Annotated in this window: 90 protein-coding genes, 5 tRNA genes, 1 other RNA gene and 1 pseudogene (2 of these 97 running past the window's edge); 72 read left to right on the top strand and 25 right to left on the bottom strand. The window is 42.8% G+C overall.

What is annotated here, in order from left to right:
• The 7 genes from JRG66_RS04265 to JRG66_RS04235 form a co-directional block, all read right to left on the bottom strand.
• A protein-coding gene (locus JRG66_RS04265) for a S9 family peptidase (protein ID WP_265164508.1) crosses the window boundary here: on the bottom strand, positions 1-772 show its beginning. Its footprint begins 1,217 nt before the window's first position; the window shows 772 of its 1,989 coding nt (coding positions 1-772); it begins with the start codon at positions 770-772; the stop codon falls past the left edge of the window.
• A gap of 304 nt (positions 773-1,076) precedes the next feature.
• The gene (locus tag JRG66_RS04260) at positions 1,077-1,757 is read right to left on the bottom strand and encodes a DUF2490 domain-containing protein (protein WP_265164507.1); all 681 of its coding nucleotides are present in this window, start codon (positions 1,755-1,757) and stop codon (positions 1,077-1,079) included.
• A 3-nt stretch (positions 1,758-1,760) separates the two neighbouring features.
• On the bottom strand, positions 1,761-2,489 hold the full coding sequence (locus JRG66_RS04255) for a TVP38/TMEM64 family protein (RefSeq protein ID WP_265164505.1): 729 nt from the start codon (positions 2,487-2,489) through the stop codon (positions 1,761-1,763).
• 84 nt (positions 2,490-2,573) lie between these two features.
• A complete protein-coding gene (locus JRG66_RS04250) occupies positions 2,574-3,425 on the bottom strand; it encodes an SdiA-regulated domain-containing protein (RefSeq protein WP_265164504.1) in 852 nt (283 codons plus the stop codon).
• A gap of 7 nt (positions 3,426-3,432) precedes the next feature.
• Positions 3,433-3,879: a hypothetical protein gene (locus JRG66_RS04245; RefSeq protein ID WP_265164503.1), complete on the bottom strand. Its 447-nt coding sequence runs from the start codon at positions 3,877-3,879 to the stop codon at positions 3,433-3,435.
• A 58-nt stretch (positions 3,880-3,937) separates the two neighbouring features.
• The gene (locus JRG66_RS04240) at positions 3,938-5,197 is read right to left on the bottom strand and encodes a sensor histidine kinase (RefSeq protein ID WP_265164502.1); all 1,260 of its coding nucleotides are present in this window, start codon (positions 5,195-5,197) and stop codon (positions 3,938-3,940) included.
• Positions 5,194-5,871 (bottom strand): response regulator transcription factor, encoded by a 678-nt coding sequence (locus JRG66_RS04235; protein WP_265164501.1) that lies wholly within the window; start codon positions 5,869-5,871, stop codon positions 5,194-5,196. Before JRG66_RS04235 ends, JRG66_RS04240 begins: the two co-directional genes overlap by 4 nt.
• A 112-nt stretch (positions 5,872-5,983) precedes the next feature.
• On the opposite strand from JRG66_RS04235, the gene JRG66_RS04230 reads away from it, so the two are divergent.
• The 7 genes from JRG66_RS04230 to JRG66_RS04200 all read left to right on the top strand — a co-directional run bounded on the left by JRG66_RS04230 (position 5,984) and on the right by JRG66_RS04200 (position 12,869).
• A complete protein-coding gene (locus JRG66_RS04230; protein WP_265164500.1) occupies positions 5,984-6,415 on the top strand; it encodes a PepSY-like domain-containing protein in 432 nt (143 codons plus the stop codon).
• Between the two features lie 256 nt (positions 6,416-6,671).
• Positions 6,672-7,325: a fructose-6-phosphate aldolase gene (gene fsa / locus JRG66_RS04225; RefSeq protein WP_265164499.1), complete on the top strand. Its 654-nt coding sequence runs from the start codon at positions 6,672-6,674 to the stop codon at positions 7,323-7,325.
• Positions 7,326-7,331: 6 nt separating this feature from the next.
• Positions 7,332-8,174 (top strand): transketolase, encoded by an 843-nt coding sequence (locus tag JRG66_RS04220; protein WP_265164498.1) that lies wholly within the window; start codon positions 7,332-7,334, stop codon positions 8,172-8,174.
• 13 nt (positions 8,175-8,187) lie between these two features.
• A complete protein-coding gene (locus JRG66_RS04215; protein ID WP_265164497.1) occupies positions 8,188-9,141 on the top strand; it encodes a transketolase family protein in 954 nt (317 codons plus the stop codon).
• Between the two features lie 16 nt (positions 9,142-9,157).
• Positions 9,158-10,852, top strand: coding sequence for a glycoside hydrolase family 43 protein (locus tag JRG66_RS04210; RefSeq protein ID WP_265164496.1), 1,695 nt, complete (start codon positions 9,158-9,160; stop codon positions 10,850-10,852).
• A gap of 8 nt (positions 10,853-10,860) precedes the next feature.
• Positions 10,861-11,913 (top strand): aldose epimerase family protein, encoded by a 1,053-nt coding sequence (locus JRG66_RS04205; RefSeq protein WP_307726309.1) that lies wholly within the window; start codon positions 10,861-10,863, stop codon positions 11,911-11,913.
• A 107-nt stretch (positions 11,914-12,020) separates the two neighbouring features.
• Entirely contained in the window at positions 12,021-12,869 is an 849-nt protein-coding gene (locus JRG66_RS04200; RefSeq protein ID WP_265164495.1) for an aldo/keto reductase, read from the top strand.
• Positions 12,870-13,081: 212 nt separating this feature from the next.
• Here JRG66_RS04200 and JRG66_RS04195 read toward each other — a convergent pair whose 3' ends face one another.
• Both JRG66_RS04195 and JRG66_RS04190 read right to left on the bottom strand, forming a co-directional pair.
• Entirely contained in the window at positions 13,082-15,013 is a 1,932-nt protein-coding gene (locus JRG66_RS04195) for a sialate O-acetylesterase (RefSeq protein ID WP_265164494.1), read from the bottom strand.
• 10 nt (positions 15,014-15,023) lie between these two features.
• On the bottom strand, positions 15,024-16,148 hold the full coding sequence (locus tag JRG66_RS04190) for a glycoside hydrolase family 43 protein (RefSeq protein ID WP_265164493.1): 1,125 nt from the start codon (positions 16,146-16,148) through the stop codon (positions 15,024-15,026).
• Positions 16,149-16,430: 282 nt separating this feature from the next.
• Between JRG66_RS04190 and JRG66_RS04185 the strand changes: the two genes are divergently transcribed.
• Positions 16,431-19,502, top strand: a complete 3,072-nt coding sequence (locus JRG66_RS04185; RefSeq protein WP_265164492.1) for a SusC/RagA family TonB-linked outer membrane protein — start codon at positions 16,431-16,433, stop codon at positions 19,500-19,502.
• 10 nt (positions 19,503-19,512) lie between these two features.
• Positions 19,513-21,453 carry a RagB/SusD family nutrient uptake outer membrane protein gene (locus tag JRG66_RS04180; protein ID WP_371875332.1) on the top strand — a complete coding sequence of 647 codons (1,941 nt, stop codon included), beginning with the start codon at positions 19,513-19,515 and terminating at the stop codon, positions 21,451-21,453.
• 229 nt (positions 21,454-21,682) lie between these two features.
• Here JRG66_RS04180 and xylA read toward each other — a convergent pair whose 3' ends face one another.
• From xylA to xylE, 3 genes are read right to left on the bottom strand one after another with little or no spacing between them, the layout of a single operon-like run.
• Entirely contained in the window at positions 21,683-22,996 is a 1,314-nt protein-coding gene (xylA, locus tag JRG66_RS04175) for a xylose isomerase (RefSeq protein ID WP_265164491.1), read from the bottom strand.
• Positions 22,997-22,998: 2 nt separating this feature from the next.
• Positions 22,999-24,495, bottom strand: coding sequence for a xylulokinase (locus tag JRG66_RS04170; protein WP_265164490.1), 1,497 nt, complete (start codon positions 24,493-24,495; stop codon positions 22,999-23,001).
• Positions 24,496-24,501: 6 nt separating this feature from the next.
• The gene (xylE, locus tag JRG66_RS04165) at positions 24,502-26,109 is read right to left on the bottom strand and encodes a D-xylose transporter XylE (protein WP_265164489.1); all 1,608 of its coding nucleotides are present in this window, start codon (positions 26,107-26,109) and stop codon (positions 24,502-24,504) included.
• Between the two features lie 158 nt (positions 26,110-26,267).
• Here xylE and JRG66_RS04160 point away from each other — a divergent pair, with 158 nt between their 5' ends.
• Together JRG66_RS04160 and JRG66_RS04155 are read left to right on the top strand one after the other, a co-directional pair.
• A complete protein-coding gene (locus tag JRG66_RS04160) occupies positions 26,268-26,987 on the top strand; it encodes an NUDIX hydrolase (protein ID WP_265164488.1) in 720 nt (239 codons plus the stop codon).
• A 103-nt stretch (positions 26,988-27,090) separates the two neighbouring features.
• Complete coding sequence (locus tag JRG66_RS04155) at positions 27,091-28,119, top strand: LacI family DNA-binding transcriptional regulator (RefSeq protein ID WP_265164487.1); 1,029 nt, start codon at positions 27,091-27,093, stop codon at positions 28,117-28,119.
• 60 nt (positions 28,120-28,179) lie between these two features.
• On the opposite strand, the gene uxaC is transcribed toward JRG66_RS04155, so the two are convergent.
• Both uxaC and JRG66_RS04145 read right to left on the bottom strand, forming a co-directional pair.
• Complete coding sequence (gene uxaC / locus JRG66_RS04150) at positions 28,180-29,577, bottom strand: glucuronate isomerase (protein WP_265164486.1); 1,398 nt, start codon at positions 29,575-29,577, stop codon at positions 28,180-28,182.
• Positions 29,578-29,595: 18 nt separating this feature from the next.
• Positions 29,596-31,800, bottom strand: a complete 2,205-nt coding sequence (locus tag JRG66_RS04145; protein WP_265164485.1) for a glycoside hydrolase family 3 N-terminal domain-containing protein — start codon at positions 31,798-31,800, stop codon at positions 29,596-29,598.
• Positions 31,801-31,973: 173 nt separating this feature from the next.
• Between JRG66_RS04145 and JRG66_RS04140 the strand changes: the two genes are divergently transcribed.
• The 16 genes and pseudogenes from JRG66_RS04140 to JRG66_RS04065 all read left to right on the top strand — a co-directional run bounded on the left by JRG66_RS04140 (position 31,974) and on the right by JRG66_RS04065 (position 59,774).
• Positions 31,974-34,139, top strand: coding sequence for an alpha-glucuronidase family glycosyl hydrolase (locus JRG66_RS04140; protein WP_265164484.1), 2,166 nt, complete (start codon positions 31,974-31,976; stop codon positions 34,137-34,139).
• Between the two features lie 7 nt (positions 34,140-34,146).
• Positions 34,147-34,890: an SDR family NAD(P)-dependent oxidoreductase gene (locus tag JRG66_RS04135; RefSeq protein ID WP_265164483.1), complete on the top strand. Its 744-nt coding sequence runs from the start codon at positions 34,147-34,149 to the stop codon at positions 34,888-34,890.
• A gap of 1 nt (position 34,891) precedes the next feature.
• On the top strand, positions 34,892-36,061 hold the full coding sequence (gene uxuA / locus JRG66_RS04130; RefSeq protein ID WP_265164482.1) for a mannonate dehydratase: 1,170 nt from the start codon (positions 34,892-34,894) through the stop codon (positions 36,059-36,061).
• Positions 36,062-36,065: 4 nt separating this feature from the next.
• Positions 36,066-37,208, top strand: coding sequence for an endo-1,4-beta-xylanase (locus tag JRG66_RS04125; protein ID WP_265164480.1), 1,143 nt, complete (start codon positions 36,066-36,068; stop codon positions 37,206-37,208).
• 11 nt (positions 37,209-37,219) lie between these two features.
• Positions 37,220-40,099 (top strand): glycosyl hydrolase 115 family protein, encoded by a 2,880-nt coding sequence (locus JRG66_RS04120; RefSeq protein WP_265164479.1) that lies wholly within the window; start codon positions 37,220-37,222, stop codon positions 40,097-40,099.
• Positions 40,100-40,109: 10 nt separating this feature from the next.
• Complete coding sequence (locus tag JRG66_RS04115) at positions 40,110-41,096, top strand: aldo/keto reductase (RefSeq protein ID WP_265164478.1); 987 nt, start codon at positions 40,110-40,112, stop codon at positions 41,094-41,096.
• Positions 41,097-41,429: 333 nt separating this feature from the next.
• Complete coding sequence (locus tag JRG66_RS04110) at positions 41,430-42,596, top strand: helix-turn-helix domain-containing protein (RefSeq protein WP_265164477.1); 1,167 nt, start codon at positions 41,430-41,432, stop codon at positions 42,594-42,596.
• A gap of 568 nt (positions 42,597-43,164) precedes the next feature.
• Positions 43,165-50,532 carry an HYR domain-containing protein gene (locus JRG66_RS04105; RefSeq protein WP_265164475.1) on the top strand — a complete coding sequence of 2,456 codons (7,368 nt, stop codon included), beginning with the start codon at positions 43,165-43,167 and terminating at the stop codon, positions 50,530-50,532.
• 11 nt (positions 50,533-50,543) lie between these two features.
• Complete coding sequence (locus JRG66_RS04100) at positions 50,544-51,437, top strand: PorP/SprF family type IX secretion system membrane protein (RefSeq protein WP_265164474.1); 894 nt, start codon at positions 50,544-50,546, stop codon at positions 51,435-51,437.
• A 192-nt stretch (positions 51,438-51,629) separates the two neighbouring features.
• Complete coding sequence (locus tag JRG66_RS04095) at positions 51,630-51,866, top strand: LytR/AlgR family response regulator transcription factor (RefSeq protein WP_265164473.1); 237 nt, start codon at positions 51,630-51,632, stop codon at positions 51,864-51,866.
• Positions 51,832-53,145: pseudogene (locus JRG66_RS04090) on the top strand (alanine/glycine:cation symporter family protein); the annotation flags it as partial. The gene JRG66_RS04095 and the pseudogene JRG66_RS04090, both read left to right, overlap by 35 nt.
• A gap of 502 nt (positions 53,146-53,647) precedes the next feature.
• Positions 53,648-54,103, top strand: a complete 456-nt coding sequence (locus JRG66_RS04085; RefSeq protein ID WP_265164472.1) for a hypothetical protein — start codon at positions 53,648-53,650, stop codon at positions 54,101-54,103.
• A gap of 546 nt (positions 54,104-54,649) precedes the next feature.
• A complete protein-coding gene (locus JRG66_RS04080) occupies positions 54,650-55,336 on the top strand; it encodes a TetR/AcrR family transcriptional regulator (RefSeq protein ID WP_265164470.1) in 687 nt (228 codons plus the stop codon).
• Complete coding sequence (locus tag JRG66_RS04075; protein ID WP_265164468.1) at positions 55,329-57,011, top strand: peptidase domain-containing ABC transporter; 1,683 nt, start codon at positions 55,329-55,331, stop codon at positions 57,009-57,011. The genes JRG66_RS04080 and JRG66_RS04075 overlap by 8 nt, the downstream gene beginning before the upstream one ends.
• The gene (locus JRG66_RS04070) at positions 57,004-58,359 is read left to right on the top strand and encodes an HlyD family secretion protein (RefSeq protein WP_265164467.1); all 1,356 of its coding nucleotides are present in this window, start codon (positions 57,004-57,006) and stop codon (positions 58,357-58,359) included. Before JRG66_RS04075 ends, JRG66_RS04070 begins: the two co-directional genes overlap by 8 nt.
• Positions 58,359-59,774: a TolC family protein gene (locus tag JRG66_RS04065; protein WP_265164465.1), complete on the top strand. Its 1,416-nt coding sequence runs from the start codon at positions 58,359-58,361 to the stop codon at positions 59,772-59,774. Before JRG66_RS04070 ends, JRG66_RS04065 begins: the two co-directional genes overlap by 1 nt.
• A gap of 112 nt (positions 59,775-59,886) precedes the next feature.
• On the opposite strand, the gene JRG66_RS04060 is transcribed toward JRG66_RS04065, so the two are convergent.
• On the bottom strand, positions 59,887-61,779 hold the full coding sequence (locus JRG66_RS04060) for a TonB-dependent receptor plug domain-containing protein (protein ID WP_265164463.1): 1,893 nt from the start codon (positions 61,777-61,779) through the stop codon (positions 59,887-59,889).
• A 70-nt stretch (positions 61,780-61,849) separates the two neighbouring features.
• On the opposite strand from JRG66_RS04060, the gene JRG66_RS04055 reads away from it, so the two are divergent.
• The 9 genes from JRG66_RS04055 to JRG66_RS04015 all read left to right on the top strand — a co-directional run bounded on the left by JRG66_RS04055 (position 61,850) and on the right by JRG66_RS04015 (position 70,170).
• On the top strand, positions 61,850-63,343 hold the full coding sequence (locus JRG66_RS04055) for an aminotransferase-like domain-containing protein (protein ID WP_265164462.1): 1,494 nt from the start codon (positions 61,850-61,852) through the stop codon (positions 63,341-63,343).
• Positions 63,344-63,729: 386 nt separating this feature from the next.
• The gene (locus JRG66_RS04050) at positions 63,730-64,992 is read left to right on the top strand and encodes a site-specific integrase (RefSeq protein WP_265164461.1); all 1,263 of its coding nucleotides are present in this window, start codon (positions 63,730-63,732) and stop codon (positions 64,990-64,992) included.
• A 14-nt stretch (positions 64,993-65,006) separates the two neighbouring features.
• Positions 65,007-66,038, top strand: coding sequence for a hypothetical protein (locus JRG66_RS04045; protein ID WP_265164460.1), 1,032 nt, complete (start codon positions 65,007-65,009; stop codon positions 66,036-66,038).
• A gap of 90 nt (positions 66,039-66,128) precedes the next feature.
• Complete coding sequence (locus JRG66_RS04040) at positions 66,129-66,410, top strand: helix-turn-helix domain-containing protein (protein ID WP_265164459.1); 282 nt, start codon at positions 66,129-66,131, stop codon at positions 66,408-66,410.
• Positions 66,411-66,414: 4 nt separating this feature from the next.
• On the top strand, positions 66,415-66,708 hold the full coding sequence (locus JRG66_RS04035) for a hypothetical protein (protein WP_265164458.1): 294 nt from the start codon (positions 66,415-66,417) through the stop codon (positions 66,706-66,708).
• A gap of 2 nt (positions 66,709-66,710) precedes the next feature.
• Complete coding sequence (locus tag JRG66_RS04030) at positions 66,711-68,120, top strand: DUF3987 domain-containing protein (protein WP_265164456.1); 1,410 nt, start codon at positions 66,711-66,713, stop codon at positions 68,118-68,120.
• Positions 68,121-68,223: 103 nt separating this feature from the next.
• Positions 68,224-69,615 (top strand): DUF6965 family protein, encoded by a 1,392-nt coding sequence (locus JRG66_RS04025; RefSeq protein WP_265164454.1) that lies wholly within the window; start codon positions 68,224-68,226, stop codon positions 69,613-69,615.
• 14 nt (positions 69,616-69,629) lie between these two features.
• Positions 69,630-69,929, top strand: coding sequence for a hypothetical protein (locus JRG66_RS04020; RefSeq protein WP_265164453.1), 300 nt, complete (start codon positions 69,630-69,632; stop codon positions 69,927-69,929).
• Complete coding sequence (locus JRG66_RS04015; RefSeq protein WP_265164452.1) at positions 69,922-70,170, top strand: hypothetical protein; 249 nt, start codon at positions 69,922-69,924, stop codon at positions 70,168-70,170. Before JRG66_RS04020 ends, JRG66_RS04015 begins: the two co-directional genes overlap by 8 nt.
• A gap of 387 nt (positions 70,171-70,557) precedes the next feature.
• On the opposite strand, the gene ssrA is transcribed toward JRG66_RS04015, so the two are convergent.
• Positions 70,558-70,957, bottom strand: a transfer-messenger RNA (tmRNA) gene (ssrA, locus tag JRG66_RS04010).
• Positions 70,958-71,405: 448 nt separating this feature from the next.
• On the opposite strand from ssrA, the gene JRG66_RS04005 reads away from it, so the two are divergent.
• Together JRG66_RS04005 and JRG66_RS04000 are read left to right on the top strand one after the other, a co-directional pair.
• Entirely contained in the window at positions 71,406-72,623 is a 1,218-nt protein-coding gene (locus tag JRG66_RS04005; RefSeq protein WP_265164450.1) for an NAD(P)-dependent oxidoreductase, read from the top strand.
• Complete coding sequence (locus JRG66_RS04000) at positions 72,620-73,453, top strand: endonuclease/exonuclease/phosphatase family protein (protein ID WP_265164448.1); 834 nt, start codon at positions 72,620-72,622, stop codon at positions 73,451-73,453. The genes JRG66_RS04005 and JRG66_RS04000 overlap by 4 nt, the downstream gene beginning before the upstream one ends.
• Positions 73,454-73,572: 119 nt before the next feature.
• Here JRG66_RS04000 and JRG66_RS03995 read toward each other — a convergent pair whose 3' ends face one another.
• A complete protein-coding gene (locus JRG66_RS03995; RefSeq protein ID WP_265164447.1) occupies positions 73,573-74,952 on the bottom strand; it encodes a mechanosensitive ion channel in 1,380 nt (459 codons plus the stop codon).
• 309 nt (positions 74,953-75,261) lie between these two features.
• Between JRG66_RS03995 and JRG66_RS03990 the strand changes: the two genes are divergently transcribed.
• Positions 75,262-77,817, top strand: coding sequence for an adenosylcobalamin-dependent ribonucleoside-diphosphate reductase (locus tag JRG66_RS03990; protein WP_265164446.1), 2,556 nt, complete (start codon positions 75,262-75,264; stop codon positions 77,815-77,817).
• A gap of 273 nt (positions 77,818-78,090) precedes the next feature.
• Here the strand turns inward: JRG66_RS03990 and kdsA are convergent, their stop codons facing one another.
• Positions 78,091-78,909, bottom strand: coding sequence for a 3-deoxy-8-phosphooctulonate synthase (gene kdsA, locus JRG66_RS03985; RefSeq protein WP_265164445.1), 819 nt, complete (start codon positions 78,907-78,909; stop codon positions 78,091-78,093).
• A 57-nt stretch (positions 78,910-78,966) separates the two neighbouring features.
• Positions 78,967-79,563, bottom strand: coding sequence for a nuclear transport factor 2-like protein (locus JRG66_RS03980; protein WP_265164444.1), 597 nt, complete (start codon positions 79,561-79,563; stop codon positions 78,967-78,969).
• Between the two features lie 304 nt (positions 79,564-79,867).
• On the opposite strand from JRG66_RS03980, the gene typA reads away from it, so the two are divergent.
• From typA to JRG66_RS03960, 4 genes are all read left to right on the top strand, one after another.
• Positions 79,868-81,667, top strand: coding sequence for a translational GTPase TypA (gene typA, locus JRG66_RS03975; protein WP_265164443.1), 1,800 nt, complete (start codon positions 79,868-79,870; stop codon positions 81,665-81,667).
• Positions 81,668-81,760: 93 nt separating this feature from the next.
• Positions 81,761-81,994 (top strand): uroporphyrinogen decarboxylase, encoded by a 234-nt coding sequence (locus JRG66_RS03970; RefSeq protein ID WP_265164441.1) that lies wholly within the window; start codon positions 81,761-81,763, stop codon positions 81,992-81,994.
• Positions 81,995-82,164: 170 nt separating this feature from the next.
• Positions 82,165-82,401 carry a hypothetical protein gene (locus tag JRG66_RS03965; protein WP_265164440.1) on the top strand — a complete coding sequence of 79 codons (237 nt, stop codon included), beginning with the start codon at positions 82,165-82,167 and terminating at the stop codon, positions 82,399-82,401.
• A complete protein-coding gene (locus JRG66_RS03960; RefSeq protein ID WP_265164439.1) occupies positions 82,402-82,692 on the top strand; it encodes a type II toxin-antitoxin system RelE/ParE family toxin in 291 nt (96 codons plus the stop codon). It begins immediately after the preceding gene.
• A gap of 132 nt (positions 82,693-82,824) precedes the next feature.
• Here JRG66_RS03960 and JRG66_RS03955 read toward each other — a convergent pair whose 3' ends face one another.
• Positions 82,825-83,508 carry a cell division ATP-binding protein FtsE gene (locus tag JRG66_RS03955; RefSeq protein WP_265164438.1) on the bottom strand — a complete coding sequence of 228 codons (684 nt, stop codon included), beginning with the start codon at positions 83,506-83,508 and terminating at the stop codon, positions 82,825-82,827.
• A gap of 199 nt (positions 83,509-83,707) precedes the next feature.
• Here JRG66_RS03955 and JRG66_RS03950 point away from each other — a divergent pair, with 199 nt between their 5' ends.
• From JRG66_RS03950 to JRG66_RS03935, 4 genes are all read left to right on the top strand, one after another.
• On the top strand, positions 83,708-86,728 hold the full coding sequence (locus tag JRG66_RS03950; RefSeq protein ID WP_265164437.1) for a tetratricopeptide repeat protein: 3,021 nt from the start codon (positions 83,708-83,710) through the stop codon (positions 86,726-86,728).
• A 22-nt stretch (positions 86,729-86,750) separates the two neighbouring features.
• Entirely contained in the window at positions 86,751-88,481 is a 1,731-nt protein-coding gene (locus tag JRG66_RS03945; RefSeq protein WP_265164436.1) for a TonB-dependent receptor, read from the top strand.
• Positions 88,482-88,696: 215 nt separating this feature from the next.
• Positions 88,697-89,830 carry a hypothetical protein gene (locus JRG66_RS03940; protein ID WP_265164435.1) on the top strand — a complete coding sequence of 378 codons (1,134 nt, stop codon included), beginning with the start codon at positions 88,697-88,699 and terminating at the stop codon, positions 89,828-89,830.
• 74 nt (positions 89,831-89,904) lie between these two features.
• The gene (locus JRG66_RS03935) at positions 89,905-91,542 is read left to right on the top strand and encodes an amidohydrolase (protein ID WP_371875329.1); all 1,638 of its coding nucleotides are present in this window, start codon (positions 89,905-89,907) and stop codon (positions 91,540-91,542) included.
• Positions 91,543-91,773: 231 nt separating this feature from the next.
• Here JRG66_RS03935 and JRG66_RS03930 read toward each other — a convergent pair whose 3' ends face one another.
• On the bottom strand, positions 91,774-92,541 hold the full coding sequence (locus JRG66_RS03930; protein ID WP_265164434.1) for a zinc metalloprotease: 768 nt from the start codon (positions 92,539-92,541) through the stop codon (positions 91,774-91,776).
• A 4-nt stretch (positions 92,542-92,545) separates the two neighbouring features.
• Entirely contained in the window at positions 92,546-93,274 is a 729-nt protein-coding gene (locus JRG66_RS03925) for a class I SAM-dependent methyltransferase (protein ID WP_265164433.1), read from the bottom strand.
• 26 nt (positions 93,275-93,300) lie between these two features.
• On the opposite strand from JRG66_RS03925, the gene JRG66_RS03920 reads away from it, so the two are divergent.
• Positions 93,301-93,792, top strand: a complete 492-nt coding sequence (locus JRG66_RS03920) for a YkgJ family cysteine cluster protein (RefSeq protein ID WP_265164432.1) — start codon at positions 93,301-93,303, stop codon at positions 93,790-93,792.
• A 202-nt stretch (positions 93,793-93,994) separates the two neighbouring features.
• Here JRG66_RS03920 and JRG66_RS03915 read toward each other — a convergent pair whose 3' ends face one another.
• Positions 93,995-95,224: an exo-beta-N-acetylmuramidase NamZ family protein gene (locus JRG66_RS03915; protein WP_265164431.1), complete on the bottom strand. Its 1,230-nt coding sequence runs from the start codon at positions 95,222-95,224 to the stop codon at positions 93,995-93,997.
• An 8-nt stretch (positions 95,225-95,232) separates the two neighbouring features.
• Here JRG66_RS03915 and JRG66_RS03910 point away from each other — a divergent pair, with 8 nt between their 5' ends.
• Together JRG66_RS03910 and JRG66_RS03905 are read left to right on the top strand one after the other, a co-directional pair.
• Complete coding sequence (locus tag JRG66_RS03910) at positions 95,233-96,468, top strand: ABC transporter permease (RefSeq protein WP_265164430.1); 1,236 nt, start codon at positions 95,233-95,235, stop codon at positions 96,466-96,468.
• A gap of 93 nt (positions 96,469-96,561) precedes the next feature.
• The gene (locus JRG66_RS03905) at positions 96,562-97,542 is read left to right on the top strand and encodes a PLP-dependent cysteine synthase family protein (RefSeq protein WP_265164429.1); all 981 of its coding nucleotides are present in this window, start codon (positions 96,562-96,564) and stop codon (positions 97,540-97,542) included.
• A 59-nt stretch (positions 97,543-97,601) separates the two neighbouring features.
• Here the strand turns inward: JRG66_RS03905 and JRG66_RS03900 are convergent, their stop codons facing one another.
• Together JRG66_RS03900 and JRG66_RS03895 are read right to left on the bottom strand one after the other, a co-directional pair.
• A complete protein-coding gene (locus JRG66_RS03900) occupies positions 97,602-97,976 on the bottom strand; it encodes a hypothetical protein (protein ID WP_265164427.1) in 375 nt (124 codons plus the stop codon).
• A complete protein-coding gene (locus JRG66_RS03895; RefSeq protein ID WP_265164425.1) occupies positions 97,973-98,149 on the bottom strand; it encodes a hypothetical protein in 177 nt (58 codons plus the stop codon). The genes JRG66_RS03900 and JRG66_RS03895 overlap by 4 nt, the downstream gene beginning before the upstream one ends.
• Positions 98,150-98,344: 195 nt before the next feature.
• Here JRG66_RS03895 and JRG66_RS03890 point away from each other — a divergent pair, with 195 nt between their 5' ends.
• The 22 genes from JRG66_RS03890 to rpoB all read left to right on the top strand — a co-directional run.
• Positions 98,345-99,043 (top strand): SGNH/GDSL hydrolase family protein, encoded by a 699-nt coding sequence (locus JRG66_RS03890; protein WP_265164424.1) that lies wholly within the window; start codon positions 98,345-98,347, stop codon positions 99,041-99,043.
• 78 nt (positions 99,044-99,121) lie between these two features.
• Positions 99,122-100,411, top strand: coding sequence for a DUF2851 family protein (locus tag JRG66_RS03885; RefSeq protein WP_265164423.1), 1,290 nt, complete (start codon positions 99,122-99,124; stop codon positions 100,409-100,411).
• A gap of 12 nt (positions 100,412-100,423) precedes the next feature.
• Positions 100,424-100,654: a PspC domain-containing protein gene (locus tag JRG66_RS03880; protein WP_265164421.1), complete on the top strand. Its 231-nt coding sequence runs from the start codon at positions 100,424-100,426 to the stop codon at positions 100,652-100,654.
• Between the two features lie 136 nt (positions 100,655-100,790).
• Positions 100,791-102,878 carry an amino acid carrier protein gene (locus tag JRG66_RS03875; protein ID WP_265164420.1) on the top strand — a complete coding sequence of 696 codons (2,088 nt, stop codon included), beginning with the start codon at positions 100,791-100,793 and terminating at the stop codon, positions 102,876-102,878.
• Positions 102,879-102,892: 14 nt separating this feature from the next.
• The gene (locus tag JRG66_RS03870; RefSeq protein ID WP_265164419.1) at positions 102,893-103,771 is read left to right on the top strand and encodes a ComEA family DNA-binding protein; all 879 of its coding nucleotides are present in this window, start codon (positions 102,893-102,895) and stop codon (positions 103,769-103,771) included.
• Positions 103,772-103,828: 57 nt separating this feature from the next.
• On the top strand, positions 103,829-104,998 hold the full coding sequence (locus tag JRG66_RS03865) for an acyl-CoA dehydrogenase family protein (protein WP_265164418.1): 1,170 nt from the start codon (positions 103,829-103,831) through the stop codon (positions 104,996-104,998).
• A gap of 167 nt (positions 104,999-105,165) precedes the next feature.
• Positions 105,166-105,360: a 30S ribosomal protein S21 gene (gene rpsU / locus JRG66_RS03860; protein WP_029035711.1), complete on the top strand. Its 195-nt coding sequence runs from the start codon at positions 105,166-105,168 to the stop codon at positions 105,358-105,360.
• 88 nt (positions 105,361-105,448) lie between these two features.
• A complete protein-coding gene (locus JRG66_RS03855; RefSeq protein WP_265164417.1) occupies positions 105,449-106,354 on the top strand; it encodes a tyrosine-type recombinase/integrase in 906 nt (301 codons plus the stop codon).
• A gap of 29 nt (positions 106,355-106,383) precedes the next feature.
• The gene (gene hpf, locus JRG66_RS03850) at positions 106,384-106,689 is read left to right on the top strand and encodes a ribosome hibernation-promoting factor, HPF/YfiA family (RefSeq protein ID WP_265164416.1); all 306 of its coding nucleotides are present in this window, start codon (positions 106,384-106,386) and stop codon (positions 106,687-106,689) included.
• Between the two features lie 97 nt (positions 106,690-106,786).
• A tRNA-Thr gene (locus tag JRG66_RS03845) sits at positions 106,787-106,860 on the top strand.
• 149 nt (positions 106,861-107,009) lie between these two features.
• Positions 107,010-107,092: transfer RNA gene (locus JRG66_RS03840), tRNA-Tyr, on the top strand.
• Positions 107,093-107,168: 76 nt separating this feature from the next.
• Positions 107,169-107,241 (top strand) — tRNA-Gly (locus JRG66_RS03835).
• A gap of 286 nt (positions 107,242-107,527) precedes the next feature.
• Positions 107,528-107,599, top strand: a tRNA-Thr gene (locus JRG66_RS03830).
• Positions 107,600-107,657: 58 nt separating this feature from the next.
• Positions 107,658-108,845 (top strand): elongation factor Tu, encoded by a 1,188-nt coding sequence (gene tuf / locus JRG66_RS03825; protein ID WP_265164415.1) that lies wholly within the window; start codon positions 107,658-107,660, stop codon positions 108,843-108,845.
• A 57-nt stretch (positions 108,846-108,902) separates the two neighbouring features.
• Positions 108,903-108,975, top strand: a tRNA-Trp gene (locus tag JRG66_RS03820).
• A gap of 137 nt (positions 108,976-109,112) precedes the next feature.
• Complete coding sequence (gene secE / locus JRG66_RS03815) at positions 109,113-109,310, top strand: preprotein translocase subunit SecE (RefSeq protein ID WP_265164414.1); 198 nt, start codon at positions 109,113-109,115, stop codon at positions 109,308-109,310.
• A gap of 11 nt (positions 109,311-109,321) precedes the next feature.
• Positions 109,322-109,873: a transcription termination/antitermination protein NusG gene (gene nusG, locus JRG66_RS03810; RefSeq protein WP_029035716.1), complete on the top strand. Its 552-nt coding sequence runs from the start codon at positions 109,322-109,324 to the stop codon at positions 109,871-109,873.
• Positions 109,874-109,949: 76 nt separating this feature from the next.
• Positions 109,950-110,387 carry a 50S ribosomal protein L11 gene (rplK, locus tag JRG66_RS03805; protein WP_265164413.1) on the top strand — a complete coding sequence of 146 codons (438 nt, stop codon included), beginning with the start codon at positions 109,950-109,952 and terminating at the stop codon, positions 110,385-110,387.
• A gap of 18 nt (positions 110,388-110,405) precedes the next feature.
• Positions 110,406-111,104: a 50S ribosomal protein L1 gene (gene rplA, locus JRG66_RS03800; protein WP_265164412.1), complete on the top strand. Its 699-nt coding sequence runs from the start codon at positions 110,406-110,408 to the stop codon at positions 111,102-111,104.
• A gap of 12 nt (positions 111,105-111,116) precedes the next feature.
• Complete coding sequence (gene rplJ, locus JRG66_RS03795) at positions 111,117-111,638, top strand: 50S ribosomal protein L10 (RefSeq protein ID WP_265164411.1); 522 nt, start codon at positions 111,117-111,119, stop codon at positions 111,636-111,638.
• Positions 111,639-111,695: 57 nt separating this feature from the next.
• A complete protein-coding gene (rplL, locus tag JRG66_RS03790) occupies positions 111,696-112,073 on the top strand; it encodes a 50S ribosomal protein L7/L12 (protein ID WP_265164410.1) in 378 nt (125 codons plus the stop codon).
• 132 nt (positions 112,074-112,205) lie between these two features.
• Positions 112,206-115,343 carry the 5' portion of a DNA-directed RNA polymerase subunit beta gene (rpoB, locus tag JRG66_RS03785; protein WP_265164409.1) on the top strand. Its footprint extends 675 nt past the window's final position, so only the first 3,138 of its 3,813 coding nucleotides appear in the window; the start codon lies at positions 112,206-112,208; the stop codon falls past the right edge of the window.

Genomic DNA, 115,343 nt, shown 5'->3' with positions numbered 1-115,343 from the left:
CAATTTTTTCAGAATTTGGGCTCCATTTTAGGGCGCCCAGCTTGGCCTTATGTTCAACCTGTGCAGTAACATCCAGTGATTGCGGGTTGACAATATATATTTTCTGGCTTGTATAGAAGTCATCGACCAGCGATGAAGGGGCAGCGCTAACGGCCAGCTTTGTGCCGTCTGGGCTCCATTGCGCGCCGGTAACATTTCCTTCCACCTGCAATTTATCGGGCTGGCCCCCGCTTAAATCGGCAACAAAAGCAGAGGAATTGGTAAGATTGGTTTCATAAATTTCCGGCTCATAAGGTAAACCTGATTTTTCATCATCGCCCGTGACCCTGGAGGTGAAGACCAGTTTTTGCCCCTGCGGATGCCAGTCATAAGAAGAAATGGAAGATTCAAACTCAAAGATCTTTTGTGGAGTTCCGCCTCCCACAGGGATTTCGTAAAGGGAGGTCGCAGAATCCCCTTTTTGACGGGTCAAAAAAGTAATGCTATTCTGTCCCGGCCTGTACCTCAAATTTGAGGTACTGTATTCTGTCACCAAAGGCGTTGAAGTTTGCGATTTTACATCGTAAACATAAAGGTGGGTGCTGGCCGGGACATTCTTTTGAAGCGGATCTGCCGGAACCACCTTCTGGTAAATGATCCTGTCTCCTTCTGGCGCAATAACCGCGCTGGTCACATATTCCAGTTTAGCCACATCTTGGGGGGTGAGTACATTTTGCTGGGCAACAATACATTGGGTAATGAGCAGCAAGAGTATAGTCAGTTTTCCTTTCATGAGGTATATTTTAAATTAAAATCGGGTTTTAAACGATCTTAATATAACCCAAAAAAGAGATTGAAACAAATGTTTTCTTTGCTGAAACAAGCATCAGGCAGCTTAGCTCTCAAAAATGGCATTTTATGCTGAAGTTTTTACTGAAGGATAAGCTTCCTGCATGATTATATTTTCTGAAGCTTTCAGGAGAACTTCAGCAAAAGAAATTTTTCAGAAGAGATCTTTTCCGAAAAAAATGCAAGAAAAACCTTAGCCGAAGCCTGAAGGTTTCCGCCAGAGTAGAGGGCGGGCAATACCGATTGTTCTAGAGGGAAAGCGATAGCCCGGTTCCTAAAAAGAATTCATGCGCAAGGTCGCGCGCATAATTTTCCATTCTGTATTCCACGCTAAGGCCAAGATCCAGGTCTTTAAAAGAGCTGTTTTTGAGCCCTATAGAGAACCGCTGCTCGGCTTCGGGTTTGAAGTGTACGGTAACGGAGTAAAGGGCTTCTGTGGCGGCTTCAAAAGAAAGTTCGTCGTTTATGGGGGTCGAAAAGCCCAATTCATAGCGGCCCCGGTGCGTCACTTCTTCCCTGAACCGCTGCTCAAGCCGAAACCTGTGTGATAAGGCCGAATTAAGCGGCTTCAGCTCCAGTTGTTCAATAATTCGGAATTCATTTGTTTCGGAATCATCAAAGAGTTCTTTAAAACGGTATCTAAGGCCCAGGCTCAAAACAGAAGCTTCCCGAAGGTTGTAATTTGCGAAATAATTAAGTTCGAGGTGCTGGTGCTCATAACCCGATACTTGCTCTCCATTTTCCCGCTCCTGAAGGAGTCCGCGGTTCCCAACTCCTACTTCCATAGTCCATTTTTCCTGAACGGGAATAGAGACATCAAACTCATTTTCGTAATACCAGGACTGTTGATCCTGTGAATAAGCCAGGTTCAAACCTGAAAAGATGAAGAAAATAAGAACTGCAGTTCGGTTTACATTAAAAGGTTTCATGGGCTATGCGTGAGATTTTTTACCTGATTTTCTTTTTTTCCTGTCCCAGTACACGTACAGGCCAAAGAGGATTAAACTAATAATTGAACCATATAAGAGTCCTGATTTAAGAGCATCAGTACTTTTTCCAATAATAGCAATAAAAAGCGTGAGTGGCGCGATGCCTACCATAGTGGCGCCAATAAATTTCCAGTAGCCCATCTTGAGGATGCCGGCCACAAAACTAATGGCATCATTAGAAAGAAAGGGGTTAAGCCGAGTCACTATAACGGCCCAAAACCCGTAATCATCTATAAAATCGCTTATCTTTTTTTCATTTTTGTGGCCAATAAGCTTCTCCACGATCACAGGCCCAAAGTAGCGCCCAATAAAATAACCCACAGATGAGGCTGAAAATACCGAAACCAGGATGATAACGCTCCCCCAAACCGGCCCGTAGGCCAATACCGAAACCACCATGAGGGCTATGGTAGGAATAACCAGCAGGAACATTTGGGCGATCATGGTAAGCACCAGGACTACCGGCCCAAACCAGCCAAAATTTCCCACCCATTCTTTTATGCGGGCATTGTCGTCACTGGTAAGCACGTTCCATGCTTCAGAAAGCCAGGATTGTACGCCGGGAATAAAGAAGTAGGCAAGGACAACAGATATGATAATAGCAGCCGATATATAAAGCGGAAGTTTACTCTGCTTTACCGATGCAGTTTCAATTGATTGTTGTTTTTCCATAAGATTTTGTTGGGCTTAGTCATAATAGGCTCTGCGCCTTTTTGAGTAGCAGGAGAAAATGTGCTCTCCGTACTACTCTGGGTACTATTTTTTGCGGTTTAGTGAAATCTTTAAAATGTTGGCAGGCGCATCTTCGGCTTCATTTGAGATGTAGAGGTCACCGTTCGGACTAAAAGTGAGGCCTTCGGGATTTCCAAAATCTTTAGACCGGAACATGAATAACTCCTTTGGAACCCCGTCTTTATCGGTGATTAGAAGCTTTGGCCTGGTGCCGTCAAGAATATAGTACTCGCCGGTTTTGGGGTGAATTCCGATCTCTCCGGGCGAAAATTTTTCTTTCAGCTCGGCTTTTACAGACTTAAAAACGGGATCTGAAAGCCGAAGCATAAAAAGGGGGGCTTTATCAGAATCTTTGTTGTTTAAATTGAAGGTGTAAACGCCTTTTTGTTCCTCAAAATCTTTACCTTCTTTTACGGCCAGCAGGAGTCGGTTGTTCTTTGAGTCGGCACACAAACCTTCCAGGTTGATTTTGCTGAATTTGTTTGTTTCTGTAACATGCTTCTGCACCTGTGGCTTATCTCCGGTGAAATTGTCCACTTCAAAAAGCACCCCGTCACTTCGCAGTACGTAAGCGTTGTTTTTGACCACAGCTATACCTTCATAATCCCCGCCATCCCCAAAAGAGGTTTTTCCCTCTACTTCGGAAGTATTTAAATTGTAGATAAAGATAATGCCATCTTCATCCTGCACACAGGCAACACGATATTCATCAATCCATGCAATGCCCGAAATTTCATTAAGCACCTCGGGCAAATCCCACTTCTGAAGGATCTTGTAATCTTCTTTAGTGTTGTTTTCTGAAGGTTTTTCCTTAAAGGAGAAATAACCAATGCCCGCAATGGCCAGAACCAGTATTCCAAAAATGATCTTTTTCATGACTCTTTTATTTCCAGTAATTCAGGTTAGTATCAATTTTACCTGCAGCGGTGAGCACAATTTTTTTATCTAAAAGCAACCGGCTCACCTCTGCCTGGTAATAAATTTTTTCTCCTATTCTCACCCATTCGGGATCTTCAATTTTTTTTTGCCCGTAAGTGTTGTCGAGGCTCTGCTGTACTGCAGTGGGGAGGTCACTCCATTCAATTTCCTTTTTCTCTTTCAGGATATTTCCCGAGGTACTAATCACTGCCGCAGCATCTTCGCCGTTTATCTCAAAATCTACCTCGTAATTTTCTCCCAGTTCAATGAATACCGCATCTGTAGCATCGGGGTACTGGGTCCAGAATTCATTTCGTACTACAGAGGGCACTTTTGCATAGGGATAGTCATCATTGTCGCAAGACCACAACAAAATGCCCGTCAGCAGCAAGAATAAACCTCTTGATATCACTTTTTCTTATTTTTCTTTCGACTAATTTGGGAATGGAAACTGGAAAGAATTGGGAACTTTAAAAAGAAATGCTGAAAATGTGGTTTTTATTGGCGTGGCTGTAATCTAATTCCAGTCCCATTTTCTCAACTATGGCTTTTGAAATCGCCAGGCCAAGTCCGTTGGAGTCTTCTTTTTCGGCGCCTTTAAATCTGCTGAAGATTTTAGCCTTTTCTAATGGCGCCGTTCCCGGATTTGCAAACTGAATTCCTTCCGAAGAAATTTTTATGCTAACGGCTGTTCCGGAAGGGGTGTGAAAAATGGCATTTTTGAGGAGGTTTGAAATAAGGATCCCGGCCAGGTCTTTATTGCCGGTGTGTTCAATCTGGGTTTCTTCAGAAAGATGTATTGTCACCTGCCGGTGGTTGGCAAAATCTTCAAATTCGTTGATAATCTGCTTTACCAGGGCGTTCCAGTTGATCTTTTCCGTTTCAGCAAACTGCCTGTTTTCAATCCGCGACAGTAGCAGGAGTGACCTGTTAAGCCGGGTAAGCCGTTCCAGGCTGTGCAGCACCGTGCCTAGCTCTTCCATTTGCGCAGGAGGTAAATTGGCATTTTCGGCCATTAATTCGAGCTTGTTGATGCTTATGGCCAGGGGCGTTTGCAGCTCATGGGAAGCATTTTCGATAAATTCTTTCTGACTCTTATAGCTTTCTACAGATTTTTTCAGCAAGCGGTCTATCCTGTCATTCAGCAGCTGGAATTCTTCAATTTTTGTCTTTTCAAACCTGATTTTATTGTCCTTCTCTATGCTGAATTTTTCAAGCTGGTGAAGGAGCCTGTAAAATGGCTTCCAGGCCTTCTTCTGAAGTACATTATTCAGCAAAAGTATGGTAAGGATCAAACCCAGATAGAGCCATATCAAAGAAAAGAAGAGCTCTTTTCGCAGGTCGTCTTCTTCAACCATTGAGGTGACCACCTTAATTTTATAGAATTCCCCATTCTGTTGAAAAACGCTTTCGAGCAGGCGCACCGGCTCATATTCAGATTCATTTTCCATGAACATGAGCGTATCGCGGTAAGCATCTCTAAAATTGCGGCTGTGCTGAGGTGTGGTGGGCGTTATGATGTATTTTCCATCTTCAAAAGCCCTTTTTTCAAGAATGGAAGGATCTTCTCTTGCCTGTCTTATCACCAGCATTTTCTGGTTGTCGAGCCCGTCATCCATGCTGTCGTAGATCTCGTCAAGGATTTCAAAATAAAAAATAAGGGCCCACAGCCCCAGCAAAAAGATGAGGATCACTGCAAAGTATGTGGTGGTGTAGTTGAGCAGTTTCATGGAACCAGGAGCTTATAGCCTATTCCGTAGACGGCTTTGATCTCAATTTCGGCATTTTTGTCGCATAATTTCTTCCGCAGGTTTTTAATTTGGGAATAGATAAAGTCAAAATTATCTGTCTGGTCTATATAATCTCCCCAAACATGTTCGGCCAGAGCCGATTTGCTTACCAGGCGGTTTTGATTGGTGCAAAGGTAGAAGAGTACGTCAAATTCTTTGCGGTTCAACTCCAGGTCTTCTCCGTTAACGCTCACCTGGTGGTTGTTGATGTTTATGGCCACATTCCCCACTTCTAAAAGATTGTTCCCTTCAAGTTTTCTACGGCGCAGCACAGCCTTGACGCGCGCATTGAGCTCGGCCATGTGAAAAGGTTTGGGCAGGTAATCGTCGGCACCCAATTCAAGGCCGTGCACTTTATCGTCAATAGAATCTTTAGCCGAAACTATAATGACCGAATCACTGTAGCCCTTTTCTTTTAGCGTTTTGAGGATCTCCAGGCCATTGCCATCGGGCAGGCCAATGTCTAATAAGATGCAGTCGTAATCGTAAACTCCTATTTTTGACATGGCCTGGGCATAGGTGGCTACAGGCTCTACGAGAAAATTTTCTTTCTCGAGCGTAGCCTGCATATTCTGCCTCATGTCTTTTTCGTCTTCAATAATCAGGATCTTCATAGTTTCAAAAGTAGCCTTGAATTTGGGAAAGATTTAGGATTCGGGAATCGGGCTTTTCCTAATTTCTTCCAGTTTTTGGTGCTTATTTCGCTTCAAATTAAAAAAACAAGTTATGAAAAAAGTAGTTGTATCAGCGTTTTGCGCGCTATTCTCAATTGGATTGTTTGCACAGACAAATACAAACAACCTGCCTCGCACGGCACAGGATTATGTTAATCAGCACTTTTCCTCAGTTTCTGTGGCACAAGTGAATGAAAACAGTAACTGGCAAATTTGGGAAGACGACAAGTACGAAGTTAGGCTTTCTAACGGAGTAAAGCTGGATTTTGATGAGAACGGGAATATTGTTGAAATCGACAGTGAGAACGGGGAAGCAATTCCTACTTCAGTTTTGCCTTCCAAAATTGCTTCTTATTTAAGTGCTAACCATGCAGATGCGCAGGTAGTAGGATGGGAAAAGCAAAAAAAGGAGCAGGAAATTGAACTATCCAATGGTGTGGAAGTAGAATTTGATGCCCAGGGGAATTTTAGAAAATTAGATTAGTAAAATTTAGAATGAATTCCCGAAAAGGCTGCCTGAAAAGGCGGCCTTTTTTTGTTCGGGGTTTTTTTCTGAAGAAATATAAAAAAAGGTCATAGTAAGGATTATAGCAGCAGTAGTATTCTTACCTATGATGCCTTAGGAGAATCTTTTCCTTAAAGAGACGTTAAATGTCAGTATTATTTTTTATCTTGCCTTATAGTAAAAATGACAACAAGTAGGTTGATCATTTATTTTGAATTAATAAGAATGCGTAGATATGAAATTTTTTATTGACACTGCCAACCTTGATCAGATTAGGGAAGCACAGGAACTGGGTGTTTTGGATGGAGTAACCACCAATCCTTCTTTAATGGCAAAAGAAGGCATAAGAGGAAGGGATAATATCCTAAAGCACTATGTAGATATTTGTGAAATTGTTGATGGTGACGTTTCTGCGGAAGTGATAGCCACAACTTTTGACGAGATAGTAAAGGAGGGTGAAGAACTGGCAGAGCTGCATCCACAAATCGTAGTGAAAGTTCCTATGATCAAAGAGGGGATAAAGGCTATTAAATATTTTTCTGATAAAGGAATACGTACTAACTGTACCCTGGTTTTTTCAGCAGGGCAGGCTTTACTGGCTGCAAAAGCAGGAGCGACTTATGTTTCTCCGTTTTTGGGAAGGCTTGATGATATCTCTACCGATGGCTTGCAGTTAATTGCAGAGATTCGTCAAATCTATGACAACTATAGATTTGAAACACAAATCCTGGCGGCTTCCATAAGGCATACCATGCATGTGGTTAATTGCGCTAAAATTGGGGCTGATGTCATGACAGGGCCTCTTTCTTCAATAGACGGACTTTTAAAACACCCTCTTACCGATAGCGGACTGGCCAAGTTCCTGGAGGATGCAAAATCTTTTAATTAAACGGTTATGGATATAAAACAACTTGAAAACTTTGCGATACAGGTACGTCGCGATATTTTACGGCAGGTACATAAAGTAGATTCCGGTCATCCCGGAGGTTCATTGGGGTGCACAGAATTTTTTACTGCACTTTATCAGGAAGTGATGCAACACAATCCTGAATTTAATATGGATGGAATTGGAGAAGACCTTTTCTTTTTGTCTAACGGGCATATTTCCCCGGTTTTCTATAGCGTACTTGCCAGAAGCGGCTATTTTCCGGTAGAAGAACTCAATACCTTCAGGCTTATCAATTCCAGGCTACAGGGGCATCCAACCACACATGAAGGTTTACCGGGGGTTAGGGTTGCGTCTGGATCTTTGGGGCAGGGAATGTCTGTAGCTATTGGTGCTGCGCAGGCAAAAAAGCTAAATAAAGATTCTCATTTAGTATTTACTCTTCATGGAGACGGTGAACTGCAGGAAGGGCAAAACTGGGAAGCCATTATGTATGCTGCCGGCAATAAAGTAGATAACCTGATCTCTACAATAGACCTTAACGGGCAACAAATAGACGGAAGTACAGATAATGTCCTTCCTATGGGAAGTTTAAAGGCAAAGTTTGAGGCTTTTGGATGGGATGTACTTGAGATCGAGAACGGGAATGACCTAAAGCAGGTGATCAACGGTCTAAATGAGGCTAAAGCCCGAACAGGAAAGGGTAAACCAGTGTGTGTCCTCATGCATTCTGAAATGGGTCACGGTGTAGACTTCATGATGCATACGCATGCATGGCACGGCAAAGCGCCAAATGATGAGCAACTGGAGAAAGCACTTGCTCAAAACCCGGAAACTTTAGGAGATTATTAAAAGGAATAACAGAATGAAAAAATATATAGATACTGGAAAAAAAGATACCCGCTCCGGATTTGGAGATGGGCTTACTGAACTGGGCCGTAAAAATCCAAACGTAGTTGCTCTTTGTGCCGACCTTGTAGGATCTCTGAAAATGCAGGATTTCATAGACGAAAATCCTGAACGTTTCTTTCAGGTGGGAATTGCAGAGGCCAATATGATTGGAATGGCCGCAGGTTTAACTATTGGTGGAAAAATTCCGTTTGCAGGAACTTTTGCCAATTTTGCCACAGGAAGGGTGTATGACCAGATAAGACAAAGTGTTGCCTATTCCGATAAGAATGTCAAGATCTGCGCTTCCCACTCAGGGGTTACCCTTGGGGAAGATGGAGCTACTCACCAGATCCTTGAAGATATCGGGCTTATGAAGATGCTTCCGGGAATGACGGTGATCAACACCTGCGACTACAATCAAACAAAAGCAGCAACACTAGCCATAGCAGAGCACAAAGGCCCTGTGTATTTGCGCTTCGGAAGGCCAAAAGTGGCTAATTTCACACCTGCAGATGAAGAATTTCAAATAGGAAAAGCAGTCCATTTACTGGAAGGGAACGATGTCACCATTATTGCCACAGGCCACCTGGTTTGGGAAGCAATTCAGGCTGCGGAACAACTTGCAGAAAAGGGGATTAGTGCCGAAGTGATAAATATACACACCATTAAACCTCTTGATGAAGAAGCCGTACTTGCATCGGTGAAAAAAACCGGATGTGTGGTTACTGCTGAAGAACACAATTACCTGGGCGGACTTGGCGAAAGCATAGCCCGTACTTTGGTGAAAAACCATCCTGCGCCTCAGGAGTTTGTGGCTACAAATGACACTTTTGGAGAAAGTGGAACCCCTGAACAGCTTTTGGAGAAATATGGGTTAAATGCTGAAGCCATTGTAAAAGCTTCAGAAAAAGTCATCAGTAGAAAATAAAAAAACGCTGTACTTCATGAAAAGTTCTCTTCGACTAAGGTTTCAAAAATGGCTTTTTACAGGCCTCTTTATTTTAGGTTCCTTCTTTATGGCGGTCGCCCAGGAAACCTTTCAAAATCCAATTCTGGCAGGCTGGTATCCCGACCCGGCAATTACCGATGATGGTAACGGAAATTTCTACATGGTGCATTCCACCTTTGCCTTTTACCCCGGAATTCCTGTTTTTCACAGTACAGATCTTGTGAACTGGAAGCAGATAGGCAATGTAATAGACCGGCCCGATCAAATTGACCTGGAAGGCTTTGGAACCTCCCGCGCTATTTTTGCCCCCGATATCAGCTATGATAACGGAACTTTTTACCTCACCTGTACAGTTGTGGACGGAAAGGGGAACTTTGTAATGACTGCCGAAGATCCTGCGGGGCCCTGGAGTGATCCCGTGTGGCTTCCCGAAGTGCTGGGAATTGATCCAGGATTATTTTTTGACGAGGAAAAGTCTTATATAGTTTATAATAGCGATCCGCCAAATAATGAGCCCTTATATGATGGCCACCGCACCATCCGCATGATGGAATTTGATAAAGAAAACCTGAAAACTGTAGGAGAAAACCGTATTCTGGTGAACGGCGGAGTAGATATTTCTACCAAACCGGTTTGGGCTGAAGGCCCCAGGATCTACAAATTGAATGGCTATTATTATCTGATGACTGCCGAAGGTGGTACTGCGGTAAACCATTCAGAAATGATCTACAGGAACAGGAATATTGATGATGAATTTATTCCTTATGAAGAAAATCCTATTCTTACGCAGCGACATCTGGATCCAGACAGGCCAAATCCCATCACTTCAGCGGGACATGCCGATATAGTGCAGCACCCAAATGGCGAGTGGTATGGGGTTTTCCTTGCGGTTCGGCCTTATGAAGGGGATTTTTACAACACCGGAAGAGAGACTTTTATGACCCCTGTAAAATGGGAAAATGACTGGCCAGTTTTTGACCTGGGAGGAGAGGAGATAAAAAATGAATATCCGCTTCCTGAAGGTGTGACGTTAAATAAAGACCTTTTTCCGCTGAACGGTAATTTCGAGTTCAGGAAAGATTTTGATGAAAAGGAACTTGCACTTCACTGGTTATTTCTTCGGAATCCTAAAGAAGAGTGGTACAACTTAAATGAGCGGGATGGTTACCTGGTCATGAAGACGAGGTCCGAAACGGTTTCTGGCACTTCTAACCCAAGTTTTATTGCACACCGGCAGCAACATTTGACCGGCGAGGCGGCAGTATCCTTAGAATTTGAAACTAAAAAATCCAATGAAAAAGCCGGATTAATAGCCTTTCAAAATGAGTCCCACTTTTATTTTATAGCTAAATCTTATGAAGGAAATTCCCCTGTAGTGCAGCTTTATAGAGGCAAGGAGGGCGGAGAAGAATTACTTGCGAGCAAGAAACTTTCTTCTTCAGCTAAAAAGATCGGTTTTAAGGTGGAATTTGATGAGGATGAATATAAATTCTTTTACAAAACCGGATCGGAATGGGAAAATCTTGGCGGTGGACTTGACGGAAAATACCTGAGTACCAGAGTGGCAGGCGGATTTGTAGGTGCTAACCTTGGAATGTATACCACTTCAAACGGGGAAGCATCTGAAAATAAAGCTGCTTTCGACTGGTTTGAATATTCAGGAAATGATGAGGTTTATCAAAAGAAGTAAGAGTAAGAATGCATAAAGAAAAATATGGGGTTACCCCACAGGGGGAACAGGTAGACCTGTTTACACTTCGAAATGAACAGGGAATGGAAGTGAAGATTATCACCTACGGTGGTCGCATTACTTCTTTAAAAGTACCTGATAAAAATGACAATTTTGAAGATGTGGTTTTGGGTTTTGACTCCCTAGAGCAATATTTGGAAGAAAATCCCTTTTTTGGAGCCCTAATTGGGCGTTATGGTAACCGTATTGCCAAAGGGAAATTCTCCCTGGACGGGCAGGAATACACGCTTGCTCAAAATAATGGGGTAAATCATTTGCACGGCGGGGATAAAGGATTTGATAAGGTGGTGTGGAAGGTAAAAGAGGCATTAAAGCAGAATAGTCTTGTGCTATCCTACATTAGTGAACACATGGAAGAGGGCTTTCCCGGTCGGCTGGAGACCGAAGTGACCTATACCCTTACTGAAGATAACTCTCTGGAGGTGGAATATAAAGCCACTACCGACAGGAAAACCATTGTGAACCTTACCCAGCATGCCTATTTCAATTTGTCTGGTGACTTTACAAACTCCATATTGAACCATCAAGTTCAAATTAATGCCGATGATTTTGTGCCGGTAGATGAACATCTCATTCCTACCGGCCAGCTTGCTCCTGTGGCAGGAAGTCCTTTTGATTTTAGTAAACCTAAAGCAATTGGGGAAGAAATTAATGCGGCGCATGAGCAACTAGAGCGGGGCAACGGCTATGACCACACCTGGGCGATCAACAACCCGGAGAACGGACTGCGGTTCGCAGCTTCGGCCCTTCACCCTGAGTCGGGAAGGAAACTGGAAGTCTATACTACCGAACCCGGAATGCAGCTCTACACCGGAAACTTCCTGGACGGCACTTTGCCACTTCAGAATGGTAAGGGGTTTTATGAAAAGAGAAGTGGGTTTTGTTTTGAAACACAACATTATCCGGATACTCCAAACCAGGAAAATTTCCCTTCAGTAGTCCTGGAACCAGGAGAGACTTATTTCAGTAAAACAAGTTTTAGATTTTCAGTAAAAGATTAGGTGGGAGTGTAGATCTTCAGCTATATTTTTGGTAAAGAAGTTTCAGAAAAGAGATCGAATAATGCCATTTTTGAGTACTATTAATTTGAAGATGTAAAAGAGATACAATGGATATTGGAAATATAAATGGAACTACCACATTACACAATGGCGTTGCTATGCCGGTTCTTGGGCTTGGGGTTTATAAGGCCAAAGAAGGCAGGGAAGTCATTGAATCTGTACACCATGCTCTCAATGCCGGGTACAGGCATATAGATACGGCTTCTTTTTATGAGAACGAAAGTGGAGTAGGCGAAGCTATTAAAAGTTCGAAAATTCCCCGGGAAGAAATCTTTGTGACCACCAAGGTATGGAATGATGATCAGGGTTTTGAAGCAACGCTTAAAGCTTTCGACAAATCTCTGGAGAAGCTGGGACTGGATTATATTGATCTTTACCTGATACACTGGCCGGTGCCGGGAAAATATGTTGAAACCTGGAAAGCCCTGGAAAAGCTATATTCCGAAGGAAAAGTAAAAGCTATAGGGGTGTCAAACTTTTTGGAACATCAATTAAAGGATATTCTGAATGATTGCAGCATAAAACCTATGGTGCTGCAGAATGAATTTCACCCCAGGCTGGTACAGCAGTCGTTGCTTGATTTTTGCAAACGCAACCACATACAATATGAGGCCTGGTCTCCTTTAATGAGAGGAGAAGTCTTTCAAAACCCTCTCCTGAAGGAGCTTGCTGAAAAATATGGAAAGACCATTGCACAACTGGTTATACGCTGGGACCTTCAGAAAGGAGTGGTTACCATTCCAAAAAGTGTTCACAGAGACCGCATTTTTGAGAATGCAGATGTTTTTGATTTCGAGATTTCTGAAGAAGATATGCGGCGAATAGATGCCCTGGACCGGGAAGAACGAACAGGAGCACACCCCGATAATTTCATGGACCACTTCAGAAGTAATTAGATAGTTTTTTCGGAATAATTTCAAAATCAATAATTTTTTAGATTGATACTTCTCTTCCGGAGTTTTTATACTGTTATTTATGGCAGTTGAATGCTTAAAAGAAGCAAGCCCGAATTGTCTAAACCTTTTTAAAATATTAAGACCATCATTGGAGAATCGGGATTCTCTAATGATGGTCTTATGATGTTGAGGATTTCTATCTTTTTTTGAACCTACTCCCAGTCATCGGTCCTGAAAGGAGATGCAGGTAAGCCTTCTTTATTGTAAAGGTTTGCACCTTCAGGATTATCTGCCCAGGCGTAACGGACTGCTACGGGATCTTTGATTTCGGGATGATATACCACGATCTTATCTCCTCTTATTTCAGCCTGCGCCCATTTGAATTCCCCGTCTTTTCCGGCAATGGAAAAATAGGACAGGGATTTGCCATTTTTGGATACCAGGCCTTTTCCTGCATTCTCAAAAGAGACTACTATGGAATCTCCTTCTTTTGAAAAGGATTTATATAAAGGTCCTGCCGGGATTATATCTTCCCCATAAGCCACTTTTTTTGCCGCTCTTGCCAAGCGTTCCCCTACATCCTTTTTATTTAAAGGATGTATGTCATTTCCTTCTCCCACATCTATGGCAACAGCCATTCCGGTATGAGGCACGGTAAGGGTTTTTAACTGGGCATCTCTTAATCTTGCCCATTGGCTGTCTCCGGGTTCATCTTTGGTCCCCATGAAATTGGCGAGTTGAACATAAAGGAAAGGCAAATCTTTCTGCCCCCATTTGTTTCTCCAGTCTTTGATGAGCGCAGTCATAAGAGCCTGATATTCTCCCGGGTTATCTGCATTGGATTCTCCCTGGTACCAGATAACCCCTTTTATGGAATAATCAATTAAAGGATTGATCATGGCATTGTACAGCCCCAGAGGTTTCCACCTGATAAAGGTTTGTCCCTGCAGCCTGGGCATTTCCGCCCCCAGTTTGAACTTCCACGTGCCGGTAAGGTCTATTTCCTTTCCCCCGGAAATCAGCTTATATTCTTTCTCCTCTACAAATCCTCCGCGCCCCCCTTCATTAATGATACGGATGCTAATAGTGTTTTCACCGGCCTTTAATATCCCCTGAGGAATTTCATAACGCCGCGGCGGGTATTGATAGGTGGTGTTGCCCACAAATGTTCCGTTTACAAATACCGAATCGGCATCTACGATGCGCCCCAAAATAAGTTTTGCATCTTCTTGTGCCAGGTCTTCTTTAAGATCAATGGTCTTTCTGAACCAAACCACGCCGTTTTTAGGACCAAGGTCTGTTTCGGCCCAATACCCGGGAATTTCCATGGTTTTCCAGGAAGAGTCGTCGAGATGGGCAGCTTTCCAGTTTTCTTTAAGACCCGTGTCCTTCTTTTGACTGTCGCTGTACCAGTTATTAATGCGGGTTTGGTCGGCTGTTGCAATACTATCTCTCAAATCCTGACTTTTAAAGCGCAGCGCTTCGTCATAATGAGCAGGAAATTTTTTTAAGGCCTCTTCACTAATCCAGGCTTCGGCAGGTGAACCTCCAAGTGCCGAATTAATTATTCCTATAGGCACCTTATATTCCTCATAAAGATCTTTCGCAAAAAAGTAACTTACGGCAGAAATTTTCCCAATGGTATTTGAAGCAACCGGTATCCATTCCCCGCCTTCAAGATCTTCTTTGGCTTCATTGAAATTATACGTTTTAGGAACTTCAAAATAACGAATAGCCTCATTGGAGGCGGTTGCTATTTCTTCGGAATATAAAGGTGCAACGCGAGACATTGGCAGTTCCATATTTGATTGCCCTGAAGCCAGCCATACATCACCAATATAAATTTCTTTGAGCTGAATATTGTTGCTGCCCTTGATGTTCATGATAAAAGGGCCGCCGGCTTGTAGGTCGTTTAGTGAAACCGACCATTTACCTTCGGAATCTGCGACTGTTTTATATTCTTTATCCAGGAAAATAACAGAAATGGGCTCCTGTTTAGAAGCCCATCCCCAAATTTTCACCTTGCTATTTCGCTGAAGAACCATTCCGTCATCAATGAGTCTGGGTAGCTTTACCTGTCCAAACATCGAAATGGAACTACTGCAGAAGAGTAACAGCGTAAAAAATGTTCTTAAAAATGACATTTTTGAAGGTCTAGTTTTCAACAATATTGTCACTGCCGTTGGCAAATGAGCTAATGGTTTCTATGCTTCCATCTTCATTATGGGTGAGTTTTGCCACTTTCATACTTCTAAGGTAGGTCTTGCCTCCGGAAAGTGAACTGTCGTGGTAAAATAAATACCACTGCCCATTGTGCTCAACAATAGAATGGTGGTTGGTCCATCCCAGTACTGGTTCAAGAATCACGCCCTGATAGGTGAAGGGGCCGTAAGGACTGTCTCCGGTCGCATAAGCAATATTGTGAGTATCTCCGGTAGAGTAGGAGAAATAGTATTTATCATTGTATTTATGCACCCAGGCCGCTTCAAAAAAGCGTCTTTCGTTATCTCCTGTAAGTAGCGGGTTCCCATCTGCATCTAGAAGTTTGATTTCTTTGGGATCCTCTGCAAAGTTTAGCATATCATCACTCATCTTTGCCACCATAGGGGAAAGAGCGGGTTCGTCATCTGCTGGGTAAACATCTTCTTCTCCCTGATATTCATTATTGCGGTAGTCCTGCAACTGTCCTCCCCAGATGCCTCCAAAATACATATAGTATGAGTTGTCGCTGTCTTTGTATACAGCTGGATCAATACTGTAGCTTCCTGCGATAGGTTCTTTTTCAGGAGTAAAAGGTCCGGCGGGGGAATCACCAACTGCAACCCCTATTTTAAAGATGTCATTTGGATCTTTAGCCGGGAAGTAAAGGTAGTATTTGCCATCTTTTTCGGCTGCATCGGGGGCCCACATTTGACGTGAAGCCCATGGCACATCCTCTACATCGAGTACTTTACCATGGTCTGTAACCTCACCCCCAACGCTATCCATTGAGTATACGTGGTAGTCTTTCATGTTAAAGTGTGCGCCCGTGTCATCTTCAGGTATGCCTGAATCCCAGTCATGAGAGGGGTATACATATATTTTGCCTTCAAATACATGTGCAGAGGGATCTGCAGTGTAGTTGTCTTTTACAAGTGGTTCTGAAGCAAACTCAGGAAGGGTGTCGGTAGAGGCTTCCGGAGCTTCAACTTTTTCTTCTTGATTATTTCCATTCTTGCACCCCCAAATTGAGATGGCAAGGATTAGAAGAGCGGATTTTTGAAAATAGGAAAATTTCATTTTTAGTGAGATAAAAGTTAAATGTTAATGAGAAGCATTATTGCTTTATCTGCTAAAATAGTAAAAAGATCTCAATCGTATTCGTAAAATAAATATTTCTGTTTCTCTTCTATGCATTGATTTTCAGGGAGGCTTGTATGGTTAAAGCCTGTGATATATTCTTTTGATGATTTTTATAGCGCAACCGATTGCGTAAATTGATTTATTACGTATATTTATCGTAATAAAAGCTTAACAGCTATTACAAATCAAATCGTTCTTAATATTTTAAACTATGACAACATGAAGGAAGTATTACTATTTAAAGGAAAACATTCCTGGAAAAGTCTGTTGCTAACATTAGCAGTAATTATGACTTCTGCCGCGACCGCTCAGAATATAACGGTTTCGGGAACAGTGACAGATGAAATGGGACCTTTGCCCGGGGTTACCGTTTTGCTTCAGGGAACCTCTAGGGGGGTAACCACCGACTTTAATGGAGAATATGTGATAGAGGATGTGCCATCAAACGGAGTACTGGTATATTCATATGTGGGGTTCGCTACCCAAATGGTCAATATTAATGGCCAAAACGAAATCGATATAGTTCTGCAGGAAGATACAGAAGCCCTGGAAGAGGTGGTTGTAATTGGATATGGAACTCAGCGTAGAGAGGCAGTAACAGGTTCTGTTTCGTCAATTGGCGGGGAAGAATTAAGAGATATCCCTTCTGCCAATATTTCTGAAGCTTTGCAGGGAAGACTTCCCGGGGTTGAGCTTTCTCAAACTTCTTCCCAGCCAGGTGCTCCACAGCAAATCCGTATTCGTGGAACACGTTCATTATCGGGTAGTAATGATCCATTGATCGTGCTTAACGGTGTGCCTTTTGCAGGTTCCCTTAATGATATAAACCCCAATGATATTCAAAGTATGGATATCCTTAAAGATGCCTCGGCAACCGCAATTTACGGATCCAGGGGAGCTAACGGGGTGGTAATCATTACAACCAATACCGGGAGACAGGGACAGGCTGCGCAATTTAGTTATGACGCTTTTTATGGAGTGAAGACTGTGTTTGGAGAGTATCCAATGATGAGCGGGCCCGATTTTGTAGCACTTCGAAAAGCCGCAAACCAGTACGAGAACGGAGCAGATGAGATGGATGATATTAATACCGACTGGCAGGACCTTATGTATGAAAACAGTCTTATAACCAATCATAATTTAGGTGTTTCTGGAGGTACAGAAAGCGGAAGTTATAATGCAAGTCTTGGATATACAAAAGATGAAGCTGTTCTGCCCGAACAGTATTTTGAAAGGATCTCCTTCAACGGAACCCTTAGCCAAGACATTGGTGAGTATATAAAAGTTGGTTTCAATACCAATAATAATTATTCGGTAAGAAACGGAATGAATCTGGGGATCTATGATGTTCTGGCCGCTTCTCCAATTGCAAGTCCTTACAATGAAGATGGTACTTTGAAAAGAGTAGTGAGCCTGGCGGCAGATGATATGTGGGTGCGTACTCGCGGAAGCATTGAAGGACTTGGAGATGCCTGGATTGATCAATCCAGAGAATTCGGGACTTTTAATAACTTTTTCGGGGAGCTTGAGATTCCTGGTGTTGAGGGGTTAAAATACAGGATTAACCTGGGGCTTAATTACCGGAGTACACATGGAGGTAGTTATACCGGCCAGGGAGTGTTTAGTGTTTCAGAAAGCACACTTTCTAATGCTTCCATCAATAACTCGATTACTACCCGTTACCTGGTAGAAAACCTATTGACCTACGACCGTACTTTTAACGACAGTCATAGAATTAACGTAGTAGGCTTATATTCTACAGAAGAGAGTAAATTTAATAGCTCAAGTATTGCTGCCCTTGGGATTCCTACAGATCAGTTTCAGTTCTATAATTTAGGTCAGGCAACAGATGAGATCATTATAGATCCTGCGAATCAGGGATACTACAGGAGTGGTTTAATGTCATATATGGGTAGGATAATGTACGAGTATGAGAATAAATACATGATATCTGCCACACTGCGTTCAGACGGTTCTTCGAGGCTTGCCGAAGGTCATAAATGGCATACTTATCCTGCAGTTTCTGTGGGTTGGAACCTTGGTAACGAGTCCTTTATGGAAAGTGCAGACTGGATGAATTCCCTTAAGATTCGTGCAGGGTATGGAGAAACTTCAAACCAGGCTGTGACCCCCTATTCTACTTTGGGGCTTTTGGCCACAAGACCATATAACTTTGGCCCCGATAATTATGCAGTTGGATATTATGTTTCTCAACTTCCAAACCCAGAACTTGGATGGGAGTACTCTACAACTTATAACTTAGGGGTTGATTTCTCTTTATTTAATTACCGGCTTACGGGTACTGCAGAATACTATATTACCAATACCAATGACATCCTTTACAATGTGGTACTTCCGGGTACTTCTGGGGTTGATAGTTATACTGCCAATATTGGGGAGACACAAAACAAAGGATTTGAACTTTCCCTTAATGGGGTAATTCTCGACGATCCCGATGGCTTTAGCTGGGAGGCAGGCCTTAACCTTTATTCTAATAAGAATGAGCTTGTGGCACTGGCTTCAGGAACTTCTCAGGATGTTGGTAATAACTGGTTTGAAGGTCACCCAATAAACGTGATCTATGATTATGAGCGTATTGGGCTTTGGCAGGAAGATGATCCTTACCTGGATATTCTGGAGCCAGGAGGAAATGTGGGTATGATCAAGGTAAGATATACCGGAGAATATGATGCCAATGGCGTACCGGTTAGACAAATTGGTCCAGATGATAGAAAGGTGATTGATGTGAACCCCGATTTTCAGGGAGGGTTCAATACTCGTCTAGCATACAAAAATTTCGATTTTACTGCAGTAGGTGCGTTTCAGTCTGGGGGAGTTCTTATTAGTACCTTATACGGTTCTTCAGGTTATTTGAATATGCTTAATGGTCGTCGCGGTAATGTGGATGTTGATTACTGGACGCCAGAAAATACCGGAGCCAGATATCCAAAGCCAGGAGGAATAACCAGCGGTGATAACCCCAAATATGGTTCTACCCTGGGGTATTTTGATGCCTCTTATTTGAAAATACGCACTCTTACTCTGGGGTATAACTTTGACAAAGAAAGGGTAGGTGATCTTGGGTTCAATGACCTTAGACTTTATGCTACCGTACAAAATGCTTTTGTTCTTTTCTCACCTTACTATGATGAATCGGGAATGGATCCGGTAACAAACTCCTATGGTGATCAGAATTCAGCGGTGGCAGGGTATCCAAACAGGCTTCTTACTATTGGAACCAATACACCCTCTACAAGGAACTACGTATTAGGTGTGAACTTAACTTTCTAAAAAAATTATTATGAAAAATATTCGTTTAAAAACTTCTGCTGTAACCACTCTTGTGCTGGCAATGCTTCTAATATCCTGTTCAGATGATATTCTGGAAGAAACCCCAAGAAGTACTTATGAACCGGGATTCTTTAAAACTGAAACCGGAGTGCTGGGAGGTTTGACCTCTATGTATGCTCATTTGAGATATATCTACGGGCAGGCATATTACTACAATACTACTTTAACGGGTACAGATGAGGTAACTTATGCCCAGAGTGCAGATCAAAATTTCCTGGTAATGGATCTTTCAGGGCAGGGAAATATTACTCCTGAAGATAGCCGGGCCGATGCAATATGGAATATATCCTTTTCAAATATCAATACTGCTAATGGGGTTATTGAAAATGCCGAGGCAGTGGGAATATCTGATGAACTTACCGCCGAAGCAAGGTTTTTTAGAGGCTTTGATTACTTTTTGCTGGTCCAGACCTTTGGGGGTGTTCCATTAGACCTTGGAGCTGGTGAACTGGCCTTTAACACCAACCCTACAAGAACATCTACCCGTAACACGGTTCCCGAAGTTTATACCAGGGCAGTATTTCCCGATCTTCTTAATGCGGTTGAAAACCTTCCTGAATTCCCCAGGGTTACCGGCGGGGCAACCAAAACAGTTGCAAGGTTGTATTTGGCTAAAGCTTACCTCACCTATGGCTGGTGGCTTGAGAATCCAAATAATATCCCAACTTATCCGGAAACTTCAAGAACTGACCCCGACGGGCATGATGCGCAGTGGTATTTCCAGCAAGCTTATGATGTGGCTACAACGGCTATAAACAATCCTGGCCCTTTTGGGCTGCAGCCCACTTATTACGATGTGAATAATGCAGAGAATGATCGCAATAGTGAAATCCTTCTTTATGCAGATCATACTGAAACCAGTGAATACTATAACGGAGCAAGTCTTACTTATAGTGGTGGTGGTGCTCCCGAAAATTTTGCAGGCTGGATGATGACCTGGAACTATACCGTTATTCGCAGCGCAAAAGACCCTAACTGGAGTGAAACAGTAAGTTCTGTACAGCGAGAAGACTCCCAGGACCTTGGCCGCCCATGGACGCGTATGGCTCCTACCATTGGTGCTATAACCCAAACTTTTGCAGATAAGACCCGTGACTCGCGTTATGATGGGACTTTTACCACAACTTATCGTGGAAACTGGCCAAAAGGAGGGGTAGAGCAGGAGGTGCTTTACAACGCCAATGGGCTGCCGGTAGAACCCGGAGACGCTATTTTGACCTTCCTCGATGAGCAGCCTGATGCTGCAATTGATTACCCTGATGGGCAGGGAAAAAGCAATATTGGGGCAGGGGTATTACCCGGAAGATCTGATTTTGTGATTGGGCCACAGGATATTAGTAGAAGGACTTATCCCGGTCTCTGGAAATTAGGGCCATATCGCACTAATACAGGAGATGGTCTTGGTCAACCCAATGCTGCCAGTACCAGGCCTTTTAACATCGCCAAATTTTCTGAACTCTATTTTATTGCTGCTGAAGCTGCCGTTAAAGGTGCTAATGCAAACGGTATGTCTGCAAGAGAGTTAATTAACGTAATTAGAGCCAGGGCAGGTGTTTGGAGATGGGATAATAATGAAGGGGAGCCTAAAATAGCAGATTTTAGTACTGAACTGGTGTCAGAAACTCCGGCTGAAATTGACATTTATTACATCCTTGCTGAAAGGTCAAGGGAGTATTTTGGAGAAGGTTACCGCTGGTATGATCTTATTCGTACCCAAACCTGGGAAGATCTGGCTTCTACTTATCGTATAGCCGGAAGTGATTACGGCGATCACAATGCCCAAACCATTACCCGAAATATAGAACCTTATCATTACCTGCGCCCAATTCCTCAGGGGCAGATTGATGCTATGGAAGGAGATACGGGCTCTTATCAAAATCCCGGTTACTAAGTAATAATTTGGTTTGTTAGTGAAAATTGGTCGCTTCCCCGGAGTGGCCAATTTTTTTTGCCTGATGTTCAGGGAATACTAAATGTAAGATCGTGCAAAAATGATGATGAAATTCACCCTTTTTGACACCCCAGGTAAAAATATTACCTGAATAAACCAACTCATTAAAACAAAACAAGCCGAAACCCTGAAGTTTCGGCTTGTTTTTAAAACTTATATCAGCTCTGTTCTAGTAGGAGTTGGCAATGATCTGCTCAAGCAATTCCTGCTTTCCGCTAATTTGTTTTGGTTCTCCGTTTTCACGAGCAATTTTGCTAAGGTCTTCAAGAGAAAGTTCTCCGTTTTCAAATTTTGCCCCGTTACCCGAATCAAAGGAAGCGTACCGGTCTTTTCTGATCTGCTTATACTTTGTATTTTCAAGCACATTATTAGCGCAAATAAGACCTCGTGCAAATACATCCATTCCTGCGACATGAGCAATGAATTTATCTTCAAGATCGGTTGAATTACGCCTTACTTTTGCGTCAAAATTGATTCCACCGCCCTGGATTCCGCCACCTTCAAGAATGATCAGCATGGCCTGGGTGATCTCAAAAAGGTCTATAGGGAACTGGTCTGTATCCCATCCGTTTTGATAGTCCCCTCTGTTGGCATCTATACTTCCCAGCATTCCTGCGTCTACAGCTACCTGAAGTTCATGTTCAAAGGTATGCCCTGCCAGGGTTGCATGGTTCACTTCAAGATTTAGTTTGAAATCGTTTTGCAGGTTGTACTGTTTGATAAAATGCAGAGATGTTGCAGCATCATAGTCGTATTGATGCTTGGTAGGCTCCATGGGTTTTGGCTCAATAAAGAAATTACCTTTAAACCCTTGTTTGCGGGCGTAATCTTTACAGGTATTCAAAAATCTGCCTAGGTGGTCAAGCTCCCTTTTCATATCGGTGTTGAGAAGGCTCATATATCCTTCCCTTCCTCCCCAGAATACATAATTCTCACCTCCAAGTGCAATGGTAGCATCAAGGGCGATCTTGGCCTGGGCACCTGCATAGGCAAGAACATCAAAGTTTGGGTTAGTTGCCGCACCGTTCATGTAACGCGGGTTGCTAAAGAGGTTTGAAGTACCCCAAAGCAGTTTTATTCCTGTTTCTTTTTGCTTCTGTTTGGCATATTCAACCATGGTTTGAAGCCTGTTTTCAAACTCGGCAAGGCTGGGAGCTTCGTCAACCACGTCTACATCGTGAAAACAGTAGTAAGGAGTTCCCAGTTTGCTCATGAATTCAAAAGCAGCATCCATTTTATCTTTTGCCCGGGTGATGGGGTCATCGCTTTTGTCCCATGCAAATGTTTCTGTACCAGGCCCAAAAGGGTCACTTCCTGTATTGTTAAAAGTATGCCAGTAAGCTGTAGCAAACCTTAGGTGTTCTTTAAGGGTTTTTCCTGCTACTACTTTATTCTCGTCATACCATTTGAAAGCAAGAGGATTGTCACTCTCTCTGCCTTCAAATTTGATCTTGTCGATGTTTTTGAAAAATTTTGATTCCATATTTACTCTTTTTCAGTTTTAATGTTGCTTTTCCATTTTCCGTAGATTTCCTCATATTGATCTGAGAGATCCTTTTGTGGCTCCAGGCATTCCAGGCGTTGTAGGTTTTGAAAGGCTTCTTTCAAATTTTTGTAGTAGCCAAAACCATAGGCGGCACCACGAGCGGCACCCTCAGCTCCCGAGGTGTTGTAAAGTTCCAGTTGTGCCTGGGTGGTGTTGCAGAAGATCTCTCTAAATACCGGGCTTAAAAAAAGATTTCCTTTTCCTGCCCGCACGATCTCTCCTGAAGTTCCTAAAGATTTTATTACGTCAAAGCCATAGTTCATGGCAAAAACAATTCCCTCACAGGCCGAACGCACCAGGTGAGGAGGTTGATGAATATTAAAGTTGAGGTTCTCAATTCCCGAATTTGCCTGGCGGTTCTTAAAAATTCGTTCCACTCCGTTGCCAAAGGGATAGAATCGAAGGTCTTCACTGCCGGGTTTTGCTTTTGCAGCTTCAGCATTAAGAAGATCATAAGAAATAAGTTCCCTGCTTCCCACAGACATTATTTTTCTTAACCACTGGTACAATATTCCGGAGCCATTTATAATTCCCAGAAGTCCGTTTCTCTTTTCATCTTCGGTGTTGCTAACGTGAAGAAAAGTGTTTACACGGCTTTCTTCATCATAGATATCTTTGTTGGTCACCGCATATATAACAGCCGAAGTTCCCGCTGTGGTGGCTATCTCGCCGGGATTAAGCACATTCAGTGAAAGTGCGTTGTTAGGTTGATCTCCTGCGCGATAGGTGATCTTAACATCTTTATTTAGTCCCAGCTGGTTCGCTACTTCAGGATCAATTACAGCCTGCTCGCCAAAAGTGGGAACAATTTGTGGTACCAGATCCCTGTCTAGCCCCATCTTTTCCAATATTTCTGTAGCCAATCGGCTTTCAGGGAAGTCCCAAAGGGCAGCTTCAGACAAGCCTGATGATGTGGTTTGCGGGGTACTGGTAAGTTTGGCTGCCAGGAAGTCTCCCGGCAGCATCATGTATTTTGCCTGGGCGTATACCTGTGGTTCATTCTGTTTAACCCAACTCAGTTTTGAGGCGGTAAAGTTGCCGGGGCTGCCTAAGATCTTTTGGTTGCAGTACTTTTCACCTATGGCCTTGTATGCTTCATGACCTACTGCTGCAGCCCTACTGTCGCACCATATTATTGAAGGCCTTACGGGCTCAAGGTTTTCATCGGTAATAACCAGCCCGTGCATTTGGTAAGCAATCCCAATTCCTTTGATTTGCTTCAGGTCATAAGTGTACTGGCTTTTCAGTTTGGCCAGCCCTTGTTGTAAATATTGCCACCAGCTGTTTGGGTCCTGTTCTGCCCATCCAAACTTTGGGGCTTTCATTTCCATTTCAAAATCGGGAGCAGTAACAGCGCATAAGGTCTCACCTTTTTCTGCATCCAGTATAGATAGTTTTATCGAAGAACTACCTAAGTCTATTCCTAAAAAGTGCATAAATGTTTATTTTTTCTTAAGCCAGAGTTCTTCCATATCTTCCAGGGTTCTTCCTTTGGTCTCTGGAACAAACTTCCAGATAAAAAGTAAAGAGAGGAAGGCCATAATACCATAGATCCAGTAAGAGAAACCGTGGTTAAAATGCTCTACAAGAGCCGAATTGTTGTTCATCATTGGGAAAGTCCAGGAAACCATAAGGTTTGCAAGCCATTGTATGGCAACGGCAACGGCCATTACCCCTCGAATCTTGTTTGGGAAAATTTCTGAAAGCAGTACCCAGGTTACCGGTCCCCAAGACATGGCGAAGGCAGCAATATACAGCAGCATGAGCAGGAGGGCGATAAGGCCTTCAGTTTCGGTGTATAGCGCAAAACCGAGGCCTACCATGGCTACAGCCATCACGGCACTACCTATCATCATCAATTTCTTCCTTCCAAAATTGTCTACGGTCATTATGGCAAGCACAGTAAACAGCATGTTTATAGCTCCCACAATAATGGTTTGAAGCATGGAAGCATCTGTTTCCATTCCCATACCCCTAAAGATTTCGGGAGCGTAATACAGCACCACGTTGATTCCCACAAACTGTTGGAAAACAGAGAGAAGGATCCCTATAATTACCACGCCCCAGCCAAAAGACAGCCAGTGCGATTTTGTGCGGCCAAAAGAAGCTTTAATTTCAGCCAGAATTCGGGTTGCCGTTTCCGGGCCGTTTAACCTGGTGAGCACCTTCATAGCGTCTGCCTCATTGCCTTTCATGGTCTGGAACCTTGGGGTTTTAGGCACAAAGAATAAGAAGAGCAGGAAGAGTAAAGCGGGGATGCCTTCAGAAAGGAACATATACCTCCATCCGGTTTCATTGATCCATAATTCTGTTTGTCCGCTAACAATAAAGTAGTTTACAAAATAAACCACCAGCATTCCTGTAACGATTGCGAACTGGTTAAAAGAAACGAGTTGCCCCCTGATGTTGGCAGGTGCCATTTCGGCTATGTACATTGGTGCAAGCATACTTGCCAGTCCTACCCCTATACCTCCAACAATCCTGTAAATAATAAATGCAGTAAGATCGTTACCGGGAAAGATGTTCATGGCTTCGGGATAGGAAGAACCAATGGCAGAAATTAGGAACAACAGGGCTGCAATGATCAATCCGTTCCTGCGGCCAATGGTATTTGCAACATTGTCTCCCAGTGAAGCCCCTATAATACATCCTACAAGGGCGCTACTTACCATAAATCCCAGAATTGAGTTCCTGAGGTTTTCGGTAAGTACATTAGGTAGTGTGAGGAACTGGAAATAAAAAATAGCGCCCCCAAAGATCAAAATTCCTGCAATTATTGCATAGGCTTTGTTCTTCCTGAAGAACTTGAGAATAAAGTCTGCAAACAATACACCTATCGCCAATATACACAGACTTATGGTAACCTTGAACTGAAAGATCGTGTCTTCAGCAAATGAAGGACTGTTTTCGAGAGAAGTGATAAAGAAATTTTCGAGAGCGCCTACGGCTCCAGATATCACCGCAGTATCATAGCCGAATAACAGGCCTCCTAAACTGGCTACTATGGTGATAAGATAAACGCTTGATTTACTTGTGTGGGTTGTGGCCATCTTATTTGGATATCTTATGGTTTAATTGACTACAAGTTTAAATATTAATTTTTACTTTAGCAATTATTTACTGCTAATATTAAAATATTCTTAAAATTTACTTCTGTGGCTGGCCAGCTCCCGTAATACAGTAGTAAACAAGAAGCTCTGTAACAACAATGAAGAAAGAATTATTGGATATCGAAACCGGAGAATTGATTTCAACATCAGTTATGAGTTCAATAACTATTGACTGTACTATTTTCGGTTTCGAAAATGGCAGTTTGGAGGTGCTTCTTGTAAAGCATGCAAAAGGGATAAGTAAAGGAAAGTGGGGTTTGCCGGGAGGCTGGATCCAGGAGGTAGAAAGTATAGATGCAGCGGCTCACCGGCTTTTAAGGGAATTAACGGGGCTAGACAATATCTACCTGGAGCAGCTTAAAGCTTTTGGAGAGCCAGATCGTTTCCCCTTGGGCCGGGTGATCACCGTAGGCTATTACGCCCTTGTAAAACGTGAAGATTACAGCGTAAAGGCCGGTTTTACTGCTTCGGAAGCAAAGTGGTTCAAAATTAAAGATGTGCCCGAATTAATTTATGATCACACCCAAATCCTTGATTATAGCATCCGGAACCTTCGGAAAAGGGTGCGACAGGCACCAATAGGATTTAACCTTCTGCCCGAAAAATTTACCCTCCTTCAGCTCATGCAGCTATATCAGGAGATTCTGAATGTGGAGATGGACAAGCCAAACTTCCGAAGAAAATTTTTGAGAATGAAGCTTTTGGTCGATATCAACGAGAAGCAGAAAGATGTTTCCCACCGGGCTGCCAAACTCTATAAATTCGATCATAAAACCTATCAGAAACTCACCGAAAAAGGTTTTAATTTCGAGTTTTAATATAGCAGATAATCAAACAAATAAGGCTGTAGTTGCGCAAGTTTATTTATATTTGCTGGTATCTGCAAAATAACCGGCTGTTGTTATTTCCAAGCTGTATTCCATGAAGAAAAAAGAAGTGACTATCTATGATTTGGCCAAAGAGCTGAATTTTTCCCCTTCTACCGTTTCCCGCGCTTTGAACAACCACAAAAGTATAGGGAAAAAAACCACCAGGGAAATTCAGAAGGCAGCCAAAAGGATGGGGTACAGGCCAAATTCCATTGCAGCCTCCCTGCGGAGTAACAAAAGCAAGACTATAGGTATTCTAATTGCCCGCATCAACAGCCCTTTTATGTCCACTCTTATAAGCGGTATTGAAGATGCGGCGCGTAAAGCTAATTACAACGTGCTCATAAGTCAGTCTAACGAAAGCTATGAGAATGAAGTGAGGAATGCCAAAGCCTTATATGATAGCCGGGTAGGCGGGGTGATTGCCTCACTTGCCATGGAAACTACAGATACCTCTCATTTTAAGCAGTTTCTCGACAAGAATATCCCGGTTGTTTTTGTAGACCGGGTGCCAAAAGAATTCAATTCCTATCGTGTGGTCATCGATAATTACGCTGCGGGGTATCGCGCCACAAAACACCTTATTGAACAGGGGTGTAAAAGGATTGCCCATTTTGCCGGTGCGCCACATGTGAATGTTTATAACATGCGAAAAAAGGGATATTTTGATGCCCTTTTAGAAAACGGACTTGAAGTTGATGAGAGCCTGGTTTTTAATCTTAAAACCATGAGTTCTGCGGAAGGCTGGGAGGCCACTGAAAAACTACTGAACATGTCCAATCCGCCCGATGGTATTTTCTCTTCAAACGACAGTTCAGCCGTGAGTGCCATTCGCTGTGCCAGGCAAAAAGGGATAAAAATACCTGAAGAACTGGCAATTATTGGGTTTAATGATGATCCTGTGGCTTCTATTATTGAGCCTGCATTATCTACTATTTCCCATCCTGCAAGGCGAATGGGGGAAATTTCGGCCTTGAGAATTCTAGAACATTCAAAAGAAAACCTCGGCTCCAGCGTGTCTGAAATTACCATGCTGGATACCGAGGTCATTGTTCGCGATTCGAGCAAAAGGCTGCCTTAGCCCTTCACTTTTGAGGTTTTTATTTGTTAAATGTTGGGTTCAAATCCTGCTCCGGGAATTCTAAAAATTAAAATATTCTTTTGCGTTGTAGTAGCAAATATCCTGAATAATCTTTCCGGTCCATTCAAGGTCTTCGGGTAATTCTCTTTTTTGAATGGCATTGCCAAAATAGTTGCATAAAATCCTTCTGAAGTATTCATGCCTCGGGAAGGAAAGAAAACTCCTGCTGTCAGTTAACATCCCCACAAAGCAGCTTATAAGCCCCATATTTGAGATCGTGGTTAACTGCTTCTCAATGCCGTCTTTTTGATCCAGGAACCACCAGGCCGAGCCGTGCTGTATCTTTCCTTTTTGGGTGTCACCCATGAAATTTCCGGCCATTGTCGCCATTACTTCATTTTCTGAAGGGTTTACGTTATACAGGATAGTCTTAGGCAGGGAATCCAGCCTGTTCAGGGAATCTAGATACCTGGCCAGGGGCTTTGCCTGTTGAAAATCTCCAATGCTGTCAACCCCGGCGTCTGCACCCAGTTGTTCCAGCATTTTGGTATTGGTGTTGCGAATAGGGCCAAGATGTAACTGCATGGTCCAGTTCCTTTCAGCATACATCTTTCCCAGGTGATGCATTAGCGCCGATTTGTAAACTAAAACTTCAGCGGGGGTGGGTTGCTCCCCGGCAAATTTCTTCTTGAGGATGTTGTTGATCTCTTCTTCGGTAAAATCTTCAGCACAGGCACAGTCCAAACCGTGGTCAGAAAGACGGCAGCCATTATCATGAAAATAGCTTACCCTGCTATTTGCCGCGTCGAGTAATGTCTGGAAATCTGTAATCCCAATGCCGGTCTGTTCTGAAATTTTGTTCAGGTAATCGTTGAAATCTTCTTGTTCAATTCCCAAAAATTTATCGGGCCTAAACGTGGGCAGGATTTTAATTTCAAAGTTTTCCTCTGCAATTTTCTGGTGATGCTCAAGTTCATCTGCTGGGTCATCTGTGGTGCAAACCACTTCCACATTCATTTTACGTAGTAGGTTGCGTACCGAAAATTCGGGGGTGGAGATCAGTTTGTTGCATTGATCATAAATTTTTCCGGCGTTTGAAGGATCCAGAAGTTCGTCAATCCCAAAATACCTCTTCAGCTCCAAATGTGTCCAGTGATACAACGGGTTCATGAGCGTGTAGGGAATAGTCTCGGCCCACTTCTGAAATTTCTCTTTATCACCTGCCTTTCCCGTAATGTATTTTTCTTCTATGCCCAGGGCTCTCATGGCCCGCCATTTATAGTGATCGCCTGCTATCCAGAGTTGCGTAAGGTTCTCAAAAATGCGGTTTTCGGCAATGTCTTTTGCCGAAAGGTGGCAGTGGTAATCTATAAGGGGCAAAAATTTTGCTTTCTCGTGGTATAATTTCCTGGCATATTCGGTCTCCAGGAGAAAGTTCTCGTCTATAAAATTCTTCATTTTAATTGTCTTGTGGAATTACCTTAATCGAAATTCGGCTTCCTTTAAAGTTTTACCAAGTTCATTACTTCTTTTTCCCGGGCTTGAGCCGCCAATATAAATTTTGAACTCTCCCGATTCCAGTACTCTTTCGCCCTCGTTGTTAACAAGTTCCATCATCTGCGGAGTAACTTCAAATTCTACTTCCTTTGAAGCGCCGGGCTCCAGTGCAATCCTTTGTATTCCGAAAAGTTGTGATTTGGGAGTTCTTGCCGAAGCTTTAAGGTCAGAAACATATAACTGAACAACTTCTTCTGCTTTTCTGTCTCCTGAATTTGTTACTTTAACTTTTGCTGTTAAAGATTTGCCTTTTTTAAGCCTGTTGTTTGAAAGTTTGATTTCTGAATAATCAAAATTGGTGTAACTAAGGCCGTACCCAAATGGATACATAGGCTCTTCGTTCATGTATTTATAAGTTCTCCCTTCCATGGAATAATCTTCATAAGCCGGAAGGTCTGCAAGAGACTTAGGAAAGGTAATGGGCAGTCTGCCCGAGGGGGAAACTTTTCCGAAGATAACATCGGCCACCGCGTTTCCGCCTTCCTCGCCGGGGTACCACACCAGGAGAACTGCATCTGCGAGTTCGTGCACTTCCTGCAAATTCATGGGGCTTCCTCCGGTGATTACTGCTATTACAGGATTTTCTCCGGCAGCTTCATTCAGTTTCCTGAGGTAGTCTATCTGGTTGGCCGGAATGTTGTAATCTAACCTGTCTCCAAAAGTTTCGGAAGCAATAGATTCTCCTTCTTCCCCTTCAAGAACGCCCGATATTCCCAAAACTGCTATAGTAGCGTCACTGTTGGCTGCGTTGGGGGAAGCCCAGTCCTGCGGATTTGCATTTGGGCGGTCGAGCAAAGTTCCCTGCCTGTACTGCATCTGGCTCTGTGGTGCTATTGCTCCTGCCAGCCCTTCCAGAATTGTCACCATGTCTGGATTTATCCCGTGATAATTGCCCAGTAGTACTTCTATACTTGTGGCATTAGGCCCGGTGACAAAGTACTTGGAAAGGTCATTTTTGAGAGGTAATGCCCCGTTGTTCTTTAGCAACACCAGCGATTTTTGTGCTGTTTCCCTGGCCAGCGCCCTGTGTCCTTTAGTATTCAGGTTTTCTGCGGAAAGCCGGGAGTAGGGATTGGCATCTGCAGGGTCAAAAAGGCCAAGATTGAACTTTGTTTTTAGAAGTACCTTCAGGCGTTCATCTACTTCGGCTTCCGTGACCAGCCCTTTTTCAACTGCCTCGACCAGGCTGGGGTAATAGGTGCTTCCGCAGTTGAGGTCAACGCCGTGTTTTACGGCCATTGCAGCTGCTTCTGCCGGTGTTTCCACAACCTTATGGCCTTCGTAGAAGTCTACAAGGGCCCAACAGTCGCTTACCACGTGCCCCTTGAAGTTCCATTGATCCCTCAGTACCTCCTGGAGCAGGTATTTATTGGCGCAACATGGCTCCCCGTTGGTAGCGTTATAGGCGCACATGATGGTTTCTACATCTGCATCTACCAGAGCTTTAAAAGCGGGCAAATACGTTTCCCACATATCTTTTTGCGAAGCCACTGCATTAAACTCATGCCTCAGTTTTTCGGGGCCGCTGTGTACGGCATAGTGCTTGGCTGCAGCAGCAGTTTTGAGATATTTTGGATGATCTCCCTGTAAGCCTTTTACAAAGGCGGTTCCCAGTTTGGCAGTCAAAAAGGGATCTTCTCCATAAGTTTCCTGGCCTCTTCCCCAACGCGGGTCCCTAAAAATATTGATATTGGGCGTCCAGAAGGTGAGTCCGCTGTACTGCCGGCGGTAGCCGTTTTTTACTGCTGTATTGTGAGTTGCGCGTGCTTCATCCGAAATTGCTGTGGCCACCCTTAAGATAAGATCTTCGTCAAAGGTAGCGCCCATGCCTATAGCCTGGGGGAAAACCGTGGCCACCCCCGATCTTCCAATGCCGTGAAGGGCTTCATTCCACCAGTTGTACTCAGGAATACCCAGCCTCTCAACAGCAGGGCTGTCGTGCATCATCTGTCCGGCTTTTTCCTCTAAAGTCAATCGGTTGATTAAATCCTGCACCCTTTCTTCTGTAGAAAGTTCCGGATTGGTAAACGGGAAGTTGTTATCCTCAGTCTTTTGCTGACCCCACAAAAGGCAGGGTATACATAGAATCGCTATTATTAAAGGCTCAAAAATAGATCTTTTCATAATTGATTGGGTTTTGGCAACATTATAAAAGTAAGTGTTGCCTAACAAATTACGCATAAAAATAAATTATGCGCAACCGATTGCGTGATTTATTTTGCAGCATGCTTTTTTTTGCCTAATTTTCGCATGACAACTGCGTTCAATTTTGTTTTACCTCCATTAGTTTTAAAATTATGTTCTCAAAACAATTCCCCTTACTTATTTTCATGCTGCTCTTTTCACTGTGCGCTTCAGCTCAAAAAGGATATGATCTCTGGTTGCAATACGATCCTGTTGAAAAAGATTTAAAAGACCAATACCGGGGGCAAATAAATACTGTGGTTCCCTATGGGAAGGGCGAAACCTTAAATGTTGCTGTGCTTGAACTTCAAAAGGCCTATGAAGGTTTCTTTCAGAAGAAATTAGAGAAATCTATCTCCATTGGAGGCCAGGACGTGGTAATAGGTGTCAAAAATGATCTTCCGCCCTATGTGCTTCCTTCAGTAAATAATGAGCTCACCCAGATCAATTCTGAAGGCTTTGTCATTAAAAAGATATTTATCGGGAATACTCCGGTTACGGTGATCACCGCTCAGTCACCTCAGGGAGTGCTGTATGGTGTGTTCAGGTTTATCAGGGAAATTCAGCTGAGAAAAAGTCTGGAAAATATAAATATTGTCGATTCTCCAAAGATCCAGAAGCGCGTTTTAAACCACTGGGATAATCTTGACCGCACCGTAGAAAGAGGCTACGCGGGTTTTTCTATTTGGGACTGGCATCACCTGCCCGAACTTATTAAGCCCGAGTATGTTGATTATGCCCGTGCAAATGCTTCTATAGGAATTAACGGAACTGTACTTACCAATGTAAATGCAAGTTCGGTGGTGCTCACGCCCCAATACATTGAAAAGGTAAAGGCCCTAGCCGATGTTTTCAGGCCTTATGGCATACAGGTGTATCTCACAGCCCGTTTTTCTTCTCCGCTGGAATTGGGAGATCTTGATACGGCCGATCCTTTGAATCCTGAAGTCCGTCAATGGTGGAAGGATAAAGCTGATGAGATCTATGCCCAAATCCCCGATTTTGGCGGCTTCCTGGTCAAAGCAAATTCTGAAGGTCAGCCGGGGCCCAATAACTACGGAAGATCTCATGTAGACGGGGCCAATATGCTTGCCGAAGCAGTAGCGCCTCATAAAGGTATTGTGATGTGGAGGGCTTTTGTGTATTCTGAACACGATCCCGATGACAGGGCAAAGCAGGCATACTCTGAGTTTGTGCCTTTTGACGGGCAGTTTCATGACAATGTTTTGGTGCAGGTAAAAAACGGGGCTATAGATTTTCAGCCAAGGGAGCCGTTTCATCCCATTTTTGGAGCCATGCCCAAAACGCCTCTAATGATGGAATTTCAAATTACCCAGGAATATCTCGGCTTCAGTTCACACCTGGTTTTTCTTCCGAAGTTATTTGAAGAGGTATTAGATGAAGACACTTTTGTACAGGGCGAAGGTGCTACAGTTGCCAAAGTTATAGATGGCAGTCTTAACAATAAGAAGTTAACCGGAATGGCCGGCGTGGCCAATATAGGAACTGCAAAGAACTGGACAGGCCACCCCTTTGGGCAGGCCAACTGGTATGGCTTTGGACGACTGGCCTGGGATCCTTATACAGATTCTGAAGAGATCGCAAAAGAATGGCTGAAAATGACATTTTCGAAAGACAGGGCTTTTGTGGAGCAAATGACCGAAGTGTTGCTTAATTCGCGGGAAGCCGTGGTGAATTATATGACGCCCTTAGGCCTTCATCACATTATGGATACAGGGCATCATTACGGGCCCGGCCCATGGGTAGGTAACCTCGACAGGCCAGAGTGGAACCCGGTGTACTATCACAGGGCCGATTCCCTGGGGGTGGGTTTTGACCGAACTGCCCCGGGCAGCAATGCCCTTTCTCAATATGCGGAACCCATTCGGGAGATGTACAGTTCGCCCGAGACCACACCCGAAAAATACCTGCTTTGGTTTCATCACCTGCCCTGGGATTACCAGATGAAGAATGGAAAAACCCTTTGGTACAACATGGCAGCAAAATATCAGCAGGGAGTAGAAGATGTTGAAGAAATGATCAATACCTGGAATGAGATGCAGGGATATGTAGATGATCAGAGATTTGAGCAGACTCAAATGCTGCTGCAAATTCAATTAAAAGAAGCTAAATGGTGGCGAAATGCCGTGCTTCTCTATTTTCAACAGTTTTCGGGAATGGAACTGCCCGATTTTATTCCTGAACCCGAACATGACTTAAAATATTATAAATCACTGGAATTCCCTTATGCCCCCGGCATAAGCCCTTCCTGGCATTAATTCAACTATGAACAAAAATTTAACAGCCCTTGTTACCGGCGCAAATGCCGGACTGGGATTTGCAACTGCAAAAAAATTCTGTGACCACGGAATTACCACTTATGTGAACGGAAGGAATAAAGAAAAAACGCTGCAGGCCTGTAAAGATTTAGGCCCCAACGCCAAACCTTTTATTCTTGACCTTAATAATCTCGATGAAATACCTGAAGCCATAGCAAAACTGGCTGAAGAAGCCGGCAAGATCGACATCCTGGTGAACAATGCCGGGATCAACATGAAAAAAGAATTTTTAGAAGTAACCAACGATGAATTCCAGAATATTCTACACACCAATGTGGTGGCGCTTTTTGCAGTGAGCAGGGAAGTGGTAAAGGTGATGAAGAAGAATAATTCGGGCAGTATCATCAATATAAGTTCCATGGCTGCTCAATACGGCATTCCAAAGGTGATAGCCTATTCTGCCAGCAAAACAGCTATAGATGGCATGACGCGTGCCATGGCGGTAGACCTGGCACAGTTTGGAATTCGGGTGAACGCCGTGGCTCCCGGGTTTATCAAAACCAACATGTCGGGCAAAGCCCTTGATAATGATCCCGAGAGAAAGAACAGGGTGCTGTCAAGAACACCCATGGGCAAACTTGGGGAACCTTCAGACGTGGCCGATGCCGTGTTCTATTTCGCAACTTCAGAATCAAAATTTACAACCGGCACCGTTCTTCCGGTAGATGGTGGAAATTCAATAGGCTTTTAGGATGTATAAAATGACGCAAACCATGCGATGGTACGGCCCCAATGATGTACTGTCGCTAAAAGAACTCAAGCAGGCCGGGATCTCGGGGATAGTAACCGCCCTGCATGAAATCCCGGTAGGGGAAATATGGTCCAAAAATGCCATTTTAGAGAGGAAATCAGCCATTGAAGCTCATGGGCTGCAGTGGAGCGTGATTGAGAGCTTGCCGGTGCATGAAGACATCAAAAAAGCTTCAGGAAATTATAAGGTTTATATAGAAAATTACAAGGAAAGCCTGAAAAATATCGGGAAATGCGGAATACCAGTGGTGGCTTATAATTTTATGCCCATTCTTGACTGGGTGAGGACCGAGCATTATGCCGAAAATGAAGAGGGAGCATTCGTGCTGGAATACGACCCCGTAAAATTTGCTTTTTTTGACCTCTTTCTGCTGAAAAGACCTTCTGCTGAAAAAGATCATGCTGAAGATGTTATTTCAGCAGCAAAACAACTTCAAAAACAGATTTCAGAAGAAGAGAAAGCAGAACTTTTCCGAAGTATTCTTTTAGGTTTGCCCGGAAGTACAGAAAACTTCACCCCAGAAGTCATTTTAGAGCAGCTGGAATCTTACCGGCACATTAATGAAGAAAAACTGAGGGAAAACCTTGTGAGTTTTCTTTCAGAAGTGGCGCCTGTGGCCGAAGAAGCCGGTGTGCAGCTCGCCATACACCCCGATGATCCGCCATTTCCCGTACTGGGGCTGCCCAGAGTGGTAAGCACCCGTGACGATATTGAGCATATCCTGGAGAAAGTGGATATTAAAGCTAACGGATTGTGCTATTGTACGGGCTCATTGGGATCGCACCCCAAAAATGACCTTTTGGAGATCCTGGAAAGTTTTAAAGATAGAATACATTTTCTTCACCTTCGAAGTGTGCGCAAAGAGGCAAATGGCGTGTTCAGGGAATCAAATCACCTGGATGGCGATGCCCCTATGAGCAGGATTGTGAAGAATATCCTCCTGCTTATGCAGCAAAGAGGGCAAAGCCTGCCCATGCGGCCAGATCACGGGTACCTTCATAGCATGGAGAGGGATAAAAAATATTATGCCGGTTACTCCTACATAGGCAGGCTTAAAGGCCTGGCCGAATTGCGGGGATTGGAAAAAGGACTGGAAGAAACAATAAAATAAAGCAATGGCATATTTAAAAGTAATGAAAAATGCAGCCCTTGCCCTGCTTATCACAGGTGGGGTTTTGGGGTGTAAATCGACCACAGAAGAAAAAGAAGCCGAACCGGTTGTACAGAACGGCCAGAATGCAACACAGCAAAAGGGGCTGAAAGATTACTACAAAGACTATTTTCCCGTTGGGGTGGCAGTTGCGCCAAATACCGTAGAGGGTGAGTCGGCAGAACTTCTGCTTGCGCATTTTAATAGCATGACTCCCGAAAATGTCATGAAAATGGGGCCCATCCACCCCGAAAAAAACAGGTTTCACTGGGAAGATGCCGATAAGATCGCCGCTTTTGCCCGAGAGCATGATCTAAAAATGCGGGGCCATGCTTTGGTTTGGCACCAACAGGCCGGTGACTGGATCTTTGAAGATGAAAACGGAAAACAGGTTGACAGGGAAGAGCTGCTTGGCAGGATGAAAACCCATATAGATTCGGTAGTGAGCCGCTATAAAGGTACCATCTACGCATGGGATGTGGTGAATGAAGCCATTTCTGATAACCCCGATGAATTACTTCGGAAGTCAGCCTGGCTGGAAATTATAGGCGAAGATTTCATTGCCAAAGCCTTTGAGTATGCCCGTGCGGCCGATCCTGATGCGAAACTCTACTATAATGACTATAATGCCATTATTCCTGAAAAACGGGACAGGATCTACAAAATGCTAAAGTCCCTTGTAGAAAATGATGTGCCTATAGACGGGGTTGGTATTCAGGGGCACTGGTCAATTTTTGGCCCTTCCGAAGAAGAATTGCGAAAGGCGCTTGATATGTACTCTTCGCTGGGGCTTGAGGTGCAAATCACCGAACTTGATGTCTCCCTTTATCCGTGGGAAAAAGATCAGCGGGAATTAAAACCCGGAGAATCGGATGAATTTACACCAGAGCTGGAACAGAAACAGCTAGAAGCTTACGATATGTTTTTTGAAGTCTTTAGAGATTACAAAGATGTGCTTACAGGCGTGACTTTCTGGAACCTGTCTGACAGGTATTCCTGGTTAGATCATTACCCGGTAGAGGGAAGAAAGAATTACCCTTTGCTGTTTGATGAAGAATTTAAGCCAAAAAATGCTTATTATGAAGTAATCAATTTCGAAGAGGAATAAAAATAAAAGTTATGAAAAAAACCTATTTTCCAACTCCTTCGGAAGCAAAAGTTTTTCTGGCAGCCGTTTTTGTCGCAGTTCTTTCAATACCTGCTGTTTTTGCGCAGGATAGTTACATTGTTACTGGGGCTGGCGAAGGATATTTTCCGTTGATGACCAGAAAAGGAGCAGCCCCCGTTTATGTTGCTGAAAATGACCACCAGGGAGTAATTCGCGTTGCGGGAGATCTTGTGCGCGATATTGAACGGGTTACAGGCGAACTTCCGGAATTGAACCTGAATTCTGAAGTCGGTGCAGCGCGGGCCGTTATTATTGGGACCCTGGGGAGCAGCAGTCTTATTGATAAGCTGGTAGAAAGCAGAAAACTTGAAGTTTCAGAAATAAAAGGAAAATGGGAGGCTTTTTCCATACAAACAGTGGCTCAACCTTTGCCTGGCCTGGAACAGGCGCTGGTAATTGTGGGCAGTGATAAACGCGGAACCATCTTTGGGACCTATGACCTTTCTGAAGAAATTGGAGTCTCTCCATGGCATTTTTGGGCCGATGTGCCTTCAGATAAGGCTGAAGAACTGTACGTGAAGCCCGGGAAATTTTCTGATGGCACACCAAAAGTAAAGTACAGGGGGATTTTTATAAATGATGAAGCACCAGCACTATCGGGTTGGGCCGGAGAGAAGTTCGGCGGGTTCAACAGCGAGTTTTATAAGCATGTTTATGAACTCATCCTGCGGTTAAAAGGGAATTACTTGTGGCCGGCGATGTGGGGCAGGGCTTTTTACGATGACGATCCAAAGAACCCCGAATTAGCCGATGAGTACGGAGTGGTGATAGGAACTTCCCACCATGAGCCTTTAATGAGGGCGCATGATGAATGGCGGCGCTATGGGGAAGGCGAATGGGACTATAACAAAAACCCTGAAAACCTGCGTAAATTCTGGAGAGACGGTATTGAAAGAATGGGAGATTACGAAAGTGTGGTTACCATTGGGATGAGAGGTGATGGTGACGAGCCCATGAGCGAAGGCACGGCCATTGAACTTCTGGAAAAAATTGTAAAAGACCAGCGGGAGATCATCGCAGATGTAAGCGGGAAACCTTCCGAAGAGACTCCGCAGGTTTGGGCATTGTATAAAGAAGTACAGGATTATTACGACCAGGGAATGCGGGTCCCCGATGATGTCACTCTGCTTTTGGCAGATGATAACTGGGGGAATATCAGGAAACTTCCCAACCCAAAAGATAAGCCCAGAGCGGGAGGTTACGGGATTTACTATCACTATGATTACGTGGGAGGGCCAAGAAACTATAAATGGCTTAATACTACCCAAATCTCCAGGGTTTGGGAGCAGATGAACCTTGCCTACCAGTATGGAGCAAATGAATTATGGATCGTAAATGTGGGCGATATCAAGCCTATGGAATTTCCCATTAGTTTTTTTCTTGATTACGCATGGGATCCTGAAGAAATTTCAGCCGATGATCTAAGAAATTATACGGTTACCTGGGCAGAAAAACAGTTCAATGAAAAATATTCCGAAAAGATTGCAGATCTTTTGCTTACCTACACCAAGTACAACAGCCGCCGCAAACCGGAACTTATAAGCCCCGAAACTTACAGCCTTACCAGCTTCAGCGAAGCCGAAGATATTGTTAAAGACTACAATGCACTGGTTGAAAAGGCAGAAGGGATTTATGCTGAAATTCCGCAGGAATATAAAGATGCGTACTTTCAGTTAGTGCTTTTTCCTGTTAAAGCTTCGGCTAACCTTAATGAACTTTATGTGGCGGCAGGTAAAAACCGGCTTTACGCAAAACAGGGCCGGGCCGCAGCCAATAAATATGCAGAGAAGGTGAAAGCGCTTTTTGCGAAAGATGCCGCTTTAACTGAAGAATATCATACCGAACTGGCAAACGGAAAGTGGAACCACATGATGTCTCAAACGCACATTGGTTACACGTACTGGCAGCAGCCAGAGCAGAACAATATGCCCGAAGTAAGGGAGATAAAAATTCCCCAAGAAGCTGAAATGGGTGTGGCTGTACAGGCTTCCAAAAATGCCACTTTTGACAGAAATTCTTCTGGCAGCTTACCTGCTTTTGACCCCTTCAATGACCAGGAGTTTTACGTGGAAGTTTTTAATAAAGGCCAAAAACCTTTTCAGTATAAAATTCAGAAGAAGTCAAAATGGATAGAGATTTCTGAAGAAAAGGGGACAATAGAAGATCAAAAACGGCTTTTGGTGAGTGTGAATTGGGAAGAAGCTCCTAAGGGAAGCACTCGTGGCTCTTTCCAAATTAAAGGCACTGGGAAAAAAATAACTGTTGAAGTTCCGGTTAACAACCCGCGGGATGAAAATATTCATGGCTTTGTAGAGAGCAACGGCTATATTTCTATGGAAGCGGCCAATTTTTCAGAAAATGTTCAAAAAGAGGGCAGAGGCTGGCAGCTTATCCCCAACCTTGGCAGGACAGGATCGGCCATGGCAGCTTTTCCAGGGGCGCCTGTACACGAAGAGTTTAGCCTGAATAATCCATATCTGACTTATGATATTTTCACCCAAAATGAAGGAGAAGCGGAACTGGTATTGTTTTTTTCTCCCACGCTGGACTACCTGAATAAAGGCGGACTTAATTTTGCGGTCTCTGTTGATGATAAAGAACCACAAATGCTTAATTTGCACCAAGACACTAAAGATGGCTGGGCTGCTTCGGTAAGTAATAATGTCACCCGGGTTCGCAGCATAATAAATGTTGGGAAGCCGGGAGCGCATACTTTAAAAATATGGGCTGTTGAAACAGGTCCCGTGTTACAAAAGATCGTATTGAAAACAGGAGAAGTTGAAGACTCCTATCTCGGCCCGCCGGAAAGTGCTAAAATTGAGAAGAATTAAATAAAAGAAGATGGAATATCGCATTTTAGGAAAGACAGGATTCAAAATCTCTGAGATCTCGCTGGGTACCTGGCAGGTTGGAGGTAAATGGGGATCGGGTTTCGATGATAAAAAAGCTGAAGAGATTTTGAACACGGCCATAGACAGTGGTGTGAACTTTATTGATACGGCCGATGTTTATGAAGATGGCCTGAGTGAAGCGGCAGTAGGGAGAGTGGTGAGAGCAAGATCTGAAAAGATTTACGTGGCCACCAAATGTGGCCGCAGGATATCGCCTCATGTAAATGAAGGCTATACCCCCGAAGCTTTAACTAAATTTGTAGAGGATAGCCTGAAGAATACCGGCCTGGATAGACTGGACCTTATTCAGTTACATTGCCCGCCTACAGATGTCTATTACAGGCCTGAGATCTTCCAGGTTTTTGAGCAACTTCAGAAGCAGGGAAAAATAGATAAGCTGGGCGTGAGCGTGGAAAAGGTGGAAGAGGGGATAAAAGCCCTGGAATACGAGAATGTTTCATCGGTTCAGATCATTTATAACCTGTTCCGGCAGCGTCCGCAGGAAAAATTCTTTAAAATGGCCAGCCAGAAGAACGTTGGGATCATTGTAAGAGTGCCATTGGCCAGCGGACTCTTAACCGGAAAGTTCAGTAAAAACTCACATTTCTCTCCCGAAGACCACCGTAATTTTAATCGCAACGGGGAAGCTTTTGACAAAGGGGAAACTTTTGCGGGGGTGAATTTTGAAAGGGGGGTAGAGGCAGCTAATGCTTTAAAAGCTGTTTTTCCCGATAAAGAAAATCTGGCGCCCATGGCCTTAAAGTGGATACTGAGGCAGCCTGAAGTGGGCACCGTCATTCCCGGGGCCTCAAAAGTAGAGCATTTGCGCTCCAATGTGTCGGTTTATGACGCTCCCGGTCTTTCTGAAGATCAAATTGAGCAAATGAACCGCGTGTATGAAGACTTTATTAAAGAGGAAGTACATCAGCGGTGGTAGAATATTTCAGGCAGTGATAAATTGTTATTAAAAACATCATTTTTGAGATCCCGTCAATTCATTTTTGACGGGATCTTTGTTTTAAATGGATTTTCAGCAAAACTTTTTTTCAGAAGAAGCTTTATCAGCTTCGGTCAGGGCAGCTTTCTAAGCCAGTGATTGTTGGATTATTCCCTTATAAAGTGGTCATCATTATATTTTTGGGATTTTCGGGAAATATTGATTTACTTCGTGCTGTTTTTTTAAATGCATTTTGTGAACCTATTTTGTCCATGAAACTGTGCTAAAATTTCCAAAAATGTTAAAGGGGAATAACATTTATAAAAGGATGTCTTGATAGTAATATTATTAATTGCTGCCATATTTGGCTTTGTCTTATCAACTACTTTATTTTTTAAGAGGTCAACAAATACACTTGCCACCCGAATTCTGGGAAGTTTCTACTTTCTTCTTTCGCTATATGCCTTACAGGCTTATATTATAGACGGGGGCTATTTAGAACACTTTACCTGGTTCTTTCTATGGCCTCTGTTACTTTATCACCTTATTTTTATTCCCATATATTATTACTTTCAGGTGGTTTTAACCGATAAGCTTAACTGGAAGAACACCGATCTGCTTTTATTTATTCCATTTTTCCTGGGGGTTATAGATGTAAGTTATGTTTACCTTCAACCGGCAGATCTTTATAACGACATCATCGCCCATACCATCTCATCTCCTACCACAAGGCTGGAAGTGGAATACTGGCTGCTTACTTTAGATCAACACCTGCTTATACGCCATGTTTGGCAGTTAGGGGTTTTGATTATCCTCTTACCCCAGATTATCCGGTTTATAAGGAAAGGGAACAGGGATAAATTAAAATCGATTCTCAATAACTGGCTCATCATTTTTTGGGGTATCCTTATGGTCATGGCAATCCTGGCTATTTTGTATGCCCTTGAAAAAATGCTGGTCAATACGGAATTCCGTTCATGGCTGGTGATAGGGGAAAGCGGGGGTATTATCACCTTTACCCTTTATACGGCCCTTTTTTTAATTGGGGTTATTCCACTTTACTTCCCCAGTATTTTACATGGATATCCTCAATCAGCAGTATCTTCTTCAAATCCTGTGAAACAAGAAAAGCAGCAGGATGATGAACTCAAATTTGGTCTTGATGAAAAGGAGGTCAAATTGAAACTGGAGACTTTGAAGGAGAGAAAACTTTACCTCAACCAAAGTTTCAACCTCACCGAATGTGCAAGGGAACTGCAAATGCCTTCGCACCATATCTCATATTTCCTCAAACAACAATACGGATTAAGCTTTGCCTCCTACAAGAATAGTCTGCGCATGGAGCATGCAAAGCAACTTATTGCAGGTGGCTATTTAGAAAACAACACTATTGAAGCTTTGGCCAGCGAATGTGGTTTTACCAGCAGAACTTCCTTTAGTAAAACCTTCAAAACCTTTGTAGAAATAAGCCCTAGCGAATATGCTGGCACCTTGAACTGATGCTGTGAAGCTGCTGTGTTTCAGAAATAAGCACGTCTTCAAATTTAATTTGAATACATCATTTGTAGGATTTTATCTGCATTAACGTTTTTTTAAGGTTTTTTTGCCACTGTAATTCCGGCAACCTTTGAATTAATATGGTGTTTCTTATAAAGATATACCCAGAAGTGGGTATTGCCAGTATTTATGTTCTAATCTAAATTCGCAAGCTTTAACTTTTTATTAAGAAGCAGTTTCTTTCAAGATTTTTCTCCTTTATACCAACGGAGATTAATTCTGATCTGTATAAACTCAAATAATTTTTAATTGTTACTACTAATATATAAATAATGTCGGAAAGCCTCTAAAAGTCTCAAAATCTATAAGCGATTTATTGATTGTCACAACAACAGCAATTAAAATCATCCTTTTAACCTAAAAAATAGCATTTCGTCTAAAATAAAATATCAAATTTAAACTAATTGCGCTACCAATGTTAAAATAGGATACATTTGCCGTTTTTAATAACAAAACCTTAAGAACTTATTAAAACACCAACCTATTAACACTTTTAACCAATCTTAAGTACATGAAACAAAACTACTTTTTAAAATTTCTTTCTTTCCTTTTTCTCCTGCAGTTTGGATCGGCCTTAGGTCAAACATTTGAATTTACTCCGGCAGGAGCATCAGGACGTACCGGACCTACACAAGAACAGGTGAATTCAGCTTATGTGGGAACCTCTTTGGAGGAGAGTGTAACCATAAACACTCAGGGAATTCAGGAATGGGTTGTGCCCGTGACAGGGACCTATCAAATTACCGCATTAGGAGCAGCTGGAGGGGATAGCAATTTATTTCCCGGTGGGTTTGGTGCCTCAATGCAAGGAGAGTTCCTTTTAACAGCAGGAGAAAGAATCAAGATTGTGGTGGGACAAAAAGGAACTCCCACAATAGATATGGAAGGTGCTGGTGGTGGTGGTGGAAGCTTTATCACTTATATGGATAATACACCAATACTTATCGCCGCCGGCGGCGGAGGTGGTGGTCGTTATTCCCATCAAAATGCTGGTGGAGGAACTTTAACTACAGCCTTCGATTCTCCAGGTGGTGGTACTGGAGGTATTGATGGACAAGGTGGAGCATACGGAACAACTCTTAACATTGTCGGAGGCGGAGGAGGTGGATTTGAAACAAACGGACTTCCTGGTAAAAGAAACCCCACTGAGGGTGGTTACTCCTTTTTAAATGGCGCTATTGGAGGCCATAATGAAAATGATGTCACCCAAGGTGGAGGCTTCGGAGGAGGAGGTGGTGGAGGAACTAACTGCGGATACGGCGGCGGCGGCGGCGGATACTCCGGTGGGGGTGGAGCCGGTTATGCAACAAATTGCGGCCAACAGGGCGGCGGTGGAGGTTCCTTTAATTCCGGTACGAACCAGGCAAATACGGCTGGTGTAAATCCTGGAGATGGCCAAGTGGTGATCACATTACTTTGTTCTCCCCTTTCAATTTCTCAATCTCCAACTAACAATCAATGTTCAGGGAACAGTGTTACCTTAACGGCAACCTCAGAAAATGGAGGTAATATAACCTGGGATAATGGAGTAGTAAATGGTGTTCCATTTATAATAAACGAAACCACAACTTTTACGGCGACCAGTGATACTTCACTTGATTGCCCAACAAACATAACCGTTGTAGTTGAAGATACCCAGGCCCCCGAACTCACAACTAAACCTCTGGCGGTTTTCCTGGGAGAAGACAATTCTGTCACCATCAACGCTTCTGAACTTGTTGATGCGGTGACAGATAATTGTTCCGAAGAAATAAGTTTCAGTCTTAACCAGTCTGTTTTTGATTGTTCCCACCTTGGGCCCAATACTGTAGAAGTAACAGCGACAGATCCAGACGGAAATTCCATAACGGAAACAGCTACAGTCACAGTGTGGGAGAATACACCCCCTTCGCTTATAGCACCAGAACAAACAACATTTCCTACAGAAGAGGATCTCTGTGGAGCTTATCCTGCATACAGGATCACTACTACAGATAATTGTTCTCTAAATGGAAATCTTGCTTATAACGGGAATGCCAACGGTGGTCTCGCCGGCTGGACCATCAACCAATCTGGCGGAAATGGTTGGACAACCAGTGGCAGCAGGTTCTTAAGCTCTTACAGCATGGGGATCAAAAGTCAGAAAATTGACTTAATGGTACAGGGATATGATAGGGAAACACTTAATACCTCTCCCGACATCGTGGTTTCTGAAAAATACGCTGGTACCTGGCCAAATTATGCCGACACTTATTATTTAAAAGTACAGCTAAGAGATGCTGAAGACAATATCCTGGCCACTTATGATACGGGGTTACTTACCGCTTCTGCTGCCTGGGCAACAGTGAGTCATACTTTTACCGGTTACGGTGAAGGTGTGCGTTATATATACGTAGAACATGGAGGTGACGATGCAGAACATTGGGCAGGACATTATGGTACATTAATTACAGATCTTGAAGTTACAGTGGATGTTTCGGGAGTAACTCCGAACCTTCCTACGCAGCAAATTGCGGGGCCGCTACAGGAGGAATTTTTAGTTCCCGGAAGCAGCGAAGTAACCTACAGAACAATGGACTTTTCCGGAAATACAACTGAGGTTTCATTTGAGATTACTGTAGAGGATCAAACTTCACCTGCAGTAGTTACTCAAGACATAACTGTTCAACTGGACGCCTCAGGAAATACGCTTATCACTCCTGAAATGATAGAAAAAGGCTCATCTGATGCCTGCGGAATAGAAAGTTTAATTCTGGACAGAACAGTATTTAACTGTGCAGATGTTCTTACGACTGGAAGTTTCGATTTTTCAGGAACTAATTATCTCACAATAAATGGCAACCAGCCCTTCAATTTTAGCAGCAGCACAAGCTTTGCTTTTGAAGCCTGGGTAAAACCGGATGCTAATGCTGGGGAATTATTTTCAAAAAGACATGAAGATTATGGAGATCTGTCAATTATATCCAGAATCCAGTCTAATGGAAGTATCATTTTTGGTATGGACGCCTTTAACCGTGGGGGATGGACCTGGGTTTCTACACCCGAGAACTCTGTAGAATTTAATGTTTGGAATCACATCGCCCTATCCTACGACTCGGGTACCCAAATGATGCAGGTCTTCATCAATGGAAAAATGATGAGTGAAACTAAAAATACGAGAGTTTCAGATGCCAGTAATGGAGAGGTAAGAATAGGTCTAAGCCGGGATGGGGACAACCATTTTAATGGTCTAATGAAAGAAGTGAAGATCTGGAACCAAAGTCTTTCAGAAACAATAATCAATGATCATTTGGTAAATGGAGTGTCTCCGGGCAGCACCGGTTTAATTGGAGATTTCAATTTTGATTCTTTAAATACAAATAGTGTAATAAATAATAGCGGAAATGCAGATGCCGAATTTTCCGAAATTACCTATTATGATAATTGGGTTTTAGCCAAGAGCACAGCAGTTACTTTAACTGTAAGGGATGAAAATCTTAATGAAAGTTCTGCCCAGGCAATGGTAATGATCCAGGATGCCGATATCCCGGTATTGAATCTTACAGATGCCGAAATCTCCCTGGATGAGAATGGCCAGGCTACTGTCACTTATCAAACTTTTGATCAAAATTCTACAGATAACTGCGGCATAGCCGAATGGCATTTAAGTCAAACTGACTTCGACACTAATGACCTCGGGGAGCAGCAAATATTAATCTCTGCATTTGATGGGGCAGGTAATCGCGCTACTGTGACTGTAAAATTAACAGTAGTTGATGACATAAAACCACAGATTGAATGTGTTGAGAATATTGTACAAACAAATGATCTGGATGAATGTAATGCCTACATAGAAATTGCGCAGCCGGTTTATTCAGATAATAGTGGAATAGAATCCGTAGTAAATGATTTCAACAACACAGACGATGCCAGTGATACTTATCCTGTAGGTACAACTACAGTAACCTGGACGGTAACCGATACTTCTGGCAATACCGAAACCTGTAGCTTTGATGTTACTGTTGAAGATAAGCAGGTTCCATTGGTAGAAATTCAAAACATCACTGTACAGCTTGATGCCTCAGGAAATGCAACTATCACTCCTGAATTGATCGACAACGGTTCTTCAGATGCCTGCGGAATTTCAGAAATGACGCTTGATAATGCCATTTTTGACTGCTCAAATGTTGGAGAGAACACTGTGGTGCTTACTGTGGAAGATAACAATGGAAACACCACTTCTTCCGAAGCAATCGTGACTGTTGAAGATAACGTAGCTCCGGTTGTGGTCACTCAAAACATCACCGTGCAGCTTGATGCTGAAGGAAACGCGACCATCACTCCGGCGATGATCGACAACGGTTCTTCCGATGCCTGCGGAATTTCAGAAATGTCTCTTGATATTGCCACTTTTGACTGCTCAAATGTCGGGGAGAATACTGTAGTTCTAACAGTTGAAGACAATAATGGAAATACAGCTTCTTCCGAAGCAGTTGTAACTGTTGAAGATAAAGTAGCTCCTGTGGTGCTGACCCAAAACATCACCTTGCAGCTTGATGCTGAAGGAAACGCAACCATAACTCCTGAAGATATCGACAACGGTTCATCAGATGCCTGTGGGATTTCAGAAATGACGCTTGATATTGCCACTTTTGACTGCTCAAATGTGGGGGAGAACACGGTGGTACTTATCGTTGAAGATAACAATGGAAATACGGCTTCTTCTGAAGCAACCGTGACTGTTGAAGACAATGTTACTCCGGTTGTCGTCACTCAAAACATCACCGTGCAATTGGATGCTGAAGGAAACGCAACCATCACTCCGACGATGATTGACAACGGTTCTTCAGATGCCTGCGGAATTTCAGAAATGACGCTTGATAATGCCATTTTTGACTGCTCAAATGTCGGGGAGAACATGGTAGTGCTTACTCTAGAAGACAACAATGGAAATACGGCTTCTTCCGAAGCAGTTGTAACTGTTGAAGACAACGTTGCACCTGTTGTCGTCACTCAAAACATCAGCGTGCAGCTTGATGCTGAAGGAAACGCGGCCATCACTCCTGAAGATATCGACAACGGTTCATCAGATGCCTGCGGAATTTCAGAAATGTCTCTTGATATTGCCACTTTTGACTGCTCAAATGTCGGGGAGAATACTGTAGTTCTAACAGTTGAAGACAACAATGGAAATACAGCTTCTTCCGAAGCAGTTGTAACTGTTGAAGATAAAGTAGCTCCTGTGGTGCTGACCCAAAACATCACCGTGCAGCTTGATGCTGAAGGAAATGCGACCATCACTCCTGAAGATATCGACAACGGTTCATCCGATGCCTGCGGAATTTCAGAAATGACTTTGGATAATGCCACTTTTGACTGCTCTCATGTTGGGGAGAATACGGTAACGCTTACTGTTGAAGACAACAATGGGAACATCAGTTCTTCTGAAGCCATAGTCACTGTTGAAGACAATGTTGCGCCGGTGGTAATTACCCAAGAGATCACAGTTCAACTTGATGCTGAAGGAAACGCAACCATCACTCCGGCGATGATCGATAACGGCTCTGCCGATGCCTGCGGGATTTCAGAAATGACTCTGGATAATGCCATTTTTGACTGCTCAAATGTTGGAGAGAATACGGTAGTGCTTACTGTTGAAGATAATAACGGAAACACAACTTCTGCGGAAGCTATAGTAACTGTAGAAGATAATGTTGCTCCGGTTGTGGTCACTCAAAACATCACCGTGCAATTGGATGCTGAAGGAAACGCGACCATCACTCCGGAAATGATCGACAACGGTTCATCTGATGCCTGCGGAATTTCAGAAATGTCCCTTGATATTGCCACTTTTGACTGCTCAAATGTTGGGGAGAATACTGTAGTGCTTACCGTTGAAGACAACAATGGAAATACAGCTTCTTCCGAAGCAGTTGTGACTGTTGAAGATAACGTAGCTCCGGTTGTGGTCACTCAAAACATCACCGTGCAGCTTGATGCTGAAGGAAACGGGGCCATCACTCCTGAAGATATCGACAACGGTTCATCAGATGCCTGCGGAATTTCAGAAATGTCTCTTGATATTGCCACTTTTGACTGCTCAAATGTCGGGGAGAATACTGTAGTTCTAACAGTTGAAGACAATAATGGAAATACAGCTTCTTCCGAAGCAGTTGTAACTGTTGAAGATAAAGTAGCTCCTGTGGTGCTGACCCAAAACATCACTGTACAGCTTGATGCCTCAGGAAATGCAACTATCACTCCTGAAATGATCGACAACGGTTCATCAGATGCCTGTGGAATTTCAGAAATGTCCCTTGATAATGCCACTTTTGACTGCTCAAATGTCGGGGAGAATACTGTAGTTCTAACAGTTGAAGACAATAATGGAAATACAGCTTCTTCCGAAGCAGTTGTAACTATTGAAGATAAAGTAGCTCCTGTGGTGCTGACCCAAAACATCACTGTACAGCTTGATGCCTCAGGAAATGCAACAATCACTCCTGAAATGATCGACAACGGTTCATCAGATGCCTGCGGAATTTCAGAAATGACTCTTGATAATGACACTTTTGACTGCTCTAATGTCGGGGAGAATACGGTGGTGCTTAGTGTTGAAGACAACAATGGCAATAGGGCTTCTTCCGAAGCAGTTGTAACTGTCGAAGATAATGTAGCTCCGGTTGTGGTAACCCAAAACATCAGCGTGCAGCTTGATGCTGAAGGAAACGCGACCATCACTCCGGCGATGATCGACAACGGCTCTTCAGATGCCTGCGGAATTTCAGAAATGTCTCTTGATAATGCCATTTTTGACTGCTCAAATGTTGGAGAGAACACTGTGGTGCTTAGTGTTGAAGACAACAATGGAAATACAGCTTCTTCCGAAGCAGTTGTGACTGTTGAAGACAACATTGCTCCTGTAGTTGTGGTCAAAAACATTAGCGTACAGCTTGATGATGACGGGAAGGTGACTATCACCACTGAAGATGTGGTGGAAAGTGCTACCGATAACTGCGCTGTTGGCAGCATTACGTTAGGTGAGACCCGCTTTGACTGTGCAACCGGTGCCACAAAAGATGTGACGGTGACGGTAACCGATGTGAACGGCAATATCACCGCCAGCGTGGCAACGGTGACCATTCTTGATGAAACCGCTCCCGTGGTGATTGCGAAAGACATCGTGCTAGAGCTTGACGAAAATGGCCTGGCCAGTATCATGGCCGAAGATGTCTATGATGAGGTGTTTGATAACTGCGGAATTGCTTCCATGAGCCTGGATGTGACCAGCTTTGGATGTGACAATGAAGGGATGAACTTCGTCTTGCTTAGTGTTACCGATCACAGCGGAAATGTTGGAACTGCCGAAGCCATTGTAGAGGTTCGAAACAGCTTTGGAGACAATGATTCCGACGGCATGAAAGACAACTGTGATGATGACGATGACAATGATGGTATTCCTGATGATGCTGACAATGCACCCTTAGTTCCAAACCCCGATCAGACAGATACCGATGGCGATGGCCTGGGAGATATCATTGACCCAGACGATGACGGCGACGGAATTCTAGATGAAGGTGACAACTGTCCGCTGGCTTACAATCCTGGTCAGGAAGACATCGATAAAGACGGAAAAGGTGATGCCTGTGATACGGTTGAGATCCTTGCTTCTGAAGCCATGACGCCAAACGGTGACGGTATTAACGACACCTGGAGGGTGGTAAATATTGAGAATCATTCCAATTCCCTTGTGATCATTTACAACCGCTGGGGCAAAGAGATCTTTAGACAGTCGGCTTACCAGAATGAATGGGACGGTACGTACAACGGCGATGCACTGCCCGAAGGCTCCTATTATTTCCAGATCTACCTAGACGGAAAGAACCTGGATAAAGACGGATGGTTGTACTTAACTAAATAATGAAGCTCACAATGAAAAGATATATCAATAAAATTACCGTATTGTTCCTGATATTCACCGGAACAACTTTTTATGCGCAACAACAGAATTCGTACACTTTTTACCGCCAGAACATGAACATCGTGAACCCGGCTTATGCCGGGGCCGATGGGAATACCACTTTTGCAGGTATTTTCAGGAGTCAGTGGAGTGGGGTGAAAAATGCCCCCGAGGCCCAGGCTTTTTCCTTTGGCACCTATGCCGGGAAAAGAGTGGGTGTGGGCCTTTCGGTAGAAAATGACCGCACTTTTGTGGAAAAGCAAACCTTTGTAACTGCCGACTTTTCTTACAGGCTGCCCATGAACGAGCAACTCGATCTTTTTCTTGGCCTGAAAGCAGGTGGGAACTTTTATGATGTGAAAACCTCCGAACTTGAGACCTGGAATTACGACCTGGATCCTTCGCTGGTTGGCCTTAGCCGGTTCAACCCCAACGTAGGGGTGGGGGCTTATTTAAGGCATGAGAAATACTATATTTCTCTGTCGGCCCCAAAGATCCTGGAGACCAAGCGGGCCCGCGAAGAGGAAGGCATAGTAACCACGGCGGCAGACAGGGTGCATATGTATTTAAGCGGAGGATACGACTTCAGGCTGAACAGCACCCTGGAGTTAAAACCTTCTGTGATGCTGCGCTACGTAAATGGAGCCCCGGTTTCCGTAGATTTTACGGCCCTTATGAACATTCATAACAACTTTGAAGTGGGAGCAGCTTACCGGACCGATGAGGCCATAAGCGGCCTTGCCCTGATCAAGGTGATCGACTGGTTTGACTTTGGGTACGCCTACGAATCTTCCCTGCGTTCAGAATTACAAAATACAAGCAACGGCACCCATGAGCTGTTCGTAAGGTTTACGCTGAAGGATTAGAAGAAAGCTTCTGATCTTGATTACCCTTCAGGATTTATTTCAGAAGTAATAAAACAACAATCTGCCGTGATAGGAATATCCGGCAGATTGTTGTTGTTTAAGGCTGAAGCAAAAAACTTCCGAAGAAAAAAGCTGCCCGATTTTGACATTTTTGATACCTTAACAAAATCATACAAAATGTAATATTGTTATATGATAAAAGCAGTAATTATCGATGATGAGCTTAAAGCCCGCGATTTGCTGGAGAAGACCCTTGACAGGTATTTTCCCAACCGGGTAAATATTGTGGAGAAATGCAATTCGGTAGATGCAGGGGTGGCGGCAATTAGGAACCATGAGCCGGAGCTAGTTTTTCTGGATATTCAAATGCCTGAAAAGAATGGTTTTGAGCTTTTTAAAAATGGGGTTTATCAATTTTCGCGGATTTAAACATTCCCTGCAGCTTGCCAGCGGAAAATTTGACGACCCCGATGCACCCGGAAAGATCACGCATTTTCAAACTATGGCTACTGCGGTGTCGGCCACGGTTGGGCTGGGTAATATTGCCGGGGTCGCGATTGCCATTTCAATGGGTGGGGCAGGAGCTACCTTCTGGATGATCATTGCCGGACTTTTAGGAATGGCTTCCAAGTTCGTGGAGTGTACCCTGGGTCTAAAATACCGGGTTATTAACCGCCAGGGACGCATCTTTGGCGGCCCCATGAATTATTTGCGGTACGGCCTTGAAAAACGAAACCTCAAAGGACTGGGCAAATTTTTGGCAGCACTTTTCGCCCTGCTGTGTATAGGGGCCACTTTTGGGGGCGGCACCATGTTCCAGTCAAACCAGTCTTACGAGATTCTTGCCGGCCAATTCGCATTTTTAGAAGGCTACGGCTTTTGGTTTGGAGTGGCGGTAGCACTTTTAGTGGGGGCGGTGATCCTGGGGGGCATAGAGAGAATTGGCAAATTTACCGGGCGGGTGGTGCCATTGATGGCCGCGATCTATGTAATTGCTGCCTTTGTGGTTATTTTTGTGAATATTGAAAATCTTGGTCCTGCGCTTACTGCCATTTACGACGGAGCTTTTAACGCGACGGCTCTCAAAGGTGGTATTATAGGCGTGATGGTAGTGGGCTTTCAGCGGGCAGCCTTTTCGAGTGAATCGGGGGTTGGTTCTGCGGCTATTGCCCACAGTGCGGGCAAAACACATCATCCCGCTTCCGAAGGTTATGTCGCCCTGCTGGAGCCGTTTATTGATACGGTGGTGATTTGTACGCTTACGGCCCTGGTGTTGATCTTTACCGGGATGCACGAAGTACAGGGGGTGGGAGGAGTGCAGCTGACATCAGATGCCTTTGCAAGCGTAATTTCCTGGTTCCCGTACCTTTTATCGCTGGTGGTCTTCCTCTTCGCTTTTTCTACCATGATCTCCTGGTCTTACTACGGAATGCGCGCGTGGACTTACCTCTTCGGAAAAAGCGTAAAAAGTGAAGTGATCTACAAAGTGATTTTTTTAATTTTTGTGGTCATTGGAGCTTCTGTGGGATTAGGAGCTGTGCTCAATTTTTCAGACATGTTGATCTTAACCATGTCATTTCCTAATATTATCGGTTTGTATATTATGTCGGGCGAGGTGAAAAATGACCTGCAGGAATATAACCGAAAGCTGAAGGCCGGGGAACTCTTCCGAAGAAATAAAGAAAAACCGGTTTCTAAAGCGGCTTAATTTGATGTTGTATTTGGAATTTTGCTGAATCTTTTAATGCTGACCAGGGATTTTATGAAAAGTTAGTTTCTGAAGATTTTTATGGGAATTGAAACTTTTGGACTTAGGCTGAAGTAGCAGGCTGAGGAGTAATTTCCTGTAACAAACTTGAGAAAGGCTGCCCAAAAAATGTCATTTTTGAAACCTTACTTTGAAATGAGGCTGGGTAATTTGGAGTCCAATTCCGCATTTTGAGATTTTTCGTTTTAGGTTAACTCTGAGATAAAAGCTGTTAAATATTAGAACTTCATTTTTTAAATTTTTACTGAAGACTTCAAAATGTTTCAGATTTTTTCTATTTTTAAGATAAAGTTAACATTAATACAGGTGGTTTTTGTGGGGCTATAGTTTTGGTTTTTTGACATAGTCGCAATAAGAAATTTTCGTGTGTTGAATACCTTCTCAAAAATGGCATTTTTAAGATGCTGTTAATGCTCATGTTTAATCAATCAGGATTAGAAAAATGAAATACCTCACTTCTGCCACTGCAATTTTTGCAGCCGTAATGTTGTCCTCCTGTGCTTTAAAGCCTATTCCTTCAGAATATAATTTGGTTCAAACCAAAAACGAAGAGGTTAATTTGGAGCGTCTTGGCAATGGGACAGTGCTAATTTATAACGATGCTAACATTCTTCATACCAGTGACAATACTTCTCAATTGAACATTGTTCTGGATGATAAGAATTTAGGCCAGTTAAGGGCAAAAGATTACGTGATTATTCGACTGGAAAACGGAAAGCATATATTTAAGCTTAGGCATCTTGATTTGGTGAATATGCGCAGTGAACATGTGGTCACGGTTACAGATTCACTGAAAGTGATAAGGGTTAAACCCACAATTTCTTCCAATAAACTGGAGGTAACCAATCAATTGCCCGGCAATTGGGAAAATTATGAGTACATGAACCCGAAAAAGTAATATTTCTGCTTCCGGTTTATCGATTCACAATGGTTCAACTCTAAAATTTAGCCTTATGCTAAGAAAGGTTGCTTTTTTCATTCTGCTTTTAATTAGGGTTCAGGAAATAGGTGCTTATTTCAGCTTTTTTGGCAGGTTTTATTGTAATTGCGACTCTGCTGCCAGAAGATAATTTGGATTTGGATCTCCTGTTACTTTTTTACTACTGTAGCGTTTCAGGTTTTTGTCATGGCTGGCATCCTTCCCATCGACATAAATAACAGCGATGAATTTTGCCCTTTTTGGTAGCTAATCAAAAATGATGGTGGGGTTTCCAAGGGGCATAGGTGAATCCTTGAAAAACATTTCTTCTCCTTTAGCTTTACGGGCAAAACAATTTTATACTAGTTGCGTTAATTTCCTTCTTCCGGGTTTTTAGATCTCGCTCATCAATATTTTCAGGTTAACTGCTGATAATGGCAGGATAATTGTAAAGCCTCTATTTAAAATAGTAGTGCTTTTATATTTGAAAGTTTTACTATTAATTTGCAGGCTAAAAATTTATTTATGAAGCACTTACTTTCTCAAATAAAAATTGAGGTCAATGATAAGCTTTATCTTAAAGACCCCGAATCTACAGACCTGGGCAGGAGAATTATTCAACAGAGTATCCTGCTTATTGATCGCATGGGCTTTGAACAATTCACTTTTAAAAAGTTAGGAAAAGAAATAAATTCTAACGAAAGTTCTGTTTACAGGTACTTTGAGAATAAACATAAACTTCTCTTGTACCTTACTTCCTGGTATTGGGCATGGAAAGAATATCAACTGGTTTTTTCTACCGCCAATATTGCCGATGCCTCTGCAAAGCTTCAAAAGGCCGTGCAGGTGCTCACCCGGCAGGTAGAAAAAGATGCTGTGATCTCTCATATAGATGAGGTTGTGCTTAGCAGGGTAGTGGTGAACGAATTTTCAAAATCCTATCTTACCAAGGAGGTAGACAGGGAGAATAAAGAAGGCTTTTTTGCAGTTCACCATCGGCTTGTGTTAAGGCTTAGGGAGATGATCCTGGAGGTGAGAAGCGATTATCCTTATCCTTCATCTCTTGCAAGTACAATTCTCGAGGGTTCTCTTCACCAGTTTTTTCTGAAAGAACACTTTCCTTCATTGACAGAGTGTAGTGAAACTATTCTGCCTTCAGACTATTTTACTCACATGGTTCTAAATGTTTTAAACCTGAAAAATAATGGCTAAAGAATCAGCCTCCCCTTTAAAGCGCCTGCAGGGATTACTCAAACTTGACAGAAGGGATATTTTACAAACCTTCTATTATGCCATTTTTGCCGGACTTCTCAACCTCTCGGTTCCCCTGGGAATCCAGGCTATAGTTAATTTTATTCAGGGCGGAAGAATTAGTACTTCCTGGATAATTCTCGTGGTGCTCGTAACTGTCGCAGTGGGTTTTGTAGGGGTTCTTGAACTCATGCAGCTCCGGATTGTGGAGAACATTCAGCAAAAGATATTTACCCGTGGCTCTTTTGAATTTGCCTACAGGTTTCCGAAGATAAAAATGAACGAGTTTAAGAATTCTTATCCCCCAGAGCAGGCCAATCGTTTTTTTGATATTCTTTCAGTTCAAAAGGGAATTTCGAAGTTGTTACTCGATTTTCCTGCGGCCCTGGTTCAAATTATTTTCGGGCTTATTCTGCTGTCGCTGTACCATCCTCTTTTTATCATTTTTGGACTTCTGCTGGTAAGTCTTATTTACCTTGTGTTTAGGTTTACGGCTCGCCGCGGCATGGAGACCAGTCTTGAGGAATCAAAGAGCAAGTATAAGGTGGCGCACTGGCTTCAGGAAATCGCGCGTTCTCTGCTCAGCTTCAAACTTTCGGGGAATACCAGTCTTTCACTCGTCAAAAATGACAAATATACCATGAAATATTTGGCGGCCCGCGAAGGTCATTTTGGGGTGCTGCGCATTCAGTATATTAAAATGATCGTATTCAAAGTGCTGGTAACCGGTGGCCTTCTTGCAGTGGGAGGGCTCCTGGTACTTAATCAGGAAATGAATATCGGGCAGTTTGTGGCAGCCGAGATCATCATTCTTTTGATAATGAGCTCTGTTGAAAAACTTACCCGCGGACTCGAATCTATTTACGACGTGCTCACTTCCCTGGAAAAACTTGGAGGGGTGCTGGATATGAAAATTGAGAAACAAACGGCAGAGAATAAGCTTTCTCTGGATGAACCGCTTTGCATTGAACTTTCTAATGTTGATTATCGAGCTGAAGATTCAGACCTGGTGATTCTGAAGGATATCAACCTGAAGATACTTCCGGGGGAAAAACTTATTGTATCTGGTAGTAACGGAAGCGGAAAAACCAGTCTTTTAAAGCTGGTTTCGGGTGTTACCGAAGCCTCTTCAGGCCATGTGTATGTTAATGACCTTTCAATTAAAAGCCTTCAGATCAATGGCTTTAGGAGCAGGGTGGGGGTCTACTTTCCCGAAGAAGTACCCTTTGAGGGAAGCCTGCTTGAAAACCTCAGTTTTGGCAATCCCGGTGTAAGTGAAAAGGAAGTGATGGAGGTGATAAAGGTGGTGGGGCTTTCTCAATTTTTAAAGCTGCAGTCAAACGGCCTCAACAGCGTGATCTATCCTGAAGGAAAATTTATGTCAAACCTGGAGCGAAAAAAGATCATCCTGGCGCGGGCTATTCTTAAAAAACCTGAACTCCTTATTCTCAAAGAACCTCTTGAGCTTTTCAATAGAGAAGAGGCTGTAAGGCTTATTGGGTTTTTAGCCGATAAAAAACACAGCTGGTCTATAGTAGTGGCCAGCAGAAATGAACTTTGGGAAAATGTATGTAGTAGAAAGATCATTCTGGAAAACGGAAGGATCAAAGAAACAATAGAGTTAGAACATGCTTAATATATCAAAATATCCTGTAGGCAATGAGGTAGACCTTGAGAAGTTTGAAGCAGGAAAAAGGGCGCTTCACAAAAGGCACTATAAATACTTCAATAGGTTTTTGTTAGCCGCTTTTATAGCCTTGTTGATCATCCTCTTTCTGCCCTGGACGCAAAATGTAAGTGGCAAAGGCTATGTCACCACTCTTATGCCCGAACATCGGCCCCAAACCATTCAATCCCCAATTCCGGGGAAGATTGAAAAATGGTATGTGCAGGAGGGGGAGTTCGTGCAAAAAGGAGATACAATTCTTCATATTTCCGAAGTAAAAGGGGAATATTTTGACCCTTTACTGGTAGAAAGAACCGCCGAGCAGTTATCTGCAAAATCGGGTTCCGTGGAGTCCTATGCCGAAAAAATTAAGGCACTTTCCTCTCAAATTAATGCACTGGGAAATGAAAGGGAGTTAAAAAGGCAGCAGGCTTTGAACAAACTGCGGCAGGCCCGGCTAAAGCTGGAAAGTGACAGCATAGATCTTGAAGCTGTAAAGGCTAACCTGGATATTGCACAGGCTCAGTTTGAGCGAACACAACAGCTGCAGCAGGAAGGGCTAAAAGCACTGCCCGATGTTGAGGAAAAAAGGCAAAAGCTGCAGGATTCCAGGGCCAAACTAATTTCTCAGGAAAATAAATTGCTGGCGAGCCGGAATGAGGTTATCAATGCCCAGCTTGAAATTAACAGGATAGCCGCCGAATACAGCGATAAGGTTTCCAAGGCGCAAAGCGATTTGCATACGGCGCGTTCCAGCCAGTATGATGCTGCGGCCCAGGTGAGCAAGTTGCAAAACGACTATAGCAATTACGCTATTCGCAACCAGATGTACTATGTACTGGCCCCTCAAAAAGGCTATATTAATAAGGTATTAAAAGCAGGTTTGGGTGAAACTTTCAAGGAAGGGGAGAGGCTGGTGGAGATTATGCCGGCCGATTTTGATTTGGCGGTAGAGACTTACGTGAGACCGCTTGATGTGCCTCTAATGCACGAGGGCGAGAAGGTTAGGGTGCAATTTGAAGGCTGGCCTTCCATAGTGTTTAGCGGTTGGGAAAACCTTTCCTACGGAACTTATGGTGCAAAGATTGTTGCCGTAGATAATTTTATAAGTCAGAATGGAAAATACCGTGTTCTGTTGGCACCAGATCCCGAAGATGAGCCCTGGCCCCGAGGGCTGAGAATTGGTTCGGGGGCTACAACCCTGGCCCTGCTCGATGAGGTGCCTATCTGGTATGAAATATGGAGAAACCTTAACGGCTTTCCACCAGATTATTACCAGCCTGAAGTAGTTGTTGAAAACCAGAAAAAGCAGAAGTGATGAGACTTATTTTGGCCGGTGTATTATTCCTGCAGGTTTTGATTTTAAACGCACAGGAAACCCCAACCCAGGTTTTGAGCTATCCGGAATTTTTAGCCTACGTGAAGCAGTATCATCCTATGGTGAGACAGGTAAACCTTCAGCTTGAAATGGGCGAAGCCGAACTTTTAAAAGCAAGAGGGGCTTTTGATCCCAAGCTGGAAGTAGACTACAGTCGTAAGGAGTTTAAAGGCACCGAATATTATGATGTCTTAAATTCCACTTTTAAAATTCCCACCTGGTATGGTGTGGAATTAAAGGCCGGCTTTGAGCAGAATAAAGGTGCATACCTGAATCCTCAACGCAAAGTTCCTCCCGAAGGCCTGTTTGCTGCCGGAGTATCATTATCTATCGCCCAGGGCTTGATTATGGACAAAAGACGGGCGGCACTTCGTTCAGCCAGGGCCTTAAAGGAGCAAACTGAAGCAGAAAAAAACCTTATGATAGCCGAAGTGCTCTTTGAAGCTTCCCTGGCATATCTCAACTGGGCAAGGCTTCAAAAAGAACTTGAAGTGTACCAGGAATTTGTGGCCAACCCCCGGCAAAGATCAGATGGGATTGGGAGGAGTGCTGACTTTGGGGAGATCGCAGCTATAGATACTGTTGAAGCAGGTATTGCGCTTCAGGAACGCCTGCTTCAGTTAGAGCAGACAAAGGTTAAACTGCTAAAACAAAAGCTTGAAGTTTCCACCTTTCTTTGGCTGGACAATAATGTGCCGGTAGAATTACAGCCTGGAACTGTGCCTGAAGTTGATTTCTTGCAGGATGAAGTTCTTGAGGTGCAAACAGAAAAGGGTGTGAAAAATGCCATTTTTGAAGGGCATCCTAAATTAAGGGCCCTGGAGGCAAAACTGAAAGCACTAAGAGTGGAGCGGCGTTTGAAGGTTAATAAGCTTTTGCCAAAAATAGATTTGGAATATAACTTCATTACTCCGGAACCTGAACTCATTGATCATATTGATACTTCAAACTATAAAGCCGGTCTAAATGTAAGTTTTCCACTTTTTCTTCGGAAGGAGCGCGGTGAGCTGAAGTTGGCCGAATACAAAATTGAAGATGCTTCCCTTGAACTGGAATTGAACCGCCGGCAAATAGAAAATAAAGTCGACGGATTAATGCAGGAACTGGATTCTTATGTAGAGCAAATAAGGTTAACTTCAGAAATGGTAGAAAACTACGAGCGACTGTTAAATGCCGAAGAGCGAAAATTCAGTTTTGGAGAAAGTTCCCTTTTTCTGATCAATTCAAGGGAGACAAAGCTAATACAAGCCCGGTTAAAACAAACCGAGCTTTTTACAAAATTTCTAACCACCAGGGCTCAACTATATCGCAGCCTAGGGGTAATACCGGATGTCGAAGCAGAAATTCAGCAATAACAAAAAACGGAATCGGGAAAATCATCACAGTGACTTTCCCGATTCCGTTTTAATATTTCAAGGGGCAGGTGCAATGCCCTGAATACAATCAATATTATTGTGCCCCTGAACCTTAAAATTTATCCCACTCGTACCTTAATCCTAAACTGAACCAACGTGTAGGCATGGGCACAGCGCCTGCTTCGGTATATTCAGCATCAAAAATGTTGGTTACCTCTGTGAACACAAGAAAGTTTTGCCAGTTGTAATTCACCTGTAAATCGGTAATATTATAGGCATCGGCGAGTTCCCGCTGTAGCCATCGGTTTTCTACCTGAAGCGACAGCTTGTCAATTTGGTAGGAAATTCCTGCAATAAATTGATGTTTTAGGGACTCCAGTACATATTTGGATTGGATCACATCAGAACTTTTGATGGTGGGGTCTAAATGGTTATAACTAAGGCGGTACCCCAGAGACTGGTTGTTTTTCAAGTAAACATTCTGCTGAATCCTGGCGTATATGCCCTGGGTGGTGTTATCGCCAAAGTTAATTGGGGAATAAGGCTCTGACGCATTTTCTCTTACCCAGTCTATGAAATCGGTTATTTCGCGGTAAAAATATCCCACTTGCAGGTTGAGCGCATTCTTCTGGTAAGAGATGTTCCCTTCGTAGTTCCAGGCATCTTCGGGCTGCAGCAATTCATTTCCAATATTTCCCGGACGTTGATCGAGGTATAGATCTGTGAAGGAAGGGATTCTTTGACCAGACCCTATGCTGGTAGAGAGCGTCCAACGACCATTGATTTCATAAGCCAGGTCTATTCCGGGGTATACCTGCCAGCCAAAAACCGTATTGTAGTTGGCGTAAACTCCAGCCGATCCGGTTAATTTTTCGCCCAGCTGGCTCCTTAATTCGGTATAAAAGCCGTGGTTATCGCGTTTATGTTCCCCGATATTTGAACTATTAATGGTTTCCAGGCGCGATTCCCAGCCAAAACCAAAAGTTCCTATATTGGTTTGGAGGCTGCTGTTAAGTTCGAGCATGAGGGCATTGGTGTAATGTATGGAGCGGCCTCTGCTCAAATCATCTTTAAAGTACCTGTAATCATCTTCACCGTAGCGGTTACTTATTCGGGGTGAGATCATAAAGTCGCCCCACTGGTGCCTTGATGAAAGGCTGAAAATAGAAGATGTTACAAGCTCTTCCGAATTACTGTCGCCGGGTGCGGCGTAAAAGCCATTGGCGCCAAAACGGCTGTCTGCATATCCCGCCATAGCCTGCAGTTTGTTGTTGGGATCAAGGTCTATTTCTCCATTGTAGAAAATCCGGGTGTTTTTCGAGGCCGAATTGTAACGTTGCCCGTTGTAGTTGGTCTGGGCCAGGGATAAAAGGTGGCTTTGATTTTCATTTCCGAAGTTAGCGGTAACTTCTGCCCGCCCCCCAGCGTAAATACCCGATCCGTCGCCCTCTTCTTTTTGTTTAAAAGAGCTTCCTGCCTGCGCAATGGCTGTAATAGAGGAATGGCGTTCTTTTTTGGTGACAATATTAATGGCTCCCGTAAGGGCATTAATCCCGAAAACCCTTGCTGCCGCACCTCTAAGCACCTCAATGTGATCTATTGCACTTAGCGGAATGGGGATATTCATCATGTTGTGGGCAGTTTGCGCATCAATCATTTTTACGCCATTAATAAGCACAATGGTTTGTTCGGAAGTGCCGCCGTCAATAGAAATATCGGTCTGAGTGCCGAAAGGTCCCCGCTGTCTTACGTCAACTCCGCTTATGTAAGACAAAACTTCATTGATAGATTTGGCCGGGAGCATTTTAATTTGTTCCTGGGTGACCACCTGTATATCCCGTGCCGCCTGGCTGAAAGGAATCCTGATCCTGTTCCCGTGAATCACTACTTCCTTTAGCTCATTTTGTGGGTTTCCCTCATTGTCGTGTTCAGGAGATGTCTCCTGTTGTTGTGCAAATAAGGGGAGGCTGCATAAGAGACCCACTGTAAAAATTATATTTTTCATTTGATAATATTCAATTGGGGTACAAAGATTGAGGTTTAAGGGGTAACTTTGCTAGTCCGATTTAAAAATAATGAGTAGTCCGGTTAACATTGCTTTTCATTCATTTATCAAAATAGATCGCAGTAAGAAAGATCCGGTCTATTTGCAAATAGTGTATCAGTTTATTAATGCGGTTAAAACAAACCTTCTGGAAGATGGCGATCAACTCCCCGGAAGCAGGAAAATCGCAGAAGACCTGCAAGTTCACAGAAAAACAATTATGGCTTCCCTGGTGGAGCTGCAAGAGCAGGGATGGATAAATAGCATTCCCAACATAGGTACTTTTGTAAAAAATGCGGAGCTGTCTTCGGTAGCGGCCACCGGCTCCGGAGCTTTTAAGTCACCCCCCGAAAAGGCTGCCTTTACTTTCAGGAAAGAATTTATTCTGGATACTCCCTTCTTGGAGCATCGTGAAGATCTTTATTTCACCGATGGAACACCCGATTATGGGATTATCAAAGGGCAAGAATTGGCTCGTTTTTTCGCCTCGGTCCTTAAAAGGGCCAATTGGTTCAATGTATTGCAGCAGGCAACCGAAGGAAATCTGTTTTTTAGAGACCAGCTCAGTTATTACCTGAATATCACCAGGGGATTTCATCTTTCCAGAAAATTTTTGTTGCCCATTTCGGGAAGGGAGCAGGTTTTTTCCATCTTATCGCAGTTACTTATAAAAACCGGGGATATTGTTTTGGTGGAGAACCTGAGTTATTTTCTGCCAAATATGATTTTTGGTCAGGCAGGTGCACAGCTAAGGACGATTCCTGTTGATAAAGACGGGATGAGGGTTGATTTTATCAGGGAACACTTTAAAGCCGGTGAGATTAGGGCCGTTTACCTCAACCCTCGTTGCCAGTACCCCACTACAGTTCCTCTTTCTGAAGAGCGAAAGGCAGCTTTGCTCCAATTAGCGGAACAATACAACTTTATTGTGATTGAAGATGATGACGACTTTGAATTTTCCCTCCCAAAAGATAGGTCGGCATCACTCTATAGAAAGGACGGCGGAAATCGGGTCATCTATATCGGAGCATTTGGAAGGTTCCTCACCCCCGGGTTTCAAATGCACTTTTTAATCGCCCCAAAAGACTTTTTGGAAGAAGGAAAAAAGTACCTTAATATTTTTGGCAGGCCCAATTTCTTGATGGAAAAGACACTGGGAGATATTATTCATCAGGGGGACGTGCATCGGTATCAAAGGAAATTTCACAATGTAATTAGTGAAAGAAAAAAATTCTTTGCCCAATTACTCCATACTCACTTTAAAAGTGAAATTACATTTAGTGTACCTTTATCAGGCCTGGCTTTCTGGATTCAGTTTAATCAATCATTTTCATTGAATCATCTTCAAAAAAAAGCAAGGAAAAAGGGACTCCTGATTCCCGGTACATGTCTTTATCAAAACCAAAATCTTATTGCTTTAAGATTGGGATTTGGCCATCTCAGCAAAAATGAAATGGGAGAAGCTGTAAGATTACTTGCTGAAGCATATGGAGAATTGGTTTCTGAGGTTTCGCTGCAAGGATAAAGGAATAATTAGAAGTTTAAATTTGCCTGCGCCTTCCCTCAATGAATCCAGTCCTGCAAATGCAGCTAACTATACTGTGCCGAAGGGACAAGCGTCTTTAAACGAAAAAAACCTGCTCAAGCTAAAAAGCCTGGCAGGTTTTTCCCGTTTTAATTGGCAGCTTAGCTGCATTTGATTGTGGAGTCGGAGGCAACACTAAAGCGCAAAACCTCAACTTTTCTAAACGCCCTAATTTCCTGTAAAGTTATTTATAAATTCAGTATTTATAAGGGTTTAAAGGTAATTAACTTTTTATTAAAGTTTTTAATCCTTTGAAATTAATTGCAGTTTACCGTACAACTACCGTACAAATTTAATAGATTTGTATTGTTCAAATTATTACAAGTATGGCTACTGTTAATTTTCTTTACCGATCTACACGGGAAAAAGCACCTTTAAACTTACGTTTACTATTTCGCCACAATGACAAAGATTTTGCTATTGGAGGTAAAACTAAATTGGAGGTTACACGGGATTACTGGAACAACCACCACAGCAAACAGCGTTTAAAAGATATTGAAGTTAAGAACCTGCAAACTGAAGTAAACAACAAGTTAGCAGCGTTAGAAAACCACATATTAAAAGCCTTTAATTCTACTCAACCGGGAAAGGTTAATAAGGACTGGTTAAAAACCACAATAGAACATTATTACAACCCACCACAACAAAAGATAATTCCTACTGATCTTGTTAGTTACATTGATTACTATTTAGAGCACCGTAAAAATGAGATAACCGAAGCAAACAGGAAAAAAGTAAAGGTTACCAAAAACAAGATGTTACGGTTACAAAAGGAACTGGGAAAGCCTATTTTAATCAATGAAGTAAATGAAGACTTTAAAAAGGCGTATGTAGATTTTAGCAATAAAAATGCCTATTCTCAAAATACACAACACCGGGAATTTGTACTAATAAAAACGATCTGTTTCCACGCCCGGTATTTAGGAGTAAAAACACACCACCAACTTGACGGCATAACCTTACAGCGCGAAGAGGCGAACCACATTTACTTAAACCTTGAGGAACTGGAAAAGGTTAAAAAAGCTGATCTAAAACAGGACTATTTAGACAATGCGCGCGACTGGCTTTTAATTAGCTGTTACACCGGGCAAAGGGTTTCTGATTTTATGAGGTTTAAGCCTGAAATGATAAGAACCGAAAACGGCAAACCCTTATTAGAGTTTAGACAAAAGAAGACCAAAAAAGAAATGTCTATTCCTGTTGTAAAGGAGGTACGGGAAATTTTAGAGAAAAGGAACGGCAAGTTTCCACGCCCTATTTCCGATCAACGGTATAACGACTACATTAAAGAAGTTTGTAAAGAGGCAAAGATAAAAGATGAGGTTAAGGGCAAAAGGCGCGTTTCAATAGCACCAAAGGGCGTTAAACCAACTAAAAACGACTACCGGGACGTATTAGACACTTTTGAAAAATGGGAGTTAGTATCTTCTCACATTGGCAGACGTTCATTTGCGACTAACTTTTACGGCAAAGTACCTACAACTTATCTAATAAACATTACAGGACACGGGAGCGAAAAAATGTTTCTCAACTACATTAAGAAGAGCAACAAAGATTTAGCCCTTGACGCCTTTAATTACTTTGAATAAACACCTTTTTCAAAATGACAAATTTAAGCCCAGGCGAAGCACTTTTATTAATTGTTGATGCTTACAATATTGAAGACAAAAAGGCGCGTAAAAACTTCAGGAATAAGAATTATAAAAATCCTTTTTATGATAATTATTCAGAGGTACTAAAAGCAATACAAGAAAGGAATGAAAAAGCAGATTTAGACGCTTTTATTTATCATTTAGGTTTTCTAAGATCACAAGGCACTTTGCACAGGTTAAGTGAAAAGGATTATTTGCAAGAACAGTTTGAAGCCTTTAAAATTGATGTTCCTGAATGGGTAAAAAATTGTTTTGAAGAAATAGAGTTTCGAACATCTTGTAATGAAAGATTTATTCAAAAAGAGGAGTACAAATGGAAGCAGGAACAGATTAAGGCTTATAAAGAGGAGTTAGAACAAGAACTTCAGGAATTTACTTTAAACACTTCAACAAGTAGAGCGGAATATTTAAAGAAGAAATTTAATTCAACTTCAGAGGAAATTAGAAAAACAGAAAGCCACTTTAGGAAAATTTATAAATACGATATTTCCAATATTTACAAGAACAATAAGTTTACTGCAACTAAAGAAGACCTAAATAATATCTATTTTTTTGCAGAAAAAGAAGCAGGTACAATAAATGAATTTTGGAACATACATAAGCTACTAAAAAAATACTTTGATCTAAAGAACCAGTTACCAATTTTAAAGGAGGAAATTAATTTCAATTTTCCACAAGTAGAAAAAGAAACAAAACCAGTAGAAGAGAATATTTGGTTTAAAATTGGATTAACTTTTGCCACTGGGAAAGCCCAAAAAATTTATAAAGACTGTAAGAATTATTCAGAAGTAGCACGTAAATTAGGTTTTGATAGTAGTTACAGAAATTACTTTGCTCGAACTTTTGCAAATTCTGAAAAGGTAACGGACAATAAAAATATTTATTCTCAACCTGATAAGCTAAAGGAAATTTACCAATACTGCCAAAAATACGATATTGAAGTAGCTGAAGACTTTAAAAAACAACTAACTAAAACAACCTAAAATAAAATGTTACTGAAACGATACCAGTAACGCAAAGAGTACCAAATCATTAGATGCAATTTTGGTTTCAGATAATCAAAATAACATCTTATGAGTACAATTCAATTTCTACAAACAAGCCCGGAACAATTAGCGGAACTAATTACAGAGGGCGTAAAAACGCAATTAGAGGCGTTTAAAAAGGATCTTCACAACAAGGAGGCACAAGATGACCTTTTAACAAGAGAACAAGCCGCAAACCTACTGCAAATTCACGAAACAACCCTTTGGCATTGGACTAATAAGTCCAAGGTGAAAGCTTATAGCATTGCAGGGAAAAGGTACTACAAGCGAAGCGAAATTTTAGGAAGTTTAACCGAACTAAAAAAATAAGGCTATGAGCAGTTACACTAATAGCCTTAATCCTTTTGGCGACGGACAAGGCAAAGATACACAATTTACCCGTGTTTATGAGGCTTTAAACGCTAAGTCAATGACAATGTTTGAAGCAGAACAAATAACGGGCGTTAGACGTGAAAGTATTTGCCGTTATGTAAGTCGATTAAAGACGGCAAACAAAATAGCTGTTAGAAAAATTAGACGTTGTTCTATTACTGGTTATCCTTACGTACAGGAGTTGACTACAAACCCGAACTTGTTTCCACAGTCGAACCAATTAAAACTTTTTTAGGAATGGAAGCAAGAAAATTGAACCCGGAGTTTAACGATCTCTTTGAGCCTAAAAAGATTATTGACCACGTAGAGAAATTAAAGAGCGTAACAACTAAGGAAAAGGAGGCAAAGAAAAACCCTTTCCCGGTTGAAGTATTCCCTAAACCAGTACAGGAAATAATAACAGCAACAAACCGAAGTTTAAATTATCCTACTGACTTTATTGGCGCGTCAATGCTTTACGCTGTTTCTGTTGCAGTCGGTAACACTCACAAAATACATAATGGAGTATTTGAGCAAACAGCCGTTTTATACCTTTCAATTGTTGGAAGAGCAGGAACAAATAAAAGCCACCCTTTAACCTTTGCTTTAAAGCCTATTGAAGAGCGCGACAAACAGCGTTTTAAAGGTTACCAGGAACTAAAGCAGGAATACGATCTTGTTAGCAGTCTAAACAAAAAGGAAAGGGAGGCGCAAGGTTATGACGAACCAGTACAGCCTATTTGGGAACAGCACCTTATAACTGATTTTACACCCGAAGCACTTACAGACGTTCATAAATTCAATAAAAGAGGTATTGGAGTTTATGCAGATGAGTTAGCAAGCTGGTTTAAAAACTTCAACCGATACAACAAAGGGAGCGAAGAGCAATTTTGGTTAAGCGTATGGAGCGGAAAACCTTTAAGGATTAACAGGAAAACAAGCGAGCCTATTTACATACCTGAACCCTTTATTTCTGTTGCAGGAACAATACAACCGGGCGTACTAAATGAACTGGCAAAAGACAGAACCGAAAACGGGTTTCTTGACAGGATTTTATTTGTTATTCCTGACGATCTTAAAAAGGAGTATTGGAGCGAAAACCAGTTAGATGAAGTAATAATTCAAAATTGGAACGCTGTTATAAATAACCTTTTGGATTTAGACCTTGAACAAGATGAGAACCTCAACCCTAAACCCACCGTTCTAAAGTTTACACCTGAAGCCAAACAATTATTATTTGAATGGCAAAAGACAGTAACAGACTTGAGCAATAAGGCAGATAATGAAGCCTTGAGCGGAATTTATGCAAAGTTTGAACAATACGCCTTGCGACTGGCTTTAAACCTTGAATTATTGCGTTACGCTTGTGGAGAAAGTAACAAACAAGCGGTTACCGTTGAAGCCGTAAAGGGAGCGTTAAAACTTGTTGAGTACTTTAAAAATTCGGCTTTAAAAGTACACACGATCTTAACCAATACAAGCCCCGTAGATAAATTACCGGGCGACAAAAAGAACCTTTACAACGCCTTACCTGAAGAGTTTACCACAAGCGAGGGGTTAGAGTTAGCAAATGATTTCGGAATAGCAGAAAGGACGTATAAACGCCTTTTGGCAAACCGGGAATTATTCAACAACTACAAAAGAGGGGAATACGAAAAAAGGTTTTAACCTCTATTGGCACAAGGCACTAACGGCACTAACGGCACAAACTAAGGTTTATTAATGCCACAAATGCCGCTTGTGCCAAATGCCACAGGTAATTTCTAAAAAAATGGAACAGCACCGATACACTTTAGAGAAAGGCAGTAAAAAAGACTTTTGCCCGGCTTGTAATAAAAAACGTTTTGTTCATTATGTAGATACCGAAACAGGGGAATATTTGCCGAACCAGTACGGACGTTGCGACCGTGAAAGTAAATGCGGTTACCACCTGAACCCGTATAAAAACGGCTATTCTCAAATGATAAAAGAACAGGAACAGGGAACGTTTAACGGGAACTGGAAACCCGACCAATACGCGCGCGTAGTGACTATCAAAAAACCTTTAAAGTCTAAACCTGCCTTTATTCCTGTTGAGGTACTTAAACAGACGTTAGAGCCTGACAGGTACGAACAGAACGTTTTTATTCAGAACCTGTTTAATAACGTTCCTTATCCTTTTGAGGTTTCAGATGTTACTAAAGCCGTTGAACTTTACAAGATAGGCACTATTAAAGCAGGTTACAGAAAAGGCGCGGTCACCTTTCCTTTTATTGATCTTAAAGGCAATATTAGAGCCGTACAGGTAAAACAATTTAATAAAAGCAACCACACCACAGGAACGGACTTTTTACACTCTATTATTGATAAGCACCACAGTAAAAGAAATGAACCTTTGCCGAACTGGTTACAGGCGTATAATAAGAATGAATTAAAGGTTTCCTGCCTATTTGGGGAACATTTATTAAGTAAGTACCCGTTAAACCCTGTTGCGTTAGTAGAAGCCCCTAAAACGGCTTTTTACGGTACGTTGTATTTTGGATTTCCTGAACAACCTGAAGACCTTATTTGGTTAGCGGTTTACAACAAGAGCAGTTTCAAATTTGATAAACTAAAGGTATTAAAAGGCAGAACAGTTTTAACCTTTCCTGACTTATCAAAAGACGGGCAAACCTTTAAAGAATGGAAGCAGAAAGCCACAGGAATAGAAAGCAGGTTACCGGGAACGCGGTTTATTTTTTCTGATCTACTGGAACAGTTAGCACCTGAAGCAGATAAAAAAGAGGGAAACGATATTGCAGACTATTTAATTAAGCAGGACTGGCAGAACTTTAGAAAAAGGAAACCTAAACAAAAACCACCCGAACCAGTACCCGAAATTAAAGAACCTGTTACCGAAGTTAGAAAGATTAGACAGCCTAAAAAGGAAACAGAAGATTTTGAATTTTCGGAAACCATAAAAAAAGAGCCTGAAGACTGGCAAACCGATATTTCAGAATTGGAAAGGTATTTTGAAAAGATGAGGTTACCACCCGAACCAGTACGGCTTAATCAATGCACGGTAATAACTAACGTTTCTCAATTCCTTAAAAGCCACCTGCAAACGGTTAAAAGCCACAACGGGAACAATAGGTTTTTACCTTACCTGAACCGATTACAACAATTAAGAACCACGTTAAACTAACACAAACTAACATTATGAGTTTTACAAGTGAAACAGCAAAAGAAGCCGGGAAAAGATCAACAAGAGCCGGGAAAAAGAACAGAACAACCGAAGAAACAAGGGAGCGTTTTAAAGACTTGTTAGAAGCTAATTTTGATAAGATACAAGAAGACCTGGAACAGTTAGCACCTGAACAACGTATTAAAGCCCTTTTAGATTTGGCAAAATTTGTATTACCTACTTTAAGATCAACGGAACTAAAGGCAAGCGAAAAAGATTTTCAACCTATCGTTATCAATTTAGGTAGTGGTATTAATCCTGAAGCAGATGAATAAAGAATTTAGAATTTCCACAGGCGAAGAGTTAATTCAATTAATGGAAACCCAAAACCTGAACAGCACCCAAATTTGTGAAATATTGTACAGGGCGTTAATTCTCTTTGCAGATGAAACGAAACCACCTGAAGTATTAATTCAGGAATTTAAGGAGTACTGGAAACGTTTTAAACATACTAAGGAACGCCCTTTATTTTTAGGACTTGATTTAAACGTTATTGAACCACTTGAACAGGAATAAGTACAAGGTTAGTACAAGGTTTTTTGGAAGTCTTACGCGCGTAATATTCGAGTATCTGTTACAAGTTAGAACCTATTGTTACTCAAACACTAAAAAGGAATTTTATTTATTGTTATTCGAACGCTAAAAAGGAATTTTCTATTGTTTGGACGAGGGTTAGGGAGTTGGCAAGACGAGTTTTCCGAAACCATAAAAAAGGGCGAACCTCAACGGAACGCCCTTTTTCTGTTCAAATTATTAGCACGGCTAAATGCTAACACCAACAAAGATAAATTAAATTTTCCTTACCTGATCTGAAGTTAATTTTCAGTTACCGTACAGAAACCGTACAAATTAGAAAACAAAAAAGCCGTAAACCCTTATTGATAAAGGAAATACGGCTTTTAATAGTGGAGTCGGAGGGGTTCGAACCCTCGTCCAAACAAGCAATTCAGCTGCATTCTACACGCTTAGTTTTCGCTTGGTTGTCGATGCAAAGCCGGCCGAAAACCACCAACTTTACACGTATCCTCAATTAAGCTTCAAAACTGCATCAAGGCCCTGCAGTTCCTATATTTACTTTGTCGGTGCCTCTGGTGCGGGCGCCGTAAATCAAGGCTCCCGCGAGACATCTCGGCTCCCTACCTTGTAGGGACTAAGCATATCCTACTATGATTCAGATTATGCAGCCAAGGCGTAGTTATTCTCGCCGTTTAAAAAGTATGAAAAATGAGATTTACGAGCTATTTCCCAGCGCTCGACGTGCTTACAACTCAATTAGACTCGCTGTCAAAACCAAGTCGACCCCAATATGTAAAGAACTTCTGCAATATTATTGCACTTTTCATGCCAAAACCAGTTCTGAAACAGGTTTTGCACAAGAGGAACAAAAATAGGAAAATTTGTGACATTACAAGCAAATCCGGTTTTTGATTCAGTGTGGTCCATTCAATAAAACAGGAGCTAAGGCCGCGAATACACAACTAATACAGTTGCTGAATAAATTTTGATCTCAATTTATAAAATAAGATTTTAAATCCCTGTTAATCAGTTTTCTGAGCAAAGTTTTGACTCCATGTTCTTGCAGCCTGTTTGCCGTTAGGCAGGCGAAGCCATCTTGCCTCTTTCGACAAACAACAAAGTTTTTAATTCCTGGAGCACAGCCATCTCAAAGTCTTTTCAAAAATGGCATTTTTGACAGCCTTTATAATTCTTATATTTGAGAAAATCCAAACCCTTTAAAAAGCTGTTCTAGTATGATAAAATTTGCCCTTATAAAAGAGCGAAAAACTCCCCCAGATCGTCGTGTAGTATTCTCTCCTGAAGAACTCCGGGAAGCCGTAAAGCAATTTCCCGATGCCAGTTTTAAGATAGAAAGTTCAGATATCAGGATCTTTAGCGACGAGGAGTACAGGCAGGCAGGTTTTGAAGTGGTAGAAGATATTTCCGGTTGTGACGTGATGCTCGGCGTGAAAGAAGTGCCGCTGCCTCATCTTATTGCCGGTAAAAAGTACTTTTTCTTTTCCCATACCATAAAAAAGCAGCCTTACAACCGAGATTTACTCAGGGAGATCCTTAAAAAAAATATTGAACTTTACGACCACGAGGTCATTATAAATGAAACTGGCGGCCGACTCATTGGCTTCGGAAGATATGCCGGAATTGTGGGCGCCTACAACGGATTTCGCGGAATAGGTCTCAAAAATGGCATTTTTGAACTCCCTAAAGCTGAAAACCTGCCCCACCTGAATGCCATTCAGCAGGAGCTCGATAAAATTTCAATCCCGCCTCTTAAGATCGTACTTTCCGGAAGCGGGAAAGTGAGCCAGGGAGCCAGGGAAATTCTCGATCACCTTAAAATTCAGAAAGTGGAGGTTGATGAGTTCCTGAACACCGAATTTGACCACCCGGTTTACTGCCAGGTTGATGTGCTCGATTACAATAAACGCAAAGACGGCAGCAGGGGCAGCAACAGGGATTTTTACGATCACCCCGAACTTTATGAAGGCAACTTCAGGAGGTTTGCCAAGGCTGCCGATTTTTTCATCGCCGGCCATTTCTACGGCGAGGGTGCCCCCGTTTTCTTTACTGCTGAAGATGCAAAATCTCCCGACTTCAGGATAAAATACATTTCTGATATTTCATGCGATATTGCAGGCCCTGTAGCCAGTACAATTCGTCCTTCAACAATTGCCGAACCTTTTTACGGTTATGATGCGCAGGAAGAAAGAGAGGTAGATTTCAGAAGTGAGCATGCGATCCTGGTCATGGCGGTAGATAACCTGCCCTGTGAATTGCCACGGGATGCCAGTGAAGGTTTTGGCCAGATGTTCCTGGAAAACGTGCTGCCCGCTTTTTTTAATGGCGATAAAGACGGAATTTTACAAAGGGCACAAATGACCAAAAATGGCAGTTTGACTCCGCGGTTTAGTTATCTCAAAGATTACGTAAAAAGAGAAGAATCAGAAATATGAAAAAATATACCATGAGCCTAATGATCCTGCTGTTCGCAGCAATCCCGGTAAAAGCACAGCTCCAGGTGATGAGCTATAATATTAAATATGCCAACGAAAATGATGGGGAGAACAGCTGGTCAAACAGAAAAGAAGACCTGGCTGCCCAGCTCAGGTTCTACGAGCCGCATATTTTTGGGGTGCAGGAGGCATTGCAAAGCCAGCTGGAATTTCTGAAAAAGGAGCTCGATGATGAATACGAATTCTTCGGAAAGGGGCGTGACGATGGTGGCCAAAAAGGGGAATTTAGTGCCCTCTTTTTTAAAACTGAAGCGCTTCAGCTTTTGGAACAGGGAACTTTCTGGCTTTCATCAACGCCCGAAACTCCCGGCAAAGGCTGGGATGCGGCATATCCCAGGGTTTGCACTTACGGAAAGTTCAAAGTAAAGGATTCAGGAAAAGAATTCTGGGTCTTTAATACGCATTTTGATCACGTAGGGGACGAGGCGAGGCGCCAGAGCGTTCGGTTGATCCACAATAAAATTTCAGAAATAAATACAGAGGAACTTCCGGTGGTTTTAATGGGAGACCTCAATCTGGAACCAGATTCCGAAGAAGTAAAATATCTGGCTTCTCACTACCGGGATTCAAAAAAGCATGCAAAACACACTTTTGGGCCTCAAGGTACTTTTAATGCCTATGAATTTCATAAACCTGTCGCCACTCGGATAGATTACATTTTTACCGGTGGCGATGTGCAGGTGAACAAGTATGCCGTGCTGAGCGATTCACGGGATTTGCGTTATTTTTCAGATCACCTTCCGGTGATGGTTGAACTGGAATTGAAATAAGTTTTTCCAGCCCAAAACAACAAAGAGGGCTCCATTAAAGCCCTCTTTGTAGGTGAATAGCATTTCTGAAAATTCCGAAGAAGCTTCTAAAATGACATTTTTGACAGGTACTGTCTTTTCTATGTCGGGTTGACAGGATCATTTGGCCCTGCGCCTGCCGGCCCGTTTTTATCGGGGTTCCTTGGAGGGTTGGGTTTTGAAGGATTGGCTGAAGTGTCACCAGAAGTTTTTGGAGTACTGGCATTTCCGGCACCGGTGCCTTTGGGAGGAAAATTCTTTCCTGCGCCAGAAACATCGGGATTATTATTGTTAGGGTCTCGTGCATCGGCGGCTTCGCTCCTAAATTTCTGGATAATATCCCTAAAATGCTCACCGGCGGCCTCCCGGCCACCAAGCCCGTAACTTAAGGCAACTGCAACCGCAATGGCTCCAAGGATCAACCCAAAGGCCAGTTCTACAATTTCATTGGCAATACCCATGGTTCGCAGGGCAATTGCAATGAAAAGGGCAAGAGACGCCCAGCGAACAACGCCCGCAATAAAATGGTTCTTGCTGGAGCGGGTCATGGTGTTGTAAATGAGCAGCGAGATGTAATTTCCTATGGCAAGAATAACGAGCCCGAATAAAATTTGGCCGGTAACTTCAAGGATTTGATGAAGGATTTCGGTTAACCTTGAAAGCCCCAGAATTTCAACCGCTGTAATAATTCCGAAGAAAACCAGGAAGAAATAGATGAGGTTTGCCACGATCTTTGAAAGGGATTGGCCTGCGCCAATCATGTTGTGGATCTGGATTTTTTCGGCAGTACGATCAAGCCCCATGCTTTTAAAAAGGTCTTCCAGGAAGTTGGCCAGGTACCTTCCGCCCCAAACAAATACTAATAGTATGACTGCGGCAATGACAATTTCGCCGATGAGCTCGGTGAAGCCGTACAGTATGTCGTTAGCGGGTTCAGAAATGGCATCCAGGCGAAGGGTGTTGAAGGCCTGGATTAAAAACGGAATGAAAATAATGATAAATACCAGTTTGCGTAAGATATTCACCAGCTGGTCTGTGTCTTTAAATCCGGTTTTGTCAACCATTCTGTCAATGAGTCCGCCGCCAATATGAACAAGGTTGGCAACAAATTTTGCGAGCACATACCCAATAAACCCAATGAGCAGTGCGCCAATGAGGTTGGGAATAAACAGCAGGAACTCGTTGAGCATATTTTCCAGCGGGGCGAGCACTTCACTTATCCCTAACACTTCTAAGGCAATAAGCAGCACGATGATCATTATTAAATAGTAGAAGATATTGCCGACAAATACGTTGGTGTCATCAACATTATCCCCGCCAAAAATGCGTTCATCCCAGGAGGTTTTCCGAAGCAGTTTTACCACCATTACTTTGATGCCTTTTGCAATTAACCAGCCAATGAGAAGTACCAGCAGCGCTCCCAGTAAGTTGGGCAGAAAATAGGCTATGCGGTCTCCTATGTTTTCTAATTGTGTTTCCATAATTTATTCTTTTTTTAAGATGGTTAGTACTTGAAGGTAGATCAAAAAGCGCTTATGCCACAGTTACTTAACAAGAGTTTAAAATAAATTTTAGTCTTATTGTTAATATTTTTTTATGTGAAAACTGAAGAAGAAAATGGGACAAAATTAGATGTGGCAAGGGCTGAAAGGAAATGCCAGATTTCAGAAAAAATCTCAAAAATTTTTTCAACAGTCTTTAGTTAATAAGAAAGCTGCCGGCCCTCTTTTAAAACTGATGAATTAAAATAACTTTACTCCTCTTTCAAGTTAAAACAAAAACAAACGGCCATGGTTGAAGAATTATTTAGTACCCAGACTTATACCTATGATGAGGTACTGCAAGCATGTTTAAAATATTTTAAAAATGACGAGCTTGCAGCCACTACCTGGATAAATAAGTATGCAGTAAAAGACAAAACAGGAAAATTTTTTGAATTGACACCCGATGATATGCACAGGAGGATGGCGAGGGAATTTGCCCGAATGGAGGCAAAATATGCCGATCGTGCAGCGGGAAAGGAAAATCTTTCGGAATATGGAAAGACAAGGGAATTCCTGAGTGAAGAGCGAATTTTTCAGCTTTTTAAAGATTTTAAATACAGCATTCCGCAGGGTAGTGTCATGGCGGCCCTTGGGAATGACCAGATGATAGCATCTTTGTCTAACTGTGTTGTGGTGCCACCGGTCTATGATTCTTACGGCGGAATTCTTCACACAGACCAGCAACTGGTGCAATTATTCAAAAGGCGTTGTGGGGTAGGAGTTGACCTTTCTGGCCTGCGCCCCAAGAATGCACAGGTTTCAAATGCAGCCGGAACCACTACCGGGGCAGTTTCCTTTATGGAACGGTTCTCTAACACCACCAGGGAAGTAGCGCAAAATGGCCGTCGCGGAGCTTTGATGCTTACCATTGATGTGGCACACCCCGATGTTGAAGATTTCATTACCATTAAGCAGGATCTTAAAAAGGTAACCGGGGCAAACATTTCTCTGAGGCTTTCAGATGAATTCATGAAAGCAGTGACCGATGATGCCGATTTTACCCTGCGCTGGCCAATTGACAGCCCAGATCCTAAATACACCAAAAAAGTAAGGGCCAAAGAACTTTGGGATACCATTATAAAATGTGCGCACAACACCGCCGAACCCGGATTGATCTTCTGGGATAAGCAGCACACTTATTCAACCTCGTCTTTTTATCCCGGCTTCAAAAACAGCTCTACAAACCCATGTTCAGAGATCGCTATGCAGGGAGGGGATTCCTGCCGATTGATCGCTGTGAACCTCTACAATTTTGTAGACAACCCATTTACCGAAAATGCTTCTTTCAATCATGAGAAGTTCTATAAAGTGATCTATGAAACCCAGCGTTTGATGGATGATCTTGTAGACCTTGAGCTGGAGGCCGTAGATAAAATCCTTGCGAAAATAAACCAAGATGAAGAGCCAGACTTTATCAAGAAGAATGAGATCGATACCTGGAAGTTACTTGCCGAAAATGGCAAAAACGGAAGGCGTACCGGCCTTGGCTTCACCGCCCTTGCCGATGCTGTTGCCGCCCTGGGCGTAAAATTCGATACCGATGAAGCCCTTGAAGTGGTTGACGAGATCATGCAAACAAAACTAAAAGGAGAGTTTGACAGTAGTATTGACATGGCGATCACCAGAGAACCCTTCAAAGTATTCGATCCTGCAGTTGAAGAAAAGTCAGATTTCATACAAATGATGAAGAGGGAATTCCCTGCGCAGTACAGCCGTATGATGCAGCATGGAAGAAGGAACATCTCCATTAGCACCGTGGCCCCAACAGGTAGTTTGAGTATGCTGGCGCAAACTTCTTCGGGAATCGAACCTGTTTTCATGCTGTCTTACAAAAGAAGAAGAAAAGTAAATGCTTCTGAAAACAAGGCGAAAGTTGCTTTTGTTGATGATACAGGAGATGCTTTTGAAGAATTTACGGTTTACCATCCAAAAGTGAAAACCTGGATGGATGCTTCAGGAAAAGAAGCCATAGAGGAAAGCCCATATGCCGGTGCCACTGCTTCAGAAATTAACTGGCAAAAGCGTGTGGAGATGCAGGCGCTGGTTCAGAAATACACCACGCACTCCATCAGCTCGACCATCAACCTTCCTACCGATGTGAGTCAGGAGAAAGTGAGCGATATCTATATTGAATCATGGAGAAAAGGCCTTAAAGGAATTACGGTTTATCGCGACGGTTCCCGCAGCGGAATTTTAGTCTCTTCGGAAGATAAAAAAGATAAAAAATCGGATGTTCAAAATGTATTTGCTGAAACCTATGCACCAAAACGCCCGAAGAAACTTGAATCCAGGATCATTCGTTTCAATAACGAAAGTGAAAAATGGCTTGCCGTTGTCGGAATTCTGAATGATCGTCCTTACGAGATCTTCACCGGTAAAATGGAAGATGTTTTCAACCTGCCAAACTGGGTAGATAAAGGCTATGTGATCAAGAACAGGGATGAAGACGGGAATTCAAGATACGACTTCCAGTTCTGCGATAAGCATGGTTATAAAGTGACTATTGAAGGATTGTCAAGATCGTTTAATGAAGAATACTGGAACTATGCGAAGCTTATCTCGGGTGTGCTTCGCCACGGAATGCCAATCCCATATGTGGTAGATCTTATTAATAACCTGAACCTGCTCGATGAAAGCATCAACACCTGGAAAGCCGGTGTGGTTCGTGCCCTTAAGCAGTTTGTACCCGACGGCACTCCTGCCGCCGATAAAGAATGTGCCGAGTGTGGAGATCCTGAAGGAATTATTTTTTCTGAAGGCTGCCTGGTTTGTAAGAGCTGTGGCTACTCCAAGTGTGGTTAAAATTTAATTTTGTCCCCCGGTAAATAGGAAAACCCCGCTTCTATAAAGGAGCGGGGTTTTTATTTTATAAATCCAAAGGTCTCCCCCGATGGCGCGGATTTTTAATCGGTGCCGACTTCATGTACTAAAGAATTGAAATCGCCCAATTCTTAATCGGGAAACCGAAAGAATAATAAGAGGTGTTAAATAAAAGACCTCACAGGTTTTTGAAACCTGTGAGGTCTAAAGTATCTCTTAGATGGCGCGGATTTATAATCCGCGACGAGGTTAATCTTAAAAAGAATTTATAGTCTTTCTAATCGCTGTAAGGTTGCTTAATAATCTCTCTAAATACTGAATATCAAGCATATTTGCCCCGTCACTCTTTGCGTTGGCAGGGTCGAAGTGGGTTTCGATAAAAATTCCGTCGGCTCCGGTAGCAATTCCAGCGCGGGCAATGGTTTCGATCATATCTGGCCTTCCGCCGGTAACACCGCTGCTCTGGTTGGGCTGTTGCAAAGAATGCGTTACATCAAGTACAGTTGGTGCGAACTGGCGCATGGTAGGAATTCCGCGGAAATCCACGATCATGTCCTGGTAGCCAAACATGGTTCCTCTGTCGGTCACCATCACCTGTTCGTTATTGCAATCCTCCACTTTATTTACCGCGTGTTTCATGCTTTCGGGGCTCATAAATTGGCCTTTCTTAAGGTTCACGACTTTGCCTGTCTCGGCGGCCGCCACCACCAAATCGGTTTGGCGGACCAAAAATGCGGGAATTTGAAGTACATCTACATATTCTGCCGCCAAAGTAGCATCTTCGCGCTCGTGAATGTCGGTGACTGTGGGAACGCCAAAAGTTTCAGAAACCTTCCGAAGAATTTTTAAGGCCTTTTCATCTCCAATTCCGGTAAAGCTGTCAATCCGGCTGCGATTGGCTTTTTTAAAGGAACCTTTAAATATATAGGGGATTTGAAGTTTATCGGTAATGCCCACAATAGTTTCGGCAATACGCAAAGCCATATCTTCTCCTTCAATGGCGCAGGGGCCGGCGAGCAGGAAAAAATTCCCGGAGTCGCTGTGCTTTATCAGAGGTATCTTATCGAGTTGCATAGAAAAAATTTTAAAGCAAAGATACCTTTTTTGAAACGTTATGCCGAAATGCCTTTTTTAGGACCCATTTTTATTTTCGTCTGCTTCTGCGGAAGGATCTTCGTTCTCTTCTTCCTCAAATGGCGGCTGGATTTCATAACCCAGAGCCCTTATAATCCTGTTGTTGTCATAGTAGAAATGAGCCGCATCTACCTTATTTTCCTCGAATTTGAGTGCTACATGATATGGAAAGCTAATGGTTTCGCCATTTGGGTAGCTAAGGCTGTTGGTGCCCCAGTGCAAAACCCAGTTGCCTTTCCTGGCCCCTTCGGGAATAGCTACTCCCAGCCACACCCCGTCTTCAGCCAGTACAGGAGTAGCCGATTCCCGGCCTTTTTTCCAGTACTTTATGGTTTGGTCGAGCGTGAGGCTGTCATAGCTGCCCAGGTTGTGAAAAATGGCATTTTCAGTAGTGTTTTTCCGAAGGTTTTCCCAGTTCCCGGTCTCATAGGCTTTCACAGTCTCTTTGGCCGTCTTTATCAACTCGTCCTGCATTGGAAAGTCAAGGCTTGGCCTGCCATCTACCTGCCCCATGCTAAGCTGTGCATTGGCAATTCCCAAAAGAAAGCACAGGCACAACAGCAATCGCTTCTTCATTCTTAGGTTCGTTCTCATAGCTGTTATTTTAAGTTGAATTGTTTAATACACTGAATATTAATTACTTAAATTTAAGCATTTGTAAGCGCAAAAGGAATTTCAGATTCTTAAAATATGAGAAAGCTCAGTTTTAAGGCAGGTTGCAGGTATTTGTTGAAGCTTTTTTGAACCATTTATTCACCTTTCAGGTTTAAATTATATGCTATCATTCTTAACTACAGGTACTTATGTTTATTTGAAATAAAAATTTTATTCAAAGTCTTGCTGTTTTAAATGGAAAAAATAAACGTACCTTTGCAGCCTTTAAAAATCAGGCGTTTATATGACAGCTATCAAGAATATCGCGATCATCGCACACGTTGACCATGGAAAAACTACATTGGTGGACAAAATTATGTACCACTGCAGACTTTTCAGGGAAAACGAAAACACCGGAGATCTTATCCTGGACAACAATGACCTTGAAAGGGAGCGGGGCATCACTATTACTTCCAAAAACGTATCTGTAGTTTACAAGGATACAAAGATCAATATCATCGATACTCCCGGTCACGCCGACTTTGGGGGAGAGGTTGAAAGGGTATTGAACATGGCCGATGGGGTGCTGCTTTTGGTTGATGCCTTTGAAGGCCCTATGCCGCAAACCCGTTTTGTGCTTCAAAAAGCCATTGACCTTGGTTTAAAGCCATGTGTGGTAATTAATAAAGTTGATAAGGAAAACTGTACGCCCGAAGAAGTGCATGAAAAGGTATTTGATCTCATGTTTGAACTGGGTGCCGAAGAATGGCAGCTTGATTTTCCTTCAGTGTATGGCTCTGCCAAGAATAACTGGATGAGCGACGACTGGAAGAACCCAACCGATAGCATTGAACCGCTTTTGGATATGGTTATTGAACATGTCCCGTCTCCAAAAATAGAAGCCGGTTCTCCGCAAATGTTGATCACTTCTCTTGACTTTTCTTCCTTTACCGGAAGGATCGCCATTGGCCGTCTTCAACGCGGAATTTTAAAAGAAGGTATGCCTGTTGCTTTGGTAAAAAGGGATGGGAGCGTCAAAAAGACAAGGATTAAAGAATTGCACACTTTTGAAGGCCTTGGCCGTAGAAAAGTGGAAGAGGTGCAGGCAGGAGATATTTGTGCTTTGGTAGGTCTTGAAGGATTTGAAATTGGTGACACTGTAGCCGATTTTGAAAATCCTGAAGGGCTAAAAACCATCGCTATTGATGAGCCAACAATGAGTATGCTCTTCACCATTAACGATTCCCCTTTCTTCGGAAAAGACGGAAAGTTTGTGACCTCAAGACATATTAAGGAGCGCCTTATGAAGGAGCTTGAAAAGAACCTTGCCCTTAGGGTAGAGGAGACCGATAGTGCCGATAAATTCATGGTTTTTGGCCGTGGTGTTCTTCACTTATCGGTGCTTATCGAGACCATGCGCCGCGAAGGTTACGAACTTCAAATTGGGCAGCCGCAGGTGATCATCAAAGAAATTGATGGTGTGAAATGCGAGCCAGTTGAAGAGCTGACCATAGATCTTCCTGAAGAAGTTTCGGGAAAAGCAGTAGAGATGGTGACCATGAGAAAAGGGGAAATGTTGAGCATGGAAGGAAAAGGGGAAAGGATGACCATCCAGTTCCAGATCCCTTCCCGTGGAATCATTGGGCTAAGAAACCAGTTACTTACTGCTACGGCGGGAGAAGCCATTATGGCACACCGCTACAAGGAATATCAGCCGCTAAAAGGAGGAATTCCCGAGAGACAGAATGGTTCGTTGGTTTCTATGGAAACCGGGAAAGCCATTCCTTACTCTATAGATAAACTTCAGGACAGAGGGAAGTTCTTTGTTGATCCGGGAGAAGACATCTATGAAGGGCAGGTAATTGGAGAGAACTCTCGCCAGGATGACCTGGTAGTGAACATCACCAAGACTAAAAAGCTTTCAAACGTACGCTCTTCGGGAGCCGATGATAAGGCGAAGATCGTTCCGGCAATAAAATTCTCTCTGGAAGAGGCTTTGGAATATATCCAGAAAGACGAATATGTTGAGGTAACTCCAAAGCACCTGCGCCTTAGAAAGATCTACCTTACCGAAAATGATCGAAAAAGGAATAAGATCGTTTAAGCTGAAATAAATTTATATCTTAAGGGCTGTCAAAAAAACAATTTTTGACAGCCCTTTTTTTTGAAAAACTTTCAACTTAAACTTCCTTCAGAAATGGAAATATTAGGAATATCATATATTGAATGGGTTGGGTATCTGGCATCTTTCTTCCTGCTGTTGTCCTTCCTCATGAGAAATATAACCACCCTTAGGTACATCAACAGCCTTGGATGTTTGTTCTTCGTTGCCTACGGAATTTTACTGAATTCCTGGCCGCTTATTATAACTAATGGTGCTATTGTTCTTATTAACATCTATTATCTTTTTATTAAACCGAAGGAAAGTTAGAAGCACGAAGGTAGATTTGCGAAATTAGACTTACGAAGTACGATTTTAGAAGTGCGAATTTATATTCCCTCTTAAAATGGCATTTTTGGAAGGTGTTAAATCATCATAATCTGAAGCATTTATAATAAGTAAGTAACAAAAGTGGTAACTTTAATATAAAATAATAAGCTATGACTTCAGGAGATTTGAGAAATAAGGTAAGAGAATATGTTGACACAGCAGATGTAAGGCTTCTAAAAATGCTTGAAGCTATAGCGGAAACATATGAAAATGAAGCAAATGAGCCCATTCTTGACGAGGGTGACTATCAAATTTTAGATTCACGGAGAGAGGCGCATCTAAAAGGCGAAAGTAAGTCTCTTTCCTGGGAAGAAGTAAAGCGAAAAATTAAGTCAGCTAATTCCTAAATGGAGTTTCATTTAGAAATAAAAGAAGAAGCAGCACTTGAAATAGCGAAAGTTTATCTGTACTATCAGGAAAAACGATATGGCTTTGGGGAAGAATTTTTAGATCATTTAAATATTTATTTCAATAGAATTGCTTCTCACCCTGAACATTTTCCGCAGAAAAGAAAGCCCTATAGGGAAGCTTTCCTGAAACGATTTCCATTTTTGGTTGTTTACGAAATTATTGAGGACAGGATAATTGTATATTCTGTTTTTAATACCTGGCAGGATCCCAGAAAAAAGAGGAAATAAAAACGAGGTGAATTAAAAATGCACCATAAGGTTCAAAGTAGAAGGATTACTACAGTCGCTCTACGTACGCCATAACAATTATGAACAGGTTTAGGTTGTATTATTCAAAAATCTTAAACCTTAAACCTTGAATTATACAGTTTTTTGAACCACCTCGAATACTTTTTGTCCGTCGCATTTCAGGGTTTTTGAAGGGTACTTCAGCAGGAGGGCGTAATCATGGGTGGCCATGAGAATGGTCTTCCCGTTTTTGGAGATTTGTTGCAGTACTTCCATGACTTCCACAGAAGTTTGTGGGTCGAGGTTTCCGGTAGGCTCATCGGCCAGGATGAGTTCGGGATCATTGAGGAGGGCACGGGCAATGGCGATGCGTTGCTGCTCCCCACCCGATAACTGGTAGGGGTTTTTAAAACCTTTGGTGCCCATTCCCACCTTTTTGAGCACTTCCTCAATTTTCGCATCCATGGCGGCTTTGTCTTTCCAGCCAGTAGCTTTGAGCACAAAAAGTAAATTGTCATTCACATTGCGGTCATTCAGCAGCTTAAAATCCTGGAACACTACTCCGAGTTTTCTTCGGAGAAAGGGGATATCTTTTTCGCGCAGGGTACGCAGGTCGTAATCTACAATGTTTCCTTCCCCTTCGGTAAGGGGCAGGTCGCCATACAGGGTTTTCATGAAGCTACTTTTTCCTGTGCCGGTCTTACCAATAAGGTAAACAAATTCCCCTTTTTCAATCTCGATGTTGACTTCAGAAAGAATAAGGGTCTCCCGTTGATAGATGGCAGCGTCTTTTAGATACAGAACAGTATTTGACATGAAAATTGACATTTTAGAGAGGTAAAAGTAAGAAAGAGAACGTAAATATGAGAGCCTGAGTTGCTTTTCTTCTGCTGAATTTTTTTCAACTAAATTTTAGGTTTCATTTAACTATAACGCATAATTTATCTTAGCTCAAAGGCGTTATTACCTTAGACTTTCTTATATCTTTGAATCATCAACAAAATAAACTCTACGAATGAAACATTGCAAAATCTGCCTTTTTGTTGTTTTTGTTTTCTTTTCAGTTTCCGGTTTTTCTCAACAATCTGCCATTCAAACAAATGCTCTGGCCGATTATAACCGTGCGCTGGAATTATACAACAACGGGCAATACCTTGCCGCACAAACCCTATTTGATGAAGTACAGGATGAAGTGGAAGATGAAAGGGTTAAAGCCAATGCCGCTTATTATATCGCCAATGCCGCGATTCGCCTGAACCATCCTGGGGCCGATGCGCTCATGGAAGATTTTGTGCAGCGATATCCTACCAGCACCAAAACAAATGCTGCCTACCTCGATGTTGCCGATTACTATTTTGAAACAGGAAAATATTCTCTTGCCCGCAAGTGGTACGACACTGTAGACCAGAGAAACCTGAGCAAAGCCGAAAAAGAACGATTTAACTTCAATAACGGCTACGCCTATTTTAGGGCCAACCAGTATGATGAGGCCAGAGATTACCTGAACAGGGTTAAAGAATCGAGGAAATACGGAAGTCAGGCAAAATATTACCTGGGCTTCATGGCTTATGAAGGTGATGATTATGAGCAGGCAAATGCCCTTTTTGAAGAGGTGGAAGATACCGAACGCTATGAAGAAGACCTGTCTTACTTTCAGGCCGATATGAATTTTAAGCAGGGGAATTTTGAAAAGGCCATTGAGCTTGGGCTGGAACAATTGCCCCGCGCCGACCGCCGCGACAGGTCTGAACTCAATAAGATCATAGGGGAGAGCTACTTCAACCTGGGGCAGTATGATAAAGCTATTCCTTATTTAAAGGAGTACCAGGGCGAAAGAGGTAAGTGGAATAATACCGATTACTATCAGTTGGGTTACGCTTATTTTCAGCAGGGAGATTATGAATCTGCCATTTCCGAATTCAACAAGATCATAGATGGGAAAAATGCCGTTGCGCAAAATGCTTACTATCATCTGGCCCAGTCTTATTTAAAGACCGATAAAAAACAACAGGCCCTCAATGCATTTAAAAATGCAAGTGAGATGGATTTCAATGCCGAAATAAAAGCCGACGCTGCCCTTAATTATGCCAAATTAAGCTATGAGATTGGAAACAGCTATGCCAGCACACCGCAGGTTTTGATGAATTACCTGGAGGCCTACCCTAATTCGCCGGCCAGAGATGAGATCAATGAACTGCTTATCAATTCTTTCATTACCTCAAAAAATTACGAGGAAGCGATGCGCTTGCTTAAAGGGAATCGCAATTTCCAGAATAACGTGGTCTACCAGCAGGTGGCTTTCTACCGCGGACTCGAATTATACAAAGAAGGAAATTACCGGGAAGCCGAAGAGTATTTTGACCTGGCTCTAAGTGAAAGACGCGACCCGCGATTTACTGCTCTGGCCACTTTCTGGAAAGCCGAAAGTGATTTCAACCTTCGCAACTTCCAGGATGCACTTGTAGGTTACCGCGAATTTGCGGGCATGAGCGGGGCGCAGGGAGCTTCAGAAAAGGAGAATTTAGATTATAATATTGGTTATGCTTATTTTAAGCAACGCGATTACGATCGTGCGATAGAATATTTTAAGCGTTACGCCAACAATACAGCCCATGACAGGGCAAGAAGGAATGACGCTTTTGTGCGTTTGGGAGACAGCTACTTTGTAAACAGCACTTACTGGCCGGCTATGGAGGCCTATAATTCGGCCATTGCTTTAAACGGAAGCGAGAATGATTACGCCGCTTTTCAAAAGGCCATCAGCTACGGTTTTGTTCAGAGAAATGAGACCAAAGTGGAGGCGTTGAACGAGTTTCTTCGGAAGTATCCGCGTTCCTCTTATCGTGACGATGCTGCTTACGAGCTGGGGAATACGTATGTTGCCATGCAGAATACCAGCCAGGGAATGCAGGCTTATGACAGGCTTATTAGGGATGTTCCCGGGAGTGCTTTTGTTCCGCAGGCTTTACTGAAGCAGGGTTTGATCTATTACAACAATGACCAGTCGGCACAGGCTTTGGAGAAAATGAAAAAAGTGGTGGCCAATTATCCTAATTCGCCTGAAGCAATTCAGGCGGTAAGTACTGCGCGTCTTATCTATGTGGATATGGGCAGGACCGATGAATACGCCAACTGGGTGAAAGACCTCGATTTTGTTGAAGTGACCGATGTAGACCTTGACAATACCACCTTTGAGTCGGCTGAGAAGCAGTATCAGAACAATAATATTTCCGCAGCCATTACAGCTCTTGAGAAATATCTCAATTCTTTCCCTAACGGAATTCATGCCGTGCAGGCGAATTTCTACCTGGGGCAGCTACATTTCCGTGAAGGAAATAAGCAGAAGAGTATTCCGTATTACAAGTACGTGGTTCAGAGATCGGCTTCAGAATATCTTGAGCAGTCATTGGCAAGGCTTTCTGAAATCTATTTGGAGAACAGGAATTATTCCGAAGCAATACCGCTGTTAAAGCGATTGGAGGCTGAGGCATCCTTTGCTCAAAACACCATTTTTGCCCAGTCTAACCTGATGAAGTCTTACCTGGAAGAAGGCAGTTACAGCGAAGCAGTAGCCTATGCCGAAAAGGTATTGTCAAATCCTGATGCCGAGACCGATGCAAAGAATGATGCGCAGGTAATCATAGCCCGTGCGGCCATGCGCACAGGAAATGAGGATCGTGCCAAACGCGCTTATGCCGAGGTACAGAAATCGGCCACCGGGGAACTGGCTGCCGAAGCGCTCTATTATGATGCTTATTTTAAAAATAAAGCAGGAAACTATCAGGCTTCTAATGACGTGGTTCAAAGGCTGGCCAGAGATTATTCGGGTTATAAATTATATGGGGCTAAGGGGCTGGTGCTCATGGCCAGGAACTTTTACGCCCTGGGTGATGCTTACCAGGCAACCTATATCCTGGATAACGTGATCAACAATTTCGCGCAGTTCCCCGAAGTGGTAAAAGAGGCCAGACAGGAACTTGCCCGTATTAAAGCAGAGGAGGCTAAAACAAATGCTTCTGTAGAAACCAACAATTAAAATATTACATAAAAACCTTCCCATGAAAATTAAATCGTTAGGTGTTTTTATCATGTTTCTGGTTTTCACCGGCTTCTCGTATGCCCAGGATCTTGGGAGCGAGATGGTAGAAGTGGTAAAACCCTATACCCCCACAGTTAGTGACGCTTTTAAGATAAAAGAGACGCCAAAGATCTCAGATTCTGTAAACCTGCAGAAGAGGCCTGTACAGTACAGCATTTTTTCAGTGCCTGTGGCTTCTACTTTTACACCTGCAAAAGGCAGGGCAACAACGGTAGAACGTCAGCGCCCGCCCAAGTTGTACGACAATTACATCACCCTTGGCTTTGGAACCTATACCAGTGCCCTCGCAGAATTTTACAGCAATATCGAAGTTACCCGCAGCGATAATTTTGGGGTTTTTCTAATCCATAATTCGGCACAGGGAGGGATTGACGGTGTAGAACTCGATGACCACTACTACGATACCGAACTAAATCTTAACTATTCTTCCCGAAAGAGAAACCTTGTCTGGAACACAGATTTTGGTGTGGAGCACAGGTTGTTCAACTGGTATGGAGTTGCCAGCGATGAAGTGAGCCAGGAGGTTATAAATAATCTCGACCCTCAACACAACTATTACAGCGTATATGCCGGCGGGGAAATTAACTGGGAAAAGTCCTTTTTTGACAGGGCAGAGGCTAAGTACAGGTATTTTGGAGACGATTTTGAATCTGTCGAGCACCGCCTTACTTTTAAGCCTACTCTTGAAATTCCTATTGGGGGAGAGTTGTTCCATACCAATATTATTTTTGATTACCTCAAGGGGTCTTTTGCTCCCTATTATGAAGAAGGCGAAGATCTCAATTACAGCTACATGAACTTAGGTTTGGCGTCTGGCCTTGTTATTTTACGCGATGACCTTACTCTTAACCTTGGTGCGGCAATTTACTACAGCTATGATTCAGAGAACAGTGACAGCGGAATTTACGTCTATCCTCAGGTAACGGCCAGCTACCGTGCTGCGGGCGATTATTTTATCGCCTATGCAGGGCTGGAAGGCGAGTTGCGACAAAATTCTTATTACCAATTTACCAAAGAGAACCCTTTTCTGTCACCCGCAGTGAACATAGCCCCTACAGACCAGCAGTACAATGCATATGTTGGTGCCAAAGGGAAATTGTCATCTAATATGGGGTACAATACCCGGCTTAAATATATGGTTGAAGATTATAAACCCCTTTTCAGGTCTAACCCTGTAGAAGTGACAGAGCAGGTGCAACCCGTATATGCTTATGGGAATTCCTTCGGAATTGTGTATGATCACGTGAGTACTATCTCTGTATTTGGGGAGCTTGATTTTGATGTTAACAGCGCCTTCAATTTGAGGGTCAACGGAGAGTTTTTCGTTTATGATACCAGTGATGAGGAGGAAGCCTGGAACCTGCCGGCCTTTAGAGCCAATTTAATTGGGGATTACCAGATCACCGAAAAGTGGTTTGCCGGGGCAAATATTTACTTTGTGGGCGAGCGTAAAGATTTTGGCATATACCAGACCAGTGATGTAATCAATTCGGTAAGAACAGAAATAGTGAACCTGGATAATTACTTTGACCTGAACCTGAATGTTGGGTACAGGTTTAACGACAAACTTTCCATCTTTGCCAGGGGGCACAACCTTTTGGGAGATAACTACGAGAGATGGGTAGATTATCCTGTCCTCGGAATGCAGGTAATGGCAGGTGCTACTTACAAATTTGACTTCGGAAGATAAATTGATCAAAAATCATAATGTCCTAAAAAGCCGGTTTTTTGACCGGCTTTTTTTTATGAAAAGGATCTCATCAATTTTAAACAATCTTAACAATTAGATAACATTGGAATAAAAAGAGGTCTTTTGGAAGTGTATAATTTTGCAGCGCAAAAAAATGCTGAAAAAGAGGTTTTATTCGCATTTTTTGGCAATTTTTGAAAACCTATATTTATCAAATGGCAAAAACTAAATTTAAAAGGATAAAAAGGAATCGACCGTACCTTAACGTGCTCGATTTTATGGTACAGGAAAAGACTTTTCTTGCCATAGTAATAGTAGGGCTTGTCCTGGCGGGAATCCTCACCGGTTATGGGCAGGCAGGGATGTGGCTGGGGTTCTTTTTCGCTGCCTACGCCACCGTGGCAAATGACAGTATACAGTCACTTGGTACCTTTATTGAAAGTAATAAAAACAGGAAATGGTGGGTAATGTGGATCTTCATTGGCAGTATCTTCCTGGCGGTGGTCACCTTTAGCTGGATCTATTTTGACGGGGATGTCACCTATCAACGCCTTCTAAACCCCGATGGCACCACAAAATATCCGCACCCCGAGAATTTCAGCTTTTTCCAGATCATTGCGCCCCTTGTGCTTCTTATCCTTACCCGTTTAAGAATGCCGGTCTCTACCACCTTTCTTATTCTGAGTGTGTTTAGTGCCGATACTTCGGGGATTACTTCCGTGGTCTGGAAATCCTGGACCGGCTACATCATGGCTTTTATCCTGTCATTCCTGGTGTGGTACCTGTCATACAACACCATTAAAAAGTACTTTAAGAGCCGAAAGTTCAACAAGAGCTGGAACATAGTACAATGGGTGGTGAGTGGTACGCTATGGGGGGTCTGGGTGATGCAGGATGGCGCCAATATCGCTGTATTCCTTCCAAGACAACTCGATTTCCTTCAATTTGTCATTTTCGCGCTAACCATTTTTGCAGGTCTCGGGCTGTTGTTCTACCTGCGCGGCGATAAAATTCAAAAAGTGGTAAGTGAAAAAGCACGGATTTCAGATGTACGGGCAGCAACCTTAATTGATGCTACTTATGTAGTCCTCTTGATTTATAAGCTGTTTATTAGTACGGTCCCCATGTCTACCACCTGGGTTTTCCTGGGGGTAATTGGAGGTAGGGAGATTGCGGTAAGTTTCGCCCGTACCAAAAAAGGCAGGAAGCACCGTAAGAAAGCCGGAAAGATGATCTTCAGGGATTTCTCTTACGCCATGATTGGATTGTTTGTATCTATCGCCCTTGCCGCCGGTGCCAATGCCGATATTCGCAGGGCCATTGGCGAGGCCATCATGAACTGGTTTTAAACGCCTCACTCAAAAGTATAGAAATGCGTTCTTGTTTGGAGCGCATTTTCTATTTTTACCCCAAATCTGTTCTTATGATCAAAAAAATATTATTTCTTATACTTTGCTTCGGAATGTTCCTTGGTTGTGATGATGCCGGGAAGGAAGAGGCCGATCTTCTGGTGGTCAACGCCAATATCTACACGGTAAACGAAGAGTTTTCTACCGCAGAAGCCTTTGTAGTTAAAGACGGAAAGTTCCTTGCTGTTGGTACTTCTGCCGAAATGCAGGAGAAATACAAAGCTTCCGAAGTAGTAGATGCTCAGGGAAAGACCATCCTGCCCGGGTTAATTGATGCACACGCCCATTTCTACGGCCTTGGCAGTACAATGCAGGCTGTGAACCTTACCGGAACTACCAGTTTTGAAGAAGTAGTGGCAAGAATAACGGAATTTCAGCAGGAAAAAAATTCCGATTTTATTGTAGGCCGCGGCTGGGATCAGAACGACTGGGAAGTTCAGGAATTTCCCGTAAAAGATACTCTCGATCTTTTGTTTCCCGATACTCCTGTTGCCATCACACGAATTGATGGCCATGCCTTACTTGCCAACCAGGCGGCTCTAGACGCCGCGAATATTAGCGTAGATACTCCTGCCGAAGGCGGGGAGATCGAGAAAAAAGACGGTAAGCTTACCGGGATCCTTATCGATAATCCTATGGCATTGGTAGAAAACGCTGTGCCCGTAGCCAGTGTTAAAGATCAAACCGAAGCTTTACTGGATGCTCAAAAAGAGGTTTTTCAGTACGGTTTAACGACAGTTAATGATGCAGGATTAGATCGTGCTACCATAGAACTGATTGATAGCCTTCAGCAGGCCGGGGAACTTGATGTGCGCATCTATGCGATGATAAGCAACACCAAAGAGAACCTGGATTATTACCTTGACAGGGAGCCTTTAAAAACTCCCCGGTTAAATGTGCGATCGGTAAAATTCTATGCCGATGGTGCCCTGGGGTCCCGAGGAGCTGCACTAAAGGAACCATATTCCGACAAGCACAACCATTACGGAGCTCTGCTTTCTTCAGTAGCCGATTTCAAAAAGACCGCCGGCCGAATCGCAAATTCGACTTATCAAATGAACACGCATGCCATTGGCGATTCGGCTAATGTCGTGGTGCTAAAGACTTATGATTCCCTGCTTTCAAACACCCGAGATCGCCGTTGGAAAGTAGAACATTCGCAAATCATCGCTCCCGAAGATTTTAAATATTTCAGTAAAAATATCATTCCTTCAGTTCAGCCTACCCATGCTACTAGTGACATGTACTGGGCAGGGGAAAGGCTGGGCGAAGAGCGGGAAAAAGGTGCTTATGCCTATAAAAAACTGCTTGAAGAAGCCGGAATAATCGCCTTGGGAACCGATTTTCCCGTGGAGCAGGTAAGCCCGTTCCTTACCTTTTATGCCGCAGTGGCACGAAAGGATACCAAAAATTATCCTGAAGGAGGCTACATGCCCCAGCAGGCCCTTTCGCGGGAAGAAGCTTTGCGGGGCATGACCATTTGGGCAGCTTACAGCAATTTTGAAGAAGAGGAAAAAGGATCTATCGAGCCTGGAAAGTACGCCGATTTTGTCATTTTAGACAGGGATATCATGAAGGTTTCTGAAGAACAGATCCCAGATATGAAAGCTAGTGCAACTTACCTTAACGGGAAAAAAGTGTACGGTAACTAAAACTTTGAAAGTGGCGCAATAGGAACCCCTTAAAAGCACATTTTTGAGGGGTTTTTTGTGGAAAATTCTTTCAGAAATTCAGTAGTGCTTAATACTCTGTTTGAATCTAAACTTTGAAGAGTTTACTGATTAAGTAAATTAAACAGGAGCTAAGGGCACCACGAATTGCCAAAGGCAGGCGAAATGATCTTGGTCCTTTTTTCCAGGGAACATGGTTTTGAACCCCAAGCTTTACTTGCCTCCGTTTGCTTTTAGGTCCAGCTTGCAGTGTTCATCAAAATCAAGTGTATTCTGGTCGTCTTCAAGAAGGCTGATGGGGGAGGAGCTAAACTCGATAGCGGCGGCCATCAAACAGCCTTCAACCTTACAATGTGCCCTGGATTCTTTATTGAGGTCTTCATGTTCGCTTTGGGCGGGGCTGCCATTGTTCACCAGCCCAAACAGGTGCCCAAATTCGTGATGAAGCGTCACCGTCTGAATCTCATTTTGAGAGACACTGCCGGTCATCTGGCTCAGTTCCCTGTTATCAAAAATTACCACGGAAGTGTTGAGGTAAGCTTTTCCAAGAATGCGGTTATTGGTTTTGCTGTCTTCACTTTTATTGTCGGCAAAAAAGATAAATACTCCTAATTTATCATCTTCAGAAAAAACGCTGCGGTGCTGTTTTTCAACTGTTTTAATTTCTTTGATGGAATAAGAACCCATTTCGGGGCTCACAATTGCCCTGCTTTTAATGCTAATGCCGCCGGGTTTGTGGGTATAACTCTTCAAAAAGCTGGTAAGGCTTTGCAGTACCTGGTCTTCAGGTTTGTGCCCCGTCACGTAAACCACTTCGAGTTCAAGGCGGGTGAAGGTTTCGTCGCTTAAAAAATCTCTTGCTGAGGCTCCCAGCACGAGATCATTTCTATGTGCCGAAGGTTTTTTCTCGCTCTCCTCTGTGCTACAACCGGTAAAAAGGAGTAACAACAGGATGCAGGCCCAATGGAAATTTTTCTTCATTCTGTCATTTTACAGTAAGCCTTGCGAGATAATCATAATGTTCGCCTTCAAATATTTTTTCGCACTTAAAGCTGTTTTTTCCAGCTGCTAAAGATAAGGATTCAAAATCAAGATACAACCAGTCAAAACTACTGGAGGTTTCTGCCTTATAGCTTAACCGGTAAGTTAGTTCGCCGTAATATCCCTGTGAAGAATCTACCCACACGCCCCCGTCTTCATCGGCATCAAACAGGTAGATCAAATCTGAAGAATCTATCAGCACCTGTCCCTTTTCAGAAAGAAGCTTTTTTAGCTGCTCAAAAAATGCATCCAGGAACTTCATTTTTCCCACGATTCCAGTTCCATTCATCAGCAGTAAAATTGTGTCGTATTTTTCTTCGGAAAGATCTTCAAAAGCAATATTTCTGGCATCCGAAATTCCGCGTTTGCGACATACTTCTATAGCTCCGCCCGAAGTATCTATGGCCGTCACAGCAAGTTTGCGCTCCTGCTGAAGGTATAGTGCATGGCTGCCGGCCCCACAACCCACATCCAGCACCTTGCCGCGGCACAATTGCAGGGCTTTTTGTTCCAGTCTGGGCATTTCCTTATACTTTCGAAAGAGATAAGGCACGGGGATCACATCATCATCAAAGTCGGGCGAATGCACAACAATATCGGTATTATCTCCATTTTCGAAGTAGGCGATAAATGCTTTTCCGAAGATATCGGGCGTATTTTTTGGCTTGTTCACGTGTTGGTTCTGTTTATCTTTGCGGCATGCAGGATGAATTAAGTGGGCTTCCGCAGCGGGCCAAAGATAAACATACAGAGAATAAGAAGTTTTTTTCGCGTCTTAAAAAGAAGCCACCGCGGCATCTTGACCTGCAAATGCAGGAGCTGCACGAGGAGGAATTTAGTCGTACCGATTGTCTTAGCTGCGCTAACTGCTGTAAAACTACCGGCCCTCTTTTTACCAATAAAGATATTGAGCGAATTTCAAAGCACCTGCGCTTAAAGCCCCAGCAGTTCATAGACCAATATTTACACATAGATGAAGACAATGATTACGTGCTCCAGGAAGTGCCATGTGCCTTTCTGGCCCCCGATAATTACTGCCTCATCTATGATGTACGGCCAAAAGCCTGCAGTGAATTCCCCCACACCAACCGCAAAGATTTCCATAAAATCTCCAGGCTCACCATTAAAAATGTCGCCATTTGCCCGGCAGCATTCAGGATAGTAGAGGAGATGAAGAAGAGATTGCCTTAAGATTTTAGATAGAAATAATAGAATCTATAATAACCTTCAAATTGTTCAACTTACAACTTCTGTAATTTCAACCTGCATCACGGAATTTGAAACTATAACATACTTACTTCCGGCAGGAAAACCTTCAACCTGTCAAGCCTGCAACCTGCAACTTTGGTAATTTCACCCGTATCATACAATCCCCAACCCGTAACTCTTTAAATCAATACAACAAATACTTCTCCCTAACTATTTTAAAATCTTCAAGGCCAGGTTTCCAGGTTTCACGAATTTCTTCAGCGCTCATTCCTTTTTCAATCTGCTTCTGAAGTTCTTGGGTACCGGCGAGTTTGGTGAAAAATGCATTGAAAAATTCCTCTTTTTGGGAACTGTGGTTGTAAGCTTCGATAAGCCATTCCAGGTTTAGGTAGTCAAGCTGAGGGCTGTTTGTAAGATCTCTTCCGTAGCAGGTTTTGTTTAAGTGCTTCGGAGATTTTGCACCTTCGTTAGGCTCGGGTACGTAGGTGAACGGAAACACTTCCTGGGAAAGATAAGGCGATCCAAAGACCTGGAACTGCTTGTTGGTTCCACGGCCGGCATTTACATTGGTGCCTTCAAAAAAGCACAAGCTGGGATATAGGTTGATTGACTTCGCATTAGGAAGGTTGGGAGAAGGTTTAATAGGAAGGTCATAAGGCATATTGTGGTTGTAATTCTCCATTTCAATCACTTTTAGATCGGTTTGTACACCGTTCTTCAACCATTTCTCGCCATTGGTCATTTTCGCATATTCCCCAATAGTCATTCCGTGAACTACGGGAATAGGGTGCATTCCCACAAAACTCTTGTGTTGAGGGTCAAGAACGGGACCGTCAAGGTAATGGCCGTTGGGGTTTGGCCTGTCAAAAATGATGACTGTAATGTCATTTTCGGCAGCGGCTTCCATGACGTAATGCAGGGTAGAAATGTAAGTGTAGAACCTCACTCCCACATCCTGAAGGTCAAAGATCAAAACATCAAGGCCTTCCAGTTGCTGAGCGGAAGGTTTTTTGTTGTCTCCATACAAAGATATTACCGGAAGCCCGGTGTTGGGGTCCTTTCCGTCTTCAACTGCTTCGCCGGCATCGGCTGTGCCACGAAACCCATGTTCTGGGGCAAAAACTTTCACCAGGTCAACGTTGAGGGCCAGGAGCGTGTCTACAAGATGTACGTTCCCTGCTTCCGTGGGAATAATGCTTGTCTGGTTTCCTACAAGCCCCACTTTCTTACCTTCCAAAAGTGGCAAATAATGGGCTGTTCTTTCGGCTGCAAGCTTCAGATTTTTAGTAATTACAGGGGCTGAATCTTTTTCAGCTTCAGCAAAATTACCAGATGATTTATCTGATTTGTTTCCGCAGGCGGTGGCGGTAATAAGTAGTAATAAAAATGTACTTTTGAGAAATCTTAAACTCATAGCTACTCTTGAATCTGGAATTGTTTATCGCAAGGCGCCTTATTAGCGCAAAACAGCATAAAAATAGCATATCGGCCCCTATAATAAAAATTGCCATTGTGGCAATTGCTATTGGGGTGATTATGATGCTGGTAGCCTTTGCAACCAGCCTTGGCTTGCAGCAAAAGATAAGGGAAAAGATGTCGGCTTTTACCGGACATATCACCATTTCGAGCTATGACAACAACAATTCTCAGGTTTCTTTAACGCCTATTTCGACTGACCAGGATTTCTATCCTGAATTTGACAGTGTAGCGGGTATTGAGCACATTCAGGCAACCGCTTACCTGGGAGGGGTGATTCGCACTGAAACCGATTTTGAGGGCATTATCGTAAAAGGCATAGGGCCCGACTTTAACTGGAATTATTTCGAAGATTTTCTGGTGGCGGGAAAAATGCCAGATGTTAGTGAAGGTCTTAATAATGAAGTGCTTATTTCCCGATATACTGCAAACAGGCTTGGTTTGGAAGTGGGAGATAAGGCGATCACCTATTTTTTGAGAGATGAAAGCAGCAGGACCCCACTAATACGGGCTTTTGAAATTACCGGGATTTACGATTCGGGTTTTCAGGAGTTTGATGAGCTTTATATGCTGGCCGATATTAGGCATGTGCAGCGAATTAACCGCTGGGAAAAGAACGAGGTAGGCAATTTCGAGGTTTTTCTTGAAGATTTTGATCAGCTGGAAGAGAAAGGGCAGGAGATCTATGAGAATACAGGTTCATTTCTTGACACCCGTACCATTAAGCAGCAGTATTATTCGCTTTTTGAATGGCTGTCGCTCTTCGATTTCAACGTGGCGCTTATCATCGGGATCATGATCCTGGTGGCCGGCATCAACATGATCACGGCTCTTTTGGTGCTCATCCTGGAGCGCACTCAAATGATCGGGATTTTGAAAGCCCTTGGCAGCAGTGACTGGAGTGTGAGAAAGATCTTTTTGTACAACGCCGGATATTTAATCCTGCTCGGGCTCTTTTGGGGAAATTTAATAGGGCTGGGGCTGTTGTTTGCCCAAAAATACCTTAAGCTTATTCCGCTTAACCCTGAAACCTATTACGTTACAGAGGCACCAGTGTACATTGGCTGGGAGTACATTGTGGCTGTTAATTTGGGTACCCTCTTGTTGTGTATGCTAATGCTGCTTATTCCTTCTTTTATCATTACCAGGATTTCTCCGGTAAAGGCCATGAAATTCGATTAAGAAAGAGGAGTCAAATAGGTCATTTTAGGCACCTCTTTTGCAATCTTTCTAAAGCTGCTTTTTTTCTTACCTTTGCAGCCGAAAAATTGAGATATGGAATACGCTGAAAATATACTAGGTACCATTGGGAATACGCCTCTTGTTAAGATCAATAAGCTTACGGAAGGTATAGACGCTCTGGTACTGGCAAAATATGAAACCTTTAACCCCGGAAATTCGGTGAAAGACCGGATGGCCGTGAAAATGATCGAAGATGCCGAAGCTGCCGGCCTCCTTAAACCGGGAGGAACCATTATTGAAGGAACTTCCGGAAATACAGGGATGGGCCTCGCTCTTGCAGCCATAGTAAAGGGTTACCGGATGGTCTGCGTGATGGCCGATAAACAATCAAAGGAAAAAATTGACATTTTACGAGCCGTAGGCAGTGAGGTGGTGGTGTGCCCCACCGATGTTGCGCCCGATGATCCGCAGTCTTACTATTCCACTTCAAAACGCCTTTCTGAAGAAACGCCGAATTCCTGGTACGTAAACCAGTATGACAACCTTTCCAATACCAAAGCCCACTACGAAAGTACAGGGCCGGAAATCTGGAGACAAACCGACGGAAAAGTAACACATTTTGTAGTAGGTGTGGGTACCGGCGGAACCATTTCGGGAGTGGGAAAATACCTGAAAGAGCAAAATCCCAATGTAAAGGTTTGGGGGGTTGATACCTATGGCTCGGTGTTCAAAAAATATCATGAGACTGGCGAATTTGATGAAAAGGAGATTTTTCCTTACGTCACAGAGGGGATTGGAGAAGATATCCTTCCGAAGAATGTTGATTTCGGGATCATTGACGGGTTCACAAAAGTTACCGATAAAGATGCCGCAGTTTACACCCAAAAGCTGGCTAAAGAAGAAGGAATGTTCCTTGGGAACAGTGCCGGTGCTGCGATGAAAGGGCTGCTTCAGCTAAAAGAGCATTTTAAGAAAGACGACGTTGTGGTAATTCTTTTCCACGATCACGGCAGCCGCTATGTTGGCAAAATGTACAACGACGAGTGGATGCGAAAAATGGGATATATCGACTAGTTTTCGATATCATTTTAAATCGAAATTGTAGAAAAGCTGCCGGTAAAGGCAGCTTTTTTTTATGTTGTTTTCTGAATATTTTTAGGGCTGTCAAATTTGTGGGTAAGCCAGAAAATCAAGCTTCCGCTAAAGTACAGGAGCACATCTGTAAAGTCGGCGGTATATCTCGTGTTCACCTTCGGAAGGTAAATTTCAAAGTAAACCGAATAAAGTGCTGCCAGGGAAAAAGCCGAAAAAAGGGAAATTCTGATGCTTTTCTTTCTGCTGAAGCTTTTAATGAGGAATAAGCAGATGCTTAAAACTATGGGCATGCATAACAGGTCATTGAGGTAAGAAGTGAAAAATACGGGCATATCTGCCGCCGAATTCATCAAAATCAAATTCAGGATAAAAGCCGCAAGGCAGCTGATAAAAAGGAGATAGATTTTTTTCATAACAGGAAAAGGGCTGTGATAAAAGCCAGCGCACCTCCAATCACCATTACTGCCAGCCAGATATTAAATCCGATTTTTTTGATAATAGCACTGAATTTACTGTCTTTCTTTGGAAGTTCCGGGGTTCTGTCATCAGGGTTTTGCTCTCCCGGGGCGGGTGGTGTGGGCTTCATGGGCAAGGTTTTGAGTAAGATAAAATAATTAGCTGAAAAAAAACCGAGCAGCAACCGCTTTAACCGTGAATTAAGATTTCTAAATAATAAGCTCTCAAAAATGTCATTTTTGAAGATTATTTCTGAAAAACTTCCCGAGAGGATTTGTACTGCAGCGGCAGAAAATTATACTTTAGTGACATAAAAAATAATTTGATGAGACAAATTTTTCTAATCGGTTGCATGCTGGTGCTGCTTGTTGGCTGTAAAGAGAACTCTTCGGAAAATGTAATGGTGGTGGAAGAGAATCCGTTGCGCTACCTGGCTTTGGGAGATACATATACTATTGGTGAAAGTGTGGAACCGGGTAGGAGGTGGCCTGTCCAGCTTGTAGAAAAACTAAGGGCCCATGGGGTGGAGATCGAAGATCCGCGCATTATTGCCACAACCGGCTGGACTACCCAAAACCTTCTGGAGGCCATGGATGCACAACTCAATAATGAAAAATACGAGCTTGTATCGGTGCTCATTGGTGTGAATAACCAGTATCAGGGAAAATCCATAACAGCTTATCGCGAAGACCTTAACAGGATATTTCAGCAGGCCATTGCACATTCGGGCAATGGCACAGAAGGAGTGTTTGCGGTGAGCATTCCCGATTATGGGGTGACACCCTTTGGTGCCGAAAATGCTGAAGAAATTGGACATGAGATTGATAAATTCAATGAGGTTTTTAAAGAAGTAGCTGCCAGCTTTGAAGTAGATTTTTATGATATTACCCCGATTTCCCGACAGGCCGTAGATCAACCTGAATTAATTGCCGATGACAACCTGCACCCCAGTGGTGAAATGTACCGCCTTTGGGTAGAGAAGATTTACGAAGAGGTAAATCAAAAGTTACCGGTAGAAAATTAACAGTATTTGTAAGCTTAATCTTTCAGATTATTTTGTTGATTGTCAATAGGGTGTGGAATTATTCCATACATTTATTTGATGCGGGAAGATTATTTACATTACCTATGGCAGTTTCAGAAGTTTGATCTACAGGAAATGAAAACTGTAGATGGAGCGCGGGTTAGGGTTATTTCACCGGGCCGGCACAATGAGCTTTCCGGCCCCGATTTCTTTTACTCCCGGCTGCGAATTAACGATCAGGAATGGGCAGGCAATGTGGAGATCCATATTCGTTCATCAGACTGGTACATGCACGGTCACGAAACCGATCCTGCTTACGATAACGTGGTGCTTCATGTGGTATGGATACATGATGTGGATATTTTCCGAAGAGATAATTCCCTGCTTCCGGTAATGGAGTTGCAGTCTCTGGTTTCCCCTAAAAATCTCGATAGCTACATCCGCTTGTGTGAAGAAAGTCAGGGCAAATGGATCAATTGTGAACAGGACCTGCCCTCAATTGATAATTTTACAATGACCAGCTGGCTGGAACGGCTTTACGTGGAACGGCTGGAGAAAAAATCTGCTCTATTAAGAGAGCTGCTTTCAAAAAGTACCGGAGACTGGGAAGCAGTGCTCTTTCAAATGCTGGCAAAGAACTTTGGTCTTAATATAAACGGGGAGGCTTTTTTAAGTATAGCGGCATCTATTCCTTTTTCGGTAATAAGAAAGGTGAGGGCAAATTCCCTAAATCTTGAAGCTTTGCTGTTAGGGCAGGCGGGGCTACTCGAAAAAGATCATGAAGAGCCTTATTATTTGAAGTTAAAAGATACTTACTTATATCTTCAGCATAAGTTTGGCCTGAGCAGGAAAGGAGTGTTGCCGGTAAAATATTTTCGGCTCAGGCCCGATAATTTTCCAGAAATTCGATTGGTGCAGCTTGCTGCTGTATATTCTGAACAGGCTTCGCTTTTTTCAAGGCTTCAAAAATGTCAAAATCCGCAGCAGGTTCATGAACTTTTTGAGGTGCGTTTAAATGATTTCTGGAATTCCCATTATACGTTTCTACGTAAGCACAAACCCAGGCTAAAGAAGCCCGGGAAAAAGTTTTTGGACCTTCTTATCGTGAATACGGTGGTTCCTGTAAAATTCGCATATCTCCAAAGCGAAGGTAAAGATGCTTTTGAGATCATAGCTCCGCTTATGGAGGCAGTGGCCGCCGAGGAAAACGAAATTGTAAGAAAGTTTAAGAGGCTAAAGCCGGGTATGGTAAAGAATGCATTAGGTTCACAGGCCCTGTTGCAATTGAAAAAAGAGTACTGTGACAGAAACGCCTGCCTTAAGTGTGCAGTGGGATTGGAGATCCTGCAACCGCAACCACAAATTTAATATCTTTGTAAAATGCAGAAATGGGTGAACCAGATTAGGAACTTTTTCGAGAGGCATGGATTTTATGTTTCCTCGCGCTTTGCCGATAAGCTGGGGATGCGGGCAAAAAACGTAAGATTATTTTTTATCTACCTTTCGTTTGCCACTTTTGGGATTGGGTTTGCAATTTATCTCACATTTGCTTTTCTCCTCAGGTTCAAGGATATGATTTATTCGAAGCGTACCTCTGTTTTTGATCTTTAGAAAAAACCGAAAATCGCTTAAGTCTTACAGGTTAACGTTTTCTTTGCAATTTAACTTCATAAAATTTGAAAACGTTAATATTTTTAGCATCTTGCTTCGCCGAAAATTCCATTTAGTATTATTCTAAAATTCATTTATGAGAAAGTCGATACTTTCATTATTATTCTCTGTATTTTTTTTAACTACTTACGCACAAAACCTGAATGTTGAAGTTCAGGTAGAAAATCCCTCAAAAGTCATCAATGATGGTTTTGCTGAATTGCAGGTGCAGGGGGGAACACCACCATATCAGTATAAATGGTCAAAGCAGGATGTGACCTTAGATTCTCCAAGGGCCGGAGCTCTTGTTGAAGGGGTAGAGTACACTGTGACCATCACTGATGCTGCCAACAACAGCCTTACTAAAACTGTAAAAGTTCCAGCGAAAGCCATTACAGAACATTTTAACGGGACCTTTGCCCCCATTGTGGCAAGTATGGGAAATGTGCTGTTTTGGGACCCTTTTTCGGCTATAGGTATTTATGATCCGGTGGTTTATGCCGACATCAAACGGGTGGCAGCCCCAAACTGGGAAGCCCGCACCGATGGCACGTTTGTACTTAAAGAATGGCTTAAGGCCGAAGGTGAACGGGTTGAAGAAGGAGAGCCTATAGCCATTGTGCTGCAGGATGGAGAGGAAGAGAGCACAGCTTACGCCAATGCAACCGGAACCCTTGAGTACCTGGTGCAGGAAGGCGGAATGATCTATAACTCAGAAAATGTTGAGCACGTTATTGAACAGGGGGCACATTACCTGGCGGCGATAAGATACGACCAGCCGGTGCCACTGCTTCACCCAAATGGTGATTTACAGAAAAAAGATATCCCTTTTATTGTGATCTGGCTTGTTTTGGGAGCATTGTTCTTTACAATAAGAATGGGCTTTATCAACATTAGAGGGTTTAAACATGCCTTAGACCTTGCTAAAGGTAAATATGACGATCCAAACGCACCGGGGCAGGTAACCCACTTCCAGGCTTTGGCAACCGCGGTTTCGGGTACTGTGGGGCTTGGGAATATTGCTGGTGTGGCTGTGGCTGTTTCCCTCGGAGGGGCAGGAGCTACTCTTTGGATGATCCTTGCAGGTCTTCTGGGAATGTCTTCCAAATTTGTGGAGTGTACCCTGGGGGTGAAATATCGTTTTATAAATTCTGAAGGCCGTGTCTTTGGAGGGCCTATGAATTATCTTCGCTACGGCCTTGAAAAGAGAAAAATGGCCGGGCTGGGTAAATTCCTTGCGGTGTTCTTTGCCATTCTTGCTATTGGCGCCTCTTTTGGAGGTGGGAACATGTTCCAGGCCAACCAGTCTTTTGTGATCCTTGCAGGTGAATTTCCTGCCCTTGTGGGTAACGGATTCATTTTTGGGCTGGTAGTTGCAATCCTTGTGGGGGTTGTAATTATTGGGGGAATAAGCAGTATAGCCAAGGTAACCGGGAAAATTGTTCCGGTAATGGCAGCGGTTTACATCATTGGAGCTCTGGTAGTGATTGGTGTGAACATAGAAAATATAGGCCCTGCGTTTGCAGCCATCTGGGACGGTGCGTTTAGCCCGAGTGCCCTAAAAGGCGGGGTGATTGGGGTTTTGATCGTTGGGTTCCAGAGAGCAGCTTTCTCGAACGAAGCCGGGGTTGGGTCTGCTGCGATCGCCCATTCGGCCGCCAAGACCAACAATCCGCCGTCTGAAGGTTTTGTGGCACTGCTTGAACCTTTCATTGATACTGTAGTGGTGTGTACACTTACCGCACTTGTACTTATTTTTACCGGAATGCACGAAGTTGAAGGCGTGGGAGGGGTAGAATTGACCTCTACAGCATTTGGAAGTGTGATCTCGTGGTTCCCTTACGTGCTTGCAGCAGCGGTATTCCTGTTCGCATTTTCAACAATGATCTCCTGGTCTTACTACGGAATGAGGGCATGGACTTTCCTCTTCGGAAAAAGCAAAAAAATGGAGCTGCTCTACAAAGCACTATTCCTGGTGTTTGTGGTTGTAGGGGCATCGGTGAGCCTTGGTGCCGTACTCGACTTTTCAGGTATGATGATCCTGGCCATGTCTTTCCCTAACATCATAGGGCTTTACATTATGTCTGGCGAAGTGAGAAAAGACCTCAGGGAATATTCAAGAAAACTGAAAGCAGGTGAACTTTTTCATAAGCCTCAAAAAGAGCGGGTGAAAAAAGCCTCTTAAGTTCCTATTTACATATGAAAAACTGGAAATCCCATTTTGTTTTCACCAGAAGTCAGCAAAATGGGATTTTTGTTTTGGTAGGGATCATCATCATTCTCCAGGCGGTTTATTTCTTTTTTCCCTTTTCTTCGGAAGAAGTGCCAGATCCCGAAGTGGAGCGCATCGCCGCTGAAATGCAGCGCTCCATAGATTCATTAAAACAAATAAAGGCCGAAAGAGATCTTGATGCTGTGGCGCCATTTAACCCGAATTTTATTTCAGATTATAAGGGCTATCTGCTGGGGCTTTCGGTAGTGCAGATAGACCGGCTTCATGATTATCGGGAGCGTGATTTGTGGATCAATTCAGCTGAAGATTTTCAGGCTGTGACGGGGGTTTCAGATTCTTTGCTGAAGGTACTGGCGCCTTCTTTTCAGTTTCCCGATTTCCGCAGAAATACTTCCGAAGAAAACAGGTTGTCAAAAAAGGCATTTTTGACACCTCTTCCCAAAGCTGATCTCAATACTGCCACAGCCGAAGACCTGCAGCGGGTGAACGGCATTGGGGAAAGACTTTCTGCCCGAATTGTGAAGTACCGTAATTCGCTTGGCGGCTTTAGAGGTGAGGTGCAGCTTAATGATGTCTACGGTTTATCTCCAGAAGTGGTGAAAAGGCTGCTGCGCAGTTTTGAGGTGCCAAAAAGGGCAGAAGCGCGCTTTGATGTTAATGAAGTAAGCCTGATGCAGCTCACCAGGATCCCTTACTTTAACTATGAGCAGGCGCGGGCAATAATTAGGTACAGGGAAGAGGCAGGCCAGGTGAAAAATCTCGAAGAACTTGGGCAGATTAGGAATTTTCCCGTGGAAAAATTAGACAGAATTGCCCTATATTTGAGCACCGACCCGAAAAACTGAGTTTTTCGCATCTCCAATTAGATTTTCAGGTTAAAAAACATTCAGAAACAAACTTTTATGAACAGCAGATATTTTACAGAAGAACACGAATTATTCCGCAAGAGCTTTCAGGAATTCTTACAAAAAGAGGTGGTGCCGCATATTGAAAAGTGGGAAGAAACCGGAACTATAGAGCGTTTTATCTGGGAGAAATTTGGAGAAATGGGCTATTTTGGACTCAATTATTCCGAAGATTACGGAGGATTGAACCTGGATATCTTCTATTCAGTGATTTTTCTTGAAGAGCTGCAGAAGATCAATAGTGGAGGGTTTGCAGCGGCGATGTGGGCCCATGCATACCTCGCAATGACCCACCTGGCCAAGGAAGGAGATCACCACATTAAACAAAAATACCTTGCCCCGAGTATTAGCGGTGAAAAAATTGGCTGTTTGTGCATTAGTGAACCTTCAGGCGGCAGTGATGTTGCAGGAATGAGGACAACTGCCGTGAAAAAAGGCGATCATTATATTATTAACGGTTCCAAGACCTTCATCACAAACGGGGTGTATTCAGATTACCTGGTTGTGGCTGCAAAGACTGCGCCCGAGCTAAAGGGAAAGGGCATGAGTATTTTTGTGATAGATAGGGACACGCCGGGAATTTCGGCTACCAAACTCAATAAACTTGGCTGGAGGGCATCAGATACTGCCGAAATTGCTTTTGATAATGTAGAGGTGCCGGCTTCAAACCTTATGGGGGAAGAAGGTAAGGGCTTTCCTTACATCATGCAGCACTTTGCTTTTGAAAGGCTTATAATGGGAATTAATGCCCACGCCCGTGCAGAATATGCTTTGAGCTACACTTTGCAGTATATGAAAGAGAGGGAAGCTTTTGGGAGGACCATAGACCAGTTTCAGGCTTTACGCCACAGCTACGCCGATATGACCAGCGAGGTGGAGATGGCAAAGGAATTCAATTATTCTATCGCCGAGAGGATGGAACGGGGAGTTTATGTGGTGAAAGAAGCCAGTATGTCTAAACTGCTCTCTACAAAAATCGCCGATGAGGTGATCTATAAATGTTTGCAGTTTCTTGGCGGTTACGGGTACATGGAAGATTATCCATTAGCGCGATTGTTGCGCGACAGCAGGCTGGGGCCTATTGGAGGCGGGACTTCAGAAATTCTTCGTGAGATCATCGCTAAAATGGTGATAGACGGGAAGGAATACAAGCCGGCAGCCAAATAGTTCAAGGTTCAAGGATCCAGGTTCAAGGTTTTGGAAATTTGATGCTTGGAATTTGGATTTTGGTGCTTGGAATTTTTAAGAAATAAAAACAAATTTAAATTGTGAGTTTGTAATTAACGATTATCTTTGCAGCTCGAAAATAATTTTTAAAGAAAGGAGGTGACACTATGTTAATTATACCAGTTAAAGACGGAGAGAATATTGATAGAGCGCTGAAGCGTTTCAAGCGTAAATTTGATCGCACAGGAACTATGCGTCAGTTAAGAGATCGTCAGGCATTCACAAAACCGTCAGTAGAACGTAGGGCTCAAATCCAAAAAGCTGCTTACATTCAGCATCTAAGAGATCAGGAAGAGATCTAGTATCAATTCCAAGGCCTGAGTTCTTGGGTATATAATATTAACTGTTGGTAAATAAAGTTTAATAACTTTGTTTGTCAACAGTTTTTTTATGCCTCAAAATTTGTACACTTCCTTTTTTGATTACCTGGAGCTGGAGAAAAAGAATTCGGCTCATACGATCACGGCCTACAGGGCCGATCTGCTATCTTTTGCCGATTTTATTGCGGCCACTTATGGGCAGGAGGATCTTAAGCAGGTAAGTTACTCCCAGGTGCGCAGCTGGGTTGTGCAGCTGGTAGAGCAGGGGCTTTCAAATAACAGCATTAACCGTAAGGTGTCTTCTTTAAAGGCTTTTTATAGATTTCTTCTGAAGACAAAGCAGCTGGAGGTCTCGCCTTTGGCGAAACACAGGGCCTTAAAAACTTCGCGTAAGCTGCAGGTGCCATTTTCTGAAAGCGAGATAGATAAGGCGCTGGGGCAGGTGCAGGCCGAAGGTTTTGAGCAAATCCGCAATAAACTGATGGTGGAGCTTTTTTATTCTACGGGAATAAGGCGGAGTGAGCTTATAGGAATTAAACTGAAAGATCTTGATTTGACTTCGGGCCTGCTGAAGGTGAAAGGGAAGGGGGATAAAGAACGGGTTGTGCCTCTTTTGCCCGGGCTTGTGACTACACTAAAGCTATATCTCAAAGAGAGGAAGGATGTTGAAAATGGCATTTCTGAAGGGTATTTATTTTTGACAGCAGCAGGCGTTAAAACCTATGATTCGCTTGTTTACCGCACAATAAATAATTACTTTAGGGGTATCTCGAGTAAGTTAAAGAAGAGCCCGCATATCCTGCGGCACTCCTTTGCCACTCACTTATTGAACCAGGGTGCTCATTTAAATGCTGTAAAAGAACTTTTGGGTCATTCCAGCCTTGCTGCCACCCAGGTTTATACTCACAACAGCATGGCTGAGCTTAATAAGGTCTACCGCAATGCGCATCCAAGGAACAAGAAGAAGGGATTATAGAATTTGTCTAATTAAAAACTTCAATTTTTATGAAAGTCAATGTGCAATCCGTGAACTTCCACGCCGATCAAAAACTGGTTAACCTTATTCAGAAAAAGCTGGACAAGCTGGAGAACCATTTCGACAATGTTATTTATGCCGATGTGTACCTCAAAGTGGAGAAAGCAAGTGATAAGGAAAATAAAATTTCAGAAATTTTACTCAGTATTCCGGGTGATGAAATAATTTGTAAAAAGAGGGGCAGGAGATTTGAAGTGGGTGTAGATGAATGTGTTAGTTCGCTGGAGAGGCAGCTTCAAAAACGCAAGCGCAAATTTAATGTGCAGGTAGCTTAAAATATTTTTCATCAAATGTTTTGAGAACAAATATTAATTTATACATTTGCAGTCCGTTAGAAATAGCGGACTTTTTTTGTGAAAAAGAAAGAGTTTTGCCGATGTAGCTCAGCTGGCTAGAGCAGCTGATTTGTAATCAGCAGGTCGTGGGTTCGAGTCCCTCCATCGGCTCTTAAAAAATCAAATTCAATTTGGTTTTTAAAGTTCTTGAAATTTTGAAAAAAAGCTTTGGTTGCTAAATTAATTTTCTATTAATTTGCGGCTTCAAAAAATAAGCCATTCCAAAGCGATGGTTCTCTGAAATACTGAAAGAATTAATTGGGGAGATACTCAAGCGGCCAACGAGGACAGACTGTAAATCTGTTGTTTTTTAACTTCGCAGGTTCGAATCCTGCTCTCCCCACAAAATTTAAATTCCAAATAACAAATTCCAGATACCAAATTGGGATTTGGTGCTTGAGGCTTGGGATTTGAGAATTGCGGGAGTAGCTCAGTTGGTAGAGCGTCAGCCTTCCAAGCTGAATGTCGCCGGTTCGAACCCGGTCTCCCGCTCTGAATCTTTCCAAAAATTGGTTTCCCTGAAAAGAAGCTTGTGTTGAGGAAGATGAGGAGGTTTTTAGTGGTTGAAAAGAATTTTTTTTCAGCTAAAAAATATCTCCGCATGAATTTTTTCGGGTTTAAGGTTTTGGCTTAAATACCCGGGAACCTAAGAAGGATGGCTCTTCTTTTAATAAGGGTTCTCACGCTGCGGGCGTGTTTTCCTGTTAATTGGAAGTTGGGTCTGAATTTTTGAATCTTATAATCGTCTCCCCAGAAGTAGCTTGGTGGGGGCTTTTTTGCCGACGTAGCTCAGGGGTAGAGCGTTTCCTTGGTAAGGAAGAGGTCACGGGTTCAATTCCCGTCGTTGGCTCTGAGGTTTGTGTAAAATTGAACACTAATATATAACTAAGATTAAATAAGTATTAATTATGGCAAAGGAAACTTACGATCGGTCCAAGCCGCACCTTAACATAGGTACAATTGGGCACGTAGATCACGGAAAAACAACTTTAACAGCAGCGATTACTAAGGTAATGGCTGATGCCGGTTATTCAGAAGCTAGATCTTTTGATCAAATTGATAACGCACCGGAAGAAAAAGAAAGAGGTATTACTATTAACTCTTCGCACGTTGAATATTCAACTGAAAAGCGTCACTACGCTCACGTTGACTGTCCTGGTCACGCCGATTACGTAAAGAACATGGTAACTGGTGCTGCTCAAATGGACGGTGCGATCCTTGTGGTTGCAGCTACAGATGGTCCTATGCCACAAACTCGTGAGCACATCCTTCTTGGTCGCCAGGTAGGTATTCCAAGAATTGTTGTGTTCTTAAACAAAGTTGACCTTGTTGATGATGAGGAGCTGCTTGAGCTAGTTGAGATGGAAGTTAGAGATCTTCTTTCTTTCTACGAATATGATGGAGATAATGGTCCTGTTATTTCTGGATCTGCTCTTGGAGCACTTCAGGGTGAGCAGCAGTGGGTTGATACTGTGCTTCAGTTGATGGAGGCTGTTGATACCTGGATCGAATTGCCAGAGCGTGATGTTGATAAGCCATTCCTAATGCCTATCGAAGATGTATTCTCTATTACTGGTCGTGGAACTGTTGCTACAGGTCGTATCGAAACTGGTGTTGCTAACACTGGTGATCCAGTTGAGATCATTGGTATGGGAGCTGGAAAACTTACTTCTACAATTACAGGGGTTGAGATGTTCCGTAAGATCCTAGATAGGGGTGAGGCTGGTGATAACGTTGGTCTTCTTCTTAGAGGTATTGAAAAGAGCCAGATCTCTCGTGGTATGGTAATTACTAAGCCAGGATCTGTAACTCCACACGCTAAATTCAAAGCTGAGGTTTATATCCTTAAGAAAGAAGAAGGTGGACGTCACACTCCATTCCACAACAACTACCGTCCTCAGTTCTACGTACGTACAACTGACGTAACAGGAACAATTAACCTTCCTGAAGGCGTTGAAATGGTAATGCCAGGTGATAACCTTACAATTACTGTAGATCTTATCCAGCCAATTGCAATGAACGTTGGTCTGCGTTTCGCTATCCGTGAAGGTGGTAGAACTGTAGGTGCTGGTCAGGTTACTGAAATTTTAGACTAATATAGTTTAGTATAAAAGTTGAGGTATTCACCCCGGTGAATACCTTGACTTATATTTACGGGTTTAGCTCAGTTGGTAGAGCACTGGTCTCCAAAACCAGGTGTCGGGAGTTCGAGTCTCTCAACCCGTGCATAAAGAGTGGTCGATATAAACCTCTTTTTAATAATAGTGATCAACCACATGGCCACCAAATTCTTTCCAAAACAGGAGGTGATATTGCAGAGGGGCCGGTGCTTAATGACTTATTAAGCTGAAAAAATTAATACCATGGCAGGAATATCAAATTACATTTCGGAGTCCTATAATGAATTGAAGAACCACGTAACATGGCCAAGCTGGGCTGAAGCTCAAAAACTGACTGTAGTTGTGGTTGTGTTCTCAATAGTGTTTGCATTGTTGATCTGGGGTGTAGATACTGTTTTTAGTGGGGCGATAGAGCAATATTTTGAGTGGATTAAATCGTAAATAATATTGCTATGGCAGAGGTGAAAGACAAAAAATGGTATGTAGTTCGTGCCGTAAGCGGACAGGAAAATAAAGTTAAAGAATATATTGAGCGGGAAATCGCTCATGAAGGCCTTGAAGATTTTATTGAAGAGGTTCTTGTTCCAACCGAAAAGGTCATTCAGATAAGGAATGGTAAAAAGGTGAATAAGGAGCGCGTTTACTTTCCGGGCTATGTGATGATTCTTGCTAATATTGGTGGTGAGATACCTCACATCATCAAATCTATCAATGGAGTTATTGGATTTCTTGGTGAAACTAAAGGAGGGGATCCTGTGCCGCTTAGGAAGTCTGAAGTTAACAGAATGCTTGGTAAGGTAGATGAACTTTCTGTCAAGGCAGATAATGTTGCCATACCATTTACTATTGGGGAGACCATAAAAGTAATTGACGGGCCTTTTAACGGGTTCAATGGTACAGTTGAAAAGATCAATGAAGAGAAGCGTAAGCTTGAAGTTATGGTAAAGATCTTTGGTAGAAAGACTCCGCTTGAGCTTAGCTATATGCAGGTAGAAAAAGTATAATAACTGTTACACTATATATTTTTGGATAGTTTTAGTATGCTTCCACTAACAAAACTATCATCTTAAAATTAATAAAATGGCAAAAGAAGTAAGTAAGGTTGTTAAGTTACAAGTTCGCGGAGGTGCTGCTAACCCATCACCACCAGTTGGACCAGCTTTAGGTGCTGCCGGAGTTAATATCATGGAGTTCTGTAAGCAATTTAACGGAAGAACCCAGGATAAGCAGGGAAAAATATTGCCTGTTGTTATTACAGTGTACAAAGACAAGTCTTTTGACTTTGTAATTAAAACTCCACCGGCTGCAGTTCAGATTTTGGAAGCTGCAAAAGCTAAAAAGGGTTCTGGCGAGCCAAACCGTAAGAAAATAGCTAGTGTTTCTTGGGATCAGGTAAGAACCATTGCTGAAGATAAAATGCAGGATCTAAATGCATTTACTATAGAATCTGCAATGAAGATGGTAGCTGGAACAGCAAGATCTATGGGAATTACTGTAAAAGGACAGGCACCTTTTTAATCCAAAAAGAAATTAGAAATGGCAAGATTGACTAAAAAGCAAAAGGAAGCACAATCTAAGATTGAAAAAGGCAAGACCTATTCGGTTGCAGAGGCTTCGGCTTTAATAAAAGACATAACCAATGTGAATTTTGATCCTTCTGTGGATATCGCAGTTCGTTTGAACGTAGATCCGCGTAAGGCTAATCAAATGGTGCGTGGCGTAGTTACTCTACCTCACGGTACCGGTAAAGATGTTAAGGTGCTGGCCCTTGTTACTCCAGATAAGGAAGCAGAGGCTAAAGAAGCCGGTGCAGATTATGTTGGTTTAGATGAATACCTTGATAAGATCAAAGGCGGGTGGACAGATGTTGATGTGATCATCACTATGCCCAGCGTAATGGGTAAATTAGGACCTTTAGGACGTATCCTTGGGCCAAGAGGCTTAATGCCAAACCCAAAAACCGGAACTGTAACTATGGATGTTGCCAAGGCAGTATCTGATGTGAAAGCCGGTAAGATCGATTTCAAAGTAGATAAGACAGGTATTGTTCATGCCGGTATTGGAAAGGCTTCTTTCGAGGCTGAGAAAATAGCAGGTAACGCAAGAGAATTATTAACTACCCTGGTAAAATTGAAACCTACGGCTGCTAAAGGTGTGTATATTAAAAGTATCCACCTGTCAAGCACTATGAGTCCTAGTGTTGAGATTGATACTAAAAGGTTCACTGAGCAATAATAATATTGGATTATGACAAGAGAAGAAAAATCAAGAGTAATTGAAGATTTAACTGCCCAGTTAGCTGATAACACCACTATTTACCTAGCAGATATTTCAGGCTTAAATGCATTGAATACATCAAACCTGCGTAGAGCTTGTTTTAAGGCGAACGTAAAACTTGCGGTAGTTAAGAACACACTTTTGGCTAAGGCCATGGAAAGTTCAGGTAAAGATTTTGGAGATCTTCCTTCTATTTTGAAAGGAAATACTTCCATCATGTTTTCTGAAACAGGAAATGCTCCGGCTAAAGTAATTAAAGAATTCAGAAAAAAATCTGACCGTCCTTTACTAAAAGGCGCGTTTATTGAAGAGGCTATCTTTATTGGAGATGATAAACTGGATACCCTGGTTAGCATCAAATCTAAGGAAGAAGTTATTGGAGATATTGTTGGATTGCTACAATCACCTGCCAAAAATGTTATTTCGGCACTTAAATCAGGTGGTGGTAAAATCGCAGGAATTCTTAAGACCCTTTCAGAAAAAGAAGGATAATTTAGTACGCACTTTTTAACAAATATAAATTACATTACATTTTAAAAACGATAGAAAATGGCAGATTTAAAAGATTTTGCAGAACAATTGGTTAACTTGACAGTAAAAGAAGTTAATGAGTTAGCTGATATTTTGAAAGAGGAATACGGTATTGAGCCTGCTGCTGCAGCTGTTGCTGTTGCTGGTGGAGCTGCTGCTGGTGGTGAAGAAGCCGCTGAAGAGCAGTCTGAGTTTGACGTAATCCTTAAAGCTCCGGGTGGATCTAAACTAGCCGTAGTAAAATTAGTAAAAGAACTTACCGGTCTTGGTTTGAAAGATGCTAAAGAATTGGTAGATGGTGCTCCAAAACCAGTAAAAGAGGGAGTGGCTAAAGACGAAGCTGAAGCATTAAAAGCACAGTTAGAAGAAGCAGGAGCTGAGGTTGAGCTTAAATAAGCTAAACCCACAGACACATATAGGTTTAGACCCGGAGATTAGGTTCTCTGAGGTCTAAACCATTTTGCGTATATAAACATTTCCTGTTTATTTCGCACCCATTTTATTATAATAACATAATTCCGTCCATTGATGTTAGCAACGCAAACTGAAAGATTGAGTTTCTCTTCTGTAAAGAACAGGCCTGCTTATCCCGACTTTTTGGATATCCAAATCAAGTCATTCCAGGACTTCTTTCAATTAGAAACGAAATCAGAAGAAAGAGGAAATGAAGGTTTATACAATACCTTCATGGAGAACTTTCCCATTACGGACACCCGTAACCAATTCGTACTAGAATTTTTAGACTATTTTGTGGACCCGCCGCGATACTCCCTGCAAGAGTGTATCGAGCGTGGATTGACCTATAGTGTACCGCTTAAAGCACGGTTAAAGCTTTATTGTACAGACCCCGAACACGAGGATTTTGAAACTATTGTTCAGGATGTGTACCTTGGGACGATACCTTATATGACCCCAAGCGGGACCTTTTGTATCAATGGAGCTGAGCGCGTAGTCGTTTCTCAGTTGCACCGGTCTCCCGGAGTATTCTTTGGACAATCCTTTCATGCAAACGGGACAAAACTTTATTCTGCCCGTGTAATTCCTTTTAAAGGATCCTGGATTGAATTCGCTACCGATATCAACAGCGTGATGTACGCTTATATCGATAGGAAGAAAAAATTACCTGTTACTACCCTTTTCCGCGCCATAGGTTTTGAGCGCGATAAAGATATTCTGGAAATCTTTGACCTTGCTGAAGAGGTGAAAGTTTCCAAAACCGGACTTAAAAAGATCCTTGGCCGTAAACTGGCCGCACGTGTATTGAACACCTGGTATGAAGATTTTGTTGATGAAGATACTGGAGAGGTGGTTTCAATTGAACGTAACGAAATTGTTTTAGATCGTGATACTGTTCTTGAAAAAGAACATATTGAAGAGATATTAGAAACCGGTTCAAAAACTATCCTGCTTCACAAAGAGGATAACCAAACCGGTGATTATGCTATTATCCACAATACATTACAAAAAGACCCAACCAACTCCGAAAAGGAAGCGGTTGAACACATATACCGTCAACTTCGTAATGCAGAACCGCCAGATGAGGAAACTGCACGCGGAATTATTGACAAATTGTTCTTCTCAGACCAGCGTTACAACCTTGGGGAAGTAGGTCGTTACAGAATGAACAAAAAACTTGGTCTTGATATCGCCATGGATAAGCAGGTGCTTACCCGTGAAGACATCATTACCATTGTTAAATACCTTATTGAACTTATTAACTCAAAGGCAGAGGTTGATGATATTGACCACCTGTCTAACCGTAGGGTAAGAACAGTAGGAGAGCAGCTGTCGCAGCAGTTTGGTGTAGGTCTTGCCCGTATGGCACGTACCATTCGTGAAAGAATGAATGTACGTGACAACGAGGTATTTACTCCAATAGACTTGATCAATGCAAAGACTTTGTCTTCTGTGATCAATTCTTTCTTTGGTACCAACCAGTTGTCTCAGTTCATGGACCAAACCAACCCGCTTGCAGAGATTACGCATAAGCGTCGTCTTTCGGCTCTTGGGCCTGGTGGTCTTTCAAGGGAAAGAGCAGGGTTCGAGGTACGTGACGTTCACTATACGCACTATGGAAGGCTTTGTCCTATTGAAACACCAGAGGGACCAAACATCGGTCTTATTTCTTCACTTTCGGCTTATGCTAAAGTGAATTCAATGGGATTCCTTGAAACTCCTTACCGAGAAGTAATTAACGGTAAAGTGAATGTTGCCGATGAGCCAAGATATCTAAGTGCCGAAGAAGAGGAAGACAAGATGATCGCCCAGGCGAACATCGCAATGAGTGATGATGGTACTATTGAAGCCGATAGGGTTATTGCACGTGAAGAAGGTGACTTCCCTGTTGTTGAGCCTACGCAGGTTCACTACATGGACGTTGCTCCAAACCAGATCGCTTCTATCTCTGCTTCGCTAATTCCATTTTTGGAGCACGATGATGCGAACCGTGCCTTGATGGGGTCTAACATGATGCGCCAGGCCGTGCCGTTATTGCGAGTGGATTCTCCTATCGTTGGTACAGGGCTTGAAAGACAGGTAGCTACAGATTCCCGTGTATTGATTAATGCTGAAGGAGAAGGAACTGTAGAGTACGTAGATGCTCAAAAGATTATCATTAAGTACGATAGAACTGAAGAAGAGCGCATGGTAAGCTTTGACTCAGATTCTAAAACTTATGAGCTGGTTAAATTCAGAAAAACCAACCAGGGAACTTCTATCAACCTGAAGCCTATCGTAAGAGTAGGAGACAGGGTGAGCAAAGGACAGGTACTTTGTCAGGGTTACGCTACCGAAGCAGGGGAACTTGCTCTTGGACGTAACATGAAAGTGGCTTTCATGCCATGGAAAGGCTATAACTTTGAGGATGCGATTGTGATTTCAGAAAAAGTTGTTAGAGATGACATCTTTACTTCTATTCACATCGACGAGTATTCTCTTGAAGTTAGAGATACCAAACTTGGAAATGAAGAATTGACTAATGATATTCCAAACGTTTCTGAAGAGGCTACAAAAGACCTTGATGAAAATGGAATGATCAGGATTGGAGCCGAAGTGAAGCCGGGAGATATTCTTATTGGTAAGATCACTCCAAAAGGAGAAAGCGATCCAACCCCCGAAGAAAAACTTCTTAGAGCAATCTTTGGTGATAAAGCCGGTGATGTAAAAGATGCTTCTCTTAAAGCTTCTCCTTCATTGAGAGGTGTGGTAATTGATAAAAAATTATTCGCACGCGCTATTAAAGACAAGCGCAAAAGAGCTCAGGATAAAGAAGATGTTGCCGTACTTGAGAAAAAATATGAAGCGAAATTTGCCATTTTAAAGAGTGAACTGGTAGATAAGCTATTCGCTATCATTGGAGGTAAAACTGCCCAGGGTGTAATGAACGACCTTGGGGAAGAGATCCTTCCAAAAGGTAAGAAGTATACCCAGAAGATGCTTAATGCAGTTGATGATTATGCCCACCTTACCCAAGGTACGTGGACTACCGATGATCACCTGAACGCTTTGGTGGCCGATCTTCTTCACAATTACCGTATCAAGGAAAATGATATTCAGGGTAACTTGAGAAGAGAGAAATTCACTATTTCTGTGGGAGATGAACTTCCTTCTGGTATTATCAAACTTGCTAAAGTATACATCGCTAAGAAACGTAAGCTTAAAGTAGGG

The organism is Salinimicrobium tongyeongense, from assembly GCF_026109735.1.
Taxonomy (GTDB): Bacteria; Bacteroidota; Bacteroidia; order Flavobacteriales; family Flavobacteriaceae; genus Salinimicrobium; species Salinimicrobium tongyeongense.
The sequence above is the reverse complement of the archived record's forward strand: the minus strand, read 5'-3'. Positions and strand labels throughout refer to the sequence as shown.

Bases quoted from the DNA above. Each gene is read 5' to 3' on its own strand.
- JRG66_RS04260 (WP_265164507.1), bottom strand. From the start codon at position 1,757: ATGAAACCTTTTAATGTAAACCGAACTGCAGTTCTTATTTTCTTCATC.
- JRG66_RS04255 (WP_265164505.1), bottom strand. From the start codon at position 2,489: ATGGAAAAACAACAATCAATTGAAACTGCATCGGTAAAGCAGAGTAAA.
- JRG66_RS04250 (WP_265164504.1), bottom strand. From the start codon at position 3,425: ATGAAAAAGATCATTTTTGGAATACTGGTTCTGGCCATTGCGGGCATT.
- JRG66_RS04240 (WP_265164502.1), bottom strand. From the start codon at position 5,197: ATGAAACTGCTCAACTACACCACCACATACTTTGCAGTGATCCTCATC.
- JRG66_RS04235 (WP_265164501.1), bottom strand. From the start codon at position 5,871: ATGAAGATCCTGATTATTGAAGACGAAAAAGACATGAGGCAGAATATG.
- JRG66_RS04230 (WP_265164500.1), top strand. From the start codon at position 5,984: ATGAAAAAAGTAGTTGTATCAGCGTTTTGCGCGCTATTCTCAATTGGA.
- fsa (WP_265164499.1), top strand. From the start codon at position 6,672: ATGAAATTTTTTATTGACACTGCCAACCTTGATCAGATTAGGGAAGCA.
- JRG66_RS04220 (WP_265164498.1), top strand. From the start codon at position 7,332: ATGGATATAAAACAACTTGAAAACTTTGCGATACAGGTACGTCGCGAT.
- JRG66_RS04215 (WP_265164497.1), top strand. From the start codon at position 8,188: ATGAAAAAATATATAGATACTGGAAAAAAAGATACCCGCTCCGGATTT.
- JRG66_RS04210 (WP_265164496.1), top strand. From the start codon at position 9,158: ATGAAAAGTTCTCTTCGACTAAGGTTTCAAAAATGGCTTTTTACAGGC.
- JRG66_RS04205 (WP_307726309.1), top strand. From the start codon at position 10,861: ATGCATAAAGAAAAATATGGGGTTACCCCACAGGGGGAACAGGTAGAC.
- JRG66_RS04200 (WP_265164495.1), top strand. From the start codon at position 12,021: ATGGATATTGGAAATATAAATGGAACTACCACATTACACAATGGCGTT.
- JRG66_RS04195 (WP_265164494.1), bottom strand. From the start codon at position 15,013: ATGTCATTTTTAAGAACATTTTTTACGCTGTTACTCTTCTGCAGTAGT.
- JRG66_RS04190 (WP_265164493.1), bottom strand. From the start codon at position 16,148: ATGAAATTTTCCTATTTTCAAAAATCCGCTCTTCTAATCCTTGCCATC.
- JRG66_RS04185 (WP_265164492.1), top strand. From the start codon at position 16,431: ATGAAGGAAGTATTACTATTTAAAGGAAAACATTCCTGGAAAAGTCTG.
- JRG66_RS04180 (WP_371875332.1), top strand. From the start codon at position 19,513: ATGAAAAATATTCGTTTAAAAACTTCTGCTGTAACCACTCTTGTGCTG.
- xylA (WP_265164491.1), bottom strand. From the start codon at position 22,996: ATGGAATCAAAATTTTTCAAAAACATCGACAAGATCAAATTTGAAGGC.
- JRG66_RS04170 (WP_265164490.1), bottom strand. From the start codon at position 24,495: ATGCACTTTTTAGGAATAGACTTAGGTAGTTCTTCGATAAAACTATCT.
- xylE (WP_265164489.1), bottom strand. From the start codon at position 26,109: ATGGCCACAACCCACACAAGTAAATCAAGCGTTTATCTTATCACCATA.
- JRG66_RS04160 (WP_265164488.1), top strand. From the start codon at position 26,268: ATGAAGAAAGAATTATTGGATATCGAAACCGGAGAATTGATTTCAACA.
- JRG66_RS04155 (WP_265164487.1), top strand. From the start codon at position 27,091: ATGAAGAAAAAAGAAGTGACTATCTATGATTTGGCCAAAGAGCTGAAT.
- uxaC (WP_265164486.1), bottom strand. From the start codon at position 29,577: ATGAAGAATTTTATAGACGAGAACTTTCTCCTGGAGACCGAATATGCC.
- JRG66_RS04145 (WP_265164485.1), bottom strand. From the start codon at position 31,800: ATGAAAAGATCTATTTTTGAGCCTTTAATAATAGCGATTCTATGTATA.
- JRG66_RS04140 (WP_265164484.1), top strand. From the start codon at position 31,974: ATGTTCTCAAAACAATTCCCCTTACTTATTTTCATGCTGCTCTTTTCA.
- JRG66_RS04135 (WP_265164483.1), top strand. From the start codon at position 34,147: ATGAACAAAAATTTAACAGCCCTTGTTACCGGCGCAAATGCCGGACTG.
- uxuA (WP_265164482.1), top strand. From the start codon at position 34,892: ATGTATAAAATGACGCAAACCATGCGATGGTACGGCCCCAATGATGTA.
- JRG66_RS04125 (WP_265164480.1), top strand. From the start codon at position 36,066: ATGGCATATTTAAAAGTAATGAAAAATGCAGCCCTTGCCCTGCTTATC.
- JRG66_RS04120 (WP_265164479.1), top strand. From the start codon at position 37,220: ATGAAAAAAACCTATTTTCCAACTCCTTCGGAAGCAAAAGTTTTTCTG.
- JRG66_RS04115 (WP_265164478.1), top strand. From the start codon at position 40,110: ATGGAATATCGCATTTTAGGAAAGACAGGATTCAAAATCTCTGAGATC.
- JRG66_RS04105 (WP_265164475.1), top strand. From the start codon at position 43,165: ATGAAACAAAACTACTTTTTAAAATTTCTTTCTTTCCTTTTTCTCCTG.
- JRG66_RS04100 (WP_265164474.1), top strand. From the start codon at position 50,544: ATGAAAAGATATATCAATAAAATTACCGTATTGTTCCTGATATTCACC.
- JRG66_RS04095 (WP_265164473.1), top strand. From the start codon at position 51,630: ATGATAAAAGCAGTAATTATCGATGATGAGCTTAAAGCCCGCGATTTG.
- JRG66_RS04085 (WP_265164472.1), top strand. From the start codon at position 53,648: ATGAAATACCTCACTTCTGCCACTGCAATTTTTGCAGCCGTAATGTTG.
- JRG66_RS04080 (WP_265164470.1), top strand. From the start codon at position 54,650: ATGAAGCACTTACTTTCTCAAATAAAAATTGAGGTCAATGATAAGCTT.
- JRG66_RS04075 (WP_265164468.1), top strand. From the start codon at position 55,329: ATGGCTAAAGAATCAGCCTCCCCTTTAAAGCGCCTGCAGGGATTACTC.
- JRG66_RS04070 (WP_265164467.1), top strand. From the start codon at position 57,004: ATGCTTAATATATCAAAATATCCTGTAGGCAATGAGGTAGACCTTGAG.
- JRG66_RS04065 (WP_265164465.1), top strand. From the start codon at position 58,359: ATGAGACTTATTTTGGCCGGTGTATTATTCCTGCAGGTTTTGATTTTA.
- JRG66_RS04060 (WP_265164463.1), bottom strand. From the start codon at position 61,779: ATGAAAAATATAATTTTTACAGTGGGTCTCTTATGCAGCCTCCCCTTA.
- JRG66_RS04055 (WP_265164462.1), top strand. From the start codon at position 61,850: ATGAGTAGTCCGGTTAACATTGCTTTTCATTCATTTATCAAAATAGAT.
- JRG66_RS04050 (WP_265164461.1), top strand. From the start codon at position 63,730: ATGGCTACTGTTAATTTTCTTTACCGATCTACACGGGAAAAAGCACCT.
- JRG66_RS04045 (WP_265164460.1), top strand. From the start codon at position 65,007: ATGACAAATTTAAGCCCAGGCGAAGCACTTTTATTAATTGTTGATGCT.
- JRG66_RS04040 (WP_265164459.1), top strand. From the start codon at position 66,129: ATGAGTACAATTCAATTTCTACAAACAAGCCCGGAACAATTAGCGGAA.
- JRG66_RS04035 (WP_265164458.1), top strand. From the start codon at position 66,415: ATGAGCAGTTACACTAATAGCCTTAATCCTTTTGGCGACGGACAAGGC.
- JRG66_RS04030 (WP_265164456.1), top strand. From the start codon at position 66,711: ATGGAAGCAAGAAAATTGAACCCGGAGTTTAACGATCTCTTTGAGCCT.
- JRG66_RS04025 (WP_265164454.1), top strand. From the start codon at position 68,224: ATGGAACAGCACCGATACACTTTAGAGAAAGGCAGTAAAAAAGACTTT.
- JRG66_RS04020 (WP_265164453.1), top strand. From the start codon at position 69,630: ATGAGTTTTACAAGTGAAACAGCAAAAGAAGCCGGGAAAAGATCAACA.
- JRG66_RS04015 (WP_265164452.1), top strand. From the start codon at position 69,922: ATGAATAAAGAATTTAGAATTTCCACAGGCGAAGAGTTAATTCAATTA.
- JRG66_RS04005 (WP_265164450.1), top strand. From the start codon at position 71,406: ATGATAAAATTTGCCCTTATAAAAGAGCGAAAAACTCCCCCAGATCGT.
- JRG66_RS04000 (WP_265164448.1), top strand. From the start codon at position 72,620: ATGAAAAAATATACCATGAGCCTAATGATCCTGCTGTTCGCAGCAATC.
- JRG66_RS03995 (WP_265164447.1), bottom strand. From the start codon at position 74,952: ATGGAAACACAATTAGAAAACATAGGAGACCGCATAGCCTATTTTCTG.
- JRG66_RS03990 (WP_265164446.1), top strand. From the start codon at position 75,262: ATGGTTGAAGAATTATTTAGTACCCAGACTTATACCTATGATGAGGTA.
- kdsA (WP_265164445.1), bottom strand. From the start codon at position 78,909: ATGCAACTCGATAAGATACCTCTGATAAAGCACAGCGACTCCGGGAAT.
- JRG66_RS03980 (WP_265164444.1), bottom strand. From the start codon at position 79,563: ATGAGAACGAACCTAAGAATGAAGAAGCGATTGCTGTTGTGCCTGTGC.
- typA (WP_265164443.1), top strand. From the start codon at position 79,868: ATGACAGCTATCAAGAATATCGCGATCATCGCACACGTTGACCATGGA.
- JRG66_RS03970 (WP_265164441.1), top strand. From the start codon at position 81,761: ATGGAAATATTAGGAATATCATATATTGAATGGGTTGGGTATCTGGCA.
- JRG66_RS03965 (WP_265164440.1), top strand. From the start codon at position 82,165: ATGACTTCAGGAGATTTGAGAAATAAGGTAAGAGAATATGTTGACACA.
- JRG66_RS03960 (WP_265164439.1), top strand. From the start codon at position 82,402: ATGGAGTTTCATTTAGAAATAAAAGAAGAAGCAGCACTTGAAATAGCG.
- JRG66_RS03955 (WP_265164438.1), bottom strand. From the start codon at position 83,508: ATGTCAAATACTGTTCTGTATCTAAAAGACGCTGCCATCTATCAACGG.
- JRG66_RS03950 (WP_265164437.1), top strand. From the start codon at position 83,708: ATGAAACATTGCAAAATCTGCCTTTTTGTTGTTTTTGTTTTCTTTTCA.
- JRG66_RS03945 (WP_265164436.1), top strand. From the start codon at position 86,751: ATGAAAATTAAATCGTTAGGTGTTTTTATCATGTTTCTGGTTTTCACC.
- JRG66_RS03940 (WP_265164435.1), top strand. From the start codon at position 88,697: ATGGCAAAAACTAAATTTAAAAGGATAAAAAGGAATCGACCGTACCTT.
- JRG66_RS03935 (WP_371875329.1), top strand. From the start codon at position 89,905: ATGATCAAAAAAATATTATTTCTTATACTTTGCTTCGGAATGTTCCTT.
- JRG66_RS03930 (WP_265164434.1), bottom strand. From the start codon at position 92,541: ATGAAGAAAAATTTCCATTGGGCCTGCATCCTGTTGTTACTCCTTTTT.
- JRG66_RS03920 (WP_265164432.1), top strand. From the start codon at position 93,301: ATGCAGGATGAATTAAGTGGGCTTCCGCAGCGGGCCAAAGATAAACAT.
- JRG66_RS03915 (WP_265164431.1), bottom strand. From the start codon at position 95,224: ATGAGTTTAAGATTTCTCAAAAGTACATTTTTATTACTACTTATTACC.
- JRG66_RS03905 (WP_265164429.1), top strand. From the start codon at position 96,562: ATGGAATACGCTGAAAATATACTAGGTACCATTGGGAATACGCCTCTT.
- JRG66_RS03900 (WP_265164427.1), bottom strand. From the start codon at position 97,976: ATGAAAAAAATCTATCTCCTTTTTATCAGCTGCCTTGCGGCTTTTATC.
- JRG66_RS03895 (WP_265164425.1), bottom strand. From the start codon at position 98,149: ATGAAGCCCACACCACCCGCCCCGGGAGAGCAAAACCCTGATGACAGA.
- JRG66_RS03890 (WP_265164424.1), top strand. From the start codon at position 98,345: ATGAGACAAATTTTTCTAATCGGTTGCATGCTGGTGCTGCTTGTTGGC.
- JRG66_RS03885 (WP_265164423.1), top strand. From the start codon at position 99,122: ATGCGGGAAGATTATTTACATTACCTATGGCAGTTTCAGAAGTTTGAT.
- JRG66_RS03880 (WP_265164421.1), top strand. From the start codon at position 100,424: ATGCAGAAATGGGTGAACCAGATTAGGAACTTTTTCGAGAGGCATGGA.
- JRG66_RS03875 (WP_265164420.1), top strand. From the start codon at position 100,791: ATGAGAAAGTCGATACTTTCATTATTATTCTCTGTATTTTTTTTAACT.
- JRG66_RS03870 (WP_265164419.1), top strand. From the start codon at position 102,893: ATGAAAAACTGGAAATCCCATTTTGTTTTCACCAGAAGTCAGCAAAAT.
- JRG66_RS03865 (WP_265164418.1), top strand. From the start codon at position 103,829: ATGAACAGCAGATATTTTACAGAAGAACACGAATTATTCCGCAAGAGC.
- rpsU (WP_029035711.1), top strand. From the start codon at position 105,166: ATGTTAATTATACCAGTTAAAGACGGAGAGAATATTGATAGAGCGCTG.
- JRG66_RS03855 (WP_265164417.1), top strand. From the start codon at position 105,449: ATGCCTCAAAATTTGTACACTTCCTTTTTTGATTACCTGGAGCTGGAG.
- hpf (WP_265164416.1), top strand. From the start codon at position 106,384: ATGAAAGTCAATGTGCAATCCGTGAACTTCCACGCCGATCAAAAACTG.
- tuf (WP_265164415.1), top strand. From the start codon at position 107,658: ATGGCAAAGGAAACTTACGATCGGTCCAAGCCGCACCTTAACATAGGT.
- secE (WP_265164414.1), top strand. From the start codon at position 109,113: ATGGCAGGAATATCAAATTACATTTCGGAGTCCTATAATGAATTGAAG.
- nusG (WP_029035716.1), top strand. From the start codon at position 109,322: ATGGCAGAGGTGAAAGACAAAAAATGGTATGTAGTTCGTGCCGTAAGC.
- rplK (WP_265164413.1), top strand. From the start codon at position 109,950: ATGGCAAAAGAAGTAAGTAAGGTTGTTAAGTTACAAGTTCGCGGAGGT.
- rplA (WP_265164412.1), top strand. From the start codon at position 110,406: ATGGCAAGATTGACTAAAAAGCAAAAGGAAGCACAATCTAAGATTGAA.
- rplJ (WP_265164411.1), top strand. From the start codon at position 111,117: ATGACAAGAGAAGAAAAATCAAGAGTAATTGAAGATTTAACTGCCCAG.
- rplL (WP_265164410.1), top strand. From the start codon at position 111,696: ATGGCAGATTTAAAAGATTTTGCAGAACAATTGGTTAACTTGACAGTA.